108 protein-coding genes, 1 tRNA gene and 1 other annotated feature (2 of these 110 only partly in view) are annotated in these 115343 nt (G+C 51.5%); of the genes, 37 read left to right on the top strand and 72 right to left on the bottom strand.

Translation table 11 applies throughout. The annotated features are described in order from the left end of the window. The 3 genes from ACLJXE_RS04360 to ACLJXE_RS04370 form a co-directional block, all read left to right on the top strand. Nucleotides 1-1451, top strand: the 3' portion of a protein-coding gene (locus ACLJXE_RS04360; protein WP_410750181.1) for an AsmA family protein. Its footprint begins 277 nt before the window's first position; 1451 of the gene's 1728 nt are visible here — the last part of the coding sequence; the start codon falls outside the window, past its left edge; the stop codon is at nucleotides 1449-1451. Between the two features lie 195 nt (nucleotides 1452-1646). Further along, nucleotides 1647-3209, top strand: coding sequence for a PTS transporter subunit EIIC (locus tag ACLJXE_RS04365; RefSeq protein ID WP_410750182.1), 1563 nt, complete (start codon nucleotides 1647-1649; stop codon nucleotides 3207-3209). A 12-nt stretch (nucleotides 3210-3221) separates the two neighbouring features. Then, on the top strand, nucleotides 3222-4601 hold the full coding sequence (locus tag ACLJXE_RS04370; protein ID WP_410750183.1) for a glycoside hydrolase: 1380 nt from the start codon (nucleotides 3222-3224) through the stop codon (nucleotides 4599-4601). Here the strand turns inward: ACLJXE_RS04370 and ACLJXE_RS04375 are convergent. Continuing rightward, nucleotides 4585-5343, bottom strand: coding sequence for a MurR/RpiR family transcriptional regulator (locus ACLJXE_RS04375; protein WP_410750184.1), 759 nt, complete (start codon nucleotides 5341-5343; stop codon nucleotides 4585-4587). The two genes, ACLJXE_RS04370 and ACLJXE_RS04375, sit on opposite strands and share 17 nt — an antisense overlap. Before the next feature lie 108 nt (nucleotides 5344-5451). Between ACLJXE_RS04375 and ACLJXE_RS04380 the strand changes: the two genes are divergently transcribed. After that, the gene (locus ACLJXE_RS04380) at nucleotides 5452-6609 is read left to right on the top strand and encodes an MFS transporter (RefSeq protein WP_410750185.1); all 1158 of its coding nucleotides are present in this window, start codon (nucleotides 5452-5454) and stop codon (nucleotides 6607-6609) included. A gap of 10 nt (nucleotides 6610-6619) precedes the next feature. On the opposite strand, the gene ACLJXE_RS04385 is transcribed toward ACLJXE_RS04380, so the two are convergent. The 9 genes from ACLJXE_RS04385 to ACLJXE_RS04425 form a co-directional block, all read right to left on the bottom strand. Continuing rightward, nucleotides 6620-7303 carry a D-lyxose/D-mannose family sugar isomerase gene (locus ACLJXE_RS04385; RefSeq protein ID WP_410750186.1) on the bottom strand — a complete coding sequence of 228 codons (684 nt, stop codon included), beginning with the start codon at nucleotides 7301-7303 and terminating at the stop codon, nucleotides 6620-6622. Between the two features lie 49 nt (nucleotides 7304-7352). Continuing rightward, a complete protein-coding gene (locus ACLJXE_RS04390; RefSeq protein ID WP_137382123.1) occupies nucleotides 7353-8213 on the bottom strand; it encodes a ketose-bisphosphate aldolase in 861 nt (286 codons plus the stop codon). Nucleotides 8214-8293: 80 nt separating this feature from the next. After that, nucleotides 8294-9145: a class II fructose-bisphosphate aldolase gene (locus ACLJXE_RS04395; RefSeq protein WP_410750187.1), complete on the bottom strand. Its 852-nt coding sequence runs from the start codon at nucleotides 9143-9145 to the stop codon at nucleotides 8294-8296. An 11-nt stretch (nucleotides 9146-9156) separates the two neighbouring features. Further along, the gene (locus ACLJXE_RS04400; protein WP_181509930.1) at nucleotides 9157-10248 is read right to left on the bottom strand and encodes a PTS fructose transporter subunit IIC; all 1092 of its coding nucleotides are present in this window, start codon (nucleotides 10246-10248) and stop codon (nucleotides 9157-9159) included. A 26-nt stretch (nucleotides 10249-10274) separates the two neighbouring features. Further along, nucleotides 10275-10595: a PTS fructose transporter subunit IIB gene (locus ACLJXE_RS04405; protein WP_410750188.1), complete on the bottom strand. Its 321-nt coding sequence runs from the start codon at nucleotides 10593-10595 to the stop codon at nucleotides 10275-10277. A 19-nt stretch (nucleotides 10596-10614) separates the two neighbouring features. Beyond that, on the bottom strand, nucleotides 10615-11085 hold the full coding sequence (locus tag ACLJXE_RS04410; protein ID WP_410750189.1) for a PTS sugar transporter subunit IIA: 471 nt from the start codon (nucleotides 11083-11085) through the stop codon (nucleotides 10615-10617). 26 nt (nucleotides 11086-11111) lie between these two features. Further along, on the bottom strand, nucleotides 11112-12665 hold the full coding sequence (locus ACLJXE_RS04415) for a BglG family transcription antiterminator (protein ID WP_410750190.1): 1554 nt from the start codon (nucleotides 12663-12665) through the stop codon (nucleotides 11112-11114). 333 nt (nucleotides 12666-12998) lie between these two features. Beyond that, nucleotides 12999-15320 (bottom strand): alpha-xylosidase, encoded by a 2322-nt coding sequence (yicI, locus tag ACLJXE_RS04420; RefSeq protein WP_410750191.1) that lies wholly within the window; start codon nucleotides 15318-15320, stop codon nucleotides 12999-13001. 19 nt (nucleotides 15321-15339) lie between these two features. Then, nucleotides 15340-16713, bottom strand: coding sequence for a glycoside-pentoside-hexuronide family transporter (locus tag ACLJXE_RS04425; protein WP_410750192.1), 1374 nt, complete (start codon nucleotides 16711-16713; stop codon nucleotides 15340-15342). Between the two features lie 288 nt (nucleotides 16714-17001). Between ACLJXE_RS04425 and ACLJXE_RS04430 the strand changes: the two genes are divergently transcribed. Together ACLJXE_RS04430 and ACLJXE_RS04435 are read left to right on the top strand one after the other, a co-directional pair. After that, nucleotides 17002-17096, top strand: a tRNA-Sec gene (locus ACLJXE_RS04430). 259 nt (nucleotides 17097-17355) lie between these two features. Continuing rightward, nucleotides 17356-17742, top strand: a complete 387-nt coding sequence (locus ACLJXE_RS04435; RefSeq protein ID WP_410750193.1) for a DUF6680 family protein — start codon at nucleotides 17356-17358, stop codon at nucleotides 17740-17742. 7 nt (nucleotides 17743-17749) lie between these two features. Here the strand turns inward: ACLJXE_RS04435 and ACLJXE_RS04440 are convergent, their stop codons facing one another. Next, nucleotides 17750-17941, bottom strand: coding sequence for a toxin-antitoxin system HicB family antitoxin (locus ACLJXE_RS04440; RefSeq protein ID WP_003844491.1), 192 nt, complete (start codon nucleotides 17939-17941; stop codon nucleotides 17750-17752). Between the two features lie 136 nt (nucleotides 17942-18077). On the opposite strand from ACLJXE_RS04440, the gene ACLJXE_RS04445 reads away from it, so the two are divergent. The 3 genes from ACLJXE_RS04445 to ACLJXE_RS04455 all read left to right on the top strand — a co-directional run bounded on the left by ACLJXE_RS04445 (nucleotide 18078) and on the right by ACLJXE_RS04455 (nucleotide 19115). Then, on the top strand, nucleotides 18078-18368 hold the full coding sequence (locus tag ACLJXE_RS04445; protein WP_410750194.1) for a SymE family type I addiction module toxin: 291 nt from the start codon (nucleotides 18078-18080) through the stop codon (nucleotides 18366-18368). 180 nt (nucleotides 18369-18548) lie between these two features. Next, nucleotides 18549-18809, top strand: a complete 261-nt coding sequence (locus ACLJXE_RS04450; RefSeq protein WP_410750195.1) for a type II toxin-antitoxin system Phd/YefM family antitoxin — start codon at nucleotides 18549-18551, stop codon at nucleotides 18807-18809. Between the two features lie 3 nt (nucleotides 18810-18812). Then, entirely contained in the window at nucleotides 18813-19115 is a 303-nt protein-coding gene (locus ACLJXE_RS04455; protein ID WP_410750196.1) for a type II toxin-antitoxin system RelE/ParE family toxin, read from the top strand. 115 nt (nucleotides 19116-19230) lie between these two features. Here the strand turns inward: ACLJXE_RS04455 and misL are convergent, their stop codons facing one another. Both misL and ACLJXE_RS04465 read right to left on the bottom strand, forming a co-directional pair. Then, nucleotides 19231-22011, bottom strand: coding sequence for an intestinal colonization autotransporter adhesin MisL (gene misL, locus ACLJXE_RS04460; protein ID WP_410750197.1), 2781 nt, complete (start codon nucleotides 22009-22011; stop codon nucleotides 19231-19233). Nucleotides 22012-22085: 74 nt separating this feature from the next. Further along, nucleotides 22086-22703 carry a helix-turn-helix transcriptional regulator gene (locus tag ACLJXE_RS04465; RefSeq protein ID WP_286630010.1) on the bottom strand — a complete coding sequence of 206 codons (618 nt, stop codon included), beginning with the start codon at nucleotides 22701-22703 and terminating at the stop codon, nucleotides 22086-22088. A 575-nt stretch (nucleotides 22704-23278) separates the two neighbouring features. On the opposite strand from ACLJXE_RS04465, the gene ACLJXE_RS04470 reads away from it, so the two are divergent. The 3 genes from ACLJXE_RS04470 to ACLJXE_RS04480 all read left to right on the top strand — a co-directional run bounded on the left by ACLJXE_RS04470 (nucleotide 23279) and on the right by ACLJXE_RS04480 (nucleotide 26355). Then, a complete protein-coding gene (locus ACLJXE_RS04470; RefSeq protein WP_410750198.1) occupies nucleotides 23279-24067 on the top strand; it encodes a winged helix-turn-helix domain-containing protein in 789 nt (262 codons plus the stop codon). Beyond that, nucleotides 24051-24515, top strand: coding sequence for a hypothetical protein (locus ACLJXE_RS04475; protein ID WP_410750199.1), 465 nt, complete (start codon nucleotides 24051-24053; stop codon nucleotides 24513-24515). The genes ACLJXE_RS04470 and ACLJXE_RS04475 overlap by 17 nt, the downstream gene beginning before the upstream one ends. Nucleotides 24516-24858: 343 nt before the next feature. Next, the gene (locus ACLJXE_RS04480) at nucleotides 24859-26355 is read left to right on the top strand and encodes a C69 family dipeptidase (protein WP_410750200.1); all 1497 of its coding nucleotides are present in this window, start codon (nucleotides 24859-24861) and stop codon (nucleotides 26353-26355) included. A 42-nt stretch (nucleotides 26356-26397) separates the two neighbouring features. Here the strand turns inward: ACLJXE_RS04480 and ACLJXE_RS04485 are convergent, their stop codons facing one another. Then, a complete protein-coding gene (locus tag ACLJXE_RS04485; protein ID WP_286630014.1) occupies nucleotides 26398-27300 on the bottom strand; it encodes a LysR family transcriptional regulator in 903 nt (300 codons plus the stop codon). Nucleotides 27301-27537: 237 nt separating this feature from the next. Here ACLJXE_RS04485 and ACLJXE_RS04490 point away from each other — a divergent pair, with 237 nt between their 5' ends. From ACLJXE_RS04490 to ACLJXE_RS04500, 3 genes are all read left to right on the top strand, one after another. Then, complete coding sequence (locus ACLJXE_RS04490) at nucleotides 27538-28545, top strand: zinc-binding alcohol dehydrogenase family protein (protein ID WP_286630015.1); 1008 nt, start codon at nucleotides 27538-27540, stop codon at nucleotides 28543-28545. Between the two features lie 16 nt (nucleotides 28546-28561). Beyond that, nucleotides 28562-28852, top strand: a complete 291-nt coding sequence (locus tag ACLJXE_RS04495; RefSeq protein ID WP_286630084.1) for a putative quinol monooxygenase — start codon at nucleotides 28562-28564, stop codon at nucleotides 28850-28852. A 114-nt stretch (nucleotides 28853-28966) separates the two neighbouring features. Continuing rightward, nucleotides 28967-29869, top strand: a complete 903-nt coding sequence (locus ACLJXE_RS04500) for a carboxylate/amino acid/amine transporter (protein ID WP_410750201.1) — start codon at nucleotides 28967-28969, stop codon at nucleotides 29867-29869. Nucleotides 29870-29897: 28 nt separating this feature from the next. Here ACLJXE_RS04500 and nlpA read toward each other — a convergent pair whose 3' ends face one another. From nlpA to ACLJXE_RS04550, 10 genes are all read right to left on the bottom strand, one after another. Next, nucleotides 29898-30716, bottom strand: a complete 819-nt coding sequence (gene nlpA / locus ACLJXE_RS04505; RefSeq protein WP_286630017.1) for a lipoprotein NlpA — start codon at nucleotides 30714-30716, stop codon at nucleotides 29898-29900. A gap of 124 nt (nucleotides 30717-30840) precedes the next feature. Further along, nucleotides 30841-31803, bottom strand: a complete 963-nt coding sequence (locus ACLJXE_RS04510) for an Rpn family recombination-promoting nuclease/putative transposase (RefSeq protein ID WP_410750202.1) — start codon at nucleotides 31801-31803, stop codon at nucleotides 30841-30843. 211 nt (nucleotides 31804-32014) lie between these two features. Further along, on the bottom strand, nucleotides 32015-32758 hold the full coding sequence (dagF, locus tag ACLJXE_RS04515) for a 2-dehydro-3-deoxy-phosphogluconate aldolase (protein ID WP_286630019.1): 744 nt from the start codon (nucleotides 32756-32758) through the stop codon (nucleotides 32015-32017). Further along, complete coding sequence (dgaE, locus tag ACLJXE_RS04520) at nucleotides 32745-33854, bottom strand: D-glucosaminate-6-phosphate ammonia lyase (RefSeq protein WP_410750203.1); 1110 nt, start codon at nucleotides 33852-33854, stop codon at nucleotides 32745-32747. The genes dagF and dgaE overlap by 14 nt, the downstream gene beginning before the upstream one ends. Nucleotides 33855-33857: 3 nt before the next feature. Next, nucleotides 33858-34718, bottom strand: coding sequence for a PTS system mannose/fructose/sorbose family transporter subunit IID (locus ACLJXE_RS04525; protein ID WP_005121522.1), 861 nt, complete (start codon nucleotides 34716-34718; stop codon nucleotides 33858-33860). Next, entirely contained in the window at nucleotides 34715-35464 is a 750-nt protein-coding gene (locus ACLJXE_RS04530; protein ID WP_003023960.1) for a PTS mannose/fructose/sorbose/N-acetylgalactosamine transporter subunit IIC, read from the bottom strand. The genes ACLJXE_RS04525 and ACLJXE_RS04530 overlap by 4 nt, the downstream gene beginning before the upstream one ends. Before the next feature lie 25 nt (nucleotides 35465-35489). Next, nucleotides 35490-35975, bottom strand: coding sequence for a PTS system mannose/fructose/N-acetylgalactosamine-transporter subunit IIB (locus ACLJXE_RS04535; protein ID WP_410750204.1), 486 nt, complete (start codon nucleotides 35973-35975; stop codon nucleotides 35490-35492). A 12-nt stretch (nucleotides 35976-35987) separates the two neighbouring features. After that, on the bottom strand, nucleotides 35988-36413 hold the full coding sequence (locus tag ACLJXE_RS04540; protein WP_271441414.1) for a PTS sugar transporter subunit IIA: 426 nt from the start codon (nucleotides 36411-36413) through the stop codon (nucleotides 35988-35990). 120 nt (nucleotides 36414-36533) lie between these two features. Continuing rightward, a complete protein-coding gene (gene dagR, locus ACLJXE_RS04545) occupies nucleotides 36534-39332 on the bottom strand; it encodes a transcriptional regulator DagR (protein WP_410750205.1) in 2799 nt (932 codons plus the stop codon). A gap of 103 nt (nucleotides 39333-39435) precedes the next feature. Then, nucleotides 39436-39852 carry a GNAT family N-acetyltransferase gene (locus tag ACLJXE_RS04550; RefSeq protein ID WP_286630023.1) on the bottom strand — a complete coding sequence of 139 codons (417 nt, stop codon included), beginning with the start codon at nucleotides 39850-39852 and terminating at the stop codon, nucleotides 39436-39438. Between the two features lie 129 nt (nucleotides 39853-39981). Between ACLJXE_RS04550 and ACLJXE_RS04555 the strand changes: the two genes are divergently transcribed. Both ACLJXE_RS04555 and ACLJXE_RS04560 read left to right on the top strand, forming a co-directional pair. Beyond that, nucleotides 39982-40275 (top strand): YicS family protein, encoded by a 294-nt coding sequence (locus ACLJXE_RS04555; RefSeq protein WP_410750206.1) that lies wholly within the window; start codon nucleotides 39982-39984, stop codon nucleotides 40273-40275. 94 nt (nucleotides 40276-40369) lie between these two features. Beyond that, nucleotides 40370-41752 (top strand): glycoside hydrolase family 1 protein, encoded by a 1383-nt coding sequence (locus tag ACLJXE_RS04560; protein WP_410750207.1) that lies wholly within the window; start codon nucleotides 40370-40372, stop codon nucleotides 41750-41752. Between the two features lie 59 nt (nucleotides 41753-41811). Here the strand turns inward: ACLJXE_RS04560 and nepI are convergent, their stop codons facing one another. The 3 genes from nepI to ACLJXE_RS04575 all read right to left on the bottom strand — a co-directional run bounded on the left by nepI (nucleotide 41812) and on the right by ACLJXE_RS04575 (nucleotide 44226). Next, complete coding sequence (nepI, locus tag ACLJXE_RS04565) at nucleotides 41812-43005, bottom strand: purine ribonucleoside efflux pump NepI (protein ID WP_410750208.1); 1194 nt, start codon at nucleotides 43003-43005, stop codon at nucleotides 41812-41814. A gap of 144 nt (nucleotides 43006-43149) precedes the next feature. Further along, a complete protein-coding gene (locus tag ACLJXE_RS04570; protein WP_410750209.1) occupies nucleotides 43150-43674 on the bottom strand; it encodes an SRPBCC domain-containing protein in 525 nt (174 codons plus the stop codon). Between the two features lie 99 nt (nucleotides 43675-43773). Next, a complete protein-coding gene (locus tag ACLJXE_RS04575; RefSeq protein WP_410750210.1) occupies nucleotides 43774-44226 on the bottom strand; it encodes a DUF1198 family protein in 453 nt (150 codons plus the stop codon). A 105-nt stretch (nucleotides 44227-44331) separates the two neighbouring features. On the opposite strand from ACLJXE_RS04575, the gene ACLJXE_RS04580 reads away from it, so the two are divergent. After that, on the top strand, nucleotides 44332-45237 hold the full coding sequence (locus tag ACLJXE_RS04580; protein WP_410750211.1) for a LysR family transcriptional regulator: 906 nt from the start codon (nucleotides 44332-44334) through the stop codon (nucleotides 45235-45237). 42 nt (nucleotides 45238-45279) lie between these two features. Here the strand turns inward: ACLJXE_RS04580 and uhpT are convergent, their stop codons facing one another. From uhpT to rbsK, 7 genes are all read right to left on the bottom strand, one after another. After that, entirely contained in the window at nucleotides 45280-46671 is a 1392-nt protein-coding gene (uhpT, locus tag ACLJXE_RS04585) for a hexose-6-phosphate:phosphate antiporter (protein ID WP_286630030.1), read from the bottom strand. 141 nt (nucleotides 46672-46812) lie between these two features. Beyond that, a complete protein-coding gene (locus ACLJXE_RS04590) occupies nucleotides 46813-48141 on the bottom strand; it encodes an MFS transporter (RefSeq protein WP_286630031.1) in 1329 nt (442 codons plus the stop codon). A gap of 9 nt (nucleotides 48142-48150) precedes the next feature. Continuing rightward, the gene (gene uhpB, locus ACLJXE_RS04595; RefSeq protein ID WP_410750212.1) at nucleotides 48151-49653 is read right to left on the bottom strand and encodes a signal transduction histidine-protein kinase/phosphatase UhpB; all 1503 of its coding nucleotides are present in this window, start codon (nucleotides 49651-49653) and stop codon (nucleotides 48151-48153) included. Then, nucleotides 49650-50243, bottom strand: a complete 594-nt coding sequence (gene uhpA, locus ACLJXE_RS04600; protein ID WP_045448904.1) for a transcriptional regulator UhpA — start codon at nucleotides 50241-50243, stop codon at nucleotides 49650-49652. Before uhpA ends, uhpB begins: the two co-directional genes overlap by 4 nt. Before the next feature lie 73 nt (nucleotides 50244-50316). Next, a complete protein-coding gene (locus tag ACLJXE_RS04605) occupies nucleotides 50317-51330 on the bottom strand; it encodes an aldose 1-epimerase family protein (protein WP_410750213.1) in 1014 nt (337 codons plus the stop codon). 11 nt (nucleotides 51331-51341) lie between these two features. Then, nucleotides 51342-52658: an L-fucose:H+ symporter permease gene (gene fucP, locus ACLJXE_RS04610; RefSeq protein WP_410750214.1), complete on the bottom strand. Its 1317-nt coding sequence runs from the start codon at nucleotides 52656-52658 to the stop codon at nucleotides 51342-51344. Between the two features lie 27 nt (nucleotides 52659-52685). After that, nucleotides 52686-53606, bottom strand: coding sequence for a ribokinase (gene rbsK, locus ACLJXE_RS04615; protein ID WP_410750215.1), 921 nt, complete (start codon nucleotides 53604-53606; stop codon nucleotides 52686-52688). Between the two features lie 324 nt (nucleotides 53607-53930). On the opposite strand from rbsK, the gene ACLJXE_RS04620 reads away from it, so the two are divergent. Beyond that, entirely contained in the window at nucleotides 53931-54716 is a 786-nt protein-coding gene (locus tag ACLJXE_RS04620) for a DeoR family transcriptional regulator (protein ID WP_410750216.1), read from the top strand. Between the two features lies 1 nt (nucleotide 54717). Here ACLJXE_RS04620 and ilvN read toward each other — a convergent pair whose 3' ends face one another. From ilvN to ivbL, 3 genes are all read right to left on the bottom strand, one after another. Further along, nucleotides 54718-55008, bottom strand: coding sequence for an acetolactate synthase small subunit (ilvN, locus tag ACLJXE_RS04625; protein ID WP_045448917.1), 291 nt, complete (start codon nucleotides 55006-55008; stop codon nucleotides 54718-54720). A 3-nt stretch (nucleotides 55009-55011) separates the two neighbouring features. Then, the gene (gene ilvB, locus ACLJXE_RS04630) at nucleotides 55012-56700 is read right to left on the bottom strand and encodes an acetolactate synthase large subunit (protein ID WP_286630034.1); all 1689 of its coding nucleotides are present in this window, start codon (nucleotides 56698-56700) and stop codon (nucleotides 55012-55014) included. Nucleotides 56701-56807: 107 nt separating this feature from the next. After that, a complete protein-coding gene (gene ivbL, locus ACLJXE_RS04635) occupies nucleotides 56808-56906 on the bottom strand; it encodes an ilvB operon leader peptide IvbL (protein WP_003827118.1) in 99 nt (32 codons plus the stop codon). A 519-nt stretch (nucleotides 56907-57425) separates the two neighbouring features. Between ivbL and tisB the strand changes: the two genes are divergently transcribed. From tisB to emrD, 3 genes are all read left to right on the top strand, one after another. After that, the gene (gene tisB, locus ACLJXE_RS04640; protein ID WP_003840643.1) at nucleotides 57426-57515 is read left to right on the top strand and encodes a type I toxin-antitoxin system toxin TisB; all 90 of its coding nucleotides are present in this window, start codon (nucleotides 57426-57428) and stop codon (nucleotides 57513-57515) included. Between the two features lie 123 nt (nucleotides 57516-57638). After that, nucleotides 57639-58472, top strand: a complete 834-nt coding sequence (locus ACLJXE_RS04645; RefSeq protein ID WP_286630035.1) for a DMT family transporter — start codon at nucleotides 57639-57641, stop codon at nucleotides 58470-58472. 193 nt (nucleotides 58473-58665) lie between these two features. Further along, nucleotides 58666-59850, top strand: a complete 1185-nt coding sequence (gene emrD, locus ACLJXE_RS04650) for a multidrug efflux MFS transporter EmrD (protein WP_410750217.1) — start codon at nucleotides 58666-58668, stop codon at nucleotides 59848-59850. Here emrD and ACLJXE_RS04655 read toward each other — a convergent pair. Both ACLJXE_RS04655 and dsdC read right to left on the bottom strand, forming a co-directional pair. Next, a complete protein-coding gene (locus tag ACLJXE_RS04655) occupies nucleotides 59777-60859 on the bottom strand; it encodes a cellulase family glycosylhydrolase (protein ID WP_410750218.1) in 1083 nt (360 codons plus the stop codon). The genes emrD and ACLJXE_RS04655 overlap by 74 nt on opposite strands. A 79-nt stretch (nucleotides 60860-60938) precedes the next feature. Next, entirely contained in the window at nucleotides 60939-61865 is a 927-nt protein-coding gene (gene dsdC / locus ACLJXE_RS04660) for a DNA-binding transcriptional regulator DsdC (RefSeq protein ID WP_286630038.1), read from the bottom strand. A 228-nt stretch (nucleotides 61866-62093) separates the two neighbouring features. On the opposite strand from dsdC, the gene dsdX reads away from it, so the two are divergent. Next, nucleotides 62094-63431: a D-serine transporter DsdX gene (gene dsdX / locus ACLJXE_RS04665; RefSeq protein ID WP_286630039.1), complete on the top strand. Its 1338-nt coding sequence runs from the start codon at nucleotides 62094-62096 to the stop codon at nucleotides 63429-63431. Nucleotides 63432-63448: 17 nt separating this feature from the next. Beyond that, on the top strand, nucleotides 63449-64771 hold the full coding sequence (gene dsdA, locus ACLJXE_RS04670; protein WP_410750219.1) for a D-serine ammonia-lyase: 1323 nt from the start codon (nucleotides 63449-63451) through the stop codon (nucleotides 64769-64771). A 12-nt stretch (nucleotides 64772-64783) separates the two neighbouring features. Here the strand turns inward: dsdA and ACLJXE_RS04675 are convergent, their stop codons facing one another. The 6 genes from ACLJXE_RS04675 to ibpA all read right to left on the bottom strand — a co-directional run bounded on the left by ACLJXE_RS04675 (nucleotide 64784) and on the right by ibpA (nucleotide 68900). Beyond that, the gene (locus ACLJXE_RS04675; protein WP_410750220.1) at nucleotides 64784-65314 is read right to left on the bottom strand and encodes a radical SAM protein; all 531 of its coding nucleotides are present in this window, start codon (nucleotides 65312-65314) and stop codon (nucleotides 64784-64786) included. Beyond that, on the bottom strand, nucleotides 65311-65673 hold the full coding sequence (locus tag ACLJXE_RS04680; protein ID WP_410750221.1) for a DUF202 domain-containing protein: 363 nt from the start codon (nucleotides 65671-65673) through the stop codon (nucleotides 65311-65313). Before ACLJXE_RS04680 ends, ACLJXE_RS04675 begins: the two co-directional genes overlap by 4 nt. Continuing rightward, a complete protein-coding gene (locus ACLJXE_RS04685) occupies nucleotides 65663-66010 on the bottom strand; it encodes a YidH family protein (protein ID WP_005121491.1) in 348 nt (115 codons plus the stop codon). The genes ACLJXE_RS04680 and ACLJXE_RS04685 overlap by 11 nt, the downstream gene beginning before the upstream one ends. Before the next feature lie 167 nt (nucleotides 66011-66177). After that, on the bottom strand, nucleotides 66178-67839 hold the full coding sequence (locus tag ACLJXE_RS04690; protein WP_410750222.1) for a putative transporter: 1662 nt from the start codon (nucleotides 67837-67839) through the stop codon (nucleotides 66178-66180). 124 nt (nucleotides 67840-67963) lie between these two features. Next, on the bottom strand, nucleotides 67964-68392 hold the full coding sequence (gene ibpB / locus ACLJXE_RS04695) for a small heat shock chaperone IbpB (RefSeq protein WP_410750223.1): 429 nt from the start codon (nucleotides 68390-68392) through the stop codon (nucleotides 67964-67966). Nucleotides 68393-68486: 94 nt separating this feature from the next. Continuing rightward, complete coding sequence (gene ibpA / locus ACLJXE_RS04700) at nucleotides 68487-68900, bottom strand: small heat shock chaperone IbpA (protein WP_040231504.1); 414 nt, start codon at nucleotides 68898-68900, stop codon at nucleotides 68487-68489. Further along, nucleotides 68894-68966: a sequence feature (ROSE (Repression Of Heat Shock gene Expression) occurs in the 5'-region of heat shock genes and acts as an RNA thermometer to modulate expression.), on the bottom strand. (Overlaps the previous gene by 7 nt.) Nucleotides 68967-69207: 241 nt before the next feature. On the opposite strand from ibpA, the gene ACLJXE_RS04705 reads away from it, so the two are divergent. After that, complete coding sequence (locus tag ACLJXE_RS04705; protein ID WP_410750258.1) at nucleotides 69208-69540, top strand: YceK/YidQ family lipoprotein; 333 nt, start codon at nucleotides 69208-69210, stop codon at nucleotides 69538-69540. Nucleotide 69541: 1 nt separating this feature from the next. On the opposite strand, the gene ACLJXE_RS04710 is transcribed toward ACLJXE_RS04705, so the two are convergent. Next, nucleotides 69542-70768, bottom strand: a complete 1227-nt coding sequence (locus tag ACLJXE_RS04710) for a DUF3748 domain-containing protein (protein WP_410750224.1) — start codon at nucleotides 70766-70768, stop codon at nucleotides 69542-69544. A gap of 99 nt (nucleotides 70769-70867) precedes the next feature. Between ACLJXE_RS04710 and cbrA the strand changes: the two genes are divergently transcribed. Beyond that, nucleotides 70868-71974: a colicin M resistance lipid reductase CbrA gene (cbrA, locus tag ACLJXE_RS04715; RefSeq protein ID WP_410750225.1), complete on the top strand. Its 1107-nt coding sequence runs from the start codon at nucleotides 70868-70870 to the stop codon at nucleotides 71972-71974. Here the strand turns inward: cbrA and ACLJXE_RS04720 are convergent. The 10 genes from ACLJXE_RS04720 to dnaA form a co-directional block, all read right to left on the bottom strand. Continuing rightward, on the bottom strand, nucleotides 71971-73308 hold the full coding sequence (locus ACLJXE_RS04720; protein WP_410750226.1) for an MFS transporter: 1338 nt from the start codon (nucleotides 73306-73308) through the stop codon (nucleotides 71971-71973). The genes cbrA and ACLJXE_RS04720 overlap by 4 nt on opposite strands. 178 nt (nucleotides 73309-73486) lie before the next feature. After that, on the bottom strand, nucleotides 73487-74635 hold the full coding sequence (gene dgoD / locus ACLJXE_RS04725; protein WP_410750227.1) for a galactonate dehydratase: 1149 nt from the start codon (nucleotides 74633-74635) through the stop codon (nucleotides 73487-73489). After that, nucleotides 74632-75249 (bottom strand): 2-dehydro-3-deoxy-6-phosphogalactonate aldolase, encoded by a 618-nt coding sequence (locus ACLJXE_RS04730; RefSeq protein WP_410750228.1) that lies wholly within the window; start codon nucleotides 75247-75249, stop codon nucleotides 74632-74634. Before ACLJXE_RS04730 ends, dgoD begins: the two co-directional genes overlap by 4 nt. Further along, on the bottom strand, nucleotides 75233-76111 hold the full coding sequence (locus ACLJXE_RS04735) for a 2-dehydro-3-deoxygalactonokinase (protein WP_410750229.1): 879 nt from the start codon (nucleotides 76109-76111) through the stop codon (nucleotides 75233-75235). Before ACLJXE_RS04735 ends, ACLJXE_RS04730 begins: the two co-directional genes overlap by 17 nt. Beyond that, a complete protein-coding gene (gene dgoR, locus ACLJXE_RS04740; RefSeq protein ID WP_410750230.1) occupies nucleotides 76108-76797 on the bottom strand; it encodes a D-galactonate utilization transcriptional regulator DgoR in 690 nt (229 codons plus the stop codon). The genes ACLJXE_RS04735 and dgoR overlap by 4 nt, the downstream gene beginning before the upstream one ends. A gap of 247 nt (nucleotides 76798-77044) precedes the next feature. Further along, nucleotides 77045-77857 (bottom strand): sugar-phosphatase, encoded by an 813-nt coding sequence (yidA, locus tag ACLJXE_RS04745; RefSeq protein ID WP_410750231.1) that lies wholly within the window; start codon nucleotides 77855-77857, stop codon nucleotides 77045-77047. A 160-nt stretch (nucleotides 77858-78017) separates the two neighbouring features. Beyond that, on the bottom strand, nucleotides 78018-80432 hold the full coding sequence (gene gyrB / locus ACLJXE_RS04750; protein ID WP_286630049.1) for a DNA topoisomerase (ATP-hydrolyzing) subunit B: 2415 nt from the start codon (nucleotides 80430-80432) through the stop codon (nucleotides 78018-78020). Between the two features lie 28 nt (nucleotides 80433-80460). Next, complete coding sequence (gene recF, locus ACLJXE_RS04755) at nucleotides 80461-81534, bottom strand: DNA replication/repair protein RecF (RefSeq protein WP_410750232.1); 1074 nt, start codon at nucleotides 81532-81534, stop codon at nucleotides 80461-80463. Next, entirely contained in the window at nucleotides 81534-82634 is a 1101-nt protein-coding gene (gene dnaN / locus ACLJXE_RS04760; protein ID WP_137382192.1) for a DNA polymerase III subunit beta, read from the bottom strand. The genes recF and dnaN overlap by 1 nt, the downstream gene beginning before the upstream one ends. A 4-nt stretch (nucleotides 82635-82638) precedes the next feature. Next, nucleotides 82639-84042 (bottom strand): chromosomal replication initiator protein DnaA, encoded by a 1404-nt coding sequence (gene dnaA / locus ACLJXE_RS04765; protein ID WP_286630051.1) that lies wholly within the window; start codon nucleotides 84040-84042, stop codon nucleotides 82639-82641. A gap of 606 nt (nucleotides 84043-84648) precedes the next feature. Between dnaA and rpmH the strand changes: the two genes are divergently transcribed. The 10 genes from rpmH to ACLJXE_RS04815 all read left to right on the top strand — a co-directional run bounded on the left by rpmH (nucleotide 84649) and on the right by ACLJXE_RS04815 (nucleotide 93963). Further along, nucleotides 84649-84789: a 50S ribosomal protein L34 gene (gene rpmH / locus ACLJXE_RS04770; RefSeq protein ID WP_003023858.1), complete on the top strand. Its 141-nt coding sequence runs from the start codon at nucleotides 84649-84651 to the stop codon at nucleotides 84787-84789. A gap of 17 nt (nucleotides 84790-84806) precedes the next feature. Continuing rightward, complete coding sequence (gene rnpA / locus ACLJXE_RS04775; RefSeq protein WP_003844432.1) at nucleotides 84807-85166, top strand: ribonuclease P protein component; 360 nt, start codon at nucleotides 84807-84809, stop codon at nucleotides 85164-85166. Next, nucleotides 85130-85387 carry a membrane protein insertion efficiency factor YidD gene (yidD, locus tag ACLJXE_RS04780; RefSeq protein WP_003023846.1) on the top strand — a complete coding sequence of 86 codons (258 nt, stop codon included), beginning with the start codon at nucleotides 85130-85132 and terminating at the stop codon, nucleotides 85385-85387. Before rnpA ends, yidD begins: the two co-directional genes overlap by 37 nt. Nucleotides 85388-85389: 2 nt before the next feature. Then, the gene (gene yidC, locus ACLJXE_RS04785) at nucleotides 85390-87036 is read left to right on the top strand and encodes a membrane protein insertase YidC (RefSeq protein WP_048213774.1); all 1647 of its coding nucleotides are present in this window, start codon (nucleotides 85390-85392) and stop codon (nucleotides 87034-87036) included. Nucleotides 87037-87141: 105 nt separating this feature from the next. Next, entirely contained in the window at nucleotides 87142-88506 is a 1365-nt protein-coding gene (gene mnmE, locus ACLJXE_RS04790; protein WP_410750233.1) for a tRNA uridine-5-carboxymethylaminomethyl(34) synthesis GTPase MnmE, read from the top strand. Nucleotides 88507-88670: 164 nt separating this feature from the next. Beyond that, nucleotides 88671-89852, top strand: a complete 1182-nt coding sequence (locus ACLJXE_RS04795; protein WP_410750234.1) for an MFS transporter — start codon at nucleotides 88671-88673, stop codon at nucleotides 89850-89852. Further along, nucleotides 89821-90780 (top strand): HTH-type transcriptional regulator YidZ, encoded by a 960-nt coding sequence (gene yidZ, locus ACLJXE_RS04800; RefSeq protein ID WP_101742130.1) that lies wholly within the window; start codon nucleotides 89821-89823, stop codon nucleotides 90778-90780. The genes ACLJXE_RS04795 and yidZ overlap by 32 nt, the downstream gene beginning before the upstream one ends. A gap of 166 nt (nucleotides 90781-90946) precedes the next feature. Continuing rightward, nucleotides 90947-91696, top strand: coding sequence for a 4'-phosphopantetheinyl transferase family protein (locus tag ACLJXE_RS04805; protein WP_286630055.1), 750 nt, complete (start codon nucleotides 90947-90949; stop codon nucleotides 91694-91696). 30 nt (nucleotides 91697-91726) lie between these two features. Then, nucleotides 91727-92293 carry an NADPH-dependent FMN reductase gene (locus tag ACLJXE_RS04810; RefSeq protein WP_410750235.1) on the top strand — a complete coding sequence of 189 codons (567 nt, stop codon included), beginning with the start codon at nucleotides 91727-91729 and terminating at the stop codon, nucleotides 92291-92293. A gap of 206 nt (nucleotides 92294-92499) precedes the next feature. Further along, nucleotides 92500-93963: a sigma 54-interacting transcriptional regulator gene (locus tag ACLJXE_RS04815; protein WP_410750236.1), complete on the top strand. Its 1464-nt coding sequence runs from the start codon at nucleotides 92500-92502 to the stop codon at nucleotides 93961-93963. 42 nt (nucleotides 93964-94005) lie between these two features. Here the strand turns inward: ACLJXE_RS04815 and phsC are convergent, their stop codons facing one another. From phsC to ACLJXE_RS04840, 5 genes are all read right to left on the bottom strand, one after another. Further along, nucleotides 94006-95613: a thiosulfate reductase cytochrome B subunit gene (gene phsC / locus ACLJXE_RS04820; protein ID WP_410750237.1), complete on the bottom strand. Its 1608-nt coding sequence runs from the start codon at nucleotides 95611-95613 to the stop codon at nucleotides 94006-94008. 8 nt (nucleotides 95614-95621) lie between these two features. Continuing rightward, a complete protein-coding gene (locus ACLJXE_RS04825; RefSeq protein ID WP_286630058.1) occupies nucleotides 95622-96038 on the bottom strand; it encodes a cytochrome c3 family protein in 417 nt (138 codons plus the stop codon). A 1-nt stretch (nucleotide 96039) separates the two neighbouring features. Beyond that, nucleotides 96040-97620 carry a flavocytochrome c gene (locus ACLJXE_RS04830; protein ID WP_410750238.1) on the bottom strand — a complete coding sequence of 527 codons (1581 nt, stop codon included), beginning with the start codon at nucleotides 97618-97620 and terminating at the stop codon, nucleotides 96040-96042. Further along, nucleotides 97617-99323, bottom strand: coding sequence for an HAL/PAL/TAL family ammonia-lyase (gene hutH / locus ACLJXE_RS04835; protein WP_410750239.1), 1707 nt, complete (start codon nucleotides 99321-99323; stop codon nucleotides 97617-97619). The genes ACLJXE_RS04830 and hutH overlap by 4 nt, the downstream gene beginning before the upstream one ends. A 306-nt stretch (nucleotides 99324-99629) precedes the next feature. Next, nucleotides 99630-100967 (bottom strand): NCS2 family permease, encoded by a 1338-nt coding sequence (locus ACLJXE_RS04840; protein ID WP_410750240.1) that lies wholly within the window; start codon nucleotides 100965-100967, stop codon nucleotides 99630-99632. A gap of 167 nt (nucleotides 100968-101134) precedes the next feature. Between ACLJXE_RS04840 and yieH the strand changes: the two genes are divergently transcribed. Then, nucleotides 101135-101800 carry a 6-phosphogluconate phosphatase gene (gene yieH, locus ACLJXE_RS04845; protein ID WP_410750241.1) on the top strand — a complete coding sequence of 222 codons (666 nt, stop codon included), beginning with the start codon at nucleotides 101135-101137 and terminating at the stop codon, nucleotides 101798-101800. A gap of 84 nt (nucleotides 101801-101884) precedes the next feature. Here the strand turns inward: yieH and phoU are convergent, their stop codons facing one another. From phoU to atpA, 11 genes are all read right to left on the bottom strand, one after another. Continuing rightward, nucleotides 101885-102610, bottom strand: coding sequence for a phosphate signaling complex protein PhoU (phoU, locus tag ACLJXE_RS04850; protein ID WP_006687755.1), 726 nt, complete (start codon nucleotides 102608-102610; stop codon nucleotides 101885-101887). A 24-nt stretch (nucleotides 102611-102634) separates the two neighbouring features. Beyond that, nucleotides 102635-103408 carry a phosphate ABC transporter ATP-binding protein PstB gene (gene pstB / locus ACLJXE_RS04855; RefSeq protein ID WP_003023821.1) on the bottom strand — a complete coding sequence of 258 codons (774 nt, stop codon included), beginning with the start codon at nucleotides 103406-103408 and terminating at the stop codon, nucleotides 102635-102637. 46 nt (nucleotides 103409-103454) lie between these two features. After that, nucleotides 103455-104345, bottom strand: coding sequence for a phosphate ABC transporter permease PstA (pstA, locus tag ACLJXE_RS04860; RefSeq protein WP_410750242.1), 891 nt, complete (start codon nucleotides 104343-104345; stop codon nucleotides 103455-103457). Then, nucleotides 104345-105304, bottom strand: coding sequence for a phosphate ABC transporter permease PstC (gene pstC / locus ACLJXE_RS04865; protein ID WP_048213782.1), 960 nt, complete (start codon nucleotides 105302-105304; stop codon nucleotides 104345-104347). The genes pstA and pstC overlap by 1 nt, the downstream gene beginning before the upstream one ends. 192 nt (nucleotides 105305-105496) lie before the next feature. Continuing rightward, a complete protein-coding gene (gene pstS / locus ACLJXE_RS04870) occupies nucleotides 105497-106537 on the bottom strand; it encodes a phosphate ABC transporter substrate-binding protein PstS (RefSeq protein ID WP_410750243.1) in 1041 nt (346 codons plus the stop codon). A gap of 334 nt (nucleotides 106538-106871) precedes the next feature. Further along, nucleotides 106872-108701, bottom strand: a complete 1830-nt coding sequence (gene glmS, locus ACLJXE_RS04875; protein ID WP_410750244.1) for a glutamine--fructose-6-phosphate transaminase (isomerizing) — start codon at nucleotides 108699-108701, stop codon at nucleotides 106872-106874. 363 nt (nucleotides 108702-109064) lie between these two features. After that, nucleotides 109065-110435 (bottom strand): bifunctional UDP-N-acetylglucosamine diphosphorylase/glucosamine-1-phosphate N-acetyltransferase GlmU, encoded by a 1371-nt coding sequence (gene glmU / locus ACLJXE_RS04880; protein ID WP_410750245.1) that lies wholly within the window; start codon nucleotides 110433-110435, stop codon nucleotides 109065-109067. 657 nt (nucleotides 110436-111092) lie between these two features. Then, nucleotides 111093-111512 carry a F0F1 ATP synthase subunit epsilon gene (locus ACLJXE_RS04885; protein WP_005121460.1) on the bottom strand — a complete coding sequence of 140 codons (420 nt, stop codon included), beginning with the start codon at nucleotides 111510-111512 and terminating at the stop codon, nucleotides 111093-111095. A gap of 20 nt (nucleotides 111513-111532) precedes the next feature. Beyond that, nucleotides 111533-112915 carry a F0F1 ATP synthase subunit beta gene (atpD, locus tag ACLJXE_RS04890; RefSeq protein ID WP_003023806.1) on the bottom strand — a complete coding sequence of 461 codons (1383 nt, stop codon included), beginning with the start codon at nucleotides 112913-112915 and terminating at the stop codon, nucleotides 111533-111535. Nucleotides 112916-112941: 26 nt separating this feature from the next. Next, entirely contained in the window at nucleotides 112942-113805 is an 864-nt protein-coding gene (atpG, locus tag ACLJXE_RS04895; protein WP_005121458.1) for a F0F1 ATP synthase subunit gamma, read from the bottom strand. Nucleotides 113806-113855: 50 nt separating this feature from the next. Beyond that, nucleotides 113856-115343 carry the 3' portion of a F0F1 ATP synthase subunit alpha gene (atpA, locus tag ACLJXE_RS04900; RefSeq protein WP_003827026.1) on the bottom strand. 54 nt of this gene lie beyond the right edge of the window, so the window shows 1488 of its 1542 coding nt (coding positions 55-1542); its start codon lies off the right edge, out of view; its stop codon occupies nucleotides 113856-113858.

The following is a 115343-nucleotide window of genomic DNA, read 5'->3' on the forward strand; positions in this document are numbered from 1 at the left end:
CCGACCCGTTGCACGTTGACACCATCTTGTTGCAAAACGGTACGCTCAATCTTTCTCAACAAACTGCGCCGCTTCCGTTCCAGGCCGATCGCCTGCAGCTACAGGATATGGCATTAAATAGCCCCGGCAGTGAGTGGAACCTGAGCGCGCAACGCGTGAACGGTGGCGTTATTCCCTGGAACCCTGAGGCGGGTAAAATTCTCGGCAACAAAGCGCAAATTCAGCTCAGCGCCAGTTCATTAACGCTTAACGACGTTCCCACCACCAACGTGCTAATTGAAGGCAGCATTGACCATGACCGTGTGACGTTAAGTAACATTGGCGCAGATGTCGCACGCGGCGCGTTAACCGGCGTTGCGCAGCGGAATGCTGATGGTAGCTGGGTCGTGGAGAATCTGCGGTTAAATGATATCCGACTACAAAGTGATAAATCACTGGTCGATTTTTTCGCACCACTAACCACGATTCCGTCCTTGCAAATTGGTCGTCTTGAGGTGACTGATGCACGTCTGCAAGGTCCTGACTGGGCGGTAACAGATCTTGATCTGAGTTTGCGCAATATGACCTTCAGCAAGGACGACTGGCAAACTCAGGAAGGGAAGCTGTCGATGAACGCCAGTGAGTTTATCTACGGTTCACTGCACTTTTTCGATCCCATTCTGAATGCCGAATTCTCACCGCAGGACATTGCGCTACGCCAGTTCACCACTCGCTGGGAAGGCGGTATGGTTAGAACATCCGGTCACTGGTTGCGCAGTAACAAGGCGCTGGTCCTCGACGATGTTGCCATTGCCGGGCTGGAATACACGCTGCCGGAAAACTGGAAGCAACGGTGGATGAAACCCCTGCCTTCCTGGCTAAACAGCCTGACGCTGAAAAAATTCAGCGCCAGCCGTAACCTGATTATCGATATCGATCCTGTGTTCCCATGGCAGCTCACCGCACTGGACGGTTATGGCGCCAATCTCGGACTGGTACAAAATAATCAGTGGGGTATCTGGAGTGGTAGCGCCACGCTCAATGCCGCAGCCGCGACGTTTAACCGTACCGACGTGCGCCGACCTTCTCTGGCCCTCGCCGCGAACAGCAGCACGATCAATATCAGCGAGTTAAGTGCCTATACGGAAAAAGGGCTGCTGGAGGCGACCGCCAGCATTTCGCAGTTACCACAACGCCAGGCGCAGGTCAGCCTGAACGGGCGTGGTGTACCAATGACTATCCTGCAGCAGTGGGGATGGCCAGCACTGCCGCTTTCCGGTGACGGTAACATTCAGCTCACGGCCAGCGGTAATATCCAGGCTGATGCGCCACTCAAGCCAACAGTCAGCGGCCAGCTACATGCTGTAAATGCTGATAAACAGCAGGTGACGCAAACGATGAGTGGGGGAGTGGTTTCAGGCCAGGAATTGACGTCCGTGACACCAACAACCGTTTCCGCCGACACACCTTAATCTTTCACCTCACTCCCGGATGCGTCGTATCCGGGAGTAGTGCTTCCCTTCAAACGAAACTGGTGTTCATTTACCGATAATTTGTACCCATTTCCCGCAACAGGTTTTCATTTTCCAGCTGGGTTGTTATAACAAAAGTGTTGGAAGCTTTATTTAATAATTACAAAAACCCTACACATAATTAAAGGAATAGCCATGTCTGTAATACGTCAACGTATTCTGGCGGATATGCAAAGATTCTCCAGAGCCATGATTGGGGCCGTTTTATTTTTGCCGGTAATAGGATTGATTCTGGCATTAAGCTCCGTTTTGACCAACCCTACACTCATTTCTGAAACTACTTTTTTACATCAAATAGGAAAACTGCTCGGCGACACATTCTGGCCACTATTTGGTAATCTTGGATTACTTTTCTGCGTAGGTATTAGTTATGGCCTCGCGAAAGATAAAAAAACAGAAGTCGCTCTGGTTGCAGTCATGTGTTTTATTATGTTTTTGGGTGCTAACCACTCCTGGCTTGAACATACTCACAGTATTGCAGAAAAGATCAATGGTGAATATTACGGCACCGGGCAAACACAATTATTAGGTTTTGTCGTTGTCGATATGGGTATTTTTTTAGGGATTATTCTTGGCTGCACTATAGCATGGGTTCATAATAAAGTTTCAGAAATAGAACTTCCCGGCGCGTTATCCATGTATGGTGGAGCAAAGTTAACGCTGGTCATGATGACTCCCGTTATTATTTTTTATGCTATCGCATTTACATGGTTTTGGCCGATCATGACACACGGTATCGCCGCTTTAACGGGTTTTATGAAAAACGCGGGCGTCGCTGGCGTATTTGTTTACGGATTTTTTGAAAAATTCCTTATTCCTACAGGGTTACACCACTTCGTCTGGTCGCCATTCCAGTTGACCCAGATAGGTGGCACCCTGAGTGTTGATGGGCAAACCGTCTCTGGCACGCAGGCTATTTTTCTGGCCTATATGCGCCATCCGGATCTCACTCCTGTGATGAATGAAGCACTGCGCTTCTCCCAGCAGGGGATGACCACTATCTTCGGTCTCTCTGGTGCAGCACTGGCGTTCTACCACACAGCAAAACCTGAGAAGAAAATACTGGCAAAAGCGATTCTGTTACCTGCCATCATTACCTCTATTCTGACAGGAATTACAGAACCCATTGAATTTACCTTCTTATTTATTTCGCCGCTACTGTGGTTGATTCACGCTACATTGACCGCCACATCCCAGGCCATCTGTGACCTGCTTACCGTACGTCCATGGGGAGCATCGGGGTTGATTGAATTTCTCATTTATAACTTACCGCTGCCAGTTTCACTAACCCGATGGCCTGTCTATGTTCTGATCGGACTCGGCCAGTTTGCCACCTACTATGTAATATTTAGAACCCTGGTCGTTAAACTGAACTTAAAAACACCAGGCCGAGAGGATGAAAGTGAAGTCAAACTTTACAGCAAAGAGGATTACCGAAATAAGAAAACAAATACAGAACAATCAGTAACAGATGAAATTATTAAAGGTTTAGGCGGTAAAGAAAATATCGTTTCTGTTGATAACTGCTTTACCCGATTACGTGTTGTACTTCATCATCCCGATAAAATCGACGAAGTATTATTAAAGAATACTGGCGCAAATGGTGTCGTGCGTAATCAAAATGAAGTTCAGGTTATTTATGGTGTAAAGGTTGGACAAGTTCGATCCCGGGTAGATAACTGGTTGGCAAATAATTAATCAGGAGTTGTTATGAAATTAACTGTATTAGGTGGGGGTGGCGTTCGCTCTGCATTCCTGGCTAAATCACTGGCATATAATGCGCATCGTATTGGTTTGCAGGAAGTCGTATTCCTCGATAACGCAGAAGAGAATTTGAAGATTTTCGGCGAAATCGCCCATTATGTTTTTTCAAAAATTCGACCTGATATTCATTTTCGCCTGACAACGGATCCGGATTCAGCATTACAAGATGCCAATTATATTATTACAACACTGCGTGTTGGTGGCGATGAAAGCCGTGTACGTGATGAACGTATTGCACTGAATCATAATACGTTAGGTCAGGAAACAACCGGTGCAGGTGGCTTTGCAATGGCGATGCGCTCAATTCCCGCCATACTGAACTATTGTCATCTGATTGAAGAACATGCCGCACCGGATGCCATACTCTTCAACTTTACCAATCCTTCCGGACTGGTAACCGAGGCTATCATTAAATCCGGGTTTAAACGCCGGGTATACGGCATATGTGATGCACCATCAGAACTTATTCGTGAACTGCCTGAGATCCTTAAATGCGATGAAGCGGATCTCAAAGTCGAATGCTACGGGCTCAATCACTTCTCCTGGTTTACCCATTTCACCGTTAAAGGTGAAGAGGTTACCGACAGGCTGGTGAACAACCCTGAGTTGTACAATAAAACAGCGATGCAATACTTCTCACCAGAGTTAGTGCAGCTTTGTGACAAGCAGTTGCTGAATGAATATCTCTATTACTACTACTATCGCGAAGTCGCCTTGAAAGCGATTCAAAATTCACCAGAAACGCGAGGTGAGATGATTGCGCGCATCAACCATGAAATGCGTGAAGAATTACAACATGTTGATGCAAAAGAAAATCCTGAAGCCGCATTTGATATCTGGATGAAACACTATCTACGCCGTGAAAACACATACATGCAGAATGAGTCGCATCAGGAAAAATTCAATGCCCGCGAGCCACTCACACTACAGCAATTCATCGAAGAACCGGATACCGGCGGCTATGCAGGGGTGGCCTTAGATATCCTCGAAGCCGTCAATAGCAGCACCACGAAACGTATCGTTGTCTCGCTACAAAACAATGGCACGCTGGATTTCTTACGCCCGGATGATGTGATCGAAATAAGCTGCGACCTCAGCAAAGAAGGGCTTAAACCGGTGACGCCAAAGCACGTACCGGACGCACAGAAAAATATGATCTCCTGCGTCAAAGAGTACGAGCGCCTGGCCGTTGCAGCCATTATGCAAAAGGATAAGTCACTGGCAATCCGGGCGTTAATGGCGCATCCGTTAATCGGTTCCTGGTCCCTGGCAGAAAAACTCATTCACGAGTATCTCAGCGAAGCGCATTTTAACGACTGGAAATAACCCCCTCAGGGGCGTCAGTTGGCGCTCCTGTTGGGTTTTGCATAAACCATAACTTAAGGAGATGCTCAAATCCAAGAATGCAATAACCAAAAAATGGATTACTCCAGTAAATATCATCATCAAATTTTTGGGGGTCGTGAATAATCACAGCTGTATCGGCGGCTTGAGCCAGTGGACTCTGGTAATCGCCGGTAAAGCAAATAAGATCGGTATTTTTCCCTTCCAGCGCTTTTACCCAGTTCAATGCCGAACTACTGCGGCCGGATTTAGATACAAGCCAGATAGAGTCAAACTTAGCCGATGTTTTTTGCTCAAGAATTTCATAGTCCGGCCACAGGGCCAGACTGGCATTTACGCCAATCACCAGGAATTTGTTATAAATATACTGAGCAATTAGTTGGGAGAAACCACTACCATGAATAAGGATACGATCATGTTGTAAGCGTCTTAATAAAGGTTCAATACTTTCGGCAGGTTGAATATTCATAAAATCAATATCATTGGTGACGTCCAGTTTTGGCAACGTAATATTAAATTTAATGAAATAAACCAGCTCCAGCCAGCCGCTAAACTTAAGCTTTTTCGCTAACCTGACCAACGTAGAAGGATTACTGTAGCAGCGTTCTGCTACCGTTCGAATGCCTTCACGAATACATTCTTCAGGGTTATTTTGAATAAAACGCAAAACCGTCATCTCGGTTTTATTCAGTTTGACATCGCGAAAAACGTTTTCCAGTTCCATACGCTGATCCTGTGTGTGCAGAATAAATTTATTATTAAAAAAAACAGGCCTGTGCAGCAGGTCACTCTATAACAAACTTGACAATAAATAGCTAACATGAATAAAAACATGGCATTACTCGGCACAGTCTTTTTCCTGTGGGGGAATATAACGACAATTAACAGCGTATTGATTATCTTTTTTTATCAATACTTTCACTTATCCTGGCAGCAGTCTATTTTAATCACTGTCATTTTTTACACTGCTCCCTTTCTCACCTGCCTACCCTGCTCAGCGCTGATAGAACGTCGGGGATACCGTGCGGTATTGTTACTGTCATTAATGCTATCTACGGTGGGATGCCTGGCGCTGACGCTGGCAATACGCCAAGATTCATTCATCCTTTCGCTGATGGCGATGTTTATCGTAGCAACCGGCGTAGCAGCAATGCAAGTTGTAGCAAGTCCTTACCTGACGCTGCTCAGCGCTCCCCGAAAACGTATTGGTAATTTGTGCCTGGCCTCAGCTGTAAACTCTCTTGGCACTACTCTGGCGCCGGTCCTTGTTGCACTGCTTCTTGAATTTTCTCCCCCTAATACGCTGGCGCGCGAGGAACCGATAAGCACGCTTTGGCTTTGGCTATCGTGCTTCTCAGCAGCACTAATTGTGGGTGTCATTCTTCTACGGCTGCCGGACGTACCGCGTCCGGAAAAAGCAGCTTCAAACCTGCAGAAAATATGGAAAAACAATGGGCTACTTTTCAGCGTGACAGCTATTTTTATTTATGTCGGTGTCGAAGTAACTCTGGCGACCAGCCTGGTGAAATATCTCATCACCATTGGCGGCTGGAGCACAACGTTTGCCATGTCGCTGGCCGCTTTTTATTGGGGAGGTGCACTGACTGGACGTTTTCTTTACGGTATGTTTGCCGACAGGATTGGCAATTATTATCCGTTTATAATAGCCTCTTGTGTCTGCGCAACCGCCGTCATTATAGCGATGTGCCTGAATAATGTTACGGGAGGATACTTACTGATCCTGACGGGTTTAGGGAATTCAATTCTGTATCCAATTATCTTCGGGCACACGATCAACAAAACCCCAGCTATCGCTAACATATCCGCAGCCGCAATGGTAATGGCGGGTATTGGTGGTGCGGTAATCCCCTGGCTACAGGCTGTCTGTATTGATAGCATCAGCCTTCGGGTCAGTTTTGCGTTGCCTGTAGTCCTGTATCTTATGCTGGCATTATGGGGACAGTTGAACCTGCGGTCTACAGTGCCTTAATATAGCTTCGTTATCCCTGTAGCCCATCATATTCACTGCACAACAACCATTTCACCGGCTCGTCCTCTTCTATGGCCGGGAAACGACCGCCCGGCTCAAGAAAGTGGTTATCGTGCTGGTCGTCATTCACCATTGAGATTTCCCAGCCCAATACAAACGCTTTCTCGGCCCAGAAACGATGATACAAACGGGGTGGCAGACAGATGCCTTGCCCTGGTTTCAACACCAGCGTTTCACCGGGCTTAACGGTTCGCCGCTGACCATCCACACTTACCTCAATAATATGCTGCACGTCATACTGCGCATCGGGCGTCGCCCATGCCAGTTGCATACATAAATCACCGCCGCCGCGATTGACAATATCTTCCATTTTATGAGTGTGAAAATGCCATGGCGTTTGTTGATCCTGCTGAATTTGCAGCATCTTTTCAGCATACGGTTTGGGGTAGTTTGCTGAACCCAACAAGCCATTGCGCAACGTCAGCAGCGTGAGTCCGGTTTGCGCAAAATCACCGCGACCAAAATCGGTGACATCCCAACCCAGCTGGAGATCACACACTTCACGCCACAGAGACCGGTCCTGCTGGCGCCAGACATCAGCCGTAAACCAGGCAAAGTCAGGCAAGCAGACCCGAAAGGTCTCGGCAATAGCATGCGCCTTATCAACGGCATAATTAATTTGTGAACGCTTCATCCCACTTTTCCTTGTCGCGAAAGAGGCGGGTTTCCCCGCCTGCATGCCGTTAGTAAAGTGATGCTTTGCCAGTAGATCCAAATAGCTTCATTTTATGACGGATCACATCCCGTGCGGCGCTAATCGCTTCCGGGTAAATCACGTTCGGGTCCCACCAGGTTTCTTTCGCCAGAATTTCACGCACCTTCTGGAAGTAGGCGTACTTCATATCACTGGAAATATTGATTTTACCCACGCCCAGCGTGACGGATTCAGCAATCTCCGCATCCGGGTTCGCCGAGCCGCCGTGCAGCACCAGCGGGATATCCAGCCGCCCGGCGATATCACGCAGAATGTTCATTTGCAGCTCTGGCTGCATTCCTTTCGGGTAGATCCCATGCGCGGTACCAATCGCTACTGCCAGCGTGTCGGCTCCGGTACGGGCGATAAAGTCCTGCGCCTGAGCAGGATCGGTATAAGTGACTTTTGATACGCCGCCTTCCACTGACGTTCCGGTCTGGCCGATCGTTCCCAGCTCTCCCTCAACCGAGACACCTACCGCATGCGCCAGTTTGACCACTTCGCGTGTCAGGGCCACGTTTTCCTCATAGGGCAGCAGCGAACCGTCGATCATCACCGAAGTAAACCCACACTGAATCGCCCGCAGGACATGTTCCACCGACGCCCCATGATCCAGATGCAGAGTAAACGGTACTGGGCTACGCATCGTGATATCACGGACATAGCTAAAAAACGCATCACCGACAAAATCATGCTCGCTCGGGTGAATGGAGATAATCGCCGGGGTGTTGGTTGCTTCCGCCTCTTCGACCACTGCACGTACAAAGCAGCTGTCCGCCACGTTGAATGCGCCAATGGCAAAACCGTGCTGACGAGTAGGCTGCAGTAATTCTTTCATCGAAACTAACATGTTAATTCTCCAGTTTCAGGGTGTAGAAAGCCCTGCCAGTGCGCCATCGCAGAGGCATAGAAGGCGTTACAGAAAATGAATCAGGCTTTGCCGATAGCGCCGCTGGCCTGCAGATACGGAATAATGGCTTCTTCGCAGGCCTGTTCCATCAGGGCCAGGGCATCAACAAGTTCACAGGATTTGTCACGACACAGGGTATGTAGCAATGCGGCTTTTCCAGCTTCAAAAACCGCCGCACCAACGTTAATTTTGGCGACGCCAAACATCGGACAACGCTGTAGCTGGTCAAACGGCGTACCGCTGCCGCCATGTAGCGCCAGTGGCACCGTCGATAAACGGGCAATCTCCTCAAGGCGCTGGAAATCAATCGCCGGTGTCACACCCGGCGCGTACATACCGTGCGCCGTGCCGACCGATACAGCCAGTAAATCGATCCCGGTCTGCTGGATAAATGGCTCTACATCGGCAGTCCGGGTCATCAAATCAACGTTCGTCGCGTGGTCGTAGCGTGGAGCATCGGCAAGATGCCCCAACTCACCTTCCACACACAGCGAGACGCTGGCAGCCAGATCAACAACTGCACGTGTCTGACGAATATTTTCTTCCAGCGCAAACGCCGAAGCGTCGATCATCAAGCCACTAAACCCGGCGCGAAAAGCCTGGCGGATGCGCACAGGATCTTTACCGTGGTCCAGTGCCAGCGCGACCGGTACCGAGGCTTCTTCCGCCAGCGTTTTGACGATCGCAACTGCTAGCGGCGCAGGAAAATGGCCCAGATGCCCCTGATACAGATTCAGAATGATGGGCGCGCGGTGTTTCTCAGCCACCCGAACCGCCGCCCGGGCGCTTTCCAGGTTCATACAGTTGATAGCCAGCAGCGCGTACTGTTCACGCCAGGCTTTCGTCACCATACTTTTCATATCAGCAAACATACGGCCTCCGGTTATTCCAGGGTGAAGGTGATTTCTTCGTCTTTCAGCTTCTGATCGCTGAGTTCGTCAAACTCCTCGTCACGCTCAGTCACCGGTTTCTTCCACAGTGAGAGCATCACGCCGCAAATCACCGTGCCGATCCCCAGCGCCAGGCAAAACAGCAGCGGGTGCGTAAAGAGCGGGACCACAAACATACCGCCGTGCGGAACCGGGCTTTCAACGCCCCACACCATAATCAGTCCCCCCGCCACCGCCGAGGCCACCACACAGGAACCCACTACGCGCAGCAGGTCGCGCGCCGCAATCGGTATAACGCCTTCGGTAATCATGCAGATCCCCATCGGGAATGCCGCTTTCAGCGCCTCACGTTCGGCCCGAGTGTACTTGTGGCGCGTCAGCAGGAAGGAGAGCGTAATGCCGAACGGTGGGATCATCGACCCGACAAACTTCACCGCTTCCGGGCCATACACGCCGCTGACCAGCATGCCATCCGCAAACAGCGACATGGTTTTATTGACCGGTCCGCCGAAGTCGAAGGTAGCCATTGCACCGAGGATAGCGCCCATCAAAAAACGTGACCCGCCCTGCATGGATTCCAGCAGATGAATTAACGCGTCCTGCAGCCAGGCAATCGGCTTGCCAATCAGCGTCATCATCAACAGGCCGCCAATGACAGTGCTCAGAACCGGCAGCACCATGATGGGCATCAGCCCCTGCATCGACTGCGGTAAACGGATATAGCGTTTGAGCAGCAGGACGGTATAACCGACCAGAAACCCGCCCAGCATCCCGCCAATAAAACCGGTATGAATTTCGCCGCAGACAAAACCGACAATCAGACCCGGCGCAAATCCGGGGCGATCGGCAATGGAGTAGGCAATCGCCGCGCTAATCAGCGGTACAATCAGCCCCATCCCCCAACCGCCTATCTGGTTGAGCATCCAGGGTATTGTCCCTGTTTTTTCACCGACGTTAGTGCCGCCAAGTATTTGCCCCAGAGCAATACAGATCCCGGCGGCTACAATTAACGGGATCATCCACGAAATCCCCGTTAATAAATGTCTTTTTATTTCCTGAGATAGCGGAATTTTATTTTCACTCATGTGAAACCCCTCCAGAATGAGGATCGCTACTGGTTTGTGTTAACTAATGATTTTTCGACCTTTTCAAGAAACTGAATCGGTGATTTTATGACGATTTCCGTTTTCACTCGCACAATGCGTTTATTTGAAAATCGTTCCTCCCCTTTTATTTTGACATCTACGGCGAGAATCACGACATCTGCGGATGAAATATCCTCTGCCAGCAATTCATTTTCCGTTCCGATAGTGCCCTGGGTTTCAACCTTAATATTATGGCCAAGCGCTTTAGCACCTTTTATTAATTTCTCGCGGGCAATATAGGTGTGCGCAATACCCGCCGTACAGGCGGCAACACAAACAATATTCATAACATGCTCCACATTTTATTTAGCAGACATTGGATTCAGCATATTGGCTAAATAGCTCAATAATTTTTTGTGGACTACTTTCGACTAACAGTTGTTCAATAATGTCATCATCCGCCAACGCACCGGCAACCTGCGAGAGCAGACGAATATGCGTGGTGTTCTGATCTTCAAGACGGACGGCAAACAAAATAATGCACCGCACATTGCTGCCATCCAGCGTTTCCCAGGGGATATCCTGACGGGTGCGGCCAATAGCCAGCGTCGTATTGATTACCGCTGATGATTTTCCGTGCGGGATCGCAATATGATTTTCGAAGCCGGTTGATCCCTCAGATTCACGCAGCCAGACATCCTGAATAAACGTTTCCCGACAGCTAATAGCACCATCTTTTTGCAGAATATCCGTCAGTTCCTCAATCACCTCCGTTTTGTTTGTCGCCTTCATGTCCAAAATAACGCGATTCGTATTGAGTATTTTCGTGATGTCCATCAATCATACCTCATGGAGTTCAGACATTAATTTTCAACGACCAGTGACGTCGCCCGATGTAATTTTTCAGTAATAACCGTTTCCGTTACCCGCTTAATATCCGCATCATTGAAGAAGGCGGTGACATACACGACAGGCATAGCAATGGCAGGTAAATTAATGGTCGACACCACCAGTTCAATATCGTCCGTCAGCACAGAGGGCAAACTACCTGCCGACACCACGCCAACAATGGTCCAGTCCGGAAAGGCACGCAGAATGCGGCTCTTGAGTAAATGGGAAGTGCCAATACCGGTCGAGCAGACCAACAGCACACGCTTACGCGCCATCTGGCGCTCCATTGCCGCCTGAAAGTGGACGGTAAGATATCCCACCTCATCTTCCGATACTGCCCGCTCGCCCCAACCGCTAAACACCCGATTCACCGCGCACTGGGTCAACCACCAGACGTCCTGCAGCTCGCCTTTGATATCCTCCAGCAGCGGGTTGCGAATGCGGATCTGGTAGTTAAGCCGGTTAATCAGCGGCTTAATATGAATCAGTAACCCGTCATAGAGCGCACTATCCTGACTGAGATCACTGTCGACCATTTCAGCGAAGGTGGCAATCAGCCGATGGGTAATCAACCGTGCTTCATCACTGGAGTGCATATGGCCAATTACACTTACGTCGTTATGCTCTTCAATCACGACGCCAGACGAGGTAATATATTGATAAATAAACCAGACTTCGTCTTCCGGTAGCGAATGGGCTATACGTTTTTCGATACGTTGAATCATGTGGCTGGCATTCGAGAAAATACTCTCATCACATGAAGTGATATTTTCATCTTTTCGCGGTAAGGCATTTCCGCGCGTGATGCGATACATCATGATCAGAATATGGGTAAAAATATTGACGTAATACGGTTCGCCTAACGACCAGCACAGATCATTCTCCATTTCCTGCAACAGCGTCTGGACAAATAAAACGTCTTCCTCTCCAAAATAATGGACTAGCGCTTTATAGCTCCCCGGGTCAAGACGTGAATAAATCACACTACCGGGTTCATTATGGTTTATCACACCGTTAATCAGCGATGCCATCGCCTGACGCACACCGCTCTCGCTGCCTTCAATGTGTGTTCCGCTCTGACTGCGAATCAGTGATAAACCCAGCGGGGCAATCCATGATTCAATCACCTTCAGATCGTTAACTATCGATGCACTGCTGATAAAATAACGTTCGGACAATTTACTGATCGATGTTTCATGCGGCGTTTCGCTTAATAATTGCGAGGCTATCTTGACGCGCCGTGAGTTATTCATCATGCCGTCAGCGTCATCACCCTCCGTCCCTAATAACTGGTCCAAATATAAAAGATCGGTAATATTATCGGCACTTAATATCACACCTGCGCCAGCACGCTTATCAATGGATATTTTCCATTCCGACAACCACTGTTCCAGCAAACGCAGGTCGCGTTGTACGGTCTTCTCCGAAACAGATAAATGCTCAGCAATTTTCAGCAGCGTGACATATTCCTTCCGGGACAGAAGAAACTTTAATAATCTGTTTTGTCGCGAGGTAATCATTTGCATTATTTACCCTTATCACACACCAGATTAAATATCTAAAGAAGCGTTTACGCTCCACGTGTAATCCGTGATGATAAATATAAAAGGACTACGATGATGCAACAATACTAAATCGTGTCCTGTATTCCGGACAGAAATAAGACAAAAAAGGGAAATAGTGAGATATTTACAGCGCAGATCACATTTTTTTCCGGTATTAGAGTGACAGCGCTCGCAAATATGGGTAGGTAAAATTTTAAGTCAGAATATTTTTTCTTTTCAGATCTGGAACGCTGTACGCATCGCAGGCCGGATAAGACGCAATGCGTCGCCATCCGGCACCACGTTCACATGCGCTTATAGGGTTATCGTCAGCATATCTTTCCCACCTGGCGTAACCACCGTTCCCCACGCGCTGCATACAGATGAACCGCCCTGCACACCGCTAACCTGCGGAATATTACGCAGACACAGCGTCCAGTTACGCGCCTCACCGACACCTTGCACGGTGATAGTGTTACCCACTCGCGCCGCCTTCAGCGTGAAGATAACCGAACCATCAGCCGCCGGGACTTCACAGAGCGCTTCACGCCCTTCCTGCAGATAGAACAACTGGAATGCCGTCCCTTCGTGCCACGCGTAATCCGGCTTCTGGTTATTGTACCCCAGCGCCAGCAGGGTGTTTTCACGCACGTAGACCGGCAGGCTCAGGAAGTCGTGCTGCTGTTTATGCCAGCGGCTACCCGCCACCTCATCGTTGCGCCACAGGTGCGTCCAGCATCCTTCCGGCAGGTAGAACTGCACATCACCCGCTTCGCTAAATACCGGCGCCACCATCACGCTGTCACCCAGCATGTACTGACGGTCAAGATAATCACACGCCGGATCGTCCGGGAACTCCAGCATCATTGAGCGCATCATCGGTGTGCCGAACTCACTGGCACGAGCAGCTTCACGATACAGGTACGGCATCATACGGCATTTCTGCTCGGTGAAGTAGCGCACCACATCGCAGGATTCGTCGTCGTACGCCCACGGCACTCGGTAGGATTTACTGCCGTGCAGGCGGCTGTGGCTGGAGAGCAGCCCGAACGCGCACCAGCGTTTGTAGACGTGTGTCGGCGCGGTATTCTCGAAGCCGCCAATATCGTGGCTCCAGAAGCCAAAACCGGACATGCCGATGGATAAACCACCGCGCAGGCTTTCCGCCATCGATTCGTAGTTGGCATAGCAGTCACCGCCCCAGTGCACCGGAAACTGCTGCGCGCCCACGGACGCAGAACGGGCGAACAGTACGGCCTCTTCTTCACCGACAGTCTCTTTCAGCACATTCCACACCAGTTCGTTGTAGATGTATGCATAATGGTTGTGCATTTTCTGTGGATCGGAGCCGTCGAACCACTGAACATCCGTTGGGATGCGCTCGCCAAAGTCAGTCTTGAAGCAGTCAACGCCGATATCCACAAGGCCTTTCAGCTTGTTGGCATACCACTCGCAGGCCGCAGGGTTAGTGAAATCATAAATCGCCAGGCCCGGCTGCCATTTATCCCATTGCCACAGGGAGCCGTCCGGGCGCTTGAGCAGATAACCTTTCTCTTTCAGCTCATTAAAAATGGGGGATTTCTGGCCGATATACGGATTTATCCACACGCAGACCTTCAACCCTTTGGCTTTAAGTCGGCGGATCATGCCTTCCGGGTCCGGGAAGGTCAGCGGATCCCATTCAAAATCGCACCACTGGAAAGCCTTCATCCAGAAACAGTCGAAGTGGAAAACGTGCAGCGGCAGATTGCGCTCGGCCATACCGTCGATAAAACTGTTCACCGTGGCTTCATCGTAATTGGTGGTAAACGAGGTGGTGAGCCACAGGCCGAACGACCAGGCGGGCGGCAACGCCGGACGACCTGTGAATTGGGTATAACGGTTCAACACGTCCTTTGGCGTCGGGCCGTCGATAACGAAGTATTCCAGATACTCGCTTTCCACGCTGAACTGCACTTTCGACACTTTTTCAGAGCCGATTTCAAACGACACGCACTGCGGATGATTCACCAGCACACCGTAGCCACGGTTGGTGATATAGAACGGGATGTTCTTGTAAGATTGTTCAGTACTGGTACCACCGTCGCGGTTCCAGGTTTCTACCGTTTGCCCGTTACGCACCAACGCGGTAAAGCGTTCACCCAGACCGTAGACGGTTTCGCCAACGCCCAGATCCAGGCGCTCGAACATGTAGTTGCGCCCGCTGTTGGTATCCTGTACATAGCCGTTATTTTTCAACTGGCTGCCGGTAATACGCTCGCCGTTACGCAGGAAGTCCAGCGACCAGAACTCGCCTTTGGTGACGCGCACGCTCAAGTTACCACTTTTCAGTTCGGCAAATTCGGCGGTGTTGTGCATCTCAACCTTCACATCCTGCAGCACGTTCAGCGGGTAATGCGGGCCGGTATCCAGCGCCCCCTGAAAGTGCTCCATACGCACGCCCACCACGCCTTCCTGCGGTGAGAAGAAGCGCAGAGTAAACAGCGGCGTATCCAGTTGCCAGGTACGTTCACGCACGTCGCGCGGCGCAACATAGACAATCATCTCATTACCTTGCTGCTCAACCTCAAACACCTGGATTGGGTTAATCACATTCAGGCCGGGCTGAATCAGCCAGTTTCCATCGCTAATTTTCATCGTCGGTTCCTTAGTTCTGTCATTCTTTCGTCGTGAAATCCTGCTGATTGCGGCGCGCACCCTGAGCCAGTTGGTGCATAATCTCCGTCAGATACGGGGTTTTCAGGGTGTAGAAGCGTTTGGCAATCACGGCACTCAGCAGGTAGCAAATCGCCGGGACAATCGTGAACAGTGCAATAATGATGCTAATGGTGGCGCTGTTTTGTGATTTCGCTGCGGCATCGTAGCCGCCACCCGCCAGCATCCAGCCAATCAGAGCACCGCCGAGCGCCAGGCCCAACTTGAGTACGAACAACGTGCCCGCAAAGCTGATGCCCGTCAGACGTTTACCATTGCACCACTCGCCGTAGTCAACAGTGTCGGACATCATTACCCACTGAATTGGCGTCACAAGCTGGTGCAGTACACCAATCACGAAGATAAAGACGAACATGGTGATGTTGGCGTGCATTGGCACAAAGAACATCGCCAGACTGACGACCGCCAGCAGGGCGTTCGTCCACCAGAAGACGCTGACTTTGCATGTCCAGTCAGTCAGCGGTTTTGCCAGCGCAGAGCCGATAAGATTGCCGACGCAATAGGTGGTGAGGAAGGCGACAAACACTTCTGGCGTACCCAGGATCCAGGTGACGTAATACATCATCGCCCCGCCGCGTACGCAGACAGCAAGGATGTTGAGAATGGTCAGCAGGCCGACGATGCGCCATTGGTCGTTCTGCCAGATATCGCGCAGGTCTTCCCGCATTGAGTTGCTGCTCGGCGGCGCTTCCACACGTTCTTTGGTGGTGAAAAAACAGAATGCCAGCATCAGGAACGCCACGACAGAGAGCACGGCAATCCCGCCCTGAAAGCCCAGTGCTTTATCTTCGCCGCCAATCAGATTCACCAGCGGCATCATTAATACGGTGGAGAGCATGCCGCCCGCCGTCGCCAGCACAAAGCGCCATGACTGAAGGGAGATGCGTTGCGTTGGGTCATTGGTAATCACGCCGCCCAGCGCACAGTAGGGAATATTCACCACGGTGTAGAGCAGGGTCAGCAGCGTGTAGGTGATTGCGGCATAAATCATTTTGCCGTGCAGGCTAAGATCCGGCGTGCTGTAGGCGAGCACGCAAACCAGGCCAAACGGCAATGCGCCAAACAGCACCCACGGGCGGAATTTCCCCCAGCGTGACCGGGTACGGTCGGCCAGCAGTCCCATACAGGGATCGGAGATAGCATCCAGCGCGCGGGCCAGCAGGAACATGGTGCCGACAAAACCAGCAGGAATGCCAAAAATATCGGTATAGAAGAACATCATGTATAACATGACGTTATCGAAGATGATGTGGCTCGCCGCATCCCCCATCCCGTAGCCAATCTTCTCTTTCACAGACAGAGTTTCATTTTTCATCGCGCATCCTTTTGCTCTTTCATTCGCACTGATACCGGTTACAGTCCTTGTAAACCATCCCTGCAAGCGAGAATATTCCGATATCTCGTTATCAAATTACGATTCTTGTTTTCTGTGATCGAGGTAGCGTCGAAAAATGTGATGAAATGTAACCGACGGATTTATTGAGGATTTATATGAAACTGGTCATGGTAAAGAGAAAGGGAAGTTAAAAAAGTGCGTGAGGGGGTGTGGAAACACCAGGAAGTAGCTATAATGCGCCCCGCCTCCATGTAGCAATCGAGGCGCGGAAGATCGTCATCTCCGGTGAGGTGGCTGGACTTCAAATCCAGTTGGGGACGCCAGCGTTCCCGGGCAGGTTCGACTCCTGTGATCTTCCGCCAAAATGCTCATATCATCCTCAAAGATTTTATTTCATTTCAATTGTCATAACCTTCAGAATTGAGGAAAAGACATGAGTTGGGCACTAGCTGTCGCTACTATTTTTGCTACACTCTTAAGTCCTTTGCTCGCAGTCAGAGTACAAAAGCTTATCAAATAACATTCAGAAAAAAGAAACATAAAAGTTAATATATTCACCAAATTAATGGCAACAAGATCGCCGCATCTCGCCTTTCCAATGAGCATGTTAGAGCACTGAATATGATCGACTTAGCATTCTATGGTGATATAAAAGGAAGTATAAACAAAAGGACAAAATCCGAGAAAAAAGTCCTTGATGCCTGGAAAGAATATTTCACTCATTTATGCACACACTGTCCAGAAAGTGAGAGTGGTAACACGATGTGGAATCAGGCTAGCGATAGACTATTTGTGAATTTACTTTCTGTTATGGCTGAAGATATAGGCTACGATTTTGATCGAGTTCATTTGCAGAATGCTATTTATATACCTGTTGCTCACGGACAAATGAATTTAGACAACCAAAAAATTTGCAAAGGCCTGACTTCAATATTCTCTGGTAAAATAGCATTAAAAATGGATGTAGTTTCTTTTCCCGAACCTTCTGACGCTCAAAATTCTCAATAGAACTAACCTACATTTCTGGCTCAATACCTAATTTACGCAATTCATTTCTCCCCAAGGTTTTGAGCCAATTCCCCAAACTCATCCCCTCTGCCTTCGCCGCAGCCTCGAACTGCGCCTTTAACTCAGGCGTGATACGAATCTGGAAGGTTGGTGCTTTGCCAGATTTGGACTGATTTGGGTCGCGTTTAGCTGTTGACATGTACGTACCTACAAGAGCAGTATACCACCAATCAGGTACGTACCTTTAAATCTGACGACCTGACTTATAAACGCCCTCGCCCGGTATTCGCAGTACCCGACGAGAGCTAACCTCACCAACTATCAAGGAGTTGATTATGGCTGATTCGCATTCTACCCCAGACACCGACCAATCCGGAACCGAACGTTCGGTAATTGTGGGATATCGCCCGAATGTTTTCGACAAATCCACACCCAAAATTATTCTTTCCGGTAAGTGGCTGCGCGAAGCGGGGTTTGATACCGGGCAACAGATTACCGTAAAAGTGATGAACGGTTGTATCGTCCTGATGGTCTACGGCGAGCAGGAACAACGGCTGCAGGATGAGCTGAAAGAGGCAAATCAGAAGCTGAACAAAATTGGGAGCACGCTGGCGACTCTCCAGTGAAGTACGGCTGAACCTGCAAGCGGTACTTACAGGTTTACCTGGTGCCGGATGGCGCTAACGCTTATCCGGCCTACTTTCATAATACCCACTGGCTGGGCCCCCCCCCCCCCTCATAGTGACCACCAGAACGATATCGACTATAATGAACGAATCGAACGATTCATGCGAAATGGTGACAATATGCATACTCTTACGGCAAATGAAGCCAAAACCCAATTTGGCGATCTGCTACTTAAAGCGCAGCGAGAACCGGTGCAAATTAACCGTAATGGTAAGCCTGTTGCAGTCGTCGTTTCCATTGAGGACTATGAACAAATGGAAGCCATGAAGCTCCAGTTACTGAAGGCCAAAATTCAGCGTGCTCAAAACGATATTCATTTGGGCAATACTGTCGAGGGTGATGCTTTTTTTGATGAGTTGATGGATCAACACAAAGGGTAAAAAGTGAGTTACAAACTTACTGGGGAAGCACAGCGCGATATTCTTGAAATCCGTGATTACACATCGAGAAATTGGGGCGCTAAACAATCCAGGGATTATCTGAAGAAATTGCGGGTCGTTCTCTCTCAGTTAGCTGAAATGCCAGGCATGGGACAACACCGCGCAGATGATTTTGGTGAAGATATTTACAGCTTTTCTTATGTTAGCCATATGATTTACTACAGTGCACAAAATATAAATATTGTTGTGTTAGCAGTTTTACATCAAAGCCGAGTACCAACAAAACATCTGGGACAACGTTTGTAGCCCACCACCTTATTTGCCGAATGTCGCTAACACTTATCCAGCCAACCGCTTCCCCGCAAAAAAAATAAAGCCGCCGATCGGTTAATCAGCGGCTTTTTCTTTATCAGCAATGACGTCAGAAGTTATATTTCACACCCAGCATACCGCGGGTATCGCTGTAGCCTTTGTCGCCTATCTGTTGGGCCACGTTGCTCCACACGTTGAGGCGCGGAGTGATTTGACCTTCAACACCGACTTTCAGCTCGCCGATATTCTTCGTGCCGCGCATGTCGTTGCTCACATCGTCCATCTTCACGCTGGTCGTCTGCGTGTTATGGATCCAGTTAGCTTCCACAAACGGCTGGAACTCACGGGATTTACCGTCATCAATGACGTTGTGCCCGTTGATATAGGCCTTCACACCCAAACGGGTCATCAGGTTGCCATCAGTGTTGTCTTTCACGCGGGTACCGTTCGCTTCGCGGTGGTTGTCGGCCTGCACGTCCATCCACACCACCTGCGCTTTTGGTTGCAGCCAGTAACTGTTGCGCTCGTTTTCACCCAGTTTGAAGCTATAACCGGCTTCGATCGAAGCGGTTATCCCGCTGGATTTATATTTCTCCGTCGCCTGCTCCTGGCCCATCACTTTGTTATCAAACCAGTTGTACAACGCCCAGGTATCCACGTAGGTTCCGGTTTTGTCTGCGTCATTGGCATACCAGGTGCCGTACAGACCTACGCTGTAGCCAGTAACCTGACCACGCGAATAGTAGCCGGTCAGGCTGGACTGCGTGCGGCTCTGGCTGTTGGCATAACCGGCCATCGCGCCAATGTGCCAGCGATCAAGACCATCACGACTCCACTGTGCCAGGTCGCCCCCCAACTGCATCACATAGCTGTTGCTTTGGGTTTTTAACTGCCCGCTACCATCTTTGAAACGGGTATGGGCACCAACGTTACGTAGCCACATGCTGGTGACTTTTTTCTCGCCCGTCAGCATGTCGATGTACTGCGTCTCTCCCAGACGATCGTGCAGTCGGGTCATGAACAACGTGTTAGCGGCATAGTTGTTCGCCAGATAACTGCCTGCTTCCGGGCGGTACTGCTGCTCAGTGACAGGAGGTGCAACAGGCTCTTCCGGTTCAGGAATAATCGGGTCAACAGGATCGACCGGGTCCGGGTCAACAGGATCAGGGTCATGCGGATCGACGGGGTCCGGGTCTTCCGGATCCGGCGGAGCAGGAATAAAGCTGGTCAGATACCAGTTGCTGCCCTTCTGCACCACGTTATAGTCGTAGGCACCGGCAACAATACGGCCCGCCTTCTCAAAGGTAGCGTCAGAATTGCCCGCAACGTCGATTATCTCAATACCTTCAACAGTTTGTGCCCCGGCCCCGCCAATATTGTTCACTGCCACAAAAGCATTACCTGTGGTGTTGCCAAGCACCTTCAGCTTGTCGGTTTCGGAGGCATCGTCATTCAGAACCGTATTGAAAACCAGTTTGCCACCGTTGCCGGTAAAATCTTCATTGATGGTCAGCGTCTGCCACGGTTCGCCGTCGGCATGCCCAAAGTTCACGACTGACCCACCGTTCAGCGTCAGGTCAGTAAGCGTTGAGCTGTGGGTCATGTTCCAGGTCGCATCGCTCATTTGTAGCGAGATAACGCCCGTTCCGGCAGTAACGCTGGTAATGTAGGATGCTCCGTTCCACAACGAGTTATCGGTCATGTTGAGCTTAATGGTACTGTTTTGCTGCGCCAGCGTGCTGGTCGCTGCAGTCGCGCCAGCAGCGTGCAGATCGCCGTCGATGAGGAATCGTCCACCAGTAGAACCGTCGACGATGCCGCCCGTTTCGGTGCTGATGGCGTAGCTTTCATTGCTGTGATCGCCCGCCATGGTAATGGCGGCACCGCCGCCAAGGTTTATCGCGCCGCGTGAAATGGCATACAGACCGCGTGGGGCTTTGCTATATGAAGCCGCTTTCGTGGAGCTATTCACGTTAATCGTTGCGTTTTCGCCAAGATTCACGGTCGCGTTAGTGGAATAGACCGCATGGGCGCTGACACCGTTGACCGTAATCGTCGCGTTATTACCCAGTTCAGTTCGTGAAGATGAGGCGGCATATATCCCCGTTGAGGAGGCACCAGATGTCTCGATAGTGGCATCATTGCCAAGCAGGATCGAGGAACCGCTCTGCCCAGTGCGAAGGCCTTCTGAACTGTCACCGATCGTCACAATGTGCGCCCGGTCGCCGACAATAATCGTATTTTTTGCCTGCGTTGCATCTTTCATCGCGTTTGCAGTGATACCACGCCCCTGGGAACCGGTCGTTTGAATATACAGATCGTCGCCGACATAAATGTTGGCCGAGCCTTTCCAACCCTGACTATAGGAGTTGTAACCGGCGTTAATACCGTCACCATCCTGGCCGTCCACATAAATGCTGGTGCGATCCCCGGTGATAATAAAGACCGGGTTATCCGGCGTGTTAGCCCCGTGCGTACGGATACCGTCAACATCTTTACCGTTATTGGCGGCATTCTTTGACTGCGTGCGAATCGTCAGGTCGTCACCGAAAATAACGCCCGGACTACCCGTCGCGCTGTTCTGAATAACGGTAACAGAATGCTCAAAAGCTTCAGCGCCGGGCCCATTGAGCGTTAGCCCATGACCAAAAACGGGAATAGTGCCGGCACTCCACTGATAAACATAATTCGGCGTAGCGCTGGTTTTAGCGAAACTGGCATTCGCCTGCGCAGGAAATAAAGCCTGCAACTCCGGCGAAAGACTGCTCACCAGCCCACTGGAAGGCAAACTATCAATATCAATCCAGGCCGCGTGGGTTGAAAATACCATAGTGGATAACGCGGCAGACACCGCTATGGCAATACGTGAGTAATACCTGGGGTTTGGCATAATAGCCTCCTGCTTTTGGGCGTAGAGCGTCCGTCACATCGCCATAATGTGAAAATAATAAAATGAAAATAGATTTATAAAATATTAGAGAGAATTTTATGAATACTTAGACCCAGCTTATCTTCAAGTCGAAGTTTATATACATATATTCTCTTAACATCTATATTGTCTATCTTGGTTATTTGCTGAATACTAATTCCTGAAATAAATCGCTTGAGTAATATCATTTCCGTATAGTTTAGTGAGCGCCCGCGTTTGCTATTGGCGAGATGGCCAGTAAACAGACGGCGGATTTTCTGATGTTGGACATCCTCATCATCATCAGAATAAATAATACCTTGTATTTTATTACTTTTTGCAAGCCAGTAATTGGCTAGCGGCGTCAGGATCCTGTCAGATATCAGAACGATATGCATACCACTTTGCGTCAGGCGATCCACCCAGTGCGGATCGGCAAACAGGCGCAAATTCGGGAATGAAAAATCAATAAAAATAAACCCATGAGATAAATAGTTCTGATTATTAAGCAGGAGTTTTTCGATAATTCCTGTTTTCAGAAAACGATTTCCCTCTGGCCAGATTGCAAAGGCGGCACGGTGACAGTACTGTGCTCGTACCGCAGCATCCGGAAATAATTGACAGGATAATTCACAGCTTATGCAACGAACATTCTGTAGCGGCTTTATCTTCATCAACTATGACCCCTGCTATTTTTCCCTAAATATTTCATTGGTAAATAAACGTGTCAATCCAACACACTGTGAGTTCCATGTCAGTTAATAACAGTGAGTCATTGAAAATGTTATAAACTCCTGAAGAGTAAATTAACATTGGCTATAAATATCATGATACAGCGTAGTATCCCGACGTTTTATATCGGATTATTCGCCAGTTCATTAGGATTTTTATGCATAAACCCGGACTATAGGATAAATCCGAATATAGCACTATTTGCTAAAATACAACCTTAATGAACGATACTTATTAATAGCACAATTCTGATAACTCAATCACCCTTGTGATGATGGGGATAAATATAATTGTCATTCAGATAAAACTGTAATGAATTCTTATTATTTCACCTTAGCTAATTCCCACCTAAGAAACAATATAGATAACTCATTGTATTTAAAGATTTTTATTTGTTAGAAAAAATTTCTTATCCTCGTTCATGTACAAAGATAGAGGCGTGCTATCAATTTGCATGTAGTATTATAAGGTGCACTACAGCACCCCGTGGTACGTAACGTTACAGAGGGCCGGGCAATTGTACCTAATCAATCAGTTGGTCGAATTCAATCCTGATAACAAAAGCCTGGTCAACCGGCAGACTGGGCGAGCAATTCAACTGCAACTTCCTGCCTCACTGTGTTTTCTCTATTTAATTACTCACGCAAGTGACATTGTTTCTCAGAACACGCTGATAAAAGTAGGCTGGGGAGAGAGAAATAATGTCACGACGACCAATACCCTCTACCAGGCTATTCTGACGCTACGTAATGCACTGGCGGATGTCGGGTTACCCCGTGATACGGTGAAAACAATTTCCCGCCGCGGACTTACATTGAATGAAAATACGCAGATAGAGGCAATTACGCTTTCTCATGATGATGTTTCTTTGTCGGCCAGTATTCCAGGACATGACGCCCCTGAGGTAATACTCCCCCCAGCACAGACAACGCAGTTCGCCTGGTGGAACCTTTTATTTACCGCCAGCGCGGTTATCGCCATCCTGATTATCTGGCTGGTGTGGTATCAGACACGCCCGGCCATGCCGTTTAACAATTTTGTGTCAATCTCTATGCAGATTCCATCACGTCAGAACTGCAAAATTTATTATTCACCGAATGAGCAAGATCACGAGGGCTATTTCAGCCTGATGCAGTTACATCCCGAGCTCTGTGAAAAAAACAAACAGGTGTTTCTTACCGGTTACCGTAAAGCAGAAAGAGTAGTGGCATTTGTATGCGATAAAGATGCACGGGTAGATGCTCGCGCATTTTGTACCACCCATTATTACTGGATGCGCGAGACGAGAAATGAAAAAAACACGTAATCAGACCCTGCTCGTAGCCGTGCTGGTCGTGATGTTCGGTTCAGGTGCCTGGTTATGGCATTCGCGGTATGCTGACCAGCCACTGAATTGTGTTGGAAACGTTGAATGGAATATTGGCAACAAGCGTTTTACCGGCACAGTATCGTTTCGCATGCGCGATGATGAAGGACTGGCGACCATCACCGGCAAGTTATATGGGCATAACACCACGGATATCAGCAGAAACATTTATTCTAGCTATACCCGGCAGCACGACGCGCGATTACTGCAGGCGATGCAGGTAGTAAAAACCTTCGCTGACACCGCAGATGAAGCGGATATCAACAATACCCTGCCAGGGTTTTATCGCCAGACCGGACGGAGTCTGAGCCTGGTGATAGAGGAGTATAAAGGAGCATGGATTTTTGCGAGTTCAAGTGTTCCCTCACTGTACTGCCGCAAAAAGTAACATCAGATTCAGATACAAAAAATACAGTTTTCCCGTGGGGATGCATATTTGTCATCATTGACTTACGCGACATGTGTCACTGAATCCACCAATAACCCATTGCTATTCTTTCCCCCGAATCAGGAAACCTCCTGAATACCTTGATATTCATTGCGTAATAATTAAGCAAAATGGACGCTTTATTTCGTCCCGAAGACTTCAACATACCAATGGATATTTGGAGAAAACGTGGGCAGGGACGTTTATCTCTCCGGCGAGCAGTGTCTGACCATTCAGACGTTATCGCATTTCAGGAAACAATGTGTTTCCGATGTATTTATGGCGTACTTATGAGGGATATTTAATGTTTACGTTTAAAAAGTGCCTGATTGCACTTTCTATTAACCTGGCTGTCGTTTCATCGGGTTTTGCCTGTACAACCCTGCTGGTTGGCAATGAAGCATCAGCGGACGGATCGATGTTGGTTGCCCGCAGTGCCGACAGTGATGCCCTGAAAGCTCAACATTTTGTCATTCATCCGGCAAAACAGAATCAGACCGGTGTTTACAGCACCAAAGCGCATAATGGCGCAAATGATTTTACCTGGCCGCTGCCAAAAAACTCCCTGCGTTACACCACCGTGCCGAACTGGAAAACCCAACTGCACGGCGCCACCGGGTTTAACGAACTGGGTGTTGGCGTAAGCGGTACAGAATCTATTTTTGCCTCGCCAAAAGCACTGGCCGTCGATCCGTACGTTGAGGATAAAGGGATCACCGAAGACGATATCCCGGATATTCTGCTGTCTCAAAGCAAAACCGCGCGGGAAGCAGTAGCACTACTCGGCCATATCGTTGAAACCGTTGGTGCGGGCGAAGGTTTCGGCGTTGCCGTCGTAGATGATAACGAAATCTGGTATCTGGAGACCGGCAGCGGCCACCAGTGGATGGCGCAGCGTCTGCCCAACAATCAGTACTTTGCTACCGGCAATCAGGGGCGTTTACAGGATGACGATCCTAAAAACCCGGACATGATGGCATCGAAAAACCTGGTTGAGTTCGCAACTGAAAAAGGTCTTTACGATCAGGCAAAAGATGGCAAATTCAACTTCTCCAAAGTCTATACCCGTGATGATGAACGCGACCGTAACTATAACGATCCCCGTGTCTGGACCATCCAGAAAGAATTCAATCCTTCTGTAAAACAGGATATGGCTAATGGTCGTGAATTCCCGGTCTTCATGACACCAGAGAAGAAAATGACGCTGGATGATGTGAAGGCGGTACTGCGCAATCACTATGAAGGTACGAGTCACGACCCCTACACCAACGGTCTGAATGGTAAAGAGCCGTGGCGTCCGGTCAGCGTGTTCCGCACCTACGAGGCGCACGTCATGCAGGTGCGTCCGTGGTTGCCAAAAGAAATTGGCGAAACGACCTACATTGGCCTGGGTATGGCCGATCTCACTGCCTTTGTTCCGTACTACAGCGGACTGAAAGCGTATCCCGCTAACTACACGATGGGTACAGATAAAGCAGACGATCAATCCATTTACTGGAAGTATCGTAAATTGCAAACGCTGACCATGACCGACTATCCGAAGCTCGCCCCAATCGTCAAAAAAGCCTACAAAGCGTGGGAAGATAAAGTAGCGAAGGAACAAAAAGAGGTCGAAGCAGAGTACCTGAAGATGGCGAAAACCGATAAACCAGCCGCCGATAAGATGCTGAATGACTTCAACTTGCGCATCATGGCCGATGCTGAGAAGCTGACGGAAGACCTGACCAATCAGCTGTTCACCATCCGTACCAAAGATATTCAGTCTGATATTTTCTTTGCTAACGCAACCAAAAAAGACTGAGTCGAGATAACGTTATCTTTCGGTGTTTCTGGCGTAGAGCAGCTAGCCCTGCGCCAGCATGTCACACCGCGCCTTCACGGCATCGTGCAACAGGCGTACCGCCGTCGAAAGCTGTTTACGATGTGGGCATATCATATTCAGTGGGACTTTTTCTCCCTGATAATCCGACATCAGCAGCGTCAATCGCCCTTCGCGCACATCTTCACTCACATCCAGCCACGACTTGTACGCTATCCCCTCACCGGTAATCGCCAGCCGGCGGATCACTTCAGCATCGTCGCTCATAATGGTGCTGTTGACTTGCACACTGCTCACCTCACCGTTGCGCGTAAATGTCCAGCGATCATGCAGGCGCCCACGCAATACAAAGGTCATGGCATTCAGCTGTGCTAAATCATCCGGACATTGCGGCTCACCGTTTTGCAAAACCCACTCCGGAGAAGCCACCAACACACGTCGGTTACCCGACGCCACGGGTAACGCGATATAAGACGCATCTTCTGTATTGCCGTAGCGAAACGCCACATCGACGGGATCTTTGAAGACATCCGTGACCTGGTCGGAGAAAAAGATCCGCAGACGCAGCGCAGGATAGCGGCGTCGAAACGACTGAAAAACCGGCAGCAATAAATTCCGCCCGAGATCGGAAGGAACGGCAATTTGCAGGGTGCCTGAAATTTCATCTTCCGGCGTCTGGATTTTTTGTAACCCGGCATGCATCACATCCAGCATCTGACGGGCATAGGGCAACCAAACCTCGCCTTCCGGCGTCAGCCGCAGACTGCGTGTGGAGCGGGCAAACAAGCGGATGGTCAGCGTGGATTCCAGACGCTTGATGGCAGAACTGACCTGAGCGGGCTGGACGCCAGCCTCGCGTGCGGCATCGCTAAAACTATTCAGCGCCGCGGCGCGGACAAACAACGTGAGATCTTCAAGCCGGAACATTTTCACTCCCCGAGTATAAGTCCTGTCGCCATAGGGCTATTTTTCCCGTTCTGTTGCCGGTTTACCATCGAATTATTCAACAGATATACCCTAAATAATTCGAGTTGCGTAAAGGCGGCAAGGGAGTGAATCTCCTGGAGCATAGCGAACGATATGACCGGAGTGAGCGAGCGTTGCCAACGCATATGCAGCTTGAAGTATGACGGGTATAAATAGATTCCTGTAACCGGAGAGACTATGAAAGCCATCGCCATTACCCGCGCCGCAACCCACGGCAATAACATTGAATTTTTACAAGAGATAGATCTGCCTGTTCCGGTCGCCACTGGGCATGACCTGCTGGTTGAAGTGAAAGCGATTTCCGTCAATCCTGTCGATACCAAAGTTCGCGAAGGATTCAATGCTGACGTGCCACGCGTACTGGGCTGGGACGCTGTAGGTGTAGTGAAATCCGTCGGTGAAACGGTGACATTATTCTCACCGGGTGATGAAGTCTGGTATGCCGGTGCGCTGGGTCGCGCCGGGAGTAACAGCGAATTTCAACTGGTTGATGAGCGTATTACCGCGCTGAAGCCGCAATCGCTGGATAACGCCTCTGCGGCGGCCCTGCCGCTGACCGCTATTACCGCATGGGAGATGCTGTTCGATCGCCTCGGCGTTGAGGAAGGTGGCAATGAGAATGATGTTTTATTGATTGTTGGCGCTGCTGGCGGCGTCGGCTCCATTCTGACTCAACTGGCCAGTAAGATGACGAAAATGACCGTGATCGGCACAGCGTCACGCGCGGAAAGCCAGAAATGGGTCCGTGAAGCGGGTGCGCACCATGTGATTGATCACAGCAAACCGTTAACGGATGAGCTGGCGCGGATAGGAATCAAGGAGGTAACACACGTTGCCAGCCTGAATAATACCGAGCAGCACTACCAGCAAATCATTGATGCACTGGCTCCGCAGGGAAAACTGGCGCTGATCGATGATCCGCAAATGCTGGATGCTCGTCCGCTAAAAGCCAAAAGTATTTCGCTGCACTGGGAATTTATGTTCACCCGTTCGATGTTTACCACCCACGACATCATTGCACAGCACCAGTTATTAACGCGTGTAGCGCAACTGATCGACAGCAACGTGATCCGCACGACACTGGGCAAACATTTTGGTGCTATCACGGCGGAAAATGTGCAAAAAGCGCATGCGCAAATTGAAACGGGTCGTTCAGTTGGCAAGATTGTGTTGGAGGGGTTTTAGAATGTCAGAGGCTGAAATTATTTCCATTATTGCGGTACTGAAAGCCAAACCAGGGAAAACCAACGCGCTAAAACAGGCGTTAACAGCGCTGTTACTCCCCACGCGTCGTGAGCCGGGAAATATTGAGTATGACCTGTTCCAGTTGCGCGACACGCCGGATGTTTTTTACGTGCGTGAGTCCTGGCGCGGTCAGGCTGGGCTGGACGACCATATCGCTCTGCCGCATTTCCAGACGTTTATCCTGCAAATGAATGACCTGCTGTCCGAACCGCTACGTCTGGATTATCTGACGCCGATTGAGCCTTAATTTCTCTCCGGGCCCCCGCTTTGCGGGGGATATTCAGTCATGGCCTCCCTCGCCCCGCCTTCTCTGCTATGATGCCTGCACACAAATAAGACAAAACAACATGCAGAGGAAAAGATGAGTTCCACCAGAAGAGGGATGATGAACGTCCTGATTGCCGCCGTATTGTGGGGAAGTTCAGGCGTTTGCGCGCAGTACATCATGGAGCAAAGCCAGATGTCATCGCAGTTTTTGACCATGACACGTCTGATTTTCGCCGGACTCATTCTGCTGATGCTCTCTTTTGTGCACGGCGACAAAGTGTTCTCCATTATCAAAAACCGCAAGGACGCCATCAGTCTGCTGATTTTTTCCGTGGTCGGCGCACTCACCGTACAGCTGACTTTTCTGCTGACCATTGAAAAATCCAACGCCGCCACCGCGACAGTGCTGCAGTTTTTGTCGCCAACCATTATCGTGGCATGGTTCTCTGTGGTACGTAAAGCGCGGCCAGGCATTTTAGTGTTAACGGCCATTCTGACCTCGCTTATTGGCACGTTCCTGCTGGTGACTCACGGCAACCCAACATCGCTGTCAATTTCTCCTGCCGCGCTGTTCTGGGGGATCGCCTCAGCCTTTGCCGCCGCGTTCTACACCACTTACCCCTCTACGCTTATCGCCCGCTACGGTACGCTGCCGATAGTCGGCTGGAGCATGTTGATAGGTGGTCTGATCCTGCTCCCGTTCTATGCCGGAGAAGGAACAAACTTCGTGGTCAATGGCAGTTTAATTCTGGCGTTTTTCTATTTGGTGGTGATCGGCACGTCGCTGACGTTCAGCCTGTACCTGAAAGGTGCGCAGATGATTGGCGGCCCGAAGGCGAGCATTTTGAGCTGTGCGGAACCGCTGAGTAGCGCGTTGCTGTCTCTGTTGTTGTTGGGCATTACATTCACCCTACCTGACTGGCTGGGCACACTGCTGATCCTCTCTTCCGTGGTGCTGATTTCAATGGACTCCCGCCGCCGCGCCAAAGCGATTTAATACTCACCGGCGCGGCAACGGACTACGATTACCAGCCCGGAACCGCGCCGCCATTAAAGATTTTCTCAGCCGCTTTCGCCACTTCCGGTGATTGATAAGATTGCAGGAATTCTTTCACATTCTCTGCATCTTTATTGTCTTCTCGCGTCACCAGGATATTCACGTACGGTGAATTTTTGTCTTCGATAAACACGCTGTCATGCACCGGAGAAAGCCCGGTTTGCTGAATGTAGGTGGTGCTGATAATCGCCACATCCACTTTCTGATCGTCCAGCACGCGCGGCAGCTGCGCACCTTCCAGCTCCATGATATTCAGATGACGCGGGTTATCGGTGATATCCAGCGCTGTTGGCAGCAGGCCAGTATCCGCTTTCAGCGTGATTAATTTTTCTTTTTGCAGCAGTAATAGCGCCCGCCCGAGGTTAGTCGGATCATTAGGAATGGCAATCGTCGCACCGTCTTTCAACTCAGCAATGGTTTTGATTTTTTTCGAATAGCCGGCCATCGGGAAAACGAAGGTATTGCCTACCGCCACCAGCTTATAGCCGTGCGCTTTATTATCTTGTTCAAGGAACGGACGATGCTGGAAGACGTTGGCATCCAGCTCACCGTGATTGGTTGCATCGTTGGGGAGCAGTGAACCACTAAATCCAACCAGTTCGACATCCAGGCCGTACTTCTCTTTAGCCACTTTCTTCGCAACTTCCGCGACATCCTGCTCTGCCCCGTTAATTACGCCGACTTTGATATGTTTCGCATCGCTGCTCTGCTGATCGCAACCAGCCAGCAGTAATCCCGCCAGCAATACTGCCGTCCCGGCCCCGAAATGAGGTATCTTCAGTTTCACGTTTTTATCCTTTTAAAATAACCGCCTGATGGCTAACAAAATGACTATAACGGGAAGGCCGCTGCGGTTTAAAAAACGAAAAAGCATCAACAAGAAGAAAAAAGCATAACGGGAAAAAGATAAATTAGTCGGAAGATGCCGTTAGTTCATCAATTGAAATCCCGGTGATAATTAGCACCAGTTCACGATCGATCCCCTTCTCAAGCATGGCATGGGCTATCCGCAACGCTTCGTCCTGTTTACCCTCGAGTTTGCCTTCTAGCAATCCCTTTTGCAGTCCTTTTTGCAGTCCTTCCTGCAAGCCACTGCGATGACCCGTTCTTCGCCCTGACTCACGTAAACATTCTGCAATTGTCATTAATCTCTCCTTATGTTGGGGAACGCGCAGAGCAACCTCCCGAATAAACGCCTCATAGCGCGGTGAGCTACCAGACTGCACCAGGTAATTAAATAGCGTTTCTACCTGGCTGTCATTAGCGAGTCCCTTAATCAGCAGGGTAACGAGTTTATCCACCAGCACCATCAGATCACGCTCGCGTATATGCTTCTGAACAAGTTCCAGTAGCGCCACCCGCCGATGCTGCATAATCTCGTCATCAGACACCACCGTGATGTCTACCAGCGGGAATGCCGCGCCATAAAGCTGCCGCGCAGTTTCTGGATCGTCAAACTCATCCAGCCAGCACAGTGAAAAAGGGTATGGGCTATCAACGCCATGGTAAAAAAGTATTGGAACTACCAACGGCAGCTTTTTATGTCCTGCATCAAGGTGATTCTGCATCGCGGCAACGGCGTAGCGCATCATCCGGAATGCCATATGAGCATCCGGTGAACTCTGGTGTTCTATCAACGCGTAGATATAACCTTTTCCGGTCCTCGTTTTCAGCGACCACAGGACATCGGAATAACTGGCACGCAGGTCTTCCTCAATAAAACTTTCGGACTCCAGCTTCAGTGTGTTCAGATCGCAAAGCTCACGTAATGGTGAGGGGAGATAGGTATCAAGAAAATCCCGCGCAGTTTCTGGGTGACCTAAGAACTTTTTAAATACCGCATCATGCGGCGTTGGCGTTGTTGTTTTTTTCATGGCGCTCCGTCACCAGAAAAACAAGATGACGGAACCTTACTCGCCAGTCGCGCACACAACATCAGGGAACTTTTCTATCTGCGAGGTGCTTTGGCGGATAACTACATGCTTTTGCAATGTATTCGTTTTCAGGGAATGGTGTTCGCAAAAATGCCCGGTGGCGCTTACGCTTACCGGGCCTACTTTTGTACGCTATCCGGCGATAGCAACATCACACCAGATCTTTCACTATTTCCATTAACCTGACGACATCTTCAGGTCGGGTATTACCGGTATGTGGATCGATAATCGAGCTGTAAACATGCGGCATGACGCGTGGTACTCCCGCCTGCAGACAGGTTTGCAGGATAACGCCGAAGTTATCAAGATCGATTCCACCGGTCGGTTCAATCAATGTCATGCCGTTTCGCGCCGCGGTCGTCGCCAGTGCGTACAGCTCTGGCAGTGACTGTTCACCGCCCATCGGGAAGAACTTCGCCGCGTGCGCGCCGCAATCCTGCATCATACGTACCGCCGCATCACACGAAACGCGGGCTGGTGTGCCCTGGCTGCTACTGACGCCGGTTGAGATCAACACCTCCCCCGGCGTGCCCGTCGGGCTGACTAACGCGTTGATATGGGTATGTTCACCGCCCGTTGCCGCCAGCGCCCCTGCCGCAAACCCACAGCCGGTAAAGGTCTGATTGACGTGTGCCGGATGAACCAGTGATGCAATCATTGCCGCTTTGTAATACTGCGCCGGATCGCCCGCCCCCAGCCCTACAGAGATTGACGGCACATCTTCCATCCAACGTTTAACTTCGCGGCCCCCCTCCTCAACTGAAGCAAATTGTGCGGAAAGTATGCCGATCACCGCATGGCCTCCGGCAGCATCATAGATCTCCCGGGCATTAGCGATATCCTTCGCCAGCACGTTAATCGCCACTTTATTATGATAAAAATTAATGTGCTGCATGCTCTGCAATCTCCTTTAATCGTGCCACGATCAGCGCCATTTCCCCTTCGGCAAGCGTGCGCGGGTCAAGGCTAAAAACCCCCTGATGAAGGTTGTAACGGCGAGCGTAAATAGCGATATCCCCCCCGCGCAGCTGCGCTTCCACGGCATAAGCATCCAGCCCCAGCGCTTTCGCATTTACCCGAATACGAATCCGCCAGATAGCGCGACCGGCCTCATCCTGCTCGATTTCCGCATTCAATCCGTGAATATCTGAAATCGCCGTTGCGACAGGCTGAAGTGCCTCGGCAGTCACCACGGTCTGCCCCTGATGATAGTTTTCCAGCGCATACACCAGTCCGACCATATTCTCCTTGCCGATTTTCATCGCTCTGGCAATTCCGTGATGCTGGGCCTTACAGGCCGTAATCCATTGTTTCTTGCCGGTGATAAACCCGGACGTTGGCGCATTAAAGGCTTTAGCGCCGCTGTAGACCACCATATCGGCACCGCTCGCTACCCAGGCGTGCAAATCTTCCTCGGCGGCGGCATCGACAATCAGCGGCAGGTTATAGACCTGCGCAACCTGCACAAAATCGGCAATGCTCAACATACCTTTCTGCACGCAGTGGTGCGATTTCACGTACAGCAGCGCGGCAGTATTGTCGTTAATCGCGCTCTCCAGTTGCCAGCGAGCCACCAGATTACTTGAACCGACTTCCACCACACGTCCACCGCCTAAGCGGATCGCGCTGGTGATGGGTGCCCCGTAGTCAACGTTATGTCCGCGTAACATGACAACTTCATTCGCCATACCAGAACTGTCCGGCATCAGCGTGACTCGCGCCCGGTCGCCGCGGGTAATGGCCGCAGCAACGGCGATAGCAATACCCGCCGACGCACACGAGGTGACATAGCTGTCTTCAGCGCCGGTATAGCGGGAAACCAGCTCACCGGTGCGGTCCACCAGCCGATCAATTTCAACAAAGGCCGACGCTGCTCGAGCGGTGGCTTGCATCACTTCCGGCGCAACGCTGGAAACACCCAGAATCGTCATCTTGCCGCAGGCGTTAATGACCTGTTTTAGGCCGAGTTGTTGATAGATATTCTGTGTCATGGCTTACAGCACTCCCAACAGCGAGCAGACCACACTGAGCGCGACAATTGACAGTAAAATGGTGGTGTAACGCGGCCCTTTCTTCACCAGATAGAAGTAGATGGCGAACACCGCCGCCAGCGGTAACAGGCCGGGTGCAATAGAGTCGAGGATCTGCTGAACCACCACTTCAGAGCCTTTCAGGGCACTGAGTTTTAGCGGAGTGGTGATCTTGACGTAGCTTGCAGAAAGCGCCCCCATCATGATCAGACCCAGCACATTCGCACCGTAGATCAGTTCTTTAATTCGCCCCCCTTGCAGCAGGCCGATAATCGAATCACGTCCCAGCGTATAGCCTTTGTGAACCATGCCGTAGCTGATTGCCAACGTGATAGCGGGATAGAGAATTAGCGGCACAATACCGCCCATCGCGCTGCCATTCGCGGCGAACGGAATGAAAATAGCAATTAACAGCGGCATGACGGCGGCCCAGATTATGGAATCGCCCATCCCGGCGAGCGGCCCCATTAATCCGGTTTTAATCCCAGTGATGGAGGCATCGCTGATCGGCTCGCCACGCGTTTTCTGCTCCTCCATCGCAATGGAGATCCCTTGAATTACCGCCCCGAACGTCTGCTCAGAGTTGAAGAAGTTCAGATGGCGTTTGAGCGCCTCTACCTGTTCTTCTTTTTGTGGGTAGAGTTTTTTGATGATCGGCGTCATTGAGGCGCAGAAAATCAGGCTTTGCAAACGTTCATAAGAGCTGGACACTTCCGCACCCAGCCAGTAGATAAACCAGGCTTTGGTGATGTCTGCTTTGGTCAACGTGCCACTTTCGCGCGCACGTTCAACCAGTTCATGCTGCATTACGTCGCTGCTCATCATGCTGCTCCTTCATTTTTTGCCAGACCTTTAATCAGGAAGGCCACGCAGGTACCAAAGATTGCCATCGCCATGATGTCCACCTTCAGGTACAACACTGCAAAGAAACCGCCGATAAACCACGGCAGCAGGCTCTTTTTACCGATCACCATAATAGTGATGGCGAAACCCAGCGCTGGCAGAATGCCGCCCATAATTTCAAAGGAGTGCGTCAGCCAGTGCGGCATCAGCTTAAGGAAGCTTTCCACTACATCCTGACCAAAATAGTTAGCGGCGAACACCACCGGGAAACGCAGGACCAGGCCAAGTAATGCCGGATAAAGAAACGCACAGCGCATAATGCCCGCCATGTTTGCCGTTTCCGCATGCTTGTCGGCCATATGTACCCACGCGGCGTTTAACGTGCGGCGCAACTGATCGAGGAATACACCGATGACGCCAAACGGGATCGCCAGCGCGATAGCCAGATTCGGATCCATACCGGCCTTCACGGCGATAGGAATTGAAATGCAGGCAGCCAGCGCTGGATCAGAGGGCACATTGCCGCCCGGTGTGGAAGTCACGCCGAGGTAGACCAGCTGCATACCCGCGCCGATGATCATTGCCGTTTCCATGTTACCCAACAGCAGGCCAACGAATACGGCAATCACTACCGGCTGTAGCAACATAGCGGAGAAGGTATAGCCAAGGCGTAATCGGGCAAACCAGTAATACAACCCCATCAGGCTTGCAAAGACTAAAGTATCCATAATTAAGTACCCTGTTATCAAAGAATTAGAATTTTTTCAGGATATCGTCCAGCGACTGCGGCTTATCTTCCGGGATGGTCTGGAAGAACACCTGAATCCCACGATTTTTCAGGCCGCTCAGAATGCCGACGTCTTTTTCATCCAACGTAATGTTCTGGAATACCGCTTTGCGGTTTGGCCCACCGCCCAGTCCCCCCACCTGAATAGTGGTGACATCAAAGCCCAACTGGACCGCTTCCTGAACCGCCGCCAGGGAGGGGAACAGCACCAGAACCTTTCCGTCACCCAGTTGATTCTCTTTCCAGGCAGCCGCAAAACTTTGGTTACCGAAGCAATCCACTTTGATGTTCGGCGGCGCGGCCATCAGGTAGATATTTTTCATAAACGGATCGGCATCCAGCTCATCGCTGACCACCGCAATCCGGTTTGCCTGGGATTGCCCGACCCACTTGGTGACGACCTGCCCATGAATCAGACGGCTATCAATTCGACATAAGACGATGTTTGCCATGGTGTTTCTTCCTTATTGTGATTGTTGTAATTGACGTACGTGAGCAACAACGTCCAGGCAACTGCTACGCCCGGCCTCAACCAGATCCGCCACGCAAGCAGTCAGTTGGCCATGCTCACGTTTGTCGAGCGCCTCCAGTAGCAAAGAGGCATTTAGCCCGGAAATCACTGCCACCGGGTAATCAGCGCTCAGCCGCGCCGCGACGTTAGAGGTGGTACCGCCAATAAAATCAGTCAGGATCAGTGAGCCTTCTGGCATGATTTTCACTACGGCTTCGACGCGCTGATAAAACTCGCCAAGCGTATCAACAGGCATCAGCGCAATTTCCGTTACGCCTTTAATTTCGCCCATTACCATGCGCAGGCTGTTGCAAAGCTGTTGCCCCCAGCCGCCATGGGTCAGCAGCAGGATCTGGGGCAAGGATTCAGTGGTAGTCAAAATGGCCTCCTGGCTCGATTACATAGACATAAGTAAACAGAGCAAAGGCTGTGCCAGAATTTGTGTCACGCGGGGGCGGTGTGGGTGACGGTGGGGCGCAAAGCCCCACCAGACGAGGGATTAGCTATATAACAGTTCGTAGATATAAATATATTCCGCGTCCGATAACCGAATGGCGTAGGCCTCTTCGATCGGCAGGAAGGCGGATTTAATGACACTAAACGCGCGAACATCCAGATCGGGCTTGTTCTCCAGCGCCATCTGTAACGGTTTGCGGTTAATCACGATACGCTCGACCATACAACAGCAGTGGATCAGGAAACGCAGTGTCACCTGGCGGCTCGGTTTCAGCGAAAGCGTGGTGGTCAGATGGTTAAGTACACCTTCCATCTCCTTCAGAATACGCTGCGGGTTAAGCACTGAGATATGGTTAATGATACTTTCCATGGTCAACGCACTGATAAAACGCATCGCGCTGCGCTCCATCTCCAGACGGCGCTCACTGCTTGAAAGATCCGGCGTCAGCAGACTGAGCACCAGTTCAGGCCCCTGCTCGGAGAACAACTCTTCAAGCGAGATAAACGGGATATCAGGCAGTCCCGGCTGGAAAGTACCGACAATGCCTGCCAGTCGTTCGCTGGCGTTAATCGCCTGCTGAATGCGCTCCAGGCTGCGAACTTCGTTGTAATCGAGGATCACCATCCGCGTATCCTGCGACATTAACTCACCAAAACTCTCTTCCAGCACCTTTTTGATTTTTTCCGCCGTGCCCATACCGGTGATGCAAGAGATGACCAGCACTTTGCCACTGTTTTCCTGCTGTGGCGTACAGAGCTGACAGGGTATATTTTTGCTCTGCATCAGCGCCGCCAGCTGTGGCAAATCACTGGTTTCGTAGCTTAAATCCAGTCCTATCTCCAGCAGACTGGTGAGCGTGATATTGGGCATCAGCAGAACGTCTATCTGGAATAATTTGCTGATCGTGCTACCAAAATGGACCAATGAGCCAATATCAACCATCAGGATTAACCGCCGATATTGCCGGGTCTGGATCATCTGCGTCAGGGCTTCCAGCGTGTCATGCACCGACTGCTCAAAAGGCATATCGATAGCGCTGAACACCTCGCGTTCCAGCACACGATTCACGTACTGGGCCTGGCTTGTGGCTGTCGTCGCGCCGTGGGCAATCAAAATCACCCCGCAATCCGGGCTGGCATCAATCCGTTGACGGTAATGGCGGCACTCCTTGAGGAACAGGCACAGCCAGACCACTTCCGTTGCCGGGCACTGAATATGCAGCAGTTCATTGATTTTTCGGCATAACAGCGTGGCGTTTTCGTATTCATCTTTACAGCGGTCGAGGATCAGGCTGGAAGAATAAAGTTGTGGAATAAGCCCGCGCTGTACATAACCAATCAACGCCAGAAAGTGTTTGCGCAGCGGATTCACCAGGTTTTCCGGCAACGTAAAACCCAGCACCTGTTCAACACAGCCGATAAGTAACGTCACCCGTTCTTCAATCTGGTCACCGTAGCGCGGTGGATGCGCCACGCTATCACGGCTGTAAAGGCCATATTCAAAAATCGAACTGAGTTTATTTTTGAGTATCGCCAGCGTTTCAGCTGGCGGTACGTTGCTGTTACGCAGGTTGATATATTCCCGGGTCAGGAAGCTGTAAAAGAGATCGCTCTCTTCAATTTCAGCCCCGGTCGCCAGCGAATTTTTCAGCGCAGGCAACGTTCGGGCATCAATGCTCAGGTGCTCTTTCCCTTCGAACAGCGCCCCAACCAGCAAGCGTTGTTCCGGCGTGGCGTTAAACGGGATGTCTGCCAGACGTTTATCCAGTTGTAGCGTATCGCTGTGCTCCGTCATCCCCGAAGCCCAAGCCTGGGCGCAGAGAAACTGAATGTCGCTCTTGAGCTGACCAATGTTGCCTTCTAACGGTTTGTTCAGCAGCCAGAGCAGCAAAGTGCGGTCGATGCTTACTGTACGCTCGATTTTACGGCTCTCACGCTGTAAGAATCCGACAATCAATTCAACCTGTTCTTCCACCGAGCGCTGGCGGATGCCGGGGAGATCGATACACACCTGAATACGCCGCTGGAAGGTGCGCAGCAATGCTGAGCTGACGGGTTCGGTGGTGGCACAAATCAGACGAACCGAAATAGAACGCGCCGTACCGCTTGAACCCAACGGTCGATATTCGCCTTTGTCGAGAATAGAGAACAGCTTTTCCTGACCTTCATACGGCAGACGATGGACTTCATCAAGCAGTAGATAACCGCCGTCGGCCTGCTCGACCAGACCGGGTTTATTCTCGTTTGCGCCGGTAAAAGCGCCCTGTCGATGGCCAAACAGGTGTGAAGAGAGCAACTCCGGGTTATGGGCGTATTCCGCGCAGTTGAAATACACCAGCGGCGGAGGCGTGCCCGTTGCGCGTTCAGAGGCAAAACGGTGCATCAGTTCAGCAAAAAAAGTTTTGCCGACACCAGAAGGACCGGTCAAAAGGACGTGTAGTCCGTGGGGATAAAGCACCGCCGCCCGGCCTTTTTCCACCGCATCGCGCAAACTGCGATCGTAGCCAATCAGGCCAAAAAAGGGATCATCTGCCGCCTGATTTTCCTGAGCAGGCAACAGATCGGCAACGGTTTGTACTTCACGCTCAGACTCATCGAGTTTGCGATCCAGCAATGTCTCAATCGCCTGACGATGCAAAAAGAATACCGGACGCCCGCGGCTTTTAATCGCCAGACCGTCATTCCAGAGTTGATTGAGATCTTTACTGACCGAATTGCGCGCCAGCCCAAGGTTAAAGCCGATAGCTTCCGCTGTGAACGCCGTTTCCTGCGCCAGATGGGCAAGATTCAGTCCTCGCGTCAGTCGTTCCAGCTCTCCCAGTATTATCTCAATCCGTCTCATCTCTTTACCGCTTAAGAAATAAATGATTGTTCAGAACATACACTATTCTGCTGCGCAAGAAAGTGAGGCGGCATCCAGTCGTTACGGGCAATCCTCCCGGTCATCAAAATGTTTTTGCTAAATAATGACGTGCAGCGCCTGATTCCGGGAAATTATCGAGGGTCATTTGCAACTGATAGCCGTTCTTTTGATAAAACGGCAGCGCCTGGAAACTCATGGTATCAACCAGCGCGTGCAGACAGCCTCGCTCACGTGCCGTCTGTTCTGCCACTTGCATCAGTTTTGTGCCATAACCGCCTTTGCGCAGGGCATCATCCATCCATAAGAACTCAATGCACAACCATTCACCTTTGATTTTGCCGATCAGCCCACCCCGAATCTTATTGTGTTCATCACGCCAGTAGACCGCCAAATCACCAAAGTTGGTCGTTTTCAGGAACTGGAAATTGTAAGCACGCAGCCCGGTAAGCAGCGCATTTTGATCATCTTCTGTAACGGTATCAGTAATCTGTATCTGCATCCTATCCTCCTGAAAGACTACAACTTCTGGCTGATTTATTTTTAATCGTTAACACAGGCTGATGAGTGAGCCGTATGCCATCTACACTTACTCTTGAGATGATGCGCATCAACAACAAGGATTATTATCATGAAATTAGCCATTTTTCCGATTATTGCCGTCCTTTTCACGCTACCGGGCCTGGCGCAGGCTGACTCGGCTTACGGCGGGTTACAGTCGGTTCACGAAAAGAACACCGTACTCAAGGATTTGCGCAAGCTTTGCACCCCACAGGGGTCGCCATCGGATGAAGTGTGGGAAAAAACAATTATGTCTGATACGCGCAATCAGCAGCATATTCGCGAAGCCATTGTGGCGATAGAAAGAAATAATCAGAACAACTACTGGGAAGCGCTTGGCAAAGTTGAATGCCCTGATTTATAGCCATTATGTCGGAAAATGAGCACTGTAACCGGTTTCTGTATCGCAAAAACACGTATTGTTGCCACAACGAATAAAGAGTAAGGGAGCAACAATAATGCGATACCGTTTTCCTGCGAACTTCTGGTGGGGCAGTGCCTGCTCCGCGCTGCAAACGGAAGGTGATAGCCTCAACGGCGGCAAAAGCCAGACCACATGGGATGCGTGGTTCGACCGCCAACCGGGTCGTTTCCATCAGGGAATTGGCCCGGCGAACACATCCACGTTTTATCAGCATTGGAAACAGGACATCGCCCTACTCAACCAGCTGAAACATAACAGCTTTCGTACATCACTGAGCTGGTCACGCCTGATCCCAAACGGCACGGGTGAGGTGAATCCAGAGGCCGTTGATTTTTATAACAACGTTATCGACGAGTTACTGGCTCAAGGTATTACGCCCTTTATCACCCTGTTCCATTTTGACATGCCGATGGTGATGCAGGAGAAAGGCGGCTGGGAAAACCGTGAAGTGGTCGAGGCATTTAGCCACTATGCACAGACCTGCTTTAACTTGTTCGGCAATCGGGTGAAGCACTGGTTCACCTTTAACGAACCGATTGTCCCGGTAGAAGGCGGTTATCTGTATGATTTTCACTACCCTAACGTGGTGGATTTCAAACGCGCCGCGACTGTGGCGTACCACACCATCCTGGCACATTCGCTGGCGGTTCGGGCCTGGCGCGTCGGAGGTTATGACGGCGAAATTGGCGTAGTGTTGAATTTAACGCCTTCTTATCCTCGCTCGCAAAATCCGGCAGATGTAAAAGCCGCACACCATGCAGACCTGCTCTTTAACCGTAGTTTCCTCGATCCGGTGCTGAAAGGTGAGTACCCGGCAGACCTGGTAGAACTGTTGAAAGAGTACGATCAGCTGCCAGCATGTCTCCCCGGCGACAGCCAACTGATAGCTGATGGCAAAATTGATCTGCTGGGCATCAATTATTATCAGCCGCGTCGCGTGAAATGTCGCGATAGCGCAGTCAATCCGAACGCACCGTTTATGCCGGAATGGTTATTTGATTACTACGAAATGCCGGGACGTAAAATGAACCCTTACCGTGGCTGGGAAATATATGAGCCGGGTATTTACGATATTATTACCAACCTGCGTGAGAATTACGGCAATCCGCGCTGTTTTATTTCTGAAAACGGTATGGGTGTCGAAAATGAGCAGCGTTTCATCCAGCAGGATCAGATAAACGACAGCTATCGTATTGAATTTGTCTCTGAACATCTGAAATGGCTACATAAAGGCATTAGCGAAGGCTGCAATTGTCTTGGCTACCATATGTGGACCTTTATTGATAACTGGTCATGGCTGAACGGATACAAAAACCGCTACGGTTTTGTCCAGCTCGATCTGGAAACGCAAAAACGTACGGTGAAAAAGAGTGGCGAATGGTTTGCTCATACCGCCGGGCACAATGGTTTTGATTGAGAAATGAACAGGCGGCCGGATGGCGGTGCAGACACCGCATCCGGCAATATCCGATAAGATTATTGATCCGCTTTAATACGGACTTTCGCCGCCACCAGAAGCGCCGTCAGCAGCATCAGAGCCCCTGAGAGCATCAGGGGAGACAGCAAACCAAGGTTATCGAGCGCATACCCGCCAATTGCGGCGCCACAGGTGTTAGCCAGCTGGATCACGGCGACCTGAACGGACCCGGCTTTCTCTGCCTGATCGGCCAAAGAACGGGTGATCCACGTCGACCAGCCGACCGGTACCAGCGCAAACGACAGCCCCCAGATAATCGCAATTGCAGCTGCCACCACTTTGTCACTCCCCCACAGAATCAGCACCAGCGCGCAGAGCGCGAGCACCAGCGGCGCACCGGCTAATGCCAGTTTGACCGAACGTTTCAGGATAACCGACGAGAGCGACGTCCCGACAAAACTGGCAATACCAAAGCTCAGCAGCACCAGCGTCAAACCATCCACATCAAATCCCGCCAGATTCATGTACACCGGGCGGATGTAGGTAAAGAAGGCAAACTGCCCGGCAAAGGACATAAAGATGGCGATCATGCCAGCCATTACCCCCGGTCGTTGCAGCAGACTAAACATGTTTTGTTTCTGATGTGATGGCTCACCGGGCAGCGAAGGCAGCGATTTCACCACCCAGATGGTACACAGCACGCCCATCACCGCCGCGGCATTAAAGACGTTGCGCCAGCCAATGATGCCGCCTAAGAAGCTCCCCAGCGGGGCGGCAATGACCAGTGCGATAGAGACTGCACCAAAGATCACCGATAACGCTTTCGGCACCGTCCGTGCAGGAACCAGACGCATGGTCAGCGATGCCGACATCGCCCAGAACCCGCCAAGCGCCAGACCGAGACAGGCACGACCAATCAACAACAAGGTAAACGAGTTGGCAAAGGAAACCAGCAGGCAGGAGATCGTCAGCAGCACCGAAAAGAGGATCACCACATAACGACGATCGGTTGCCTGAATAATTTGTGTCACAAACAGGCTGGCAAACATGGCGACAAACGCCGTTACAGTCACCGATTGTCCGGCAACACCTTCCGAAATACCGAGATCCTGCGCCATTGGCGTCAACAAACTGACGGGCAGAAATTCAACGGTTATCAGGCAGGCAACACAGAACGCCACGGCGAATACCGCCGACCAGTTCGGTCGGGCATTTGCCTCAGCGCGGGATTGTTGTTCAATAGCGTCACTCATTTTGTTACCTGCGTGGGTTCATTGTAGAAAAGTTACGCAGTGTAACACTAAAAGTGTGACGCATTTAACGCTTCAGCAACTGTTTGCCGTCGTATGGCAACGTTGTCTTATCCGGTCTACGACAGAGTGCCTTTGTTAGATCACCTAAACCTCGCGTGCAGCCCTTGCCAGCCCGGTTATCCACTCCTGGTGACCATTAATCATCGGATTGGGTAGCGTGCGCGCCAGTTCCTGTGCCGGAACACCACGCTGCGACTCCTGCGTCAGAATACGTACGCGCCCGCCGGGTAAATCCTCAAACAACCAGGCATGGACAACATCCAGACGCGAATCAGCATCCCCTTCCGCCCAGCCGTGCCAGGCAATACGCGCAGCCTGACCATCGACCGGGGGTACATATTCGATGACCTGCGCTTCAATTGGGAAACCAAAGGTTGTGAAACGGAAACGGGCGTTCATACTCAGAAACGGTCCGGAGCCATCGTGAAACCGGATATCCGCCACATTGCTGTAATACGTCGGCCAGCGCGTCGTGTCGTTGAGCTGCGCCCAGACAGCGCGGGCGCTCAGTCCGGCAACAATGATTTCATTGGAGGCAAAGTTATCGGTCGCCCCTGGCAAATACGCTTGCGGCCAGATAATTGCACTTTGTTGAGTCGCTTGTTTCATGATGAACCTCGTCGTGTGAGTTAACGAGGTTCATCATGCGCGGGAGAGAGATATAAATATAATGACGATTAAAAATATCCGTCATCACATATTTTGATATCAGTGCAACCAGTGCACCCCATCTTCAGGTTGAAAAAAGGCGTTATAGCGCATCTGAAACGCATTTATCTCCTGCATATCCGGCTCCATTTCGCGCAGAAAACCCAGCGCCAGGCGTACCTGTGCGTCGGTAATCGGCGCGGCCAGCCGGGCTTTTTGCAACACCCGGTGCCACTGCAGCAGATTCTGTTCACTACCGTCAACAATGACGATTTGCCAGATTAGCAGCGCCTGGGCGGCATTTTGCAGATGCGATTCGTCAGGTCGATGAAGGTACTGTAAAAACGCCTCTCCCTGCACTTTCCCCATCTGATCGATCATTGATTCTACCGGCACGACATCAATACTCAGACGTTCGCTCAGACGGCGAATCGCGCGTCGTGACCCGGACGTCAGTACCCGAAAACCCACAACAAAAACAACAACCAGCGTGGCCAGCATTATCCAAATCATGCGCACATCCATTACCAGACAGGACGCCCATCATAGCGGCAAATTCACCGGTGTCGACGACTGAACGTGTCATAATGTGACTTATCGACCCCATGAGCAGACATCATGAAATCTGATATCAGAACCCTCGATCTTAATCTGTTGAAAACGCTGGATGCCCTGCTGGATGAACGCAACGTTACCCGGGCGGCGCAACGACTGTCGCTCACCCAACCAGCGGTTAGCGGCATGCTAAACCGTCTGCGTGATTATTTTGACGATCCGCTGTTTGTCCGCACGCCGCACGGTATTGTCCCGACACTACGGGCTCGCGCGATGGCAGCCCCCATCAAACAGATCCTCAGCGACATTGATATCCTGCTTAAGCCCGCGCAGTTCGACCCACTCACCGAAACGCTCACCTTTACCGTCGCCGCTACCGATTACGCCCTTAAAGCGGTGATCGTGCCGTTTATCGCCGCGCTTCGCGCACGTGCGCCAGGTATTCGTGTGCGGGTCGTTCCCGTTGAGCCGGGGCAGCTAACAACACAGTTTGAGCAGGGTAAAATTGACCTGGCGCTGCTGACGCCGGATTCAACACCGGATAATTTGCACAACCGCCCGTTATATAACGAAGAGTATGTCTGTCTCATGCGTCATGATCATCCCGATGCCCACCAGGCGTTAACACTCGATCGCTTCTGCGCGCTGGAGCATGTGCTGGTTTCTTATAAGGGTGAAAATTTCTGGGGGGTCACCGATGATGCGCTGGCAGATGTCGGACGAAAACGACAGATTGGTTTGTCAGTCAGCAGTTTTCTGGTTCTGCCGGATATCCTCGCCATTAGCGAGATGATTGCCGTCGTCCCTGCCCGACTGGCCTATACCGATCCCCGGATGCACGTTGTATCGCCGCCGCTGCCCATTGCTGGTTTTACTAAAAGTATGGCCTGGCACGAACGCACGCACCGCGATGCGGCGCATCAGTGGCTACGCAATCTGGTGCATGCAACCAGTCAATCTAAAACATAAAAAAACCCGCCATAAAGGCGGGTAAAAGTTACCACTACACACTTAAGCGACTTTCAATTGCTGGAGCTTTTTCTCGCGGCGAATTTTACGTTCTTCAAACACGGCCACGATAGCCATCAGGCAGATACAACCGATAGCGGCGGTATCCAGCGCGGCGAAGGTACCTGCCCAGCCAGTCAGACCGAAAACCGGTGTACCGTCAGCAATCATCCCCAGACCCAGCTTGGCGAAGCTGTCACCGATCAGATAGGCGAATGTCCCTTTAATCCCATCGGCAGCGCCGATTGCTTTTTTCGGCACGAAACCAACGGCGGCAACACCAATTAACAACTGCGGACCAAACACCAGGAAGCCGAGAGCAAACAGCGAAGCCAGATAGACATACTGGTTGCTGGCGTGCTGGTAAACACCCAGTGTCGCAATGATTAATGCCAGTGCCACACAGGCCACCAGCGCCCGGCGACCGTTTGCCAGGTCAGAGAGCCAGCCCCACAGCAGCGTACCGACCAACGCCCCCACTTCAAACAGGGTAAAGCCCTGAATCGCCACTTCTTTGGAGAGCTTCAGTTCCTGGAACGCGTACACGGTAGACCACTGATCGATACCAATACGGACCACATACAGGAAGATGTTGGAGAAACACAGCAGCCAGATCACTTTGTTTTTCAGCACATACTCAACAAAGATCTGCCACTTGGTCATGTCATTTTCTTCGGTCTCTTTGTCTTCTTCGCTGATCTCTTCACCGAACAGTTCTTCAGCTTTCCCCAGACCATAAGATTCCGGGGAGTCGCTGCCATAGCGCAGGCCAATAAAGCCAACAATCAGGGCGATAATCGATGGGAAGATAAACATACCAATGACGTGACCGTCGAACAGGTAGTTGGCACCAAACAACGCCACACCCGCCGCACCGGCACCACCGAGGTTGTGGGAAATGTTCCACATACCGAGGTAAGAACCACGTTTACGGCGAGGTGTCCATTTGGTGATGGTGGAATAACTACATGAACCGCCAGTACTCTGGAAGAATCCGCTCAGCGCGTAGAAGGTAATCATCAGGAACAGGCTGGTAGAACCCGCGCCCATGCTGGCGCTGAAGCCGAGCATACAGATAGCAGAGAGGATCAACATAAATGGCAGGAACTGCTTGGTGTTTTTGCCATCCGCATAATAAGAAACCAGCGTTTTACCCACGCCGTAGGTGATGGAGAAGCCCAGGCCAATCATCCCCAACTGCGTCATGCTCAGCCCGTAGGTGGAGATCATGTCGTTCTGCGCGATGTTGAAGTTTTTGCGGATCAGATACATCGTCAGGTAGCCAATAAAGACCACCAGATAAGACTGCATGAACGGTTTGAACCACATTTTACGCCGCACATCGAGCGGCAGATCCAGGGTTGGCTTGCGCACCTGGTTTAAGAAGGCCAGCATAGGACTCTCCGGGCTAATTTTTATACCTGCGAATAGCAGGCATTGTAAAAATCAGCCCGGGATCACGCCTGAGACAGCGTCCAGGTGAAACCGGGAAAATTTCTTAGTTTTACCCCACTTGAGGCAAAAAGGTGAGATACATCACGCTTCGCCAGGCTCACGCGGCGCCTGGGCATTCAAAAACGGTAGCAGCAACAGTGCCGATATCCCCGCTGCGATGGCGATAACCACAAAGAATCCGGTCCAGTGCCAAACCTCCATCACCTTCGCCAGTGGCCAGCCGGAGAGCGAGGCTCCCAGATAAGCGAATAGCCCGACAAACCCGGTCGCCGCCCCTGCTGCCTCTTTGTGCGAGCACTCCGCCGCCGCCATACCAATCAGCATTTGCGGGCCAAAGACGAAGAATCCGGTGGTGAAAAAGCACGCCGCCTGCATCACGTAGCTGGCGAACGGCATCAGCCATAGCGAACCGACGGAAAGTAAAATCCCGGCGGCGAAAATCAGGTTCATTGGCCCTCGATTGCCGTTGAACAGCTTATCTGACCCCCAACCCGCCACCAGTGCCCCGATAAACCCGCCCAGTTCAAACATGGTCACCGCGGTATTGGCGGTCACCAGATCGACCCCCAGCGTTTCTGACATGTACAAATTACCCCAGTCGTTGATCGCCGCACGCACCACGTACACCAGCACATAACACAACGACAGCAGCCAGATATAGGGATTCAGCAACACATAGCGGGTGAGAATTTCTTTGCGGGTTAAGCCTGCGCCCTCCTGCTGCTGGGCAATTTCTAACTCATCGTGTCGCCAGTCGCCAACCGGGGGTAAGCCAATCGCCTGCGGCCTGTCGCGCAACCGCCAGCACAGGAAAAATCCCACCACAATCGCCAGTATTCCGGCAATCATCATTCCTGCACGCCAGCCATAATGCAGCGCCGTCGCCGCCATCACTATCGGGATCAGCGCCCCGCCGACGTTATGCGCGGTGTTCCATAGCGCCCACCAGCCACCGCGCTCGGTACGCGAATACCAGGCCGTCAGCAAACGGGCGCATACCGGCGATCCCCAGCCCTGGAAAAACGCATTCAGTGCCCACAGTAACGCAAAAGCCCACAGCGAGGTGGAGAAGCCAAACAGGATGTTCACCACGCCAGTGGCAATCAAGCCAATCCCCATAAAATAGCGGGCGTTGGAACGATCGCTGACGATACCAGAGACAAACTTCGACAGGCCGTAAGTGATGTAAAACAGCGTTGCCAACAGGCCAATATCACTGCGGGTCAGTACACCGCTGGTCAGGATATCCGGCACCGCCGCGTTGAAGCTTTTGCGCGTGAAATAAAACAGCGCGTAACCAAGCCAGATGGTGGTCAGAATATGCCGCCGCCAGTAGCGATAGCGGGCGTCCACCTCGCGCTTATCAGTAATGAGTGGCGCATTGGCCGGGGCTTTTAGAAACTGAAACATTGCCATTCCTTACACATAACGCTGAGGCAAAGAGACGCTGACCCGCGTACCGTGCGTACAGGATATCGAAAGCTTACCGCCGAGGGCCGTAATACGCTCACGCATCCCGGTGAGGCCAAATCCTTGCTGATCCGAACCCGGCGGCAGGCCGCTGCCATCGTCCTCAATCACCAGCATCAACCGCTCATCCTGTAGCCAGCCCTGCAACGTCACCGCGCTGGCATTGGCATGCTTAACAATATTATTCAGTCCTTCCTGGCAGACGCGAAACAGCGTCACCCGCTGACTTTCGCTGAGTTCTGATTCATCAATATGCCAGTCGAGATGGCTGACGATACCGCGACTTTCCAGCTCCATTTCCCGCATCAACGAACGGATAGCCTGCTCCAGCGTTAAATCATCTAACTGGCGCGGGCGTAAACGCCCCAACAGGCGGCGTACCGAATCGTATACCCCGAGTGAAAGCTGCTCGATATGCGCCCCACTGCGCTTTACGCCCACATTCTCCGGAGCCAGCCGCTGAACGATACCGGCCTGAGTACGAATAGCGGTAATGGTCTGCCCAATGTCATCATGCAGTTCACGTGCCACGTCGCGACGTACGCTTTCTTCGGTTTCCAGCAAACGCTCCGCCAAACGATGATTGCGTGCCAGCTCGTTTTGCAGCGACTGGTTGAGTTCACGCAGGCGCTGGATCCCCGCGCCGAGCAGCAGCCCGGTCAGGCTTTGCGCCAACAGCGAGAGCAGTAAATCAACGGGATGATCGTGCCAGGTCTGGCTGGCAATCAGCGCGATGGCATTCATCAGTGTGGCGATCAGCGCCCCCTGCCAGCCATAGTGCCAGGCAAGTGCAATAATCGGCAGCGCCAGGCAAAACGGCGTAAAGCGTGACAGCTCATTCGGCAGGCCCAACTGCAACCACAGGCTGACACTGAACAACAACAAATACCAGACCAGATGTCGTCCGCGCCAGTTCACGGGTTGAGAAACCACCGCCGGTCCCAGCGGCAGCCAGGTGGTGCTGGTCAGATAGTGCCAGAACACCAGGCAGATCGGCGCCAGCGTCAGCCCCCCAGTGAGTGTTAGCAGCAGCACGGTCCACGCCTCTTCACCTTGCCCAAGCCATGGTAGCGATTGCAGCAGTGCCGCCGCGGTCAGTGCTGCCCCCTGTAATAACAATGTGCGCCAGTCACGCTGATGGCGGAAGCGTGAGGTCAGTGCGACGGGAAGTAAAGTGAGAAAGCTACCGATCACCAAAAGTGGCAAATGGGACAGCGCCACTTCCTGCGCCAGCCAAAACAGAAGCAGCCATTCCGCACCCAACAGTACCGGCCAGTAGCCGCGCGGGCATTGCAGCATCAAGCCCAGGCGCAGGCCGAATGGAAACAGCAGCACAGCCAGCTCCGGGCGTTCAACCAGATGCAGGCTGATGCTCCACAGGCAAAACCATGCGGCAGAGAAGATAAAAAAGCAGGCAACAAGGGTGACTAACCGGGAAAAGAACGTGTTCATTGCCAGCCGTCAAACATCCGCCGAGCCAACTCAACATCATTGCTTACGCCCAACTTTTCCATCAGATTGGCGCGGTGCACGTGTACCGTTTTTGGTGACAAGCCCAGTTCAGCCGCGATCTCTTTGACTGCCATCCCTTGCGCCAGTTTTTCTGCCACCTGACGTTCGCGTTTGGTTAGCGGGTCCTGACGTCCGGCTGCCAGCTTAACGGCAATGTCCGGCGTGAGATAGCAGCCACCGGTCGCCACGGTATGCACCGCCGCAATCAGTTCGTCGGGGCTGCAACGCTTGGAGAGGAAGCCACGCGCACCGGCATTTAACGCCTGTTCCACCAGCGCCGGGCTGTCGTGAACGGAGAGCATGATAATCGCCATGCCTTTTGGCAACTGGCTTAACAGTTCGAGGCCGGAAATGTCAGGCATAGAGATATCGCAGATACAGACCTGCACGCCGCGTCCCGGCAATCCTGCCAGCGCCTCACGCCCGGAACCGAACTCAGCGACAACCTGTAAATCAGGTTCAAGCCCCAGCAGCTGCGCAAAGCCGGAGCGGACGATAAGGTGGTCGTCGATAAGGGCAACGGTAATCATGGGTTCATCCTGGCAGGTATAAAAAACGCGCTTACCTTAACGATAAGCGCGTTGCTGTTCAAGCCTTGAGCGATCAGGCTATGCCAGTTGTGACTGTAAATGTCCGGGTGTGCTGCGGTTCTATTTCAATCAAGGTGCCATTGCGTTGTGCTGCCAGGAATCCTTCAGGTCGACAGGTTGCAGGCAAGGCGAATGCCGCAACCTGCTGATCGCCGTTGTAGAGGATCCAACGTGTCACATAATTCAGTTCCGCGCTGGAGAAACGCGTAACGAACGTGGTGCCATCAGGCGCGATCATTCTAAATTCTGGCTTATCCGTGTACCTGTCCAGTTGGTCAGCAAAGAAGACAATTTCCGGATCGTAAAAATAGGGTTCATTGAGCCGCGCCAGAGAAGCCTCGCCCTGCACAATCCGCTGATTAAACGCCAGCCACTGCTCAGTCGGCTTAACATGCGCGGGTATCGACTCACGCAGCGTTAGCGCCTCATCAGGAATATTCTGGCTGAAGGTGGCTTCCGGTACGTAGGCATAGTTCATATGGCACATGTACTGCAACGGCATTGCCACTGAGGCGAGGTTGGTAACCGCCATCTGAATATCAAACAGCGCGCTCGCTTTGTGCATTACCACCGCAGGATGCGCCTGATAATGATGACCGAACCCCATCACATACTCATAGCGTCCACCCACGCGCAAATTCTCACCCTCCAGCTCCAGCCAGGCTTCATCCATCGTGGCACAAGCCATTTCACCGTGTAATGGGTGAGAATCCTCCGGCGACGGGCAGCCATTGGCCAGTAACCCAGAGTGGAAGGCAAAACAGCCGTAAGTCGCCACCACTTCTATCGCAGGTTTCGGTTGGCTGAACATGTTGCACATAGTCAAATCATGGCCATCGAACTGCGCATCCCAGATCATTTGCCCCATCCAGGGCAGAATAACCAGATGTCCACGACTGTTTTCTACCTTCAGCCCTTCCACTCCGCTGGCGTAACGAAATGCGGTAACCGTGAAGTCGCTATTCTTCAGTAAGATTCGCGGATGCTCTGCAAAGAGTTCCCGCCACAGCGTTATACGTGTTGTCATGACCGCTCTCCTCAGGAAACTGTCGCTTCAGCCAGGTTGTTGCGCACTTTGCTTTCACGCCAGAAGTAGATACCGACGTACACGAAGCACAGCATGGAGACCAGGAACGAAAGTTGCAATGAATGGAACATATCGGCCACATAGCCCTGAATCGCCGGAACCACCGCCGCGCCGACAATCGCCATAACAATGACAGCCCCCGCCATTTCGGTATGCTCGTTATCCACGGTATCAAGCGTACCAGCATAGATTGTCGCCCAGCAGGGTCCAAACAGGACACTCACCAGCACTGCGACATACACAGCGCTGAAGCTTGGCGCCAGTGCAACATAGACGAGGAACAGGGCACCAATGATGGAATAGAGAATCAGCACTTTTTCCGGATTGAAGCGCGTCATCAAAATGTTGGCGATAAACTTGCCGATAAAGAAGCAGGCGAAGCTATAGACCATGAAGGTTGAGGCGTCACGCTCATTGATATCACCTAATTCCAGTGCCAGGCGGATGGTGAATGACCACACCGCGACCTGCATCCCCACATAAAGAAATTGCGCCACAATTCCACGACGGAAACGGGGATTGCTGGCCAGATAACGCAGTGTATCCATCGCTGACGGGCGTTTATGACTCGTGGTTTGCGCGACTTTACAGGTCGGGAAACGGGTCAGCAGGAATAACACCATCACCACAACCAGCACCATAATCATGTACTTGTATGGCTCAAGAGTATTTTCCAGCATCAAGACTTTAAAGTTATGGATCTGCTCGGCGTTCATCCCGGCCATCTGTTTTTCCAGGCTTTCGCCTTCAGAGAAGACCAGATATTTACCTAGCAGAATGCCAGCAGCCGCACCAATAGGATAAAAGGTCTGACTGATGTTCAGGCGTAAAGTGGCATACGCTTTTGGGCCGATCATTGAGCTGTAGGTGTTGGCTGCTGTTTCCAGGAAGCTCAGACCAATCGCAATCGCGAAAATCGCCGCAAGGAACATGGTGTAGGTGGCCATGTGCGATGCTGGGAAAAAGAGCGTACACCCAACGATATAAAGGGTCAGCCCTATTAAGATGGCGACTTTATAACTGGTCTTTTTAATCACCAGAGATGCCGGAATCGCAATTAAAAAATAACCGCCATAAAAAGCACTCTGAACTAATGCCGAGGCAAAGTTACTGAGTGAAAATACGCTTTTGAATTGCGTAATCAGAATATCATTTAATGCGGCTGCGCATCCCCATAACGGGAATAAACAGGATAACAAAATAAACTGGAACAGAGGGGTCTTATTCAAATAGCCGTCAGGCATCTGAATGATGTTTTTATCGTTCATAGTGCTACCTTTTACAGTGCAGGAGTATTATTCGTTTAAGGTAAGAAACTCATTAAATTGTTCGATGCTTGGATAAGATGATTGAGTGCCTTTCCCGGTAACGCTGAAAGCAGCGAAGAGAGCAGCTTTTTTCATGGCGGTTTCCACATCACCGCTTTGAACGTAATAGTGAGCAAAACAACCGATGAAAGCGTCGCCTGCGCCACTGGTATCGACAGCGTTCACTTTAAACGCTGGAACATGGACTTCCTGATCACGCGTCATCCACAGCGCACCTTTCTCACCCATGGTGACGATAATATTGTTCAGACCTTTATCAACCAGAGAACGTGCCGCTGCGCGAATATGGTCATAAGTATCCACTGGCATACCGGTTAATATTTCCAGCTCGGTTTCATTCGGTACGAAAAAATCACATTTACAGGCATGAGACATATCTAATTCCCGTAATGCAGGGGCGGGATTTAGTAACACTTCAATACCGTGTTTTTTGCCAAATTCAATCGCGTGATAAACGGTTTCCAGCTGCACTTCCAGTTGCAGGACAATAAGCTGACATTTTTTCAGATCTTCCGCCGCACGATCGATATCTTCCGGGGAGAGAAATTTGTTCGCTCCTTTAATAATCAGAATGCTGTTGCTGGAGTTCGCATTAACAAAGATCGGTGCGACACCGCTGCTGGTGCAGGGTACCTTTTCGACATAGGTGGTATTAATTCCCCAGGATTCGAGATTGCGAATAGTGTTATCCGCAAAAATATCATCACCGACTTTTGTCAGCATTAGCACTTTGGAATTGAGCTTAGCGGCCGCAACGGCCTGATTTGCGCCTTTGCCCCCGCAGCCAATTTTGAACGCCGGCGCTTCCAGCGTTTCCCCTTCTTTGGGCATCTGGTTGATGTAGGTGATGAGATCCACCATGTTGGAACCAATAACCGCGATATCCATTTTACTACCTCTCAGAAACAATCACACAAAAATGATATTAAAATAACATTATCATGTTACTTTCGTATCATTTGTGACTAGGATCGCGATTGGAAGATCATTTTATTGTTTATTTATTACGCTAAATGTTGCGGCCATATCACACTACAAATGATGAAGTTTTTTACAATTGACTGAAAATTAACTGGATATAATCAATAAAACGTGAAAAAACACGCTTTTATTTCCGAATAGTCAGACGTATAGTAATGTGGCAATGCCATGTTCTCAGAAACACAAAAATGTTACTGAAGGAACATGGAAACATGATTCGTGGAGAAGCACATGGAAACTAAGCAAAAAGAACGTATTCGACGTCTGATGGAATTGTTGAAGAAGACCGACCGAATCCATCTGAAAGAGGCGGCACGAATGCTGGAAGTTTCCGTGATGACTATTCGTCGGGATCTCAGTCAGGATGACGAGCCGTTACCACTTACGCTGCTCGGTGGTTACATTGTGATGGTGAACAAACCTGCTGCCATCGTTAACGCGCCACTTCCGGCGCAAAAGCAGTATCACCGCGACGATTTACCGGTTGCCATTCTGGCTGCGGGACTGGTGAGTGAAAATGATCTGGTCTTTTTTGATAATGGTGCGGAAATGCCGTTGGTGGTCAGCATGATCCCGGACGATATTTCCTTTACCGGGATTTGCTACTCGCACCGGGTGTTCGTAGCGCTAAATGAAAAGCCCAACGCCACAGCGATTCTTTGCGGGGGGACCTACCGGGCGAAAAGTGACGCCTTTTACGACACCAGCAATCCCTCCCCGCTGGATGCACTCAACCCACGGAAAGTCTTTATCTCCGCCAGCGGAGTCCATGAGCATTTCGGCGTTAGCTGGTTCAATCCGGACGATCTGGCCACAAAACGCAAAGCGATGGAACGCGGATTACGCAAAATTCTGCTGACGCGCCACGCCCTGTTCGATGAGGTCGCCCCCGCCAGCATTGGTCCACTCTCCACCTTTGACGTACTGATAAGCGACCGTCCGTTACCGGCAGATTACGCAACCCACTGCCGGAACGGCTCTGTCAAAGTCATCACCCCGAACGCCGACGGCGGTTAACTTACTCGAAGAAGACGGTAATCTTGTTAAACATCGACGGGTCGGACTGGTTACGCGCCACTTTCACCACATCTTCCAGTTTGTCGATCTGGCTTATCATCTGTTCCAGACGTTGATCGTCGTTAACCAGTAGCCAGATGCGACTCTGGTCGCTGCCCTGAATCGGTAGACAGAGGATACCTTCCACGTTGAACGCACGGCGGGCAAACAGCCCACAAACGTGGGTCATTACACCCGGGTGGTTGCGTACGGTGAGTTCCAGGATTACGTTGTCATGAGTCTGCTGTTGCATGGCTTATTCCCCCACCATTTCAGTGTTTGCCGCACCCGGCGGTACCATCGGGTACACTTTTTCTTCTGCATCAATACGTACGTGGATCAGCGCCGGTCCTGGACGATTGATTATCTCCTGCAGCGCCGCCTGTGGATCCGCTTCATGATTTAAATCGCAGGTTTCCAGACCAAAACCGGCGGCAATCTGCATAAAGTTAATCATCCCCGGATAGGTCGCAGCAAACACGCCTTGTTTATAAAACAGGCTCTGCTGCTGATACACCAGACCCAGTGCTTCGTTATTCATCAGGATGATTTTAATATCCAGCTGATTTTCACTGGCAGTCGCCATTTCCTGAATATTCATCATCAGGCTGCCGTCGCCGGAGAAGCACAGCACTTTCTTGTCCGGGTTCGCCAGCGCCGCACCAATCGCAGCAGGCAAACCGAAGCCCATGGTGCCCAGACCACCAGAAGTCAGCCACTGACGTGGGCGATTCAGTGGGTAGGCCTGCGCCGCCCACATCTGATGCTGACCCACGTCGGTGGTAATGATAGCGCTGTCGTCCACGCAAGCCGCAACAGCGTTAATCAGTCCATAATGGCTGAGCGGATCGCTTTCCTGTGGAATGGTACACGGGAATTCACGCTGCAAATCCGCCACCATTTGATGCCACACGTCGCGCGACTGCGCCTCAATCAATGGGATCAACTGTTCCAGTACCTCATTCACATCCGCCTGAATTGCCACATGCGGCTGTTTGATTTTACCCAGCTCAGCACGATCGATATCCACGTGGATTATTTTTGCATTCGGGCAGAACTGCTCGGTTTTACCTATCGCCCGGTCATCAAAACGTGCGCCAAGAACAACTAATAAATCAGCCTCTTGCAGAATAAAGTTGGTGCTGCGTGCGCCGTGCATGCCCAGCATGCCTAACGACAGCGGATGCGCTTTTGGCAACATGCCCAGCGCCATTAAGGTCATGGTGGTGGGCAGCATCGCTTTTTCCGCCAGCTCACGTACACGCTCAGGTGCGTTAATCACGCCGCCACCGAGGTACAACACCGGACGTTGTGCCGCATTAATCATGGCGGCAGCATCGCGAACGCTGTCCGCGCTAAAGGTTGGCGCAGGGGCTTTTTCTGCAGGCTCCGGCATCTCTTCAATTTCAAATACGGCTGTTTGAATGTCCTTAGGTATGTCTATCCACACCGGGCCTGGGCGTCCTGACTGCGCAATGCGGAAGGCATCGCTCATGACCTGCGGTAATTCATTGATATGGCGAACCAGATAATTATGTTTGGTGATGGGGATAGAGATGCCGTAGGTGTCAACTTCCTGGAAGGCGTCAGTGCCGATCATTGAGGCCGGAACCTGCCCGGTGATACACACCAACGGAATAGAGTCCAGGCGCGCATCGGCGATAGCAGTAACCAGGTTAGTTGCCCCCGGCCCGCTACAGGCCATACACACCGCAGGTTTACCCTCGGTTCGTGCCATCCCCTGAGCGATGAACCCCGCCCCCTGCTCGTGGCGTGCCAGGATATGACGGATTTGCGTGCTTTGGCTTAAGGCGTCGTAGACAGGGAGAATTGAGCCGCCAGGAATACCGGTGACCACTTTAATTCCCTGACGTTCCAGGAAATGAACGATGAATTCTGCGCCCGTAAAGCGCGTACGCTTGGATGTGATGCCCGAACTTGCCATGCTCCAGTCCTTTTATTCTGGGCCTTTGCTCCGGGCAGGTCTCTTATACGAAAAACCCCGCCCGGTTTGCGCCGGCGGGGTTTTGGAATCGTGTGTTGTTCCGGACCCTACGGCGCATTGCCGACGACCACCACCACACGCACGACGACCGCTGCGCGAGATGGCGCAGTTTTTAGTAGGGTCGCAGTCAGCATGGAAGGGTTCATTAGGGACCTTGTCTGTTTGTTGATTAACAGGATTTATACAAACACAGGTTTTTCAGCGTGACAATGGAAAATTTTTCATCTGCGCAAAAATGCGTCAAAGATCACGTTTAGCTGTACACAATGTAAAAACAAAAAACCCCGCCGCGGCGGGGTTTTTTTCAGGGTTTGCGGCTGGTAACCGCAGAACACACTGTGTTACGTCAACGCAAGAAGTATACGCGAACGTGAACGAACGCGCAATTTAAGGCACGATTTTGACGTTTCTGAGTATGGATCGCTTTGCGGGTTTTGTCCATAAAATACTGTTCATACATACAGTATTTATCTATACTGTGAATGTTCGCAGTGCGCGAGGGGGCCGCTGTTTTACCGGCGCATCAAAGTCCTGGCTGAAACGGGTGGTGCCGTCAGCGCCTTAACCCCCTAAGTGAGCACACTGTGTTACGTCAACAAAGGTGCTGGCAACAGGCAGCGGCGAGGTACGCCAGCACCGTGCTCCTTGTACCAAAAGGAGAGCGTATGAGCCTCGTGGATATCGCTATTCTTATCCTCAAACTCATCGTTGCAGCACTGCAACTGCTTGATGCTGTTCTGAAGTATATAAAATAGTTCAGATTCAAGTCGCACTTAAGGGGAGCGGGTTATCACCTGCTCCCCTTTCACCTTCTCCCAGGTGCTTGTGCCGCGCCAATATGTTACGTTTTTATGACATTCTCAGGGAAGAATAGCGCTATGACCCTTTCTGTTTTCTGCATTTTACTGTTCGCCGCGCTGCTTCATGCCAGCTGGAACGCCATTGTTAAAGCAGGAAATGACAAGCTGTACTCGGCTATCAGCGTGAGTGGCTCGGCTGCGATTATGGCTCTGATTCTCTTGCCCTTCGCCCCCCAACCCTCTGCCGCCAGCCTGCCGTTTTTGGCGATTTCAACCGCATTACAGGTGGTGTACACCGTACTGGTTGCCAAAACCTATCAGGTTTCGGACATGAGCCAGACCTATCCCATCATGCGCGGCACTGCCCCATTGTTGGTCGCTATCATCAGCGTCCTGTTTCTCGGCGATAGTCTGTCAATACTGGCCTGGGTGGGGATTGCCACAATCTGCCTGGCGATCCTCGGCATGGCATTTAACGGTCGCAGCAGTTCGCAACGAGGGATCGTTCTGGCGCTCATTAATGCCTGTTTTATTGCCGGCTATACGCTGGTTGATGGCACCGGTGTTCGGCTTTCAGAGACTGCACTGGGCTACACGCTCTGGACCTTCTTCCTGAACGGCTCCTGCTTGTTGAGCTGGGCGATGATTGCCAGACGCCGCGAAGCCTCCCGCTATCTGGCGCACCAGTGGAAGAAAGGTATTCTTGGCGGTATTGGCACCATGGGCTCTTACGGACTGGCACTGTGGGCGATGACTCAGGCCCCGCTGGCGGTGGTAGCCGCACTGCGTGAAACATCCATTCTGTTTGGCGCACTGCTCGCCTGGTTGCTGCTAAAAGAGAAAGTCGCCGGAGTACGCCTTATCGCTGCCGGAGGCATTGCCGCCGGCGCAGTATTGCTACGTTTGTCATAATCGCGCTGTCGACCTGATGCAATCCGGCAACATTTGTTGCCGCTATTTGTTTACATTTCCTGCCGTTCATCGTTGAAACATTCCAGCCCACTATCTGGCCTTCTATTTCTGTTGTGGTAGATTCCACGCGCATTTATGGGAAAGTGCAGCACCTTATTCTTATTTTTTCTTCATTTGAAAAGTAATCAGCGAAATGAAAAGGCATAGAAGCGTCAATTTGTTGTTGATGTTGGTATTACTGGTGGCGGTGGGTCAGATGGCGCAAACCATTTATATCCCCGCGATTGCTGATATGGCGCGTGAACTGAACGTTCGCGAAGGCGCGGTGCAAAGCGTAATGGCTGCCTACCTGCTGACCTACGGCGTGTCACAACTGTTTTACGGCCCGCTTTCCGACCGCGTAGGTCGTCGCCCGGTGATCCTCGCCGGGATGTCTATTTTTATGCTGGCTACGCTGGTCGCCATTACTACCCATAGTCTGCCGATATTGATTATCGCCAGTGCCATCCAGGGTATGGGGACAGGCGTCGGCGGAGTGATGGCGCGCACCCTACCGCGAGACCTGTATGAAGGTACTCAGCTTCGTCACGCGAATAGTTTGTTAAATATGGGTATCCTGGTCAGTCCGCTGCTGGCACCGCTGATTGGCGGCATGCTGGATACGCTGTGGAACTGGCGCGCTTGCTATATTTTTCTGCTGATTCTGTGTGCGGGCGTCACATTTAGCATGGCGCGCTGGATGCCGGAAACACGGCCTGCTGGTGCGCCACGTCCACGGCTTATTGCCAGCTACAAAACCCTGTTTGGCAACGGCGCATTTACTTGTTACGTACTGATGTTGATCGGTGGTCTGGCAGGCGTTGCCGTCTTCGAAGCCTGTTCTGGGGTATTGATGGGCGCGGTCCTGGGTTTAAGCAGCATGGCGGTCAGTATCCTGTTTATTCTGCCTATTCCAGCGGCGTTTTTCGGCGCATGGTTCGCCGGTCGCCCTAACAAGCGGTTTTCAACGCTAATGTGGCAGTCGGTGACCTGCTGTCTGGTTGCCGGGCTGATGATGTGGATCCCAGGTTTGTTTGATGTGATGAACGTCTGGACACTGCTGGTTCCTGCCGCGTTGTTCTTCTTCGGTGCGGGGATGCTGTTCCCACTGGCAACCAGCGGCGCAATGGAACCTTTCCCGTTCCTGGCAGGTACTGCCGGCGCACTGGTTGGTGGCTTACAGAACATTGGATCTGGCGTGCTGGCGTGGCTCTCCGCGATGCTACCGCAGACCGGACAAGCCAGCCTCGGCCTGCTGATGACCCTCATGGGGCTGCTGATTTTTGTGTGCTGGCTGCCGCTGGCGTCACGCGTGTCACATCAGGGACAGGCGGTTTAAGCGTATGATGGCCCGGCTTATCGCCGGGCTTTTCACATTCCGGCGCAATCATCGTATTAATCAACGGTTCCAGTGCCGGACGCCAGGCACCTTCTTCACCATCATAAAACTGCGTATCAGCATTGATTGCATAGGGGATTTTCGCCTTGCGCAGTTCACATGCCATAAACCGTGCAAATGCAGTTTGCACGGCAGAAGGCGTATTTTTGATGGTTTCTCCCGGTGACCACCCCCCCACCCAACTGACATGGCCCGTTTTCTGTTGCCAGTGAATGGCAGTATTAATACGGGCGCGAATGGCGGCTTTTTCTGCCGCAGTCCCCGACGTCCAGGGGTACTTACCGTTATTTTTTAGCGGCCCCCACGGGAAGATATGCCATTCAGCCAGAACGGTATTCTGGCTTTGCGGCGGTAATTTCAGATTAGGCAAATCTTCCGGTGCCGCGCGCAGCCGCGGAGCAATGAAAATCATCCGCTGCGGCGAAATGGCGTGAATTGTGCGAATCGTTTTGTCGTACACCCGATTGAGCGAAGTCTGATTGTGATTAAGCTTATCGGCAGGCTCATAAATCAGGTCAAAACCCAGCAACGGCGAGCTTTGACCAAAGTAATGCGCCACCGCGACCCACCAGTTAACCACCTCTTTTTCGTTGCCACTATTGGGGTCTTTTTTATATTCATCGGCCTGATAAGCAATAATTGGGATCACGCCGTATTGCTCGCAAGCCTCTACCAGCTTGCGCAAATGGATGAGCCTGGCTTCTGTTGGCTCACCAGCCACACGAATACGCACATGAGAGATCCCCTTCGCCTTGAAATCCCGTACCACTAGCGGATCGAACTCGCGGATACCGCGATCGGTGCGAGCCCAGTCTACGTCCATTCCAACCCCAAGCTGCTGCGCATACAACGCCGCCGTCAGCGCAGGAGGCGCGGCATACACAGCGGCACTGGCTAACAGTAAGAGGGAAACAATCGGCTTTAACACGGTCGTCCTTACGCAAATCATCAGGTGTGATATCACGTATTTAGCATGATTTTTGATACCTGGTGTAGAGAGAAAGCGTAAAAAAAAATTCGCTGCCCGCTTATTTAACCTGCTCCTGCAGCCAGCCAATAAATGCCTCGATTTTTGGCCACTGCCTGCCGGGTAACGTGGTGATGTAATAGTGTTGATGGCATTTCAGCGCCATATCACCGAAAGGCGCGACCAGCTCCCCGCTGTCGAGGCGCTTTTGTACCAGTCTCTTTCGGCCCATCGCTACGCCGATATGGTTCATCGCCGCAATGACCGCTAAATCAGAACGATCAAAGCCGATACCCGATGATGTCGGCAAATTCACGGCAAAATGCTGCGCCCAACTGTGCCATTCATCGGTCCCGGAGTCGTTGCTCCATGCCTGTCTGTCGTGCAACAACGTGCAGTGTGACAGATTCACTAACGACCCCGTAAGGTCATAACGACGGGCATAGTCCGGGCTGCATACCGGCAGGATCGCTTCATCCATCAGGAAATGGTGCGTGAGCTGTGCAGAGGGGGCATCGTCAAAATAAATGGCCAGATCAACCCCGGCACGTTGCAGATTGACGTTGTCATTCCCGGTCAGCATGGTCAGCGAAATCGACGGATAGCGACGGGTAAAGTCACCAAGCGCCGGAACCAGCCAGCACTGTGCGATGGAGGGGCGTGAGTACACCGTGAGCGTCCCGGACAGCTCCTGGTTTTTGATATCGAGGATTTCCTGATTCAGCGTATCCAGCGACGATTTCAACGCCCAGAACACCCGTTTACCTTCGTGAGTGAGCTCCACTTTGCGGTGAGAACGAACAAACAGCTGAATCCCCAACTCTTCTTCAAGCTGATTAATACGGTGGCTGACGGCGCTGGGGCTTAAGGAAAGTTCGTCTGCCGCCAGCGCAAACGACTGATGCCTGGCCGCCACTTCAAAGGTATACAGTTTTGAGAGTTGCCAACCATTGAGCAGCCGATTTCTGACTTCGCGAAGGGGGTCCATATTCACCTCTTTCATCGTGAATTGTTCGCCGGAGTGTAAAAAAAATCGCTGCAAAAATCAGCATAAAGATGAATCAAGATGAACCATATCGCATAAACAATGCGTAATTAGATGTAAATCACGCATTTGATTCAATATGGCTCATGTGAAAGAGGATTTTTATCGTTTGTCAGACTGTGCCTTATTTTTGTCCAATACCCCTATATTAATCACAGGGCAAGGTGAGTTATGCACTCTCAAATCTGGGTTGTGAGTACGCTGCTGATAAGCATCGTATTAATCGTTTTGACCATCGTGAAGTTCAAATTCCACCCGTTTCTGGCATTGCTGTTAGCCAGCTTCTTCGTGGGTACGATGATGGGCATGGGACCGCTGGATATGGTCAATGCCATTGAGAGTGGCATCGGCGGTACGCTGGGCTTTCTCGCTGCCGTAATCGGTCTTGGTACCATTCTTGGCAAAATGATGGAAGTGTCCGGCGCGGCAGAACGCATCGGTCTGACGTTGCAGCGTTGTCGCTGGCTTTCCGCCGACGTCATTATGGTGCTGGTCGGCTTGATTTGCGGCATCACGCTGTTTGTCGAAGTCGGCGTGGTGCTGTTGATCCCACTGGCTTTTTCTATTGCTAAAAAAACCAACACCTCACTGCTGAAACTGGCGATCCCGCTGTGTACTGCACTGATGGCTGTACATTGCGTGGTACCGCCACATCCGGCCGCTCTGTTCGTGGCGAACAAGCTGGGTGCAGATATTGGCACCGTGATTGTTTATGGTTTACTCGTGGGTTTAATGGCATCGCTGATCGGCGGGCCGCTATACCTGAAATTTCTTGGCAACCGTCTGCCATTTAAACCCGTACCGACTGAGTTTTCCGATCTCAAGGTACGCGATGAAAGTACGCTGCCCTCGCTGGGTGCCACGCTGTTTACTGTGCTGCTGCCGATTGGCCTGATGCTGGTAAAAACTGTTGCTGAGCTGAACATGGCGAAAGGCAGCACGGTATATACGCTACTGGAGTTTATTGGTAACCCAATCACCGCAATGTTTATCGCCGTTTTCGTGGCCTATTACATCCTCGGTTTGCGTCAGCATATCGGCATGGGCGCGCTACTGACGCATACCGAAAATGGTTTTGGCTCTATAGCCAACATTCTGTTGATTATCGGCGCAGGCGGCGCATTCAACGCTATCCTGAAAAGCAGTGGGCTGGCGGATACCCTCGCGCTGATCCTCTCGAATATGCATATGCACCCGATTCTGCTGGCCTGGCTGGTGGCGCTGATTCTGCACGCTGCAGTGGGTTCTGCCACCGTTGCCATGATGGGTGCGACAGCAATTGTGGCCCCTATGCTACCGCTTTACCCGAACGTTAGCCCGGAGATCATCGCTATTGCCATCGGTTCTGGTGCAATTGGCTGCACAATCGTTACAGATTCCCTCTTCTGGCTGGTGAAGCAGTACTGCGGCGCGACGCTGAATGAGACGTTTAAATACTATACGACCGCGACATTTATCGCGTCCGTCATTGCACTGGCTTGCACATTCCTGCTTTCCTTTATTATCTAAGCGCAACGAGACTGACTATGGAAAACATGCACAAACTTATCGCCCAGTATCCTTTAGTGGAAGATCTGGTCGCACTCAAGGAAACGACCTGGTTTAACCCTGGCACGACCTCTCTTGCGGAAGGTTTACCCTATGTTGGCCTGACAGAGCACGACGTTCAGGGTGCCCACGAGCGCCTGACTCGCTTTGCGCCGTACCTGGCAAAAGCGTTCCCGGAAACCGCGGTCAACGGCGGCATTATTGAATCTGAGCTGGCCGCCATACCGGCCATGCAAAAACGACTGGAACAAGAGTACGAGCAACCTATCCACGGCGAACTGCTGCTGAAAAAAGACAGCCATCTGCCAATTTCTGGCTCAATCAAAGCCCGTGGCGGAATTTATGAAGTACTGACACACGCCGAAAAACTGGCGCTGGAAGCCGGTCTGCTGACCACGGAAGATGATTACAGCATCCTGCTTTCTCCTGAGTTCAAACAGTTCTTCAGCCAGTACAGCATCGCGGTGGGTTCAACCGGCAATCTGGGGATGTCTATCGGCATCATGAGCGCCCGCATCGGCTTTAAGGTGACGGTACATATGTCTGCGGACGCCCGCGCATGGAAAAAGGCTAAGCTGCGCAGCCACGGCGTTACCGTTGTGGAGTACGAAGAAGATTACGGTGTGGCAGTTGAACAGGGGCGTAAGGCAGCCGAGTCTGATCCGAACTGCTTTTTTATCGACGATGAAAACTCCCGCACACTGTTCCTGGGCTATGCCGTCGCCGGGCAGCGCCTGAAGGCGCAGTTCACGCAGCAGGGTCGAGTGGTGGATGCCGACCATCCGCTGTTTGTCTATCTGCCGTGTGGCGTCGGCGGTGGCCCTGGTGGGGTAGCATTTGGCCTGAAGCTGGCGTTCGGCGATAACGTGCACTGCTTCTTTGCAGAGCCGACCCATTCACCGTGTATGTTGCTGGGAGTCTACACTGGGCTGCACGACACAATTTCCGTACAGGAGATTGGTATCGACAACGTGACGGCGGCAGATGGGCTGGCAGTCGGTCGCGCATCGGGCTTCGTAGGCCGGGCAATGGAGCGTCTGCTCGACGGTCTGTACACTCTGGATGACCAGACGATGTACGATATGCTGGGCTGGCTGGCGCAGGAAGAAGGGATTCGTCTGGAGCCATCGGCGCTGGCGGGTATGGCTGGTCCTCAGCACGTTTGTGGTTCTGTTGACTATCAGCAGATGCACGGGTTTAGTACGGAACAGCTTAATAACGCCATTCATCTGGTATGGGCGACCGGCGGCGGCATGGTGCCGGAAGCCGAAATGGCGCAATACCTGGCGAAAGGTCGCTAAACGCCATTGACCTTAACGCAGCATCGCCATCAGCTCCATCGGTGAGCGATGCTGTTTAATCAGATCGCGCATGACGCGCATATGTGGTGATGAGTGTTCAAAGAAGGCCTGATATCCCGCACACAGCACGTTTTCCCCGGGAATATCCCCATGCACAGGGCAATCACCACGGTAAAATTGCGATAAGGAACATGACCGGCAACGCGCGCTCTGCAGTGAGGTCGAGTGCCGTTCAATTGGTACCGCCAGACCGCACCACCGACGCAGCGTTTTATCAAAAAGCTGAATAGATACCCGATTAATATCTTCACGAACCCAGATATCAAATATCGTATTTAAAAACTGTCCCCACCCTTCTGGTGTGACAGATTCAGCCGTCAGGCTGCCTGCTTCATCGCGCTTAATCAGGGGGATAAACTGTACGAGACGAACATCGCCTTGTCGTAAATCACGGTACAGTTCAATTGGTTGCAAACTCTTCTGGTGATCTATCACCACCTTTAAAATACCCTCACTAACATCCATGTCCTCACATACTGTCATGCAAAATTCCCGATATATACGATAAGTTGGCGAATGTGTGTTACAGCAAACAGTATTGCAAGGGATAACACCGCGAGGGAGATCATAAATTTGTCACGCACCGCGCGAGATTCAGAAAAATCGCTATGCGTAACATCCATCAGGTTACGGCTACGGGTATAGCGCCAGAGAATAATCGCCACAATCGCCAGCACAGCTATTGAAACCCAGAATAACGCTCCAGCCTGATGCCAGTTATGCTTAATCGCCAGCGCCATCAGTGCACCATAGCCCAGCAACGTGCGAAACCAGGCAAGCGATGTTCGTTCCGGTTGTAGACCAGGATCCGACTGGCGACGAGCCTTACGACTATCCGGCATACAGCACCAGCGCCATAACAATCACCGCCACAAGCGTCAGCATGACGCTGATAATCAGCAGGCTGTTGGTGTACGGCATGTCCTCTTTCAGACGCATCGCCTTTTCATTTCGCAACCAGCGCAGATAACCGTAGATCGCCAGCCCCCCCGCAAACAGACACAGCAACAAAGCAAGTGCCTCACGAATGACCGGTGTAGCAAAGTCCGGGGCCAGTTGATCAAGGCCCACTCCGGCGGCCAGAAACCCCAGCGCAGTGCGGATCCACGCCAGAAAGGTACGCTCATTTGCCAGCGAGAAGCGGTAATCGGGTGCTTCCCCGAGACGGGAAATCTTCATCAGAGCTCCTTCAATGTTGTTATCTGGTCGTTATACCGAAACAGTAAAGGAGTATGAACCTGATTCTCAAACGTAAGGCAACTTAATGTGATGGGGCGGGAAAAGAGAGGCACATCTTTAGTTTAGGCCGGATACGTTCATTGCATATCCGGCCTATAAATTGGTTTTTACCCCATTCCCCAAAAAATCACCGCCAGCAGTTGCGGGGTAATAATGCGCAGGAACATCACCAACGGATAAACGGTGGCGTAGGAGAGCGCTGCTGCGCCACTGGTGGCATGCAGGTTATTGGCAAAGGCCAGCGCGGGAGGATCGGTCATCGAGCCGGCCAGCATGCCGCACAGCGTCAGATAATTCATTTTGGCAAAGATGCGTGCCAGCAAACCGACGGTAATCAGCGGAATGGCGGTAATGAAAATACCGTATCCCACCCAGCTCAAACCATCGCCCTGCGTCAGCGTATTCACAAAATCGCCGCCGGATTTCAGACCAACCACCGCGAGAAAGAGCACAATCCCCAGCTCACGCAACGCCAGGTTCGCGCTGGGCGGCATAAACCAGTACAGCTTACCGATACTGCCAATACGCCCCAAAATCAGCGCCATAATCAGTGGTCCACCGGCCAACCCCAGTTTTAATGCCACCGGGAAACCGGGGATAAACAGCGGGATTGAACCCAACAAAACCCCAAGCCCGATCCCGATAAACACCGGCAACATCTGCACCTGCTGCAGTTTTTGCTGTGCGTTACCCACAACATTGGCAACAGCATCAATCGACGAAGGTCGCCCCACCAGATTCAGGATATCGCCAAATTGCAGGCTGGCATCGCTGCTGGCGACCAGCTCAACGCCCGCGCGGTTCAGGCGGGAAATCACCACGTCGTAACGTTCTTTAAAGTGCAGGTCACGGATCCGCTTGCCAAGTACCTGTTCGTTGGTCACAACGACACGTTCAACACGCAAATCCGTGCCCCGCGTTGACAGCGAAGTGTCCACTTCTTGCCCAATCACCACCTTCGCATTATGCAGATCGCCGGGCTGTCCGACCAGGTGGAGCAGATCGCCCATCTGGATAATCGTCCCCGGCGACGGCACCATTAACGTTTCATCTCGCTTCAGGCGTGAACAGATGATTTTGTCGCTGTTCAGAATGGGGACATCCTGAATCGCCATATTATTGAGGTTCGGGTTTTCGACACGAATGTTCATCGTCTGAATCAGCGTATGACCGTTGGTCAGCGTTGATTCATGCTGCTGAGCTTCGGACTCAACGTTCACGCGGAAAATGAGGCGCATCAGCCACATCGTGAGCAAAATACCGCAAATACCGAAAGGATAAGCCATGGCATAGCTCATCCCCATCTGATCGACCACATCCCCCGGCGTACCCAGATCGCGCAGAATTTGCTGCCCGGCACCCAGTGCGGGCGTATTGGTGACCGCGCCGGAGAAGATTCCCAGCACCACGGGCAGCGGAATAGCGAAGATCTTATGCAGAAGCGCGGTGACCAGCCCCCCGATAATCACGATCAGCACTGCAAACAGGTTCAGACGCAGTCCTGAAACACGCAGTGAGGCAAAGAAACCCGGCCCTACCTGGATGCCGATGGTATAGACGAAGAGTATCAGGCCAAATTCCTGAATAAAATGCAGCATATCGCCGCTCAGGGTTATCCCTGCCTGATCGACAAAGTGTCCGACAATAATACCGCCGAACAGCACGCCTCCGATGCCAAAACCAACGCCCCGAACTTTAATGTTGCCGATCCATAACCCGACAACCGCCACCAATGCCAGAACACTGACCGTCAATGCTATATCACTCATTCTTCTGTTCCCTGTGAATAACATTATTAATGAAGAGGATTCTCGCAGAGTACAGGCGCAATGTATGGGTGGTAAAGCACAAAAAAGCCCCGTCATTTCTGGCGGGGCAAAGGCTTGGAGCTATTTAGCTATTTAATGCGGGACGTTCGCTGATGGCGATACGTTGTGGAGCAATGGTTTCAGGCTCATTACGGGTCAAATCAATATGCAGCAAGCCATTGGTGAAGCTTGCGCCGGAGACTTCCATATTTTCAGCCAGCGTAAAGCTCAGGCTGAAGGATTGAGTGACCAGCCCCTGATGCAACCATTTGGTCTCTTTTTCCGGCTGCTGCGGCGTACCTTTTACGGTCAGACGTGTGCCTTCCAGTTGAATATCCAAATCTTCCTGGCGGAAACCGGCTAACGCAAGGGTAATGCGGTAGTGGTTATCATCGCTCTTTTCGATGTTATAGGGTGGGAAGCTTTGGTTTTCACCGGCGTTTTGTAATGCATTGGCCAGTTTGTCAAAACCGATCCATTGACGCAGCAGTGGGGATAAATCGTAGTTACGCATAATATTCTCCTTCTAAGAAGCGAGTAAGTACCTTTCGGCTCCCTGACGGCAAGCCTGTGCTTAGCAGGGCCGCGCAAGCGGCCCGACAGATAAATTAGTTGATTTCGATGCGGCGCGGTTTGTTCGCTTCAGGAATCACGCGCTCAAGCTCGATATACAGCAGACCGTTTACCAGGTTTGCGCCGCGAACATGGATGTTCTCCGCCAACTGGAACTTGCGTTCAAAGTTGCGCTCAGCAATACCCTGGTACAGGTAAGTACGTTCTTTTTGCTCGTCCGCATGCGCGCCTTTCACCACCAGCAAATTATCCTGGGCGGTAATTTCCAGCTCGCTTTCAGCAAAGCCCGCAACGGCAATTGCAATGCGGTAGTGGTTTTCGTCTACCAGCTCAACGTTGTACGGAGGGTAGCCGCCATTGCTTTGGCCCTGGTTGTTTTCCAACAGGTTAAACAGACGATCAAATCCAATAGCAGAACGGTATAGCGGGGATAAATCAAAGTTACGCATAATCAATAGCTCCTGAAATCAGCGAGAATGTTGGACCTTCCATCTTGGACAGGTCAGGTAGCCAGGACACCCCTCAGGCATGCCCTTCATTTGTCTACATCCTAAAAATGGGTCTTAATACAAACTTTTCAAGCGTACTCCTCTGACTTTTTTTGCAGTTTGTTGTCTATTGCATACACTGGGGGGAGCAGTTGTTATCGTCAGAGTGCGATAGCCGCCGCAGTGCGACAGGATGGTGATGTTATTTTTTGCAACGGATCGCGATAACTCACCATGCAAATACCGATGTTTAACAGATGAATAAATGATGATTAGAAAATTATTGTTAACACTGATGATGTGCAGCGGGATGGTTTTTATAAGCGGCTGCTCCAGCGTGATGTCGCACACCGGAGGGAAAGAAGGGACCTATCCAGGTACCCGCGCCAGCGCCACGATGATAAGCGAAAGCGATACGAACTGGGGAACGAAGTCGCTGGCTATTCTGGATATGCCGTTTACCGCCGTGCTGGATACGCTACTGCTACCGTGGGATTTATTCCGCACCGATAGCTCGGTGAGATCGCGCGTAGAACAGAGCGAGGAGAGAACGCAAGCCACCAACGCCGTTATCCCCCCCGCTCAAATGCCTGCGCCTTAAGTTAACGTCCGGTTTCTGTCACCCATATCTGGCGGAAACCGTCGACGTCTTCCATCCATGCAACCTGTCGGCCATCAGGAGAGAAGACAATCGCCTCTGCTGAAGGTGGGTTGCCATGGCGGGTCGTTAAAAATTCAATCTCTCCCGTCCGCGCATCGCAGCAGGCAATTCGGTTTTCCAGCACAAAGCCCAACCATCGACCCGACGGGTGCCAGTTAAACGCAGACTGAATATCGGTCGTACAACGGGTCAGTTGACGCGGTGTACCGCCCAGCACAGAAATTAGCCATAGCTGCACAATACCGCTGTCATCACGCATCAAAAACGCAATTTCGGATGCTTCTGGATTGCTGCGTACCCAATGGCGCGGTTGATTCACCAGCCCAGGGAAAGCGCGGTCGTGGGTAAACGTCAGGCGTCGCTGAACGATACTGGCTGGTGGCGCAGGCATTGTTGCTTCCGTTCCCTCCAGAGGCGTATCGCCATGCTGTTTCCAGCCGCTTTCGTCCTGTGGCAAATCAACGATAAACAGTTCCGGTACTTTTTCGCCACTGACAGACAACGTATCGCCGATAAAGGCCAGCGTATGATTTCCTACCCAACCCTCTTCATAAGCACGGTTAATCTCATCGCTGCCCGGCTGTGGCGTGGGCGTAGTCTGACTTACCAGCACGCACCAGTGACTCCCGCTGTACTCACGCGGGTGATCTGCTGACACAGTCACCGGGCCATACGGCGTAGCCACGCCAACGTTACGTAAATCCAGCGCAGGGGAACGCTCACGCAGCACATGGTCGTTATAGGTAAAGCTGACAAACTCACCGTTCGGGCTAAAGACATGCACATGACTGCCGCCACGCAGCGCACCTGGCGTGTATGGGGCGGTAATATCCATCGCGTCCAGATTCGCTACCTCTGTTTGCGTAGCAATGACACCACGGCGATGATGGAAGTCGTAATGCCATGATTCATCTGGATTTTCAGGCCCGTGAATGAACACATATTTTTCATTTTTTGGATGAACGGTCACCACGCCGACGTGTGCCCCCTGCGTCGCACGATAAATCACCTCAACCTCGCCGGTGTGAATATTAACGCGTTCAATCGTCTCACCGGTAAACGATGCCCCGGAAGGACGCACATCAAAAACCAGCCACTGGCTGTCCGGCGTCCAGGTATTGATATTGGTCAGTTGGTGATTACGCGGCGTAAAGGTGATTTGCTTCATAGGATGCCCTGATACGAGACAATTTCAGCAATCATACTTCACAAGGACTTCACTTTCAGGCTTTAGCGTATGCCCATCTCACTTATTACGGGCAGAAAAATGGAACATTTTGATGTGGCGATTATCGGTTTAGGCCCCGCTGGTGCGGCGCTGGCGCGGCAGTTGAGCGGAAAAATGCGCGTAATTGCTCTGGATAAAAAACGCCAGTGTGGCACTGAAGGGTTCACCAAACCCTGCGGAGGTTTACTGGCTCCTGACGCCCAACGTTCATTTATTCGCGACGGGATCACGCTCCCCGTTGATGTTATTGCCAATCCGCAGATTTTCAGCGTTAAAACGGTCGATGTGGCAGCCTCTCTGACCCGAAATTACCAGCGCAGCTACATTAACATCAACCGCCATGCTTTTGATTTATGGCTTAAATCTCTTATTCCTTCCGATGTGCAGGTGTACCACGACAGCCTGTGTCGGAAAATCTGGCGCGAGGACGATAAATGGCATGTTATCTTTCGCGCCGATGGTTGGGAGCAGCAGATCACAGCCCGTTATCTGGTGGGTGCCGATGGCGCCAATTCACGGGTACGCCGTCATCTCTATCCCCGGCACCAAATCCGAAAATATGTCGCTATTCAACAATGGTTTGCGGAAAAACATCCCGTTCCGTTCTATTCCTGTATTTTTGATAATGACGCAACTGACTGCTATTCATGGAGTATCAGCAAAGACGGTTATTTTATCTTCGGTGGCGCCTACCCGATGAAGGACGGTCAGGCACGCTTTGACGCGCTGAAAGCCAGGATGAAGGCCTTTAATTTCCAGTTTGGTCAGCCAGTGAAAAGCGAAAAATGTACGGTACTGTTCCCATCACGCTGGAAGGACTTCGTTTGCGGCGAGGAGAACGCATTTCTGATTGGCGAAGCGGCTGGATTTATCAGCGCCAGTTCACTGGAAGGAATTAGTTATGCGCTGGACAGCGCAGAAATCCTCAAATCTGTACTCTTGCAGGAAACGGGCGACAAAAATAAAACCTATCACAAGGCGACCCGCAAACTGCGTATTAAGCTGTATGGCAAGATCCTGAAGAGCCGGGCATTAACATCGGCACTCACCCGTAAATGGATAATGCAAAGCGGCATGGCGCATATTCCCTTGAGTCAGGAGGTGGAGCCCGCCGTAACGCCTGACGGGCTGATTAAAGAACATTAGCCGACGCGCTTCACATCCCCCACCAACAGGATATAAGACAATGCGCCAAGCAGGGCAACGACTGAGATGTAGACCAGCGCAGGGGCAAAACCGTAGCCTTGCGCAAGGTAACCGACCACCAGCGGAACCGTAATACCGCCCAATCCGCCAATAAAGTTAAATACACCGCCAGTGAGGCCTATCAAACGCATGGGTGCCAGCGATGACACCAGAGACCAGGTGATGGAGGCAAAACCATTCCCGAAGAAGGCGATAGCCATCAGAACCATAATCCAGCTGGGGTCGTTCGTGTAATTCGCGCCCATAATACAGGTGGAGATCAATAAGCCACAGATGATCGGCAATTTACGTGAAAAGCCAATAGAGCAGCCTTTGCGCACCAGTCGGTCAGCCACCCAACCAGAGAGCAGGACGCCAACAAACGCTGCCAAAAACGGCACAGTGGTCATAAAACCGGCTTTCAGCGCGGTGATCCCTTTTTCCTGAGTAAGATAGTTCGGGAACCACGTCAGGAAGAACCACAAGGTCGATGCAATGGCAAACTGACCAAGATAGACACCTACAAGTTTACGATGGAATACCAGTTTCCAGTCCGCGAGAGTCAGCGGCTGACGCGCCTCTTTTTTCACTGGCGCATCGCCATCCACCAGACCGCCACCGTCACGAATGTAGTCCAGCTCGGCTTTGGTAATGTTTTTGGTCAAGCGTGGCGGCTGATATACCTTAATCCAGATAAACGACCAGATGATGCCAATCCCGCCGGTGATAATAAACACCCAGTGCCAGCTCAGCATCTCCTGAATCCAGATCAGCAACGGTGTGAGGAACGCCAGACCAACAAATTGTCCCGATGTGTAGAAACCAACAGCTGAAGCGCGTTCATGCTCAGGGAACCAACTGGTCACCATGCGGTTATTGGTTGGGAATGCGGGGGCCTCAAAAATCCCGGTAATGGCGCGCAGGCCAATTAACGACATTAACCCTGTCGCAAATCCCTGAAACAGGGTCGCCACCGACCAGCCGAGAATGGCGATAAAATAGGTCATGCGCGACCCTACCCGATCAAGAAACCAACCACCGGGAATTTGGCACAAGGTATATAACCAGGCAAACGCAGAAAAGACATATCCCATTTCTGCTTTGGTAATTCCAAATTCTTCCTGAATATGCGCAGAAGCAACCGCCAGGTTGGCGCGGTCAACATAACAAATCACAACCGTAATAAAGATCATCACCAGCGTCAGATAACGGCGACGTCCGGGTTTTGCATCAGTAACTGAAATATCCATCGCAATCTGTCTCCAGATTTTGGGCATAGCGAAGCCGCTCACCATGCCCTGTAATTTACAGAGGGTTTATTTGAATTTTTTATTAATAAATTAACTGTACTGCGCTAAATAATTGTGCTGGGGAAAGGCGGCAAATTTTCGCATTCCCAGGAGCATACATGAGTATGTGACTGGGGTAAGAAAAGGCAGCCAACGCATCACCAGTGCAAAGTATGACGCGCATTTACCATTCCGCTACGGAGCCGTCTTCATGACGCCACAGCGGGTTACGCCAGTCCGGCGCATTTTTGCTGAACTCAATCACTTTGGCTTCATCAATATCTACGCCAAGCCCTGGTTTCATCAGTGGTTTAAAGAAACCTCCTTCCATATTGAAATCTTCTTTGTTTTTCACAAAGTCGAGCAGTTCAGCCCCTTTGTTGTAATGAATACCCATGCTCTGCTCCTGAAGCACGGCGTTATAAGAGACAAAGTCCACATGCAAGCAGGCGGCCAGCGCAATCGGCCCCAGTGGGCAGTGCGGTGCCAGCGTTACGTCATAGGCTTCAGCCATTCCGGCAATTTTGTAGCACTCAGTAATGCCGCCTGCATGAGAGAGATCCGGCTGCAGAATAGAGATACCCCCCGCCTCCAGCACACGTTTAAACTCGAAGCGTGAGAACATGCGCTCTCCTGCTGCCAGTGGAATATGAGTTTGTGCCGCCAGTTTCGGGTAGTATTCCGCTTGTTCCGCCAGCACCGGTTCTTCAATAAACAGCGGGCGATACGGTTCCAGTTCTTTAATCAGGACTTTCGCCATCGGCGCACTGACGCGTCCGTGGAAATCGAGACCAAACTCAATCTGGTTTCCGAAGACTTCACGGATCTGCGCCACGGTATTCACCGCCGCATCCACCGATCGGGAGTTATCAATCAGCCCCATCTCTTCACAACCATTAAGCTTGAAGGTATCAAAACCAATCTCACGTAGCGTTTTAATCCCGTCGATGACATCTGCCGGACGGTCACCGCCCACCCAGCTGTAGGCTTTGATTTTGTCACGCACCAGGCCGCCCATCAGTTGCCATACCGGGGCATTGAGCACTTTGCCTTTGATATCCCACAACGCCTGGTCGATACCGGCGATAGCGCTCATCATGATCGGGCCACCGCGATAAAAACCTGCCCGGTACATGACCTGCCACAGGTCGTTGATACGTGCCGGATCCTGACCAATCAGGTAGTCACCAAACTCATGAACCGCCGCTTCCACGGTGCGTGCTCGCCCTTCAATGACCGGTTCGCCCCAGCCAACAATACCCTCGTCAGTCTCGATCTTTAAAAACATCCAGCGCGGGGGTAAACGGTATGTGGTGATTTTGGTAATTTTCATTTCACTGCCTCTCGATACGCTTTTACAAATGCCACAGCCTGCTGCGCGGTACGTTCGATAGACTGCCCGGCGCGATAGAGATCGCTGCCAAGTCCAGCACCTGCACAACCTGCATCAATCCATTGCGCCAGGTTTTCCGGCGTCACGCCGCCAACGGCAAACACCGGAACATCCGACGGAAGCACCGCTTTCAGTGCTTTGATGTAGTCAGGGCCAAAAGCGGATGAAGGGAATATTTTTAGCGCTTGTGCGCCAGCATCCAGCGCGGTAAAGGCTTCACTGGCGGTCGCACAGCCAGGATACACGGTCATGCCATAGCCCACCGCGCGACGAATTACCTCGGGGTTGATATTGGGTGTGACGATGAGTTTGCAGCCCATTTGTGCAAGCCGCTCTACCTGCTCTGGCTGTAATACGGTCCCGGCGCCGATCAGCGCTTTGTCACCATAGGCATCCACAATCGCGGGGACACTCTTTTCCCACTCTGGGGAGTTAAGCGGGATTTCAACTGCATCAAATCCCGCATCAATGACCGCGCTGACGTGCGCCAGCACCTCATCGGGCATGACACCACGTAATATTGCGATTAACGGAAGATTAGTTTGCCACTGCATGAGCAATGCTCCTTATGCCTGCCTGAAATGCCGTGTCGCCGGATACCGCTGATACCTCACGCCCAATGGCATGAAATGCCTGCTGATAGCGTGAACTCAGGTCTGAACCAGCGACGAGTGTAATAGCCTGTTGGGCAGCGAATTGTTCGCTCATGCTGGCGACTTCAGCGCCAATCAACAGGCCAGAGAGAAATTCGCTGACCTGCTCACGCGGGAGTGTACCCAGCACATGTGAGGCGCGAACTTCAAAAAGTTGCGGCAGGATGTCAGGAGCGGCGAGACCGCGCGTCAGTCCGGCGGTAAAGGCCTCCGCAGAGTTTTCCTGCTCTGGCAACCCCGCGCCCACCAGCGAGTAGCGCAGCAGCAAATGGTGCAATTCACCGGTCATCACGGTACGGAAATCATGAATTTGTTGCGCGTCAGCCTGTACCCATTTGCAGTGCGTTCCGGGCATGACATAGACAGAAGAAGGAGAAAGTGTGCGGGCACCCAGTAACTGAGTCTCTTCGCCGCGCATCATATTGTGGTTATCCTCACGAGAAACGCAAAGTCCGGGAATAATCCAGATATTGTCGCCAACGGAGGTTAACTGCTCGCCAATGGCAGAGAAATAAGCAGGAACCGGGAGATAGGGGGCAATTTTCCAACCCACGTTGCTACCGACCATTCCCGCCATCACCACCGGAGTGGCGGCATCGCGCCAGTTTCTTGTGACTTCAGCTAACACCGCTTCAGGAGATTTACCGTTCAGACGCGTTACACCTGCCTCTGATTGCCTGCGCTCCAGGCATTTGTCGCCCTGGTAAAGCCAGGCGCGCAAATTGGTCGATCCCCAGTCAATTGCGATGTAGCGAGCTGTCATGTGATTTCCTTGAGCCTTCGTGTTGAGCTGGCAATCATGGTTAAAGCCGCCTGCTCTGCCGCATTGCTATCCTGGTGCCGTATCGCATCGAATAGCGCCTTATGTTCCTGGAGTGTCTTCGGCATATTGGCCTCATCCCCCATCCAGGTTCGTTCAAAAACCGCTCGCTGTAGCGAGCTGATTGCTACGCTAAGCTGTTGTAAAACAGGGTTATGTACCGACTGTAATACCGCCTCGTGATAGCGGATATCTGCTTCATTAAAAGCATTCCGGTCCTGGTTGTTGGCGATCATGTCATTGAGCGCCGACTCAATCTCAGCCAGATCGCTCGAGTTCGCCCGCTCCGCAGCCCAGCGTGCAATCGCCGGTTCTACCAGATTACGAACCTCACTCATCGCGCTAATCAGACGCGGGTCGTAGTCGTTTTCTAATACCCATTGCAGCACCTCGGTATCGAGGTAATTCCACTGATTCCGGGGGGTAACAAACGCCCCACGATAGCGTTTCATTTCAATGAGCCGCTTCGCCATCAGCGAGCGGAACACTTCACGGATAATATTGCGCGAGGTTTCAAACTCCTCGCACAGATCCGCTTCAGCGGGAAGTGCCGAACCCGGTACGTACTTGCCGCTAACAATCTGCTTGCCCAGCGTGATAACGATGCGATCGGTTTTATTGAGAGTCATAAAGAGTCCTTGTGCTCTGTGTGTACTGCTCTACTTTACCGTTATCGCTGAAATCCGCCTCAATTTTGTAGTACTAATGAGATGTAATTCATCATTTCAATGCCTACAATGTAGTACAACAATTATATGTTGTACTACAATTTAGATCACAAAAACGACAACCAGTAAAAGGAATGTTATTCGGGAGGTGAAGAAAAGGCATAAAAAAACCCGCGAGCAACGCGGGTTGTAACCAGGCAGGACGAACTTAATTCAGCACAAATTTCTCGATAGCATACGCTACGCCGTCTTCGAGGTTGGATTTGGTCACGAAGTTGGCGATTTCTTTTACGGATGGAATGGCGTTATCCATTGCCACACCGACACCCGCGTATTCGATCATCGCGATGTCATTTTCCTGATCGCCAATCGCCATGATTTCTTCGGCTTTAATGCCCAGCGCATCGGCCAGCGATTTCACTCCAGTGCCTTTATTGACACGTTTGTCCAGTATTTCGAGGAAGTACGGCGCACTTTTCAACACGGTGTACTTTTCTTTTACTTCTGCAGGTATGCGCGAGATGGCTTGATCGAGAATTTCCGGCTCATCAATCATCATCACTTTCAGGAACTGGGTCGCCGGGTCCATCTTCTCAGCTTCGCAGAACACCAGCGGAATAGTCGCGACAAAAGACTCATGCACCGTGTAGTAACTGATATCACGGTTGGCGGTGTAGAGCGTGTTGCGATCCAGCGCATGGAAGTGGGAGCCGACGTCACGGGAGAGTTGTTCAAGATAGCGATAATCGTCATAGCTTAACGCCGTTTGCGCAACCGTACTGCCATCCCCCGCTTTCTGTACCAGCGCACCGTTGTAGGTTATGCAGTAGTCACCGGGTTGCTCCATGTGAAGTTCTTTCAGGTAGCTGTGGACGCCGGCATACGGACGACCAGTGGTCAGCACTACGTTCACACCACGCGCACGCGCCGCGGCAATCGCCGTTTTGACCGCAGGTGAAATGGTGTGATCGGGCAGCAGAAGTGTGCCATCCATGTCGATAGCAATAAGTTTGATAGCCATGAGTTCCCCGGATGAAATGATACCATCCTCATGCTAACGCGATTCCGCTCAAAAAACAGCTACGAAAAGGAGGATAGAAAAGGGACCGGGGTGCCCCTTTTGCAGGCAAAAAAATACCCGATTGCACAATACAACCGGGTAGATTTGTCCAGATTAGCGATTAGATATCGATATTCGCCGCTTTCAGGGCGTTCTCTTCGATAAAGGCACGACGAGGTTCAACCGCATCCCCCATCAGGGTGGTGAACAACTGATCGGCAGCAATCGCATCTTTTACGGTCACACGCAGCATACGACGGCTTTCCGGATCCATGGTAGTTTCCCACAACTGTTCCGGGTTCATCTCGCCCAGGCCTTTATAACGCTGAATCGCGAGGCCGCGACGGGACTCTTTCACCAGCCAGTCCAGCGCCTGCTCGAAGCTGGCTACCGGCTGACGACGCTCGCCACGTTCGATAAACGCATCGTCTTCAATCAGGCCGCGCAGTTTCTCACCCAGCGTGCAGATACGACGGTATTCGCCACCGGTCACAAACTCGTGGTCCAGTGCGTAATCGGTATCCACGCCGTGCGTACGCACGCGAATAATCGGCTCGAACAGCCCTTGCTCGGTGTTTTCTTGAATGTCGAACTTCCACAGGCTACCGTGCTGTTCGTTTTCATTCAGTTCAGTCACCAGCGCATTAACCCAACGGGTTACGGTCTGCTCGCTCGCCAAATCGGCTTCTGTCAACGTTGGCTGATAAACCAACTCTTTCAGCAGCGTTTTCGGGAAGCGGCGTTCCATACGGCCAATCATTTTCTGCGTCGCATTGTACTCAGAAACCAGTTTTTCCAGCGCCTCACCCGCCAGCGCCGGAGCGTGGGCATTGGTGTGCAGCGTGGCACCATCAAGGGCAATAGAGATCTGGTACTGATCCATCGCTTCATCGTCTTTGATGTACTGTTCCTGTTTGCCTTTTTTCACTTTGTACAACGGCGGTTGCGCAATGTAGACGTGACCGCGTTCCACGATTTCCGGCATCTGACGATAGAAGAAGGTCAACAGCAGCGTACGGATGTGCGAACCATCGACATCCGCATCGGTCATGATAATGATGCTGTGATAGCGCAGTTTATCCGGGTTGTACTCATCGCGACCGATGCCGCAACCGAGCGCAGTAATCAGCGTCGCCACTTCCTGAGAAGAGAGCATCTTGTCGAAGCGAGCCTTCTCAACGTTAAGAATTTTACCCTTCAGCGGCAGGATCGCCTGGTTCTTACGGTTACGCCCCTGCTTCGCAGAGCCGCCCGCGGAGTCCCCTTCCACCAGGTACAGTTCAGAGTGAGCCGGGTCGCGTTCCTGACAGTCCGCCAGTTTGCCCGGCAGGCCCGCTAAGTCCAGCGCACCTTTACGACGGGTCATTTCACGGGCACGACGTGCCGCTTCACGGGCACGCGCAGCGTCAATAATTTTGCCAACAACAATTTTGGCGTCAGACGGGTTCTCAAGCAGGTATTCGCTCAGCAGCTCGTTCATCTGCTGTTCTACCGCCGATTTCACCTCGGAAGAAACCAGTTTGTCTTTGGTCTGTGAGGAGAATTTCGGATCCGGTACTTTTACCGATACGACGGCAATCAGGCCTTCACGGGCGTCGTCACCGGTGGCGCTAACTTTCGCTTTTTTGCTGTAGCCTTCTTTGTCCATGTAGGCATTCAGAGTACGGGTCATCGCCGCACGGAAACCTGCAAGGTGAGTACCGCCATCTCGCTGCGGAATATTGTTGGTAAAGCAGTAGATATTTTCCTGGAAGCCATCGTTCCACTGCAGCGCAACTTCAACGCCAATACCGTCTTTTTCGGTGGAGAAATAGAAGATATTCGGGTGGATCGGTGTTTTGTTCTTGTTGAGGTACTCAACAAACGCTTTGATGCCACCTTCGTAATGGAAATGGTCTTCTTTGCCATCGCGCTTGTCGCGCAGACGAATCGATACGCCGGAGTTCAGGAATGACAGCTCGCGCAGACGTTTCGCCAGAATGTCATATTCGAACTCAACGACATTGGTAAAGGTTTCATGGCTTGGCCAGAAACGGACCTGGGTACCCGTCAATTCTGTTTCGCCGGTTACCGCCAGAGGTGCCTGCGGCACACCGTGTACGTAAGTTTGCTGATGCACTTTGCCTTCACGGCGAATCACCAGCTCCAGTTTTTGCGACAGGGCGTTAACGACGGATACACCTACGCCGTGCAGACCACCAGACACTTTATAGGAGTTATCATCGAACTTACCGCCTGCGTGCAGTACGGTCATGATAACTTCTGCCGCCGAAACGCCCTCTTCCGGGTGAATACCGGTTGGGATACCACGGCCATCATCGGTAACGGACACGGAGTTATCAGCGTGAATCGTCACAACGATATCTTTACAGTGACCCGCGAGCGCTTCGTCGATAGCGTTATCGACTACCTCGAATACCATGTGGTGCAGACCGGTGCCGTCATCCGTGTCGCCGATATACATACCCGGGCGCTTACGCACCGCATCCAGCCCTTTCAGGACTTTGATACTGGAGGAGTCATAAGAATTCGACATCAACGTTTCTCGCTCATTTTATCTTGGGTTAATCCGTTATTTTACCCTTTTCCACGGTGAACATCTTCGAATTTTTGTCCGACATGTCCAGAACGTGTTCAGCGCTGATTGCGCTGACAAAGACCTGTGATTGCGTGGCTTTTAAGCGGCTGGCCAGCAGTCCGCGACGCGCATCATCCAGTTCAGAGGCAAAATCATCTATCAGGTACAGGCAGCGCCGTCCGCTTTCACGGGTCAGGTACTCCCCTTGCGCCAGACGTAAGGCGCACATCAACAGCTTTAGCTGCCCACGCGACAACGTATCTTCCACCGGCGCACCGTCGGCGCGTATACGGAAATCCGCCTTGTGCGGGCCGTGCGCGGTGTAGGTCAACATGCGATCGCGTTCAAAACTACGTTCCAGCACTTCAGCGTAGTCGCTCTCTTTCTCCCAGCCGCGCTGAAAAGAGAAAGAAAGGGAAAACTCAGGAAGAAACTGCTGACAGGTATCCGCCATATCCTGCGCGATACCGGCGCTGTACTCCGCGCGCCAGGTACTGATTTGTTCCGCCAGCGGGATCAGTTCTTTATCCCACGGACGCAGCTGCTCATAACGACTCACCTGGCGCAACGCCGCGTTACGCTGCTTGAGCAGACGCTTCAGGTTGCTCCAGGCGGTAAAGAATCCGGCTTCATTGTGAAAGCATCCCCAGTCAAGGAACGCTCTTCTGTATTTGGGGCCGCCGTTGAGTAAAGTAAACCCCTCGGGCGTGATCAGCTGCATCGGCATCAGGTGCGCCAGTTCAGCAACCTTGTGACCGTCGGTGCCGTCAATACGCACTTTGCTGTCACCCAGCTTATCTTTGGTCAGGCCGATCGATGTCTCACGCTCGGCACCCTGCAAACGCCCGTGTAATACAAACGACTCCTGCTCGTGGCGAATAACGCGGCCAATCTGCAAACTACGAAACGCCCGACCGTGACCGAGTGTGTAGATAGCTTCCAGCACGCTGGTTTTGCCGCTGCCGTTAGCGCCAACCAGGAAGTTAAAGCCAGGAGATAAAGCAAGATCCGCGCTTTCGATATTGCGAAAGTCGCGGATCAACAAGCGGGTGAGCGACATTACAGTCTCATTGGCATGACAACATAGGCAGCCGACTGTGATGCGGCATCTTCAATTTGGACGCTGGAAACAGAGTCAGTCAGCATAATACGGACGTTTTCGCACTTCAGCGCGTTCAGTACGTCCAGTACGTAGCTAACGTTAAAACCGATTTCCAGTTCAGTGCCCGGATAGGTGACGTCGAGGATCTCTTCCGCCTCTTCCTGTTCCGGGTTGTTGGCCGTGATTTTGAGCTGGTTTTCACTGACATACAGACGCACGCCACGGAATTTCTCGTTAGAAAGAATTGCCGCACGGGCAAACGCCTGCTTGAGGATATCGCAGCCCGCTTCCAGATGCTTGTCCGGGTTCTTCGGCAGGACGCGACGGTAATCCGGGAAACGTCCATCCACCAGCTTGGAGGTAAAAATAAAGTCGCCAACATGCGCACGGATGTTGTTGCTGCCGATCTGCACGCGCAGCGGATTGTCGCCGCCGTCGAGCATACGCATCAGTTCAATCACGCCTTTACGCGGTACGATCACCGAATGGTTGGGCAGCGATTGGCCAACCGGCATTGAGCACACCGCCAGACGGTGACCGTCGGTCGCCACGGTACGCAGTTCTTCGCCTTCAGTTTCAAACAGCATACCGTTTAAGTAATAACGCACGTCCTGATGCGCCATTGAGAACTGCGTGGCTTCAATCAGACGCTTCATCGTTGCCTGCGGCAAGGTGAATTCGACTTCGCTCTGCCAGTCATCCAGATTCGGAAAGTCAGCGGCAGGTAATGTGGACAGCGAGAAACGGCTGCGACCAGAACGCACCAGCATACGGTCGCCTTCCAGTTGAACGGCAATTTCCGCACCTTCCGGCAACCCACGACAAATGTCGAAGAATTTACGCGCCGGAACGGTGGTTGCACCAGGCTCATGAGCCTGGATCAGTGCCACGCGTGCCACCATCTCCATTTCGAGATCGGTACCGGTCAGAGAAAGCGTACCATCCGCCACCTGAAGCAACAGGTTTCCGAGGATCGGCAGTGTAGGACGACCACCCAGCGGGCCGCTGACCTGCTGGAGCGGTTTTAATAAATGTTCACGTTCAACGGTAAATTTCATAGCGTCACGAAGATAATGTTCTGATTAAATTGGAGAAATCTTCTTTAATATCATGGCTTTCTTCACGCAACTGCTCAATCTTGCGACAGGCATGAAGCACGGTAGTATGGTCACGCCCACCAAACGCATCGCCAATTTCCGGCAGACTGTGGTTAGTGAGCTCTTTTGCCAGCGCCATCGCCATCTGACGCGGACGAGCTACCGAGCGAGATCGACGCTTAGAAAGCAGATCCGCAATTTTGATTTTGTAATACTCTGCCACCGTCTTTTGAATATTGTCGATGGTGACCAGTTTTTCCTGCAATGCCAGTAAATCGCGCAGCGCTTCGCGCACGAAATCGATAGTGATCGCCCGGCCAGTAAAGTTAGCGTTGGCGATCACGCGGTTCAGTGCGCCTTCCAGCTCACGCACGTTAGAGCGTAGGCGCTTGGCAATAAAGAACGCCACCTCACCCGGCAGACGAATGTCGTTTTCATCTGCTTTTTTCATCAGGATCGCTACGCGCGTCTCCAGTTCAGGCGGTTCGATCGCTACCGTCAGCCCCCAGCCGAAGCGGGATTTCAGACGATCCTCAACGCCGTTGATCTCCTTCGGATAGCGATCCGATGTCAGGATGATCTGCTGATTACCTTCCAACAGGGCATTAAAGGTGTGGAAAAACTCTTCCTGGGATCGTTCTTTATTAGCAAAGAATTGAATATCGTCAATCAGCAACGCATCAACGGAACGGTAATAGCGTTTAAACTCTTCGATCGCATTGTTTTGCAGGGCTTTAACCATGTCCTGCACAAAACGCTCGGAGTGCATATACACCACTTTTGCGTTCGGCTTACGCGCCATAATGCCGTTACCCACAGCGTGCAACAGGTGGGTTTTACCCAGACCTGTACCGCCATAAAGGAATAACGGATTGTAGGCGCCGCCAGGATTGTCCGCCACCTGACGTGCCGCCGCGCGCGCCAGTTGGTTAGATTTACCTTCAACGAAGTTATCAAACGTATGTTTGACATTGACGTTAGAGCGATAGGTAGGTTCTGCCGGGGCCGGTACGTTATCCCAGCCGGGGCGCGCCGCCGGAACGACTCGTTGCGGTTGCACTTGTTGAGCCACATGCGCAGGTGTAACGATGTTATTCACCGGCGTCTTCAGCGTTTGCGTGACAGGTTTAGTGCCGACCTCAAAACGCAGCTGTGGGGCGTCCGCTCCGCAGAAATTATTCAGCAATCCATTAATATTATTGAGGTATTTATCCCTTACCCAATCGAGCACAAAACGGTTTGGCGCATACAAAGCCAGCGTGTTATCGCTCAGTTCCGCCTGCAACGGGCGTATCCACATACTGAATTCTGTGGCTGGTAACTCATCCTGCAATCGGGCAAGACACTGCTGCCAAAGCGAAAGTGACACGGCGGACTCCACTCGAACAAAAGTCGATAAATGACAAAGGCTGAAACATTCATGATTGTTGACGCACATCGACAAGACCCTATGCAAAGGGTGACGTGCGAATTGCTATCTGCAATTTTAACCCGATCAGGATCCATTGAAACGATCAGGACCGCGGATCATAGCGTAAACTGAGAAAGAGATCTTCTGTTTCTCACAGATTCTTCCCGATTTATCCACAGGATGATCCAGAATCGGCTAAGTGTAAACGATCCTGGAGAAGTGCTGCAGGTTTTCGCGCGCATATTGAAAAAATTAATGAGTAAAGATGCTTTACTGCTTAAACGATCTAATAAAGATCCCGAGCGATCCTTGCGCTTTATCCACCAGCCCGTATAATTCTTACCCCCAGCGAGTAACGGTCGCCTTACGGCGTCAACGCTGCCTGTTTTTTACACAAAACTACGTGAAAAAAAACGGGATATAAGGAAAGAGAATTGACTCCGGAGTGTACAATTATTACAATCCGGCCTCTTTAATCACCCACACTGTGGCGTAAGTCGTTCGAAATTCGTTCGGGTATACGCAAAAGTCAGTGAATTTATTCAAGTTTAGGTAGAAATCGCCATGAAACGCACTTTTCAACCGTCTGTACTGAAGCGCAACCGTTCTCACGGCTTCCGTGCTCGTATGGCAAATAAAAATGGTCGTCAGGTTCTGGCACGTCGTCGTGCTAAAGGCCGTTCTCGTCTGACCGTTTCTAAGTAATAAAAGCTAGCCCCTGAGTGGTTAAGCTCGCATTTCCCAGGGAGTTACGTTTGTTAACTCCCACTCATTTCACATTCGTCTTCCAGCAGCCACAACGGGCTGGCACGCCGCAAATCACCATCCTCGGCCGCCTGAATTCGCTGGGGCATCCCCGTATCGGTCTTACAGTCGCCAAGAAAAATGTCAAACGAGCGCATGAACGTAATCGGATTAAACGTCTGACGCGTGAAAGCTTTCGTTTACGTCAGCACGAGCTTCCAGCAATGGATTTCGTGGTGGTGGCTAAAAAAGGGGTTGCCGACCTCGATAACCGTGCTCTCTCGGAAGCGTTGGAAAAATTATGGCGTCGCCATTGTCGCCTGGCTCGCGGGTCCTGATAGCCCTCATTCGGGTCTATCAACGCCTTATCAGTCCGCTGCTTGGGCCGCATTGCCGTTTCACTCCAACCTGTTCGAGCTACGGAATTGAGGCATTGCGCAGGTTTGGAGTGATAAAAGGCAGTTGGTTGACGGTGAAACGCGTATTAAAATGCCACCCTTTACACCCTGGTGGTGACGATCCCGTCCCGCCCGGACCATTTGATACCAGAGAACACTAACGATGGATTCGCAACGCAATCTTTTAGTCATCGCTTTGCTGTTCGTGTCTTTCATGATCTGGCAAGCCTGGGAGCAGGATAAAAATCCGCAACCTCAGGCCCAACAGACCACGCAGACAACGACCACCGCAGCGGGTAGCGCCGCCGACCAGGGCGTACCGGCCAGTGGCCAGGGGAAACTGATTACGGTTAAAACTGACGTGCTTGATCTGACCATCAACACCCGTGGTGGTGATGTGGAACAGGCTTCACTGCCAGCTTACCCGAAAGAACTGGGTTCTACCGAACCGTTCCAGTTACTGGAAACCACGCCACAGTTCATCTACCAGGCACAAAGTGGCCTGACAGGTCGTGACGGCCCGGATAACCCGGCTAACGGCCCGCGTCCGCTGTACAACGTCGAAAAAGACGCTTTTGTACTGGCTGATGGTCAGAACGAACTGCAGATCCCGATGACCTATACTGACGCAGCGGGTAACACATTCACGAAGACGTTTGTCCTCAAACGTGGTGAATATGCTGTCAACGTTAACTACAGCGTGCAGAACGCCGGCGAGAAACCGCTGGAAGTCTCCACCTTTGGTCAGTTGAAGCAATCCATCAATCTGCCCTCTCATCGCGACACCGGTAGCAGCAACTTTGCGCTGCATACTTTCCGTGGCGCGGCGTACTCTACGCCTGATGAGAAGTATGAGAAATACAAGTTCGACACCATTGCTGATAACGAAAACCTGAACGTCAACGCTAAAGACGGCTGGGTCGCAATGCTGCAACAGTATTTCGCTACGGCATGGGTTCCGCGTAACGACGGCACCAATAATTTCTACACCGCTAATCTGGGTAACGGCATTGCCGCTATCGGCTATAAATCTCAGCCGGTACTGGTTCAGCCAGGACAGACTGGCGCGATGACCAGCACCCTGTGGGTTGGCCCGGAAATTCAGGATAAAATGGCGGCCGTTGCACCGCACCTGGATCTGACCGTGGATTACGGCTGGTTGTGGTTTATCTCTCAGCCACTGTTCAAACTGCTGAAATGGATCCATAGCTTCCTGGGTAACTGGGGCTTCTCCATCATCGTTATCACCTTTATCGTTCGTGGCATCATGTACCCGCTGACCAAAGCGCAGTACACCTCCATGGCGAAGATGCGTATGCTGCAGCCGAAGATTCAGGCAATGCGTGAGCGTCTGGGCGATGATAAACAACGTCAGAGCCAGGAAATGATGGCCCTGTACAAAGCTGAGAAGGTTAACCCACTGGGCGGCTGCTTCCCGCTGATCATCCAGATGCCAATCTTCCTGGCGTTGTACTACATGCTGATGGGCTCCATTGAACTGCGTCATGCGCCGTTCGCGCTGTGGATCCATGACCTGTCTGCACAGGACCCGTACTACATCCTGCCGATCCTGATGGGCGTGACGATGTTCTTCATCCAGAAGATGTCTCCGACCACCGTGACCGACCCGATGCAGCAGAAGATCATGACCTTTATGCCGGTCATCTTCACCGTGTTCTTCCTGTGGTTCCCGTCAGGTCTGGTGCTGTACTATATCGTCAGCAACCTGGTAACCATTATTCAGCAGCAGCTGATTTACCGCGGTCTGGAGAAACGTGGCCTGCATAGCCGCGAGAAGAAAAACTCCTGATTCGGTGTAGGCCGGATTAGGCGAAGCCGCCATCCGGCAAACGGAACATAAAGTAAAGGGCGGTCATTAGACCGCCTTTTTTATTGCATGACAAAGAGACATATCATGAGCCATAACGACACCATCGTCGCTCAGGCCACCCCACCGGGACGTGGTGGTGTGGGTATTCTGCGCATCTCCGGCCTTAAAGCCCGCGAGGTTGCCGAAACCGTACTGGGTAAACTGCCAAAACCGCGCTATGCCGACTACCTGCCGTTTAAAGACGCGGATGGCAGCGTGCTGGATCAGGGGATTGCGCTGTGGTTCCCTGGCCCGAACTCCTTTACCGGTGAAGACGTCTTAGAGCTTCAGGGTCACGGCGGTCCGGTTATTCTCGATCTGCTGCTTAAACGTATTCTGACGATTCCCGGCCTGCGCATTGCCAGACCGGGTGAGTTCTCCGAGCGCGCATTTCTTAACGATAAGCTCGATTTAGCCCAGGCAGAAGCCATTGCCGATCTGATCGACGCCAGTTCAGAACAAGCTGCACGTTCCGCACTGAACTCATTACAGGGTGCGTTCTCCGCACGTGTGAATCACCTTGTGGAAGCACTCACTCACCTGCGCATCTACGTGGAAGCGGCGATTGATTTCCCGGATGAGGAAATCGACTTCCTGTCTGACGGCAAAATTGAAGCCCAGCTTAATAGCGTGATGGCCGATCTTGATGCCGTACGTGCCGAAGCGCGTCAGGGTAGCCTGCTGCGTGAAGGAATGAAGGTGGTCATTGCCGGACGTCCTAACGCGGGTAAATCGAGCCTGCTGAATGCGCTGGCAGGTCGTGAAGCAGCGATCGTCACCGATATCGCCGGCACCACCCGCGACGTGTTACGCGAGCATATTCATATCGACGGCATGCCGCTGCACATTATCGATACCGCCGGTCTGCGTGATGCCAGTGACGAAGTTGAACGTATTGGTATCGAACGCGCCTGGCAGGAAATAGAACAGGCTGACCGCGTACTGTTTATGGTTGATGGCACCACCACCGACGCGGTTGACCCGGCGGACATCTGGCCAGACTTTATTGCGCGTTTACCTGCAAAACTGCCGATTACCGTCGTGCGTAACAAAGCGGATATCACGGGTGAAACGCTGGGTCTCAGCGAAGTAAATGGCCACTCACTGGTTCGCCTCTCTGCGCGTACCGGCGAAGGCGTTGACGTACTGCGCAACCATCTCAAACAGAGCATGGGCTTTGAAACCAATATGGAAGGCGGCTTCCTGGCGCGTCGTCGTCATTTGCAGGCACTGGCAGAAGCGGCGGAGCATCTTCAGCAGGGTAAAGCTCAGCTATTGGGGGCATGGGCCGGAGAATTGCTCGCAGAGGAGTTACGCCTTGCACAGCAAAACCTCAGTGAGATAACTGGAGAATTTACTTCCGACGATCTGCTGGGGCGGATTTTCTCCAGCTTCTGTATTGGTAAATAACGATGTGTTGCCCGGTGGCGCGATGCTTACCGGGCCTACAGGCCCCGTAGGCTGAATCCGGCAACAAGTGATTTCCCATAAGGAAATTACTGTTGTCCAAATGGCAACTCGCACAGACAATCCTGTCCCCGTATTCTTAGCGCCACTTTCCTCATGAGGTCGCTATGACACGCTTTCTAATCTGCAGTTTTGCCCTGGTACTCCTTTATCCCGCCGGTATTGATATGTATCTGGTGGGATTGCCCCGTATTGCTGCCGATTTACAAGCCAGCGAGGCTCAGTTGCATATCGCGTTTTCGGTCTACCTGGCAGGGATGGCGACGGCAATGTTGTTCGCCGGTAAAATTGCTGACCAGTCGGGTCGTAAACCGGTCGCCATTGTCGGTGCGGTGATCTTTATTATCGCCTCGGCCTTATGTTCATTCGCCGGGAGCGGCACGCCGTTCCTGGTCGGCCGTTTTGTTCAGGGCGTCGGTGCAGGTTGCTGCTACGTGGTGGCCTTCGCCATCCTGCGCGATACACTCGACGATCGCCGCCGCGCGAAGGTGCTGTCGCTGCTAAACGGTATCACTTGTATCGTGCCGGTACTGGCCCCTGTGATGGGGCATCTGATTATGCTCAAATACCCCTGGCAGAGCCTGTTCTACACGATGATGGGCATGGGTGTGGTTGTTTGCCTGCTATCAGTGTTTATCCTGCGAGAATCGCGCCCAACGACGCTCCCGGCATCTGTGCAAAAGAACCAAACCACCGAATCACTGGTAAACCGTTTTTTCCTTAGCCGTCTGGCAATTACCACCCTCAGCGTGTCGGTAATCCTGACCTTTGTGAATACCTCTCCGGTGCTGCTGATGGAGGTGATGGGTTTTGACCGCGGTGAGTACGCCACGACAATGGCGATGACCGCGGGTGTCAGTATGGCGGTCTCCTTCTCAACGCCATTCGCACTAAGCATATTTAAACCCCGCATCCTGATGCTGACTTCCCAGGTATTGTTCCTGGCTGCGGGCATCGTGTTAACCCTTGCCAGTACGCACGCGGTAATGTTGTTCGGACTAACCTTAATCTGCGCCGGATTCTCAGTCGGTTTCGGCGTTGCCATGAGCCAGGCGCTGGGGCCATTCTCGCTGCGCGCAGGCGTCGCCAGCTCGGCATTAGGTATTGCCCAGGTTTGCGGTTCATCGTTATGGATTTGGTTGGCCGCCATCCTCGGTCTCGATGCGCTGAATATGCTGATCGGGATTCTGATTGGCTGTAGCATAGTGAGTATCATGCTGATTATCACTGTTGCACCAAACCGGTCCACGCCAACTCATGAAGAAATCCCTCAGCAGTCTCGATCTTAATTTGCTGCTCTGCCTGCAGTTGTTGATGCAGGAACGCAGTGTCACTAAAACCGCCAAACGGATGAACGTCACGCCGTCGGCGGTCAGCAAATCGCTGTCGAAGCTGAGAGCCTGGTTTGACGATCCGTTGTTTGTTAACACCCCGTTGGGGCTAACACCAACGCCGCTGATGCTCAACATGGAACAGAGCCTGGCGGAGTGGATGCAGATGGGCAATCAATTGCTCGATAAGCCACACCATGAAGCACCACGTGGGCTGAAGTTTGATTTGGTGGCTGAAACGCCGCTGGTGATGATCATGTTTAACGCGCTCTCCCAACAGATCTACCAGCGTTATCCACAGGCAACGATCAAAGTGCGCAACTGGGATTACGATTCGCTGGATGCCATTATCCGTGGCGAGGTCGATATCGGCTTTACCGGGCGTGAAAGTCACCCACGCTCACGAGAATTGCTGAGTCTGCTACCGTTATCTATCGACCACGAGGTCCTGTTTTCCGATCTCCCCTGCGTCTGGTTGCGTGAAGACCATCCGGCATTGCAGGAAGAGTGGAATCTGGAAACATTCCTGCGCTATCCCCATATCAGCATTAGCTGGGAGCAGAGCGACACCTGGGCGCTGGATGATGTGCTTCAGGAGATGGGACGTGCGCGTAACATCGCATTGTGTCTACCGGGCTTTGAGCAGTCTCTGTTTATGGCCGCGCAGCCCGATCACGCATTGATAGCCACCGCCCCGGTCTATTGTCAGCGTTACAACCAACTCCACCAGCTTCCGCTCGTGGCACGTCCAATGCCTTTTGATGCTGCACAACTGGAAAAAATGCGCGTACCGTTCACCCTCCTTTGGCATAAACGCAACAGCCACAATCCTAAGATCGTATGGCTGAAAGAGACGATCAAGGCACTCTATCGCGAGATGTCATGAAGACCCTTTGCTATATTGTTGTTTTATTGACCGCCCAGGCTGTGGAAATGTAAATGTCGCGTAATGTATCCCGATTCCGTTTATTTTTTGGGCAGTAAAGCCTGCCTATAAGCCGCGTAAATGTTACTCTGATAATAATCACGGACCATTAATCACGGAGCGAAAAATGGCGACACATTTTGCCAGAGGGATTCTTACGGAGGGACACCTGGTTTCAGTTCGTCTCCCTACTCCATGTCATTTTGAAGCAAGAAATCTACCCACTTACCGCCGAACACGCTTTCTGGCCTCCCGAAGCCTTCTCGCTGAACTGATGTTTATGCTTTACGGCACCAGCACATTGCCTGAGATTGTTACCGAGGCGAAAGGGAAACCCATTTTTCGCGATAAAAACCTGCCTGGCTTTTCGATTTCCTATGCCGGGAATATCGTCGGCGTCGCGCTTACCACAGAAGGTTCATGCGGCCTGGATATGGAACTTCAGCGAGCAACCCGCGGGTTCCATACCCCGAATGCCACAGAAACCTACCGCTTTTCCAGTAACGAAAACCTGTGGATCAATAATCAAAACGACCCCAATGAAGCACGTGCGCAACTCATTACGTTACGCCAGAGTGTTCTCAAGCTCACTGGTGACGTGTGCAATGACGATCCGCGTGAACTCCAGCTATTACCGGGTGCGGGCCGTCTGAGATGTGCTCACGTTACGCAGATAGAAGCCATTTGTGATGCTGAAGATGTGCTGGTGTGGTCGGTCGCGGTCACGCCAACCATTGAAAAACTCAAGGTTTGGGAGTTTGATGGTAAACAGGACTGGAAAAGTTTGCCTGATATCCAGACCCGCGCGAATGAGCCAACGGGTCGCCTGATCCGGTTTTCACAATTATCCGCAGCAAAGAGCCATACGCATAACTGATTTAACCTTCATGATGAAACAGGAGTAACCATGTCTGAGACATTGAATGTTGTTACGTTACTGGGGAGCCTGCGCAAGGGTTCGTTTAATGGAATGGTTGCCCGTACGCTGCCAAAAATTGCCCCCGCGGGGATGGAAGTGAATGCGTTACCGTCGATTGGGGATATTCCTCTGTACGATGCCGACCTCCAGCAGGAAGAGGGTTTTCCGGCAAGTGTAGAAGCGCTGGCGGAACAAATCAGGAAGGCTGATGGCGTCGTTATCGTCACGCCAGAATACAACTATTCTGTTCCTGGCGGGCTGAAAAACGGCATCGACTGGCTGTCTCGTCTGCCCGATCAACCATTATCAGGCAAGCCAGTACTGATCCAGACCAGCTCAATGGGCGCTATTGGCGGCGCACGCTGTCAGTATCATCTGCGTCAAATTCTGGTATTCCTCGATGCGATGGTAATGAACAAGCCGGAATTTATGGGCGGCGTGATTCAGAACAAAGTGGACCCGCAGACCGGTGAAGTGATCGACCAAAGCACGCTGGACCATCTGACTGGCCAGTTAACCGCGTTCGGTGACTACATTCAGCGTGTAAAAGCCTGATAATTAATTTTGCCTACAACTCATAAATAATCCAGTAAGCGCCTATTCTTCTGGATTATTTTCTTATTTGCGTAAACCTGTCCATAAATCACTGTTGTCTGTTTTTTCCTCTTCATTATTGTGGCATAGTGTTACCAGGTATTGCTGTTGCAATAATATCAATAAATATATCTAATATTTTATTTACTGTGAACAATGGATATGCCATGGACAGGACATTTTCACATCTCAGGACCGCATTATGTAGTAGCACGCAACTGGAGAAATCCATGTATGCCTGTCTACAGTCGATACCTGATTCAATAGTTTGTGACGGTATTTTCTTTAACTATTATCGTAGTGATATTCGCTGTATCCAGTTTTTAGCATTAGCGACGCACAAAACAGCACGACTGAAACGGGATGTCATCCCGATCCCTGAGAATATTGCCAGACAATTCAATCACTCAGATAACTTCTCCACTCAACTTATCGATACTCTGAGCCAATGTCCCCTGACGGAATATGTCGTTAACACCTGCTTTCGTAATATCAAATCTCTAATCCTGATGCGTATGCACCTGGATGGTCTACGGTTGGGTGCTATGGGTATATTTAGTCACCACGCTAATGCTTTTACACCTCAACATGCTGAATTATTCGAATCAGTTCGGGGAGAACTCTCCCTGTTAGCCTTTATTGCCTTGTCCCGGCATAACCTTTTATTGAATAATACGCCTCCGGCTATTCCCGAGTTATCTGCTGCAGAAGAAAGTGAAAAATTTGTCGTCAGTCAAACTAACCCCCCTCTGTTTCAGTTGTATCATTCATTGAGTAAACTGGCAAACAGTGAACTGCCTGTTTTATTACTGGGAGAGAAAGGCGTTGGAAAAAATTCACTCGCTTCCGAGCTTCAGCAACAATGTTCAAAGCGCAGTGGTTATTATGGATTGATTAATCCTCAGGGGCAGCTGATCATCATGAAAAATGGCGTCCTGAACCGCACAATAACCATTGATTTCAACAAGCCACCAGGCATTGCTTCATTTCTGATATTGCATCAGGGGTCTCTGATGATAAAAGAAATTAATTCTTTCCCTGAGCGCTGGCAAACCTTTTTACTGGCACTGCATTCAAATTACCGTGAGTATTGCCAGCTACAGATTATTGCCATACAAACACTTCCATTTTCAGATATAAAAAACGCCACCAGCCATGATATATCCAGTCACTATCTGACCAGTCAAATATATGCCAATACACTTTGCCAGATCATTACACTCCCTCCGTTACGGCATCGCTATGATGATATTCCTCTGCTGTTGACGTACTACCTGAGGAAGCTATCAAGCCAGTATAAACGTACCTCTTTACCTGTTCTGGGTGATGATTCACTGCGCTTATTATTGAAGTATCACTGGCCGGGCAACATTACGGAATTGATCGGACTATTAGAAAACGCATTTCTCCGTTGCACGGGCAATGAGTTGCATATTTTTTTACCGAGGGAAAGGAATTCAATAGCTATATCCTCTCTTGATGACGCAATGCGTCATCATATCCAAATGGCGTTACAACAAAGTCAGGGGAAAATATCAGGTAAAGGTGGAGCAGCAGAGTTACTTGGTGTTAACAGTAACACGCTCTACAGCAAAATAAAAAAACTGGGCATTGTGGTGAAAGAAAAATAATCTGACGTCCCCTTTCCCTCTTCAGAAAAAGGGGAGCAGTCTTTATTTTTGTTTTCTGGCTCGGTGGAAGCCATCGAGCATGCCTTTAATCAGCGCTCCCGGCGTATCACCCGTACTGCACAAATAGAGATGCACGATGATAAATGCCACCATCACGACTGCCAAAACGTAATGGAGCCAGGCCGCAACCTGCTTGCCCGGTAACGCAAACAGCGTTTCTGGCGTATAACTGGGGTACATCATCAGCAATCCGGTCACAATGAGCAGCGGCAATAACAGGAACATCACGCCAATATAGCCCAGTTGCTGGAGAATATTGAATTTAGCCGCTGGCGACGCATGTTCCGGATGAGGTTCCCCACGGAAAATACCATACAGGTAGTAGCGGATCTGACGGATAAGCCGCCCCGAAATACCCTGCCAGCGCACCCGATAATGATGCCCGTTGCCGCACATCGCCACCAGGATAAAACCCAGCCATATAACACACAGCGATACCCCTGCAATATTGTGTACATCAACCCATAGCGAGAATTTCGCGCTCACCCAGTGCAAGGCACAGCCGCTGATAATTAGCGCGGTAAAACAGAGTGCGTTCAGCCAGTGCCAGCAGCGAACAGGCAGAGTGTAGAGATATCGTTTCTCCATCGGCATATCTGCCGTGCGGCGCGATAGGATAAGCCGCCCCAAACCATGACAGAGTAGCAACACAACGAAGCCGCCCAGCGCCCAGGCAATAAAGCGATCGGCCTGGCCGCTACCGTTATTACCAATCATGTAGGTATCGGTAAACAACACGCCATCTATCTGACGAATAGCAGGAACAGGAGGCGCCACCGTCGTCAGTTTTTCCCGGAGAGAGACATCATCAAATAACCCTTTCCCCAGCAAGCTACCTGCCATGGCATTTTCATCTGGCGCGAACGTTTTCCGCCTGGCGGTAAGCAACGCTCCGTCGCCATGACATTGTTCACAACTGATGGCTTGTGAGGCAGGCAGGATGCGATGCAAAGAGGTATCTGCAGCATCAGCATGGCAGTCAATACAGCGTAAACTGGTGAGATGCTCAGCGGCATAAGGCAGTGCTGAGTGCGCCATATCCTGAGACACAGAGCGTTTCCCTCCAGACAGGTTCGCAAAGACTCCCGCCCGCGAATGACAATTCGTACACATCAAATTGTCGTCGGCAACCCGTTGTTTACCTGGATGGTTTAGCTCTCCTGCCGTCATAGTGTGCGCGTTATGGCATGAGGTACAGGAGAAGAGTCCTTTGGCTATCTTTTCACTGTGGACACTCTGCTGTACGGCATGCACCGTATCGCGCATGACCACGCTATGACAACTTTCGCAGTTCTTGTCGTCATCAGGCTTCAGAACATGCGGGGTGACTGAAAATCCCGCGCTTCCGGGTTGGCTTTGATGGCAGGCGATACACGGCACTTCACCATGCACGCTGTCGTGATATTTATCTGTGGAGACAAATAAATTCTCCTGCACTTTATCCGTCGAGATCCCCTGGATTTCGCTATCAGCGTGGCATGCCAGACAAGGTTGATTAAGCTGCGCTGTTGGTACTGGCGCAGAATATCCCGACAGAGGTATCCATCCCATCAGCAATAAAAATAAGCGCCTTATTAAGAATCCGCGCATGATGTCCCTCATGGCTTCATATCCGGATATTTAAAGAGATGGCAATTATTACAATAAACTACCGAGGGTTTATGTTCGTTATGACAAGCGGTACAAGGAACATCTTTACCGTAGTGCATTGAATCATGCGGGTTGGGCTCTGCATTTTTGTCATGCGGATTGGGTTGCGTTAATTCAGCAATCTGGTCGCGCGAACCGTGGCAACTCAGGCAAGATTTGTCACTCGGTGCCGCTACGGGGGTGCTGGATCCGTGACACAACTGACATGATGTATCGCGTCCGGTGGCCTCCAGTGAGTGGTGATAAGGCTTGACGTTCATTGCATTCAGTTGCTGGTGAAAAGCAGCCTCGTCGTCAGTCGCAGCGATGGCCAGGGAAAAACCACTAAGACACAGCAACAGCAGGGCTATCCATAATTTTGCCATGTTAAATTCCCTCAACGTCAAAGGCATCATCCGCAGCAGTCGCGGAGGCAACGCTAAGCCCCGCAATACGGCCAAAAACCAGGCAATCCGCAACGGCGCAACTGCCCAGACGACTTCCACCATGCGAACCCGCTGTCGCTTCTCCGGCAGCATACAGACCGGGGATAGGTTTGCTATCAGCCGCATTGAGTACCTCTGTACGCATACTGATCTGCACCCCTCCCATGACGTAGTGCACTTTGGGCCACACGCGTACGGCAACAAATGGTCCTTTGTCTAACGGAACCGCACGACTCACATCTTTCTTCATGCGATCGCCACCTTTGCGCGCAACGGCCGCATTGTAGGTCTCCACCTCTTCTTGCAGTACGTCGAAAGGGATGCCGAAATGCGCAGCCAACTGCTCCAGTGAGTCAAACTGCCAGGCGACACCATAATGCAGGGCATGTTTCAGGCTTTGTGCTAGTTTCGCACCTTCAAGCGTGGTGAAGCAGATGGGATAAAGTGGATCCCCTTTTTCATCCACCTGCGCCAGAATCCCCTCTTCACGCTCTTTACGATCGGCAAGTTCATTTGTGAAACGATGGCCAGAACGCGGGTTAACCATAATTCCGTTAGGAAAACCTGAGATGGTATTGAATTGCGAAACGTAGCCAAATCCGCGTTCGTCTGGCGATGACCAGGGACCTAGCTGGATAAGGTCAAGCTGTACCGGCGTTGCGCCAATACGTAGCATTTGCACCAGGCATTCCGACGTCGCGCCGGGGTGGTTGGTGGAATCGACACGCTCATCCAGCATGGGGTTTTGCATTTTACGAAAACGCAGATCATTGGAAAAACCACCAGAACACATCACCACGCCGTAACGCGCACCGTAATGGCGAATCTTCCCGGTCTGTTCGTCTGGGAAACGATAGCCATCACGTACCGTCAGGCCAATAACGCGCCCTTGCGAATTTTGCAGAAAAGATTCCAGCTTGCATTGGGCGCGAAAAACAACACCCATTTTCATGGCGGACTCTTTTAGTGGCCGGGTGATCCCCGCCCCAGAACTCTCTACCGTTTGCAATGTACGGGGGACAGAGTGACCGCCAAAATGCTGTACGAACGGTTTATATTTTACGCCGTGTTTTAGGGTAAACTCATAGGCAGCGGTCGTGTTGTTAACGAGAATCTTTAACTGATCTTTATCATTTAACCCACGCCCAGCTTTCAGCATGTCCTTAAACATCAACTCAGGTGAATCGACGATCCCTTCTTTTTTCTGCGCAGGCGATCCGGCTACGGCAACCGCGCCGCCGTTAATTGCTGAGTTGCCGCCAAAAACGGGCATCTTTTCAATCACCAGAACGCTGCGGCCAGCCTGAGCGGCTTCAAGTGCAGCAGCCAGTCCGGCAAAGCCACTTCCGACGACGATCACATCATAGACTTTATGGTAACGAACCGACGAAGCCGGGACGCAGTTATCTTGCGCCAGCGCCTTTCCGGTCAGCACCGTAAATGCGCCGCCGGTTGCCAGGAGGGTACTTTTCGTCAAAAAGGCTCGCCGCGACGCATTAACGGTTTTTTTCATTATCGTCATTTGCTCCCTGCTTGCGTACTGACCAGAGAACCGGAAGGAAATGATGCGACTAACGCGGATGAATCAGCAATATTGTCAGTAAAAATCCGATCCTGCACAACAAACGGTACTTTCTCACGATAGGCGGTAAAGAGTTTGCCGGTCATCTCTCCCAATTTCAGGTCAGGATTTTTCTGTTTCCGCAGATCGACTGCCTGACTGGCGTGCAACAGTTCCAGACCATAAATGCTGCGCATATCATCAGCAATTTGACTCAGACGTTTAGATGCACGCAGGTTATTGGTGTAGGTATCTTCAATGGTACCCGCCATCGGTTGACCATCCAGTGATACCGGGTTAACCAGGTCGCGAATATCCGCCAGTAACGCAACCTGCGGCTTCTGAATAGCGCCGAAGGCATGTCCTTGCTGATTAGTGTCGGAAGCGAGGAAACGACTCAATCCAGTGAAATGATCGTCAGATAAATGCAAAGTGCGCTGAACGCTGTTATGCGCCAGATGCCCCATCGCCAAAGACAGATTCTGAATAGCCAGCGCCAGAGGCAGCGGTTCAAAATTTGACGTCGGGAAAATCGCGCCGCTGAGGGTTTCGCCATTGGCCCCTTTTGCGCTCACGAAGTACTGCTCAACCTGGCTATTTTCCGCCAACGAACGATCAGCATTCACGATTACCGCCGGGTTGTCGTCCGAGCTGTTCATCTGAATTTCCAGCATTTGCCAGGCTTCATTCCATTCGCGACGCACTTCGTTAAGAACAAATACCGTCGTTCGGAAAGAAAGCGGATCCTGTAAAGGACGTCCATCCTGATGTTGCCAGAGATAAGAACCCGTAAGGGCAGTACGAATAGTCCCGGCGGTATCCTGAATACCGGGGAAGGGTCGAACGCTTAAACTTTGGTGCAGGAATGGCGCAACGTTACCATTCAGCGCTTCCAGCGATAAACCGAACACCGCCGGAGTAATATTAATAATCTGTCTGGACTCCAGAAGAGCCTGAGCGGAATAAGCCGTTGATATCGCATTTGAAGAGAGAATCGACAGCGCATCTTTGCCAAGTGGTTCCAGCTTATCAATACCCGCCTGTTTCAGCGCTTTTGCCGAATCCATCTCGACGCCTTTCACGCGAACGCGCCATTCACCAATCATTACATCGCCAATATGAGAGGCAAGCGTTATATCAGCTTCACCCACGGAACCCCGTGAGGGCACGACGGGGGTAATATGCTTATTGAGAAACTGCTGATACATTTTGGCAACCTGCGGTTGGGCGCCAGTATTTCCCGTTAACATGGTATTCAGGCGAATCACCATCGCCAGACGCACCAGTTCATCCGGCATGTCTGGACCAACGCCTGCAGCATGCGCATGCAACGCGTTGATGTTAAATTCACGAGAGGCCTGAATAACCTCCGGAGTCAGTTTTCCATGCGCATCAAACAGAGATTTGTCTTTATTGAGTCCCACGCCTACCGTCAATCCGTAAACGGGAACGCCTTTTCCAGCAGCAATCATTAAAAGTTTATTGGCTTTATCGACGCGATCCATCGCAGTTGCAGCGATCTCAACCTGTTTTTCCCCCTGAGCAATGGCCCAGGCATCATCCAGTGTTAATGAATGACCATCCAGTGTCACGCTGGTGGCTGCACTTGCGAATAGTGGAAAAAACAGTGAGACACAGAACGTCGCAATGACAGTCTTCTTCATTTCTAAACTCCTTTTAATAGAGATAAGAAACAGTAACGAAAAATGCCTGTGCGAAAGTTGAAATAGCCCCTGCATTTATTATGGCTATTTTTGATATTTCAAAAAAACAAAAGTAAAAACATTTCAATCTGTTAACAGATAATTCACCATAAGAAACCACAGCTCGCTAACACACGGCCATAAATTACAGAGATTATTGATTCGCAGAGAGATAATTTTCAGACTTGATATTTTGGGGCAGGAATAAAAGATAACCAGACAGGAGATGCTTCAGCCTTGTATGACAAAGCTGAAGCATGTTCTACATTAGTGCGCGTCGATAAACACAATCTTCAACACAAACAGCAGCGCGACAACGATCACGCACGGGCTGAGATCGCGAAAACGTCCGGTACCTATTTTCATCACGCAGTAGGAAATAAAGCCCAGCGCGATACCTTCAGTAATGGAGAAGCTAAACGGCATCATCACAGCGGTAATAAACGCCGGAACAGCTTCCGTCAGATCATCCCACTTCACGCGCGACAGGCTGGACGTCATCAATACGCCCACGTAAATCAGCGCCCCTGCAGCTGCATAGCCCGGCACCATTCCCGCCAACGGTGACAGGAAGATAACCAGCAGGAACAGCAGACCGACAACCACGGCTGTCAGACCTGTACGTCCACCGACAGAAACCCCGGAAGAGGATTCAATATATGCGGTAACGGAAGAAGTACCGATAAACGCACCGGTAACAGACGACACGCTATCGACAAACAGAGCCTGCTTCATGCGCGGGAACTTGCCCTTGGTATCTGCCAGACCCGCTTTATCCGTGACGCCAATCAACGTACCGGAGGAGTCAAACAGGTTCACCAGCATGAACGAGAAAATCACACCCGCCAGGCCAATGTTAAACGAACCGGTCAGATCAACATGACCAATAACAGACGTGACGCTCGGCGGCGCAGAGACAATACCGCTGTAATGAACATCACCCAACATCCATCCCAACAGCGTGGTCACAATGATGGAGATCAGCACTGCCGCATGAATGTTACGTGACGCCAGAATCGCGATGATAAAGAAGCCCAGAATCCCCAGCAGTACGCTGTGGGACGTCAGGTTACCGATAGACACCAGCGTGTCTTTGTTGGCGACGATAACACCTGCGTTTTTCAGCCCCATCATGCCGATGAACAGGCCGATACCACTGGTGATGCCCACGCGCAGACTGACCGGGATATTCGCAATCATCCAGTAACGTACGCGGAAAATCGTCAGCAGCAGCAGACCAATTGCGCCCCAGAAGATCGCGCCCATACCAATCTGCCATGACAGCCCCATCGCACCGACCACCACGAAGGCAAAGAATGCGTTCAAACCCATAGCAGGTGCCAGCGCAACCGGCAGGTTGGCAAACAGCCCCATCAGGATGCTACCAAATGCAGCAATAAGACAGGTGGTAACAAAGACGGCGCTGGTATCCATGCCAGCTACGCCAAGAATTTGCGGGTTAACAAAAACGATATACACCATCGTCAGGAAGGTAGTTAAACCGGCGATCACTTCGGTCCGTACCGTCGTGCCATGCTCGCGCAGTTTGAACACGCGTTCCAGCATCCCCTGGCCAGAAGCCTGGGTTGTGTGTTGTTGACTCATTATCAATTTCCGAACAAGGAGGGAAAATTCGTCGCTATCCTATACCAAAATGCGACAATAGGGTTGGGTTATGAGCAACTTTTTTCATTGATTTTGCTTATACGGCAACGATTGCGTCCCCCCATTATGCATTACGAAAACGTTAAACTTGTTAAAATGGAAATGACATGTCCCAGATAGAAGCCGTATTTTTTGACTGTGACGGTACCCTTGTCGACAGTGAAGTAATTTGTTCTCGCGCGTATGTCAGCATGTTCCAGGCGTTCGGCATTACGCTCGATCTTGAAGAGACGTTTAAACGCTTCAAGGGGATAAAGCTCTACGAAATCATCGACATTATTAACGAAGAACACGGTGTCGAACTGGCAAAAGCCGAGTTAGAACCGGTTTACCGCGCTGAGGTCGCACGTCTGTTCGATACCGAGCTGGAAGTCATTGCTGGTGCGAACACGCTGCTGGACAGCATGGCTGTGCCAATGTGCGTGGTGTCTAATGGTCCGGTCAGCAAAATGCAGCATTCATTGGGTAAGCTGGGCATGTTGCATCATTTTCCTGATTTACTGTTCAGCGGTTACGATATTCAGCGCTGGAAGCCCGACCCGGCAATGATGTTCCATGCGGCGAAAGCGATGAACGTCAACGTTGAGAACTGTATCCTGGTCGATGACTCCAGTGCAGGTGCTCAGGCGGGGATTGCTGCGGGAATGGAGGTTTTTTACTTCTGCGCCGATCCGCACAACAAACCGATCGACCATCCTAAAGTGACGACCTTTACCGATTTGGCACAGTTGCCGGAATTGTGGAAAGCGCGGGGTTGGGATATTACCCGCTAAAAAACAAAGCCGGATGGCGTTAACGCTTTTCCGGCTGACATGTCTCGTAGGGCGGGTAAGCGTCAGCGCCTCCCGCCACAAACATCACTCTTTCGGATCTTTACCCGCCAGCAGTTTATCCAGCTCATCCCCGCCCACGTGACGGAAATCTTGCCCCTTCACGAAGTAGAAAATGTATTCGCAGATATTCTGGCAACGATCACCGATACGCTCGATAGAACGCGCGCAAAACAGCGCGGTCAGCACGCTTGGAATGGTGCGCGGATCTTCCATCATGTAGGTCATCAGCTGGCGCACAATGCCTTCATATTCCTGGTCGACTTTCTTATCTTCACGGTAGATACGTACCGCTTCATCCAGATCCATACGCGCAAAGGCATCCAACACGTCGTGCAACATCTGCACGGTGTGACGGCCCAGCGACTCCAGACTTACCAACAGTGGCTGATGCTGCTGGGAGAATTTCTCCAGCGCAGTACGGCAGATTTTATCCGCGACGTCACCAATACGCTCCAGCTCAGCGATGGTTTTGATGATCGCCATCACCAGGCGCAGGTCGCTCGCTGTCGGCTGACGTTTGGCGATGATACGCACGCAGGCTTCATCAATCGCCACTTCCATCATGTTGACGTTTTTATCGCCCTCAATGACGCGCTTCGCCAGATCGCTGTCCTGATTGTGCATGGCGGTAATCGCGTCAGAAAGTTGCTGCTCAACCATGCCACCCATGGTCATCACCTGGGTACGAATGCTCTCCAGTTCAGCGTTGAACTGACCGGAAATATGTTTATTAAGGTTAAGGTTATCCATCATTTCTCCAGATGCCCGGGCATATCAACCGTAGCGGCCAGTAATGTAGTCTTCTGTTTGTTTCTTCGCGGGTTTGGTGAACAGATCGTCCGTGTTGCTGAACTCAATCAACTCGCCCAGGTACATAAACGCCGTATGGTCAGAACAACGCGCAGCCTGCTGCATGTTGTGGGTGACGATAACGACGGTGTAATCCTCTTTCAGCTCAGTGATCAGCTCTTCAATACGCCCGGTGGAGATCGGGTCAAGCGCTGAACACGGTTCATCAAGCAGAAGCACTTCCGGGCGAATGGCGATACCACGCGCAATGCACAAACGCTGCTGCTGACCACCGGAGAGAGAGTATCCGCTCTGGTGTAATTTATCTTTGGTTTCATTCCACAATGCGGCTTTGGTCAACGCCCACTGCACACGCTCATCCATATCGGCACGGGAAAGCTTCTCAAACAGACGCACGCCAAACGCGATATTGTCGTAGATAGACATCGGAAACGGTGTTGGCTTCTGGAAAACCATTCCTACTTTGGCACGCAGCAGCGCGATATCCTGGGTGTTGGTGAGAATGTTGTCACCATCCAGCAGGATTTCACCTTCCGCACGCTGTTCCGGGTACAGTTCAAACATTTTGTTGAAGGTACGCAGCAGCGTCGATTTACCACAGCCTGACGGCCCGATAAACGCCGTGACCTGGTTCTTCGCAATATCCAGGTTGATGTTCTTCAGGGCATGGAATTTGCCATAGTAGAAGTTCAAATCACGAACCTGAATCTTACCTGGGGCAGTATCAACCATACTCATTTCAATCTCTTCCTCATTCGGCGCCGCATCAGCCACGCCGTAAAAATTAACCGTGTTTCTTCTTCGCGAAAATGACACGCGCCAGAATGTTCAGCAGCAGTACGCACAGGGTAATAATCAGTACCCCGGCCCAGGCCAGTTGCTGCCATTCAGCAAATGGGCTCATCGCAAACTTAAAGATCGTGACAGGCAGGTTGGCGATTGGCTGCATCATGTCAGTGCTCCAGAACTGGTTGGAGAGCGACGTAAACAGCAGCGGGGCCGTTTCACCTGCAATACGGGCAATTGCCAGCAGAATACCGGTAATAATGCCCGACACAGACGCCTTCAGGGTGATCGCGGAAATCATCTTCCACTTTGGTGTCCCCAACGCATAGGCGGCTTCTCGCAGACTATCCGGCACCAGTTTGAGCATGTTCTCAGTGGTACGAATAACGATAGGTACCTGCAGCAGCGCCAGCGCAATCACGCCCGCCCAGCCGGAGAAGTGTTCCATTTTTGCCACCACAATGGTGTAAACGAACAAACCGACCACAATCGATGGTGCAGACAGCAGGATATCGTTGATAAAGCGGATGACTTCAGCCAGCCAGGACTTACGCCCGTATTCCGCCAGGTAGATGCCCGCCATAATACCGAGCGGCGTACCAAATATGGTCGCCCACAGAATCAACAGCCCACTCCCGGCAAGCGCGTTCGCCAGACCACCACCCGCGGTATTCGGCGGCGGGGTCATTTCAGTGAACAGTGCCAGCGACATACCGTCAATGCCACGGGTAATCGTGGACATCAGGATCCAGATAAGCCAGAACAGACCAAATGCCATCGTCGCCATCGAGAGCGTCAGCGCGATACGATTCTTCAGACGTCGACGCGCCTGCATTTTACGGCGTGATTCTGCCAGTGCGGCGGTGTTTTGCATTTCCAGCGTAGCCATTAGCGTGCCCCCTCGTTTTTCGCAAGGCGCATGATCATGAACTTAGACGCTGCCAGTACGATGAAGGTGATCACAAACAGGATCAGCCCCAGTTCCATCAGTGCAGCAACATGCAAACCAGATTCCGCTTCAGCAAATTCGTTCGCCAGCGCAGAGGTGATACTGTTGCCCGGCATATACAGCGATGCGCTGTCGAGTTGGTAGGTGTTACCAATGATAAAGGTCACCGCCATGGTTTCACCCAACGCGCGGCCAAGACCCAGCATTACGCCGCCAATGACACCATTTTTAGTGAACGGCAGAACGATACGCCAGATAACTTCCCAGGTAGTACAGCCAATACCGTAAGCGGACTCTTTCATCAGTACCGGCGTTTGCTCGAACACATCACGCATAACCGCTGCAATGTACGGGATGATCATGATGGCGAGGATCACACCAGCAGCCAGAATACCGATACCAAATGCCGGGCCAGCAAACAGTGCGCCAACAAACGGAATGTTGGAAAGAATATTACCGACCGGCTCCTGGAAATAAGTCGCAAACAGCGGGGCAAAGATAAACAGGCCCCACATGCCGTAAACGATACTCGGGATCGCTGCCAGCAGTTCAATAGCGATACCCAGCGGGCGTCTAAGCCAGCCAGGTGCAAGTTCCGTCAGGAACAAAGCTATGCCGAAACTCACCGGAACGGCGATCAGCAGTGCAATAAGAGAGGTGACCAGCGTACCGTAAATCGGTACCAGTGCGCCGTAGATATCATTTGGCGCATCCCAGTCTTTGGTCCAAAGGAATGAGAAACCAAATTTCTGGATGCTTGGCCAGGAGGAGATGATCAGAGAGACAATAATGCCACCCAACATCAATAGCACAATCAGCGCAGCCAGTTTTACCAGCGCGCTGAATATCATGTCACCCTTTTTACCCGGAGGGTTAAAAGCAGGCTTGGTTGCAGCCATAAATCACTCTTTAAGTTTGGGCCAGGAAGCACGCATTTTATCGTGCTTCCCGGCTAACGTAATGCCATACCCTAAATATTTCGAGTTGCAGCAAGGCGGCAAGCTTGTGAATACCCAGGAGCATAGATTCACTATGTGACTGGGGTGAACAAGCACAGCCAACACAGCTGCGGCTCGAAGTATGACGGGTATTTAGTACAGCGCTTTACCGCTGCTGTCTTTTACGTTGGTCTTCCATGCAGCACGAATCTGCTCAACCACGCTGTCCGGCAAGCTGGCGTAATCCAGGTCATTAGCCTGTTTGCCGCCATTTTTATATGCCCAGTCAAAGAATTTCAGTACTTCAACGCCTTGCTCTGGTTTCTTCTGCTCTTTATGCACCAGGATGAAGGTGGTGGAAGTGATTGGCCACGCATTGTCACCTTTCTGGTTAGTCAGATCCTGAGCGAAGGTTTTGCTCCAGTCAGCGCCTTTAGCTGCATTGGCAAAGTTTTCTTCTGTCGGGCTTACCGGTTTGCCATCAGCAGAAACCAGTTTGGTGTATGCCAGGTTGTTCTGCTTAGCATAAGCGTACTCAACGTAGCCGATAGAGCCTGGCAGACGCTGTACGAACGCAGCGATACCGTCATTACCTTTACCGCCCAGACCGGTCGGCCAGTTCACCGTAGAGCCTGCGCCAATTTTAGATTTCCACTCTTCGTTCACTTTCGCCAGGTAGTTGGTGAAGACGAAAGAGGTACCGGAACCATCTGCACGACGCACAACGGCGATGTTCTGAGAAGGCAGCTTCAGACCCGGGTTCAGTTTGGTGATGGCTTCATCATCCCACTTCTTAATTTTGCCGAGGTAGATATCGCCCAGGGTTTTACCGTCAAGCACCAGCTCACCGGACTTCAGGCCAGGGATATTCACCGCCAGCACCACACCACCGATCACTGTCGGGAACTGGAACAGGCCTTCCTGAGCCAGCTTCTCGTCAGATAACGGCGCATCAGATGCACCGAAATCAACAGTATTTGCGGTAATTTGTTTTACACCACCGGAGGAGCCGATACCCTGGTAGTTTACTTTGCTACCGGTCTCTTTCTGATAAGTATCAGCCCATTTGGCATACACTGGCGCAGGAAAAGTTGCACCAGCACCTGTCAGGCTCGCTGCAGCAAAGGCAGAGAACGCGCTCATAGATAAGGTCGCGGCGACAACAGTTGCGACAGTGGTACGCATAACTTTCATAATGTCTCCTGCACGGTTTTCGTAAATTGTTGTTTGAGTTGCTACTGTGAGCAAAATAGGACAAACAGGTGACAGTTAAATGTACGAAATATGACAGTTTTATGACAATGAAAAATAATATGCGAGAAACAATTAAAAACAGTACAAAAACAGCAAGTTAATCGATTATATGACCATCATATTTCGGTAAAATTTTCTTTTTATGACACAGAAAACAGTAGCTGAAGATGACGGTTTGTCACATAAAACAGGCGGGATGATTGATTAAAAACAGAACAAGTTTAAAAAAATGCCCCGCTTTGAGCAGGGCATTTTCAGTTCAGCGAGGTATCGCTTATTCCACGGTAACCGACTTCGCCAGGTTACGCGGCTGGTCCACGTCAGTACCTTTAATCAGCGCCACGTGATACGCCAGCAATTGCAGCGGAACGGTATAGAAGATCGGTGCTATCACCTCTTCCACATGCGGCATCTCGATGATGTGCATATTTTCATTACTGATAAATCCTGCATCCTGATCGGCAAAGACGTACAACTGGCCGCCACGGGCACGCACTTCTTCAATGTTGGATTTCAGTTTTTCCAGCAACTCGTTGTTCGGTGCAACCACGATAACCGGCATATCCGCGTCAATCAGCGCCAGCGGGCCGTGCTTCAGCTCACCAGCGGCATACGCTTCTGCGTGAATATAAGAAATCTCTTTCAGCTTCAGGGCGCCTTCCAGCGCAATGGGGTACTGATCGCCACGACCAAGGAACAGTGCATGGTGTTTGTCAGAGAAGTCTTCCGCCAGTGCGGCAATACGCTTGTCCTGTGACAGCATCTGCTCAATACGGCTCGGCAGCGCCTGTAACCCGTGAACAACCTCTTGTTCAATAGACGCATCCAGACCTTTCAGACGAGACAGCTTCGCCACCAGCATTAACAGAACCGTCAGCTGGGTGGTAAATGCTTTCGTGGAGGCCACGCCGATTTCGGTCCCGGCATTTGTCATTATCGCCAGGTCAGATTCACGTACCAGAGAAGAGCCAGGAACGTTACAGATTGCCAGCGAACCCAGATAGCCCAGCTCCTTAGATAAGCGCAGACCCGCCAGGGTATCCGCCGTTTCACCGGATTGGGACAGGGTAATCATCAAACTGTTACGACGCACAGCGGATTTGCGATAACGGAACTCAGAAGCAATTTCCACATCACAGGAAATGCCGGCCAGCGACTCAAACCAGTAGCGGGATACCATGCCTGAGTTGTATGACGTACCGCAGGCAATAATCTGGATATGCTCAACCTGCGACAGCAACGCGTTGGCGTTAGGGCCAAGCTCACTTAAATCCACTTCGCCATGACTGATACGCCCGGTCAGCGTATTTTTAATCGCATTCGGTTGCTCATAGATCTCTTTCTGCATGTAGTGGCGATAAATACCTTTTTCGCCCGCGTCATATTGCAGATTGGATTCAATATCCTGACGTTTTACTTCCGCGCCAGTCTTGTCAAAAATAGAAACTGAACGACGCGTTACTTCGGCGATATCGCCTTCTTCCAGGAAGATAAAACGACGGGTAACCGGCAGCAGCGCCAGCTGGTCGGAAGCGATAAAGTTTTCACCCATGCCCAGACCGATAACCAGCGGGCTACCAGAACGAGCCGCCAGCAGTGTTTCAGGATTACGGGTATCCATGATCACTGTACCGTATGCACCACGGAGTTGCGGAATAGTACGCAGTACCGCTTCACGCAGCGTCCCTCCCTGTTCCAGCTCCCAGTGCACCAGGTGAGCAATCACTTCGGTATCCGTTTCAGATACGAAGGTGTAACCACGCGCTTTCAACATTTCACGCAGCGGTTCATGGTTTTCGATGATGCCGTTATGCACCACCACAATGTGTTCAGAAACATGCGGATGCGCGTTTGCTTCTGAAGGTTCGCCATGAGTTGCCCAGCGGGTGTGAGCGATACCCGTACCACCGTGTAACGGATGTTCTTCCGCAGCGGCAGTCAGCATCTGCACTTTACCCAGTCGACGCAGACGGGTCATGTTACCTTCAGCATCAACAACAGCCAGGCCGGCTGAGTCATAACCACGATATTCCAGACGACGTAAACCTTCGAGAAGGATTTCAGCTACATCACGCTGCGCGATAGCGCCAACAATTCCACACATATTTTTTGATTCCGAATTTAGGCATTATGCCTGTCGTTGTCGGTCAACCTGTTTCCCCTTCGTCTTTCACTCCGTAGCTGCGTTGGCTACACCTGCTCACTACGGTCACTTACTTTAGTAAGCTCCCGTAGACTCCCAAGTTTGCCGCCTTGCTACAGCGCGAAATACTTTGGGTAATACCCGTATTCCGGGCGCCCCGAGCCTTGTAGAGAGTGGGGTTATTTTTATAGGTACTGCTTTTAGAGTGGGGGATTATGTTATCCCCTCATCTCCTGTCTGCCTGATAGCGTAAGCGCTTATTGACCTACAAAACGTCGCCGCACGTAGGCCGGATAAGGCAAAGCCGCCATCCGGCAAAAATGATTACTTTTTCTTCACCGGACGCTGCCAGCCCTGCTTATGGACCTGAGGGACACGACTTAATACCAGCTCGTTATCAGCGATATTACGCGTCACTGTGGTTCCGGCGGCGATCGTCGCGCCTTTACCCACGGTGACAGGAGCCACCAGCTGAGTATCAGAACCAACAAAAACATCATCGCCAATAATAGTTTTAAACTTATTAGCGCCATCGTAGTTACAGGTAATCGTACCCGCGCCGATATTCACGTTATCGCCAATTTCAGCGTCGCCGAGATACGTCAGATGACCCGCTTTAGAACCTTTACCCAGACGCGCTTTTTTCATTTCGACGAAGTTACCCACGTGCGCACCTTCCAGCAGTTCAGCGCCTGGGCGCAAACGCGCAAAAGGCCCGATAGTACAGGCCGCTTCCAGATGGGCATCTTCCACCACGCTGTACGGGCTAAGCTCACAGCCATCGCCAATCACGCTATTTTTGATAATGCAGCCAGTACCAATTTTAACGCGATCGCCAAGGGTTACGTTGCCTTCAATGATAACGTTAGTATCAATTTCAACATCGCGCCCGTGAATAAGCGAACCGCGAAGATCAAAACGTGCTGGATCGCGCAACATAACGCCTGCTAACAGCAGTTTCTCTGCTTGTTCGGACTGATAGACACGTTCAAGACGGGATAACTGAAGACGGTTATTCACCCCTTCGGTTTCGCTAATACGTGCCGGATGTACCGCAGCAATTTCACGACCTTCCTGGTACGCCATCGCAATGATATCGGTGATGTAATATTCACCCTGCACGTTGTTGTTGGTCAGTTTAGACAACCAGCGCTTCAAATCAGCGCCATTGGCAATCAGGATGCCGGTGTTAATTTCCTGGATCTGGCGTTGCTCGTCGGTCGCATCTTTGTGCTCAACGATGCCAGTAACTTTGCCGTTATCACGCGTAATGCGCCCATAGCCGGTTGGGTCGTCCAGTTTTACTGTTAATAAGCCAATACCACCCTGAGGTTTAGCATCGCGCAGGCGCCGTAACGTTTCGGTGGAGATTAACGGTACATCGCCATATAGCATTAAAATGTCTTCGTCATCACCAAAGAACGGTGCAGCCTGTTGCATTGCATGACCGGTTCCCAACTGCTCTGCCTGCAGAACCCAGTTCAGATTGCCATCTTTCAACGTCTGCTGAAGCAAATCACCACCATGCCCGTAGACCAGGTGTACATGCGTTGCGCCTAATTCATTAGCGGCATCAATAACATGCTGCACCATCGCTTTTCCTGCGAGAGTGTGCAGCACTTTAGGAAGATCGGAATACATACGTGTACCTTTGCCTGCGGCAAGGATCACGACGCTCATAGCATTATTCAACATACACATCCTGACTGTCATTTGAGAACGAATTTATACCCTTTCGCATTGAAAATACTACATTTTTTTCATCATGAAATGGGCCGAAGATAAAACGTTCAATAGGGGAAAATCCCTAACTAATTAACTCACTATTTTCGACTATATCGGTGCATTTTGTCTCCCAAAAACCAGGAGCATGCTCTTATTAAAGCCTTAGGTTAATGTTTTTGCTATTTTTTTGCCCCATGAATAAAGAATTGGGTAAGCAAAGCACGATTTTTATATATGATTCAGTAACAAGCAGAAAAATAGAGAAGACAAGAATTGGGGAGAGGATGAGTGCACAAACAAGAGGGTATGGAGCTAACAATAGATGGCGCTTGCTCTCAACGATGGAAGCATCGCGCCACATAGCAGACAGGTATGGCTAAACGTCCATACAGCTGAAAAGGGCGATGATTTTGTTGAACAATTTCATGTTGGTATCCTGTTTTTATCCGAGTTAATTATGTGACACACATCACAAAAACAAGTCTACGCTTCATTTTTTAACCGATCAATGTTTATGTGATATAGATCACATAAAATAAAAACACTTTTTCAGTTTCAAAATATCTAAAAACAGGCAAAAAAAAACCAGCCTGCTAGCAGACTGGTTTTCGTATTTTCAAGCCGGTGTTACATCGCTTTTTTGGTCAACTCGATAACGCGCAGTTTGGCGATCGCTTTGGCCAGTTCCGCAGATGCCTGAGCGTAATCCACGTCACCATGAGAGCTCTTAATATGCTCTTCAGCCTTACGTTTCGCTTCCAGGGCTCTCGCTTCATCGAGATCCTGCCCGCGAATCGCGGTATCAGCCAGTACGGTCACGTTGCCAGGCTGCACTTCAAGAATGCCGCCGGACAGATAGATAAACTCTTCATGACCGAACTGTTTAACGATGCGGATCATACCAGGCTTAATGGCGGTGAGCAGCGGTGCGTGACCCGGGAAAATACCCAGTTCACCTTCACTACCCGTTACCTGGATTTTTTCGACCAGACCAGAGAACATTTGTTGCTCTGCGCTGACGACGTCCAGGTGGTAAGTCATTGCCATATCACCCTCCGATTAAGGCGTTAAAGTTTTTTGGCTTTTTCTACGGCTTCGTCGATAGAACCAACCATGTAGAACGCCTGCTCTGGCAGGTGGTCGTATTCGCCTTCCATGATGCCTTTAAAGCCACGGATGGTGTCTTTCAGGGAAACGTATTTACCCGGAGAACCGGTGAATACTTCCGCAACGAAGAACGGCTGGGACAGGAAGCGCTGGATCTTACGCGCACGTGCTACCACCAGTTTATCTTCTTCAGACAGCTCATCCATACCCAGGATGGCGATGATGTCTTTCAGTTCCTGATAACGCTGCAGCAGGGACTGTACGCCACGCGCAGTGTCATAGTGTTCCTGACCTACAACCAGCGGATCCAGCTGACGGCTGGTGGAGTCCAGCGGATCAACTGCCGGGTAAATACCCAGAGACGCGATCTGACGGCTCAGTACCACGGTTGCATCCAGGTGAGCAAAGGTGGTTGCTGGGGATGGGTCAGTCAAGTCATCCGCAGGTACGTATACCGCCTGAACGGAGGTGATAGAACCGGTTTTGGTAGAAGTGATACGTTCCTGCAGGACACCCATCTCTTCCGCCAGGGTCGGCTGGTAACCTACCGCTGATGGCATACGACCCAGCAGTGCGGATACTTCCGTACCGGCCAGGGTGTAACGATAGATGTTATCGACGAACAGCAGTACGTCACGACCTTCGTCACGGAATTTCTCAGCCATGGTCAGACCGGTCAGTGCAACGCGCAGACGGTTTCCCGGCGGCTCGTTCATCTGGCCATAAACCAGGGATACTTTATCCAGAACATTGGAGTCGGTCATTTCGTGGTAGAAGTCGTTACCCTCACGAGTACGTTCACCCACACCCGCAAACACAGAGTAACCGGAGTGCTCGATCGCGATGTTACGGATCAGCTCCATCATGTTTACGGTTTTACCTACACCCGCACCACCGAACAGACCCACTTTACCGCCCTTCGCGAACGGACACATCAGGTCGATAACTTTGATGCCGGTTTCCAGCAGTTCCTGAGAGCTGGACAGCTCTTCATAGGACGGTGCTGCGCGGTGGATAGCCCAACGCTCTTCTTCACCGATATCGCCTTTCATGTCGATCGGGTGACCCAGAACGTTCATGATACGACCCAGCGTTGCTTTACCTACCGGGACTTCGATCGGGTGCTCGAGGTCTTTAACTTCCAGACCACGACGCAGACCGTCGGAAGAACCCATGGCGATGGTACGTACGATACCGCCGCCGAGCTGCTGCTGAACTTCCAGCACCAGGCTCTCTTTACCATTCATAACCTCAAGAGCATCGTACACGCGCGGTACGGCATCCTGAGGGAATTCGACGTCAACCACGGCGCCGATTACCTGGACAATTTTTCCAGTAGCCATCTTGAATCCTCTACGAATTAACCTGGTTATACCGCGGATGCACCACCGACGATTTCGGTGAGTTCCTGAGTAATGCTGGCCTGACGAGCTTTGTTGTATACCAACTGCAGCTCTTTAATCAGGCTGCCGCCATTGTCGGTCGCGGCTTTCATCGCCACCATACGTGCGGCCTGCTCGCTGGCCAGGTTTTCTACCACGCCCTGATAAACCTGAGATTCAACGTAACGACGCAGCAGAGTATCCAGCAGCGGTTTCGGGTCTGGTTCATACAGGTAATCCCAGGCTTTTTGTTTTAACTCTTCATCTTCTGAAGCCGGTAAAGGCAGCAGCTGAGTGAGAGTCGGAACCTGAGACATGGTGTTAATAAATTTGTTGCTGACAACGTACAGTCTGTCCAGACGACCTTCATCGTAGGCCTGCAGCATCACTTTAACCGGGCCGATCAGTTCGGACAGGGAAGGGTTGTCCCCCATACCGGTTACCTGAGCAACCACGTTACCGCCTACGGAATTAAAGAAAGACACGCCCTTAGAGCCGATCATTGCGATGTCGCACTGAACGCCTTTATCGGACCATGTTTTCATATCCGCCAGCAGCTTTTTAAACAGGTTAATGTTCAAGCCACCGCACAGACCACGGTCGGTCGACACCACCAGGTAGCCCACGCGCTTAACGTCGCGTTCTTCCAGGTAAGGGTGCTTATATTCCAGATTACCATTCGCAAGGTGACCAATCACTTTGCGCATGGTCTCTGCATAAGGACGGCTGGCCGCCATGCGATCCTGCGATTTACGCATTTTGGAAGCGGCGACCATCTCCATCGCTTTAGTGATCTTCTGCGTGTTCTGGACGCTTGCGATCTTACTACGTATCTCTTTTGCGCCGGCCATGAGCTTCTCCTCAATGCCTTGCGGTCCGCCCTAAGACAGACCGCCAGACGTTACCAGGACTGGGTTGCTTTGAAGGAATCGAGGATAGCTTTCAGCTTGCCTTCGATTTCATCGTTATAGCCACCGGACTGGTTAATCTCTTGCATCAGCGGAGCGTGATCACGGTCAACGTAAGCCAGCAGAGCGGCTTCGAAGCTACCGATTTTCGCCAGTTCCACATCTTCGAGGTAACCGCGTTCAGCCGCAAACAGCACCACACCCTGCTGTGCAACAGACATTGGGGCATACTGTTTCTGCTTCAGCAGTTCAGTTACTTTCTGACCGTGGCTCAGCTGCTTACGCGTAGCTTCATCAAGGTCGGAAGCGAACTGAGAAAACGCGGCCAGTTCACGATACTGTGCCAGCGCGGTACGGATACCACCGGACAGTTTCTTGATGATCTTGGTCTGCGCTGCACCACCTACACGAGATACGGAGATACCCGGGTTAACTGCCGGACGAATACCGGAGTTGAACAGGTTGGTTTCCAGGAAGATCTGACCATCGGTAATGGAAATTACGTTGGTCGGAACGAACGCAGAAACGTCACCCGCCTGGGTTTCGATAATCGGCAGAGCGGTCAGGGAGCCAGTTTTACCTTTGACTTCACCATTGGTGAATTTCTCAACGTATTCCGCGTTAACGCGGGATGCGCGTTCCAGCAGACGGGAGTGGAGGTAAAATACGTCGCCCGGGAATGCTTCACGTCCTGGCGGACGACGGAGCAGCAGGGAAACCTGACGGTAAGCAACAGCCTGTTTGGACAGGTCATCATAAACGATCAGTGCATCTTCACCGCGGTCACGGAAGTATTCGCCCATTGCGCAACCGGCATAAGGCGCCAGGTATTGCAGCGCAGCAGATTCAGACGCGGTCGCCACAACAACGATAGTGTTGGACAGTGCGCCATGTTCTTCCAGTTTACGAACCACGTTAGAAATGGTGGACGCTTTCTGGCCGATAGCCACGTACACACATTTGATGCCGGAGTCACGCTGGTTGATGATGGCATCGATTGCCATCGCGGTTTTACCGGTCTGACGGTCACCGATGATCAACTCACGCTGGCCACGACCGATTGGGATCATGGCATCAACGGATTTATAACCGGTCTGTACCGGCTGATCGACGGACTGACGTTCGATTACGCCTGGCGCGATAACTTCGATCGGCGAGAAGCCATCGTTATCAACCGGACCTTTACCGTCAATTGGGGAACCCAGAGTGTTCACCACACGACCCAGCAGGCCACGGCCAACCGGAACTTCCAGAATACGACCCGTACACTTAACCTTCATGCCTTCGGCGAGGTCAGCGTATGGACCCATCACAACTGCACCTACGGAGTCGCGCTCCAGGTTCAGTGCGATAGCGTAACGGTTACCCGGCAGAGAGATCATTTCCCCCTGCATACAGTCAGCAAGACCGTGGATGCGGATAACACCGTCACTTACAGAAACAATAGTACCTTCATTGTGAGCTTCACTCACAACACTGAA

This window comes from Citrobacter sp. U14242 (assembly GCF_046555775.1).
Taxonomy (GTDB): Bacteria; Pseudomonadota; Gammaproteobacteria; order Enterobacterales; family Enterobacteriaceae; genus Citrobacter.

Excerpts from the sequence above, each read along its gene's own strand:
- ACLJXE_RS04555 (WP_410750206.1), top strand. The coding sequence starts at position 39,982 with ATGAAATTAGCCATTTTTCCGATTATTGCCGTCCTTTTCACGCTACCG.
- ACLJXE_RS04720 (WP_410750226.1), bottom strand. The coding sequence starts at position 73,308 with ATGGTGAGCGGCTTCGCTATGCCCAAAATCTGGAGACAGATTGCGATG.
- ACLJXE_RS04825 (WP_286630058.1), bottom strand. The coding sequence starts at position 96,038 with ATGGCAAAATTATGGATAGCCCTGCTGTTGCTGTGTCTTAGTGGTTTT.
- ACLJXE_RS04730 (WP_410750228.1), bottom strand. The coding sequence starts at position 75,249 with ATGCAGTGGCAAACTAATCTTCCGTTAATCGCAATATTACGTGGTGTC.
- dgoD (WP_410750227.1), bottom strand. The coding sequence starts at position 74,635 with ATGAAAATTACCAAAATCACCACATACCGTTTACCCCCGCGCTGGATG.
- pstS (WP_410750243.1), bottom strand. The coding sequence starts at position 106,537 with ATGAAAGTTATGCGTACCACTGTCGCAACTGTTGTCGCCGCGACCTTA.
- ACLJXE_RS04535 (WP_410750204.1), bottom strand. The coding sequence starts at position 35,975 with ATGGCAAACATCGTCTTATGTCGAATTGATAGCCGTCTGATTCATGGG.
- recF (WP_410750232.1), bottom strand. The coding sequence starts at position 81,534 with ATGTCGCTCACCCGCTTGTTGATCCGCGACTTTCGCAATATCGAAAGC.
- ACLJXE_RS04550 (WP_286630023.1), bottom strand. The coding sequence starts at position 39,852 with ATGCAGATACAGATTACTGATACCGTTACAGAAGATGATCAAAATGCG.
- rbsK (WP_410750215.1), bottom strand. The coding sequence starts at position 53,606 with ATGGATATCGCGGTTATTGGTTCCAACATGGTGGATCTCATCACCTAC.
- pstB (WP_003023821.1), bottom strand. The coding sequence starts at position 103,408 with ATGAGTATGGTTGATACTGCCCCAGGTAAGATTCAGGTTCGTGATTTG.
- ACLJXE_RS04590 (WP_286630031.1), bottom strand. The coding sequence starts at position 48,141 with ATGTTTCAGTTTCTAAAAGCCCCGGCCAATGCGCCACTCATTACTGAT.
- ACLJXE_RS04655 (WP_410750218.1), bottom strand. The coding sequence starts at position 60,859 with ATGATTTGCGTAAGGACGACCGTGTTAAAGCCGATTGTTTCCCTCTTA.
- yieH (WP_410750241.1), top strand. The coding sequence starts at position 101,135 with ATGTCCCAGATAGAAGCCGTATTTTTTGACTGTGACGGTACCCTTGTC.
- nepI (WP_410750208.1), bottom strand. The coding sequence starts at position 43,005 with ATGAGTGACGCTATTGAACAACAATCCCGCGCTGAGGCAAATGCCCGA.
- ACLJXE_RS04475 (WP_410750199.1), top strand. The coding sequence starts at position 24,051 with ATGAAAAAAACACGTAATCAGACCCTGCTCGTAGCCGTGCTGGTCGTG.
- ACLJXE_RS04525 (WP_005121522.1), bottom strand. The coding sequence starts at position 34,718 with ATGATGAGCAGCGACGTAATGCAGCATGAACTGGTTGAACGTGCGCGC.
- dgaE (WP_410750203.1), bottom strand. The coding sequence starts at position 33,854 with ATGACACAGAATATCTATCAACAACTCGGCCTAAAACAGGTCATTAAC.
- dagR (WP_410750205.1), bottom strand. The coding sequence starts at position 39,332 with ATGAGACGGATTGAGATAATACTGGGAGAGCTGGAACGACTGACGCGA.
- yicI (WP_410750191.1), bottom strand. The coding sequence starts at position 15,320 with ATGAAAATTAGCGATGGAAACTGGCTGATTCAGCCCGGCCTGAATGTG.
- ACLJXE_RS04365 (WP_410750182.1), top strand. The coding sequence starts at position 1,647 with ATGTCTGTAATACGTCAACGTATTCTGGCGGATATGCAAAGATTCTCC.
- ACLJXE_RS04510 (WP_410750202.1), bottom strand. The coding sequence starts at position 31,803 with ATGAAAAAAACAACAACGCCAACGCCGCATGATGCGGTATTTAAAAAG.
- ACLJXE_RS04450 (WP_410750195.1), top strand. The coding sequence starts at position 18,549 with ATGCATACTCTTACGGCAAATGAAGCCAAAACCCAATTTGGCGATCTG.
- dsdA (WP_410750219.1), top strand. The coding sequence starts at position 63,449 with ATGGAAAACATGCACAAACTTATCGCCCAGTATCCTTTAGTGGAAGAT.
- ACLJXE_RS04425 (WP_410750192.1), bottom strand. The coding sequence starts at position 16,713 with ATGAAAAATGAAACTCTGTCTGTGAAAGAGAAGATTGGCTACGGGATG.
- glmS (WP_410750244.1), bottom strand. The coding sequence starts at position 108,701 with ATGTGTGGAATTGTTGGCGCTATCGCGCAGCGTGATGTAGCTGAAATC.
- dgoR (WP_410750230.1), bottom strand. The coding sequence starts at position 76,797 with ATGACTCTCAATAAAACCGATCGCATCGTTATCACGCTGGGCAAGCAG.
- ACLJXE_RS04435 (WP_410750193.1), top strand. The coding sequence starts at position 17,356 with ATGATCGACTTAGCATTCTATGGTGATATAAAAGGAAGTATAAACAAA.
- ACLJXE_RS04370 (WP_410750183.1), top strand. The coding sequence starts at position 3,222 with ATGAAATTAACTGTATTAGGTGGGGGTGGCGTTCGCTCTGCATTCCTG.
- ACLJXE_RS04710 (WP_410750224.1), bottom strand. The coding sequence starts at position 70,768 with ATGAAGCAAATCACCTTTACGCCGCGTAATCACCAACTGACCAATATC.
- uhpA (WP_045448904.1), bottom strand. The coding sequence starts at position 50,243 with ATGATTACCGTTGCCCTTATCGACGACCACCTTATCGTCCGCTCCGGC.
- ACLJXE_RS04440 (WP_003844491.1), bottom strand. The coding sequence starts at position 17,941 with ATGTCAACAGCTAAACGCGACCCAAATCAGTCCAAATCTGGCAAAGCA.
- cbrA (WP_410750225.1), top strand. The coding sequence starts at position 70,868 with ATGGAACATTTTGATGTGGCGATTATCGGTTTAGGCCCCGCTGGTGCG.
- ACLJXE_RS04685 (WP_005121491.1), bottom strand. The coding sequence starts at position 66,010 with ATGAAGATTTCCCGTCTCGGGGAAGCACCCGATTACCGCTTCTCGCTG.
- ACLJXE_RS04390 (WP_137382123.1), bottom strand. The coding sequence starts at position 8,213 with ATGTTAGTTTCGATGAAAGAATTACTGCAGCCTACTCGTCAGCACGGT.
- tisB (WP_003840643.1), top strand. The coding sequence starts at position 57,426 with ATGAGCCTCGTGGATATCGCTATTCTTATCCTCAAACTCATCGTTGCA.
- ACLJXE_RS04530 (WP_003023960.1), bottom strand. The coding sequence starts at position 35,464 with ATGGATACTTTAGTCTTTGCAAGCCTGATGGGGTTGTATTACTGGTTT.
- ACLJXE_RS04580 (WP_410750211.1), top strand. The coding sequence starts at position 44,332 with ATGAAATCTGATATCAGAACCCTCGATCTTAATCTGTTGAAAACGCTG.
- ACLJXE_RS04560 (WP_410750207.1), top strand. The coding sequence starts at position 40,370 with ATGCGATACCGTTTTCCTGCGAACTTCTGGTGGGGCAGTGCCTGCTCC.
- ACLJXE_RS04575 (WP_410750210.1), bottom strand. The coding sequence starts at position 44,226 with ATGATTTGGATAATGCTGGCCACGCTGGTTGTTGTTTTTGTTGTGGGT.
- ACLJXE_RS04485 (WP_286630014.1), bottom strand. The coding sequence starts at position 27,300 with ATGTTCCGGCTTGAAGATCTCACGTTGTTTGTCCGCGCCGCGGCGCTG.
- yidD (WP_003023846.1), top strand. The coding sequence starts at position 85,130 with ATGGCGTCGCCATTGTCGCCTGGCTCGCGGGTCCTGATAGCCCTCATT.
- ACLJXE_RS04620 (WP_410750216.1), top strand. The coding sequence starts at position 53,931 with ATGGAAACTAAGCAAAAAGAACGTATTCGACGTCTGATGGAATTGTTG.
- ACLJXE_RS04810 (WP_410750235.1), top strand. The coding sequence starts at position 91,727 with ATGTCTGAGACATTGAATGTTGTTACGTTACTGGGGAGCCTGCGCAAG.
- ACLJXE_RS04415 (WP_410750190.1), bottom strand. The coding sequence starts at position 12,665 with ATGCAAATGATTACCTCGCGACAAAACAGATTATTAAAGTTTCTTCTG.
- ACLJXE_RS04490 (WP_286630015.1), top strand. The coding sequence starts at position 27,538 with ATGAAAGCCATCGCCATTACCCGCGCCGCAACCCACGGCAATAACATT.
- ACLJXE_RS04675 (WP_410750220.1), bottom strand. The coding sequence starts at position 65,314 with ATGACAGTATGTGAGGACATGGATGTTAGTGAGGGTATTTTAAAGGTG.
- ACLJXE_RS04840 (WP_410750240.1), bottom strand. The coding sequence starts at position 100,967 with ATGAGTCAACAACACACAACCCAGGCTTCTGGCCAGGGGATGCTGGAA.
- fucP (WP_410750214.1), bottom strand. The coding sequence starts at position 52,658 with ATGAACGATAAAAACATCATTCAGATGCCTGACGGCTATTTGAATAAG.
- emrD (WP_410750217.1), top strand. The coding sequence starts at position 58,666 with ATGAAAAGGCATAGAAGCGTCAATTTGTTGTTGATGTTGGTATTACTG.
- yidA (WP_410750231.1), bottom strand. The coding sequence starts at position 77,857 with ATGGCTATCAAACTTATTGCTATCGACATGGATGGCACACTTCTGCTG.
- ACLJXE_RS04570 (WP_410750209.1), bottom strand. The coding sequence starts at position 43,674 with ATGAAACAAGCGACTCAACAAAGTGCAATTATCTGGCCGCAAGCGTAT.
- hutH (WP_410750239.1), bottom strand. The coding sequence starts at position 99,323 with ATGAAGAAGACTGTCATTGCGACGTTCTGTGTCTCACTGTTTTTTCCA.
- ACLJXE_RS04400 (WP_181509930.1), bottom strand. The coding sequence starts at position 10,248 with ATGAGTGAAAATAAAATTCCGCTATCTCAGGAAATAAAAAGACATTTA.
- atpD (WP_003023806.1), bottom strand. The coding sequence starts at position 112,915 with ATGGCTACTGGAAAAATTGTCCAGGTAATCGGCGCCGTGGTTGACGTC.
- ACLJXE_RS04705 (WP_410750258.1), top strand. The coding sequence starts at position 69,208 with ATGATTAGAAAATTATTGTTAACACTGATGATGTGCAGCGGGATGGTT.
- ibpB (WP_410750223.1), bottom strand. The coding sequence starts at position 68,392 with ATGCGTAACTACGATTTATCCCCACTGCTGCGTCAATGGATCGGTTTT.
- dagF (WP_286630019.1), bottom strand. The coding sequence starts at position 32,758 with ATGCAGCACATTAATTTTTATCATAATAAAGTGGCGATTAACGTGCTG.
- dsdC (WP_286630038.1), bottom strand. The coding sequence starts at position 61,865 with ATGGACCCCCTTCGCGAAGTCAGAAATCGGCTGCTCAATGGTTGGCAA.
- ilvN (WP_045448917.1), bottom strand. The coding sequence starts at position 55,008 with ATGCAACAGCAGACTCATGACAACGTAATCCTGGAACTCACCGTACGC.
- yidC (WP_048213774.1), top strand. The coding sequence starts at position 85,390 with ATGGATTCGCAACGCAATCTTTTAGTCATCGCTTTGCTGTTCGTGTCT.
- ACLJXE_RS04680 (WP_410750221.1), bottom strand. The coding sequence starts at position 65,673 with ATGCCGGATAGTCGTAAGGCTCGTCGCCAGTCGGATCCTGGTCTACAA.
- ACLJXE_RS04465 (WP_286630010.1), bottom strand. The coding sequence starts at position 22,703 with ATGAAGATAAAGCCGCTACAGAATGTTCGTTGCATAAGCTGTGAATTA.
- ACLJXE_RS04805 (WP_286630055.1), top strand. The coding sequence starts at position 90,947 with ATGGCGACACATTTTGCCAGAGGGATTCTTACGGAGGGACACCTGGTT.
- ACLJXE_RS04735 (WP_410750229.1), bottom strand. The coding sequence starts at position 76,111 with ATGACAGCTCGCTACATCGCAATTGACTGGGGATCGACCAATTTGCGC.
- ACLJXE_RS04830 (WP_410750238.1), bottom strand. The coding sequence starts at position 97,620 with ATGACGATAATGAAAAAAACCGTTAATGCGTCGCGGCGAGCCTTTTTG.
- mnmE (WP_410750233.1), top strand. The coding sequence starts at position 87,142 with ATGAGCCATAACGACACCATCGTCGCTCAGGCCACCCCACCGGGACGT.
- ACLJXE_RS04480 (WP_410750200.1), top strand. The coding sequence starts at position 24,859 with ATGTTTACGTTTAAAAAGTGCCTGATTGCACTTTCTATTAACCTGGCT.
- gyrB (WP_286630049.1), bottom strand. The coding sequence starts at position 80,432 with ATGTCGAATTCTTATGACTCCTCCAGTATCAAAGTCCTGAAAGGGCTG.
- atpG (WP_005121458.1), bottom strand. The coding sequence starts at position 113,805 with ATGGCCGGCGCAAAAGAGATACGTAGTAAGATCGCAAGCGTCCAGAAC.
- dnaN (WP_137382192.1), bottom strand. The coding sequence starts at position 82,634 with ATGAAATTTACCGTTGAACGTGAACATTTATTAAAACCGCTCCAGCAG.
- ivbL (WP_003827118.1), bottom strand. The coding sequence starts at position 56,906 with ATGAACCCTTCCATGCTGACTGCGACCCTACTAAAAACTGCGCCATCT.
- ACLJXE_RS04605 (WP_410750213.1), bottom strand. The coding sequence starts at position 51,330 with ATGACAACACGTATAACGCTGTGGCGGGAACTCTTTGCAGAGCATCCG.
- ACLJXE_RS04795 (WP_410750234.1), top strand. The coding sequence starts at position 88,671 with ATGACACGCTTTCTAATCTGCAGTTTTGCCCTGGTACTCCTTTATCCC.
- ACLJXE_RS04395 (WP_410750187.1), bottom strand. The coding sequence starts at position 9,145 with ATGTTTGCTGATATGAAAAGTATGGTGACGAAAGCCTGGCGTGAACAG.
- phoU (WP_006687755.1), bottom strand. The coding sequence starts at position 102,610 with ATGGATAACCTTAACCTTAATAAACATATTTCCGGTCAGTTCAACGCT.
- phsC (WP_410750237.1), bottom strand. The coding sequence starts at position 95,613 with ATGCGCGGATTCTTAATAAGGCGCTTATTTTTATTGCTGATGGGATGG.
- yidZ (WP_101742130.1), top strand. The coding sequence starts at position 89,821 with ATGAAGAAATCCCTCAGCAGTCTCGATCTTAATTTGCTGCTCTGCCTG.
- ACLJXE_RS04815 (WP_410750236.1), top strand. The coding sequence starts at position 92,500 with ATGGACAGGACATTTTCACATCTCAGGACCGCATTATGTAGTAGCACG.
- ACLJXE_RS04375 (WP_410750184.1), bottom strand. The coding sequence starts at position 5,343 with ATGGAACTGGAAAACGTTTTTCGCGATGTCAAACTGAATAAAACCGAG.
- ACLJXE_RS04385 (WP_410750186.1), bottom strand. The coding sequence starts at position 7,303 with ATGAAGCGTTCACAAATTAATTATGCCGTTGATAAGGCGCATGCTATT.
- ACLJXE_RS04500 (WP_410750201.1), top strand. The coding sequence starts at position 28,967 with ATGAGTTCCACCAGAAGAGGGATGATGAACGTCCTGATTGCCGCCGTA.
- ACLJXE_RS04405 (WP_410750188.1), bottom strand. The coding sequence starts at position 10,595 with ATGAATATTGTTTGTGTTGCCGCCTGTACGGCGGGTATTGCGCACACC.
- misL (WP_410750197.1), bottom strand. The coding sequence starts at position 22,011 with ATGCCAAACCCCAGGTATTACTCACGTATTGCCATAGCGGTGTCTGCC.
- ACLJXE_RS04690 (WP_410750222.1), bottom strand. The coding sequence starts at position 67,839 with ATGAGTGATATAGCATTGACGGTCAGTGTTCTGGCATTGGTGGCGGTT.
- ACLJXE_RS04410 (WP_410750189.1), bottom strand. The coding sequence starts at position 11,085 with ATGGACATCACGAAAATACTCAATACGAATCGCGTTATTTTGGACATG.
- dsdX (WP_286630039.1), top strand. The coding sequence starts at position 62,094 with ATGCACTCTCAAATCTGGGTTGTGAGTACGCTGCTGATAAGCATCGTA.
- ACLJXE_RS04885 (WP_005121460.1), bottom strand. The coding sequence starts at position 111,512 with ATGGCAATGACTTACCACCTGGACGTCGTCAGCGCAGAGCAACAAATG.
- ACLJXE_RS04645 (WP_286630035.1), top strand. The coding sequence starts at position 57,639 with ATGACCCTTTCTGTTTTCTGCATTTTACTGTTCGCCGCGCTGCTTCAT.
- uhpT (WP_286630030.1), bottom strand. The coding sequence starts at position 46,671 with ATGCTGGCCTTCTTAAACCAGGTGCGCAAGCCAACCCTGGATCTGCCG.
- glmU (WP_410750245.1), bottom strand. The coding sequence starts at position 110,435 with ATGTTGAATAATGCTATGAGCGTCGTGATCCTTGCCGCAGGCAAAGGT.
- pstA (WP_410750242.1), bottom strand. The coding sequence starts at position 104,345 with ATGGCTACGCTGGAAATGCAAAACACCGCCGCACTGGCAGAATCACGC.
- rpmH (WP_003023858.1), top strand. The coding sequence starts at position 84,649 with ATGAAACGCACTTTTCAACCGTCTGTACTGAAGCGCAACCGTTCTCAC.
- ibpA (WP_040231504.1), bottom strand. The coding sequence starts at position 68,900 with ATGCGTAACTTTGATTTATCCCCGCTATACCGTTCTGCTATTGGATTT.
- ilvB (WP_286630034.1), bottom strand. The coding sequence starts at position 56,700 with ATGGCAAGTTCGGGCATCACATCCAAGCGTACGCGCTTTACGGGCGCA.
- ACLJXE_RS04445 (WP_410750194.1), top strand. The coding sequence starts at position 18,078 with ATGGCTGATTCGCATTCTACCCCAGACACCGACCAATCCGGAACCGAA.
- pstC (WP_048213782.1), bottom strand. The coding sequence starts at position 105,304 with ATGGCTGCAACCAAGCCTGCTTTTAACCCTCCGGGTAAAAAGGGTGAC.
- ACLJXE_RS04380 (WP_410750185.1), top strand. The coding sequence starts at position 5,452 with ATGGCATTACTCGGCACAGTCTTTTTCCTGTGGGGGAATATAACGACA.
- uhpB (WP_410750212.1), bottom strand. The coding sequence starts at position 49,653 with ATGAACACGTTCTTTTCCCGGTTAGTCACCCTTGTTGCCTGCTTTTTT.